We start from the raw sequence: 115,343 nt of genomic DNA, 5'->3' as shown, positions 1-115,343 counted from the left end.
TCAGCCCTGGCTTCTTCCGGGTACTCAAGGTTATCCTTTAAGTATCGGTTGAAGTTAGGGTAACCGTCAATTGGTTTGGCGGCAGTATAAGAGGTAGTTCGGTCTTTCTTAGAGGCTTCGCTATAGCCAGAGACCACCACTTCACCCAAAGCGGTATAGTCAGGTTCGAGATTGATTTCCAAAGTTTTGGAGCTGTCTACCAAAACCTCTTGTGTAATGTAGCCAAGATAGCGGAAAGACATCGTTGAGTTTGCTGGTATATTCTTCAATTCAAACTTTCCATTGATATCAGTATTTGTTCCTTCTATCGTTCCTTTTTTAAGAATACTTACCTGAGGGAGTGGAAGTCCATCGTCTGCGCCTTTCACTACTCCTGTTACAGAAACCTTGGCTATATCGGCTTTTGGGGTGGGGTCTGCCATAGCTGCGCTAGAGGCAAGCTGTGATTCGATGGATGAAGCAGCTATTTTGGCCTGCAATAATTCGGCAACCTCTTTTCTGGCGAGAGATTGCTCCAACCTTGCATCCATCTTATTCATAGGGATTGTCAGACTCACCGAATCCGATCGGTGCTGTGTTAAACTTTCGGCTTTTATGAGCTCAATAAGGTCTGGTTCAATTTTCTCAAGGTTTAAATCGATCTCTATTTCATTTTCAGCAACGAGTGTCTCTTCCAAGTCATCATACTGACTTTTAGCAGACTCTGGTTTAGCAGTAAGTTTATCATCAGAACTCTTAGACTTTGTTTCTTGGGTAGTGTCGGCAAAGGTGTTTTTGCTCTTGCTTTTAGTGATAGAATCGGTTTGTACAGGTTCATTGTTCTCTGTTAGAAGCTTGCTCGGAAGCGGCTTGTCTTGCTTAATAATTAACAATGAACCTACGGTAATGATGATAAGTGCTGCCGCTGCAATACCTCTCCAGATAGTCCAAAAGCCGGTAGATTGATCTTCTTCGGCTAAGAGTTCATCCAGTCTATTATCCAGTTCATTGAGATCGGCATCGAGCATTTCATCGGTGAATTCATCTAGTCCTTCAAGTGTCTCATTATAAAGTGGGTTTTCGAGCATAAGACGTTCCACCTCATGTTGTTCTTCACGAGTGAGTTCACCATTTCTGTAAGCTTTGATAAGCTCAGGTGTCAAATGTTCAATATGTCTGTTCTTCTTGCTCACGCAGTTTTTCTATACATATTTTCAAATTCCTTCTTCCATTCTGAAGATAGCTTTTCACTTTCTTCAACTCAAAACCTGTGGCTTCACAGACTTCCTGATAGGTTTTCTTCTTTAGGTAGAAAAGCTTGATGCAGGTATTCTGTTCCTCATTCAGTCCTTCAATACAGGTTTCCATTTTGCCTAAATCTTCTTCGAGTTCGGCTCCATCATTATGATGCACAGGAAGCTGATATTCCATAAGCTCAACTCCATTAATTTCGGGACTCTTCTTTCTTAGAAGCATTAGGCACTCATTGCGAGTAAGGACATAAAGCCAGCTCTTAAAACTCTGAACCTCCTTTTCCTTTAGCTCCTTCATTAGCTTTTCAAAAACTTGCATGGCCATGTCTTTAGCGGCCTCTCTATCCTTCAGATATTTCATGCAAGTACCATAAACCAATGGCATGTAACGCTTGAATAGAATTCCTAATACAGATTTTTCTCCAGTCGATTGATAAGATTCAATCAATTGAATGTCAGTTAGTTGTTCTGTATTTGAATTCCCTCGAATCAAGCGCTGTAAAAGTTTTTTTAGGTCTGTTTATGGAATCGATCGAGTTCTAGCATCCTGTCTTTAAAGATTGTAAAACTAAAATCGATATACCATGAAACAGGTCTTAATAATCATGATGACTTTATTGGTCGGATTCCATAAACCAGTAGAGGAAAAATTTTCAAGAACCATCACTGGTCAGGTACGAGGCGCTGATGATGGGCTACCGTTGGCAGCAGTTTCTGTAATAGAAAAGGGTACAAGTAATGGGGTGGCTACAGACAAAGATGGCCGATTCTCTATTCAAGTAAATAATGAGAGTACACTCGTTTTTAGATACTTAGGTTATGTGACTAAGGAAGTGAAATTGAAGAAGTCTGATGTTGTAAATGTGAATCTTCAGCCAGATATGATGGCACTTGAGGAGGTTGTGGTAATGGGGTATGCTGGTCAGTCTAAAAGGGCTTTAGCATCTCCACTTAATGCTCAGTATGATATGTTTGAAGATGACTTAGAGCTGAAGGTGCTTGAACAAGATCATATTCAGTCTATATATATGCCGAATTACAAACCAAATACTGAGTCTTATGCTGAAATAGATGAAAACGGATTTAACTCACCTTTCAAAAATCCTTTCAGTACGTTCTCTATCGATGTTGATGCTGCTTCATACAGTAATATCAGACGTTTCATTAACAATGGTCAGCTGCCGCCAAAAGATGCGGTCAAGGTAGAGGAGATGATCAATTACTTCGATTATGATTATGAAGGGCCAAAAGGAAAGCACCCTTTCAATGTTCAGCATGAGGTAGGGCGCGCACCATGGAATGAAGATCATTATTTAATGCATATCGGTATTCAGGGTGAAAAGATTGAAATGGATAAGCTTCCTGCTTCGAATATTGTGTTTTTGCTTGATGTATCGGGTTCAATGGGTGCGCCAAATAAGCTGCCTCTACTTCAGAAGTCTTTAAAGCTGTTGGTGAATGAGTTGAGGCCTGAAGATCGCGTTTCTATTGTGGTGTATGCAGGGGCGGCAGGAGAGGTACTTCCTTCCACTTCGGGTGACAACAAACGAGAGATTCTTAAGGCGCTGGAAAATCTACAGGCTGGAGGTTCAACTGCAGGAGGAGCTGGCATTAAACTGGCCTATAAAATTGCACAAGAGAATTTCATTGAAGTGGGGAATAATAGAATTGTCTTAGCTACAGATGGAGATTTTAATGTCGGGGCTTCAAGCGATAAAGCCATGGAAGACCTAATCGAAGAGAAGAGAAAGAGTGGTGTATTTCTTACTGTTCTAGGTTTTGGAATGGGGAATTATCAAGATTCAAAAATGGAGATTCTGGCCGATAAGGGAAATGGAAACCATGCTTATATCGATAATATTTTGGAAGCCAAGAAGGTATTGGTCAATGAGTTTGGTGGAACATTGTTCACCATTGCTAAGGATGTGAAACTACAGGTTGAATTCAATCCTGGAACTGTACAGGCCTATCGACTAGTTGGCTATGAAAACAGACTTTTGGCCGATGAAGACTTCAATAACGATAAAAAGGATGCAGGCGAATTAGGTGCTGGCCATACTGTGACTGCACTATACGAAGTGATTCCAGCAGGAGTGAATAGCAGCTTCAAACCGGTAGATGATTTAAAGTATCAGGCAAATCAGAAGCCGCAAGAGGTCATCAATTCAACCGACTTAGTAACTGTGAAGCTGCGTTATAAGAAGCCTGATGAAGACAAGTCGATTTATCTAGATACGGTGATCAAAAATCAATTGACGCAAAAATTAAGCAATGACTTCCATTGGTCTGCTGCGGTAGCATCATTCGGTATGCTACTCAGAGATTCAGGTTATCGCAATGATTTCAGTTATGGAAAGGCGCTAGCTTTAGCAAGAAACAGTAAAGGAGCTGACATGAACGGCTACCGTGCCGAAATGATCAAACTGATGGAAATGGCTGAGTTGATGAAGAAAACGGAGGAGTAAAATCTCTGGTCGTCATTCTCGTGAAGACGGGAATCTCCCAATCATTTTGGAGATCCCCGCCTACTCGGGGATGACGGTTATTATTTATTCAATCACTTCTCTCTTCAACTTAATGGTTACTTCATGAGGGGCAGGCTGGTCGCCACCAAAGTATGGCCATAGCCAGTAATTGTCACCTGTTTCACAATTCTGAGTTCTCTTCATGGTAACTGAGCTCAATCCAGTGCCAGAATATTGATAAGTGTCGCCATCAATCAATATTTCAAGGTCTATTTCTTTATTGAAGTCAACCGTGCCCATGAGTTCAAAACTAAGTTGTCCTTCGCGATAAGTGTAAGCCAAAAGCTGCAGTTGGTCCTGATACCAGCGCCACCCGATTCTGGCACTTTCACTTTGGTGGTCTTGATGGCAATCAGAGAAACCTACAAGCTTGTTGATGTCTGCCTGATCTGACGCTACGTCTAATGTGTACTCAGCACTTTCATCGAAAATAGCAGTTACTCTAATTCCAGTGCCAGTAAATGGTTCGTTCCGAAGAATGGAGCTATGATTTCCTTGGCTGATGGTGAAAATTTCGAATCCAGTGTCAGGATCAATATCTATGGTTTGGTTGCAGCCTACGAATAATATCGCTGCGAAAACGGCAGATAGTCTTTTCATGGTTGAGTCGGAGATTACTGCAAATAACGAATAAATGTTTGAAAGTCAGTCTTTTTGAGTGCTTGGTCAGGTTCAAGGCTAGCGGTGAGCAAAAAAACATTTTTTACTTGCGCCTGAAAATAGAGGTCTTACCTTTGTAGCCATGTTGATGAACAACGCATATTACTACCACTATTACCATGCTACGCAAGTGCGGAACGGTAGGCATATGTTTTAATTGATTTAACTAATTGAAGATATACAAACCCGGTTCCGCAAGAGCCGGGTTTTTTTATTGCCAAAAACTAAAAAAACCGATATGAAACAGATTTACGAGAATTACACAGCAGAGGATCAGCAGGTTTGGAAAATCCTTTTCGACAGGCAATTTCCCCAACTGCCACAAGCGGCCACAAAAGAGTTTTTAACTGGTTTAGAGAAGATTAACTTCACTGGTGAGGCTATTCCTAATTTTGAAGACACTAACAAGATTTTGAAGAAGCTTACCGGATGGGAAATTTACGCTGTGCCTGGAATTGTTGAAGATGGATTATTCTTCGAACTAATGGCCAATAAGAAGTTTCCAGCAACTACATGGGTTCGTAAAATGAGTCAACTGGACTACCTGGAAGAACCAGATATGTTCCATGATGTGTTTGCTCACATTCCATTGTTAACCAACCAGGCGTTTGTCGATTTTCTTCAGGCCATAAGCCAATTTGGCCATGAGTGGATCGAAGATGAATGGGCTATTCATTTGCTTTCAAGAATTTACTGGTACACCATTGAATTCGGCCTAATAAGAGAAGAGTCGGGACTCAGAATTTATGGTGCAGGTATTCTATCTTCTTCAGGAGAAACCAAATTCTCGCTTTCAAATGAGCCGAATCATTTCGAGTACGATGTAGACCACATTTTAGATACACCTTACAGAAAGGATAAAATGCAAGAGAACTACTTCATCATCGACTCTTACGAGCAGCTTTACGAGTCTATTCCTGAAATTAAAGAGAAGATTGAAAAGAGGTTAAAAGAAAAGGCATCTTTGGCATAACTGTTTAATTAGAACCGAGTTCGTCAAAATATGAGTGTAGTTATTGTAAACTATAATGCCGGCAATGTTCAGTCGGTAACCTATGCCTTGCAAAGACTTGGAGTAGAGCCAATACTATCTGCCGATCCTGATATTATTAGATCGGCAGATAAAGTAATTTTCCCTGGAGTTGGGGAAGCCAGTACTGCAATGAATTTCTTGCGAAAACAAGGTTTAGATCAGGTAATAGAATCGCTAAAACAGCCTGTTTTCGGTGTTTGTCTTGGCCTTCAGTTAATGTGTAAGCATTCTGAAGAGAATGATGCCGATTGCCTTGGTATATTCGATGTTCAGGTAAGAAAATTCGAACCTAAGTTGAAAGTTCCTCAAATGGGCTGGAACAACTTAGAGAATATGAATTCTCCTTTGTTCGCTGACTTGCCAGAAGAGCCTTATGTGTATTATGTGCATAGTTATTACGCGGAATTGAGCGAATACACAGTAGCCGAAACCGAGTATGTCAACCGATTCTCTGCCGCTTTACAGAAAGATAATTTCTACGCTTTACAGGCACACCCTGAAAAGAGTGGAAAGGTAGGGGAGCAGATTCTTTCGAATTTTTTGAAACTGTAAATAGAACGTCACTGCGAGGAACGAAGCAGTCCCATCTCCTCGATAAGGAGATTGCCGCGGTTGTCCCGATGATTCGGGACTCCCTCGCAATGACGAAACACGATAAAATGAAGATAATTCCAGCAATAGACCTGATTTCCGGAAAGGCGGTTCGCCTGACTAAAGGAGATTACAATCAGAAAAAAGAATATTCTGATAGCCCAGTTGAAGTGGCTAAGACCTTTGAAGAGGCAGGTATTACCAATTTACACCTAGTAGACCTAGATGGAGCTAAGGCTCAAAAACCACAAAATTTAGACGTTTTACAATCTATCACCTCGAATACCAATCTGAAAGTAGATTTTGGTGGAGGAGTAAAGTCAAGCGAGTCGCTTCAGGCAGTGCTTAATGCTGGTGCTCAGCAAATTACGGCTGGTAGCATTGCGGCTAAAAATCCTGAGTTGGTCTACTCATGGCTGAAGGAGTTCGGTGCAGAAAAAGTGATTCTTGGAGCCGATGTAATCAACGAGAAGATTGCCATAAGCGGCTGGCAAGAAGACTCTGGACTAGATTTATTTCCTTTTCTGGAGCGCTATATGGCTCAAGGAGTAACTTATTGCATTTGCACCGATGTTAGCAAAGACGGCATGCTACAAGGGCCTTCAGTAGATTTATATCAGAAGATTTTGAAGGAGTTTTCAGGTTTAAAGCTGATAGCGAGCGGAGGAGTTGCAGAACTAGCCGATTTGAAAGAACTCAAAGACATTGGAGTCTACGCTACAATTGTAGGTAAGGCGTATTATGAGGGAAGAATCACGCTTGAAGAGCTAGCGAGTTTTCAATGATTACCTCATATCGAAAATTAAAAGACGTACATCGTAAATCAAATCCATGTTAACTAAACGAATTATTCCCTGCCTAGATATTAAAGACGGCAGAACAGTGAAGGGAGTCAACTTTGTGGGCTTGCGCGATGCTGGTGACCCAGTGGAGTTGGCTGCTACCTATGCCGCTGAAGGGGCAGATGAGTTGGTGTTTCTTGATATTACTGCCACAGTTGAAAAGAGAAAAACACTAGTGGAGCTAGTAAGGAGAGTAGCCGCAGAAATCAATATTCCTTTTACAGTGGGTGGAGGTATAAGCTCCATAGAAGATGTGTCGGCTTTATTGAATGCTGGAGCCGATAAAATTTCCATCAATTCATCAGCTGTAAAGCGACCAGATTTAATTAATGAACTGGCCTTGGAGTTTGGGAGTCAGTGTGTGGTAGTGGCTATCGACACACGCTTTGTAGAGGGAGAACATATTGTCCATGTGAGAGGCGGAAGAACTCCTACAGAGCTTAGAACTATACCATGGGTTAAGGAGGTTGAGCAGCGTGGGGCAGGAGAGATTTTGCTCACCTCAATGGACCATGATGGAACCAAAGCGGGCTTCGCAAATGAGCTCACTTCAGAGATTTCGAAGGCCTTATCTATACCAGTAATAGCATCGGGTGGGGCGGGGCAAATGAACCACTTTGTGGATACCTTTACTGATGGAAATGCAGACGCTGCTTTGGCTGCAAGCATCTTCCATTTTAAGGAAATTTCAGTGCCAGATTTAAAGAGTTTTTTAAAAGAAAATAACATCCCGGTGAGGGTAGAAAAATGAGACAAATCCAAGATATCAAAGCCATAGATTTTAGCAAGGAAGATGGTCTTGTACCAGCCATAATTCAAGACAATAATACGGGCAAAGTGTTAATGTTGGGCTACATGAATGAAGCTGCTTTAGAGCAAACTTTAGACTCTGGAAAGGTTACTTTTTTCAGTAGATCAAAACAGCGACTTTGGACCAAAGGAGAGACCTCAGAAAACTTCTTAAACCTTGTGTCTATTTCGCCCGATTGTGATCAAGATGCATTGCTAGTAAAGGTTAATCCGGAAGGCCCAACTTGCCACCTTGGAGACGATACTTGTTGGGAAGAAAGTAATGAAAATAACCTGCAGTTTTTAGGTCATTTAACAGAAGTAATTAAGGAGAGAAGACAGAAGTCTCCAGAAGAATCTTACGTTGCAAGACTGTTTTCTAAAGGTATTAATAAGGTTGCTCAGAAGGTAGGTGAGGAAGCTGTAGAAGTGGTGATAGAAGCGAAAGATAGTGATGATAACCTCTTCCTAAATGAATCTGCCGATCTGCTTTTTCACTATATGATGCTCTTGGAAGCTAAGGGTTTCACCTTAAATGATGTCATTTCAGTATTGAAAGAAAGACATAAATAAAAGGTATGTAATATATTGATTTAAAATAATTTAACAGATTAAATTTAGTCTTGTCTAAAAATAAAATGAGAAAAACAGAAATTAATATTTCTGTGAGTAGGTGATAATCTTTAAATTTGACGAAAGATTTAAAGGTTATGAGGTCAGTATTACTTGCTCTTTTTACATTTCTCTCATTGTCTATTCAGGCACAGGTGAAAATTAATGGTACGGTTAACGATGCTGATGGCGCCCTTGAAGGCGCCATTGTTTTTATACAAGGAACAAATATTGCCAGCGTAACAGATAGAACTGGTGTCTTCTCTTTAGAGGTAAAAGCTGCTGAAAATCTCGCCCTAGAAATACGTTTGGTTGGCTATAAAAAGGTGGTGAAATCTTTGAGCTTTGGAGGAGAAAATAGCCTTGAATTCAACATTACTTTAGAGCCTGATGTACTTGGTTTAGATGAGGTGGTTGTGAGTGCTAATCGCTATGAAACTGACAAGAAAGAATCACCTGTAGTAGTAAATGTAATTGGTTCAAAAACCTTTAACAGAACACAGTCTCAATCACTGGCCGAAGGGTTAAATTTTCAGTCTGGTGTAAGGGTGGAAACGAACTGTCAGAATTGTGGATTTACCCAAGTTCGCTTGAATGGATTGGAAGGTCCTTATACGCAGATTTTAGTGAACAGCAGACCAGTGTTTAGTTCGCTCATTGGAGTGTATGGATTGGAGATGATTCCGTCATATATGATCGATCGAGTCGAGGTGGTTAAGAGTGGTGGTTCAGCCCTATATGGATCCAATGCAATTGCCGGAACTATCAACATTATAACCAAAGAACCAGTGCTCAATACATGGGAGGCAAGGAGTAATTTTTCGGTCATTGGAGGCGAAGCATTAGACTGGAATCACTCGGTAAATGGTGCCTATGTTTCTAACAATTTGGACTTCGGAATTTCAGCTTTTGCAACCCAAAGAAATCGCGATGCTTATGATGCTAATGATGATGGTTTTACTGAATTGGTTGAGTTGGATGCTTCGACCATCGGTCTAAAGAGTTTTTATAAATTCAGTAAGAACACAAAGCTAAATGTTGGACTCAATTATATCGATGAGTTTAGAAGAGGTGGAAATAAGTTGAGTCTACGACCTGAGTTTACTGACATTACAGAACAGTTGGAGCATGAGATTCTAATGACTTCTGCAGAGATTGAGCAGTTTGTTGGTGACAACAATAAGCTATCTGCCTACATTTCATTGCAGAATACTGACAGAGATAGTTACTATGGTGGTTTGGGTGGTTCTTACACTGCAGAAGATAGTCTATTGGCAGCAAATGCATATGGAATAACTGACGATCAGTCTTTGGTGACTGGCTTGCAATGGGTACGATCGTCTAATACACCTCACTCATGGACTACAGGAGTAGAGTATCAGGCGAACGAGACGGACGATCGAATACCGGGTTATTTGCGGCTAGTAGATCAGTCAGTGAAGTCGGTTGGTTATTATGCCCAATGGGAATGGACGGCTTCTGACCGAATTAAATTCCTCACAGGAGCTCGTTATGATAGGTCGATGGTAGAGGGGCAGTATCGTGTAGGGAGTTTTCAGAGGTCTATTGATAATGATTTTGGTGTATTCAGTCCGAGGTTCACTTTCTTGTATGATATCAACAGTAATCTCCAATTTAGAGGAGGGTATGCCAGAGGGTTCAGGGCTCCACAGGCTTTTAATGAAGATTTGCATATAGCTTCCGCAGGAGGAGAGCCTGTATTTGTGTTGCTTTCTGAAAATTTGGAGAAGGAGACCTCCGATGCGCTCACTGCTTCTTGGACCTACACCAAAGTTGTAGGTAAGCAGCAGCTAGAGGTGAATGTTCAAGGTTTCTACACTGAGCTGAATAATCCGTTTGTTTTAGTGAATACTGGAAGTCAGTTACCTAACGGTTCCATCATTGAAGAAGTGAGGAATGGCAAAGGTGCAGTGGTGGCAGGAGTAAATACCGAGATCAACTATGCGCTAGGAGCCCAATGGGTTGTTCAAACTGGTGCTACTTTTCAAAGTACCAGATTTGATGAAGAACAGGTGTTGTTTGAGCCAGAAAATGGCGGAGAAGGGCAGTTGGTGAGTAGTCAAAGATTTATGCGCATGCCAAATGCTTATGGTTTTGGAAACTTAACCTACGAATACTCTGATGGCTGGCAATTCAGCCTCTCTAATGTGGTTACCGGTGGCATGATTGTTCCCGAGATTTTACAAGAAAGTGGAAATTTGGTTCTACGGAATTCTGATGTGTTTTGGGATGCCACAATTAAAGCATCTCATCATTTTCATATAGGTCGATATTTGCATATAGAAGCGAGTGCTGGCATTCAGAACTTTCTCAATAGCTATCAAGACGACTTTCAAAGAGGGCCAACGCGAGACTCCGATTACATATACGGACCGGGTAGGCCTAGAACTTACTTCTTCAGCATAAAGATTAGCAATAATGATTAAGACTTCTCTGATGTTTGGGCTCCTGCTCTTGTGTCTGAATACTCAGGCCCAAGGCAGGTGGTTCAATTTTGGGGAACTCGATAGTCTAAGAAAGGTCGAAGAAAGGCCTGTGTTGGTTTTTCTTGAAGCAGAATGGTGTGTCTACTGCAAGAAGATGAAGCGAGAAGCTTTTAGTAAGGCAGATATTCAGGAAGAAATTGCAGCACGCTTTTGGCCTGTATTATTAGATATTGAAGATCCACAGTCGTACCAATTCAACGGCAAGCTTTATAGCAATACTTCAGAACTAAAATACCATCAATTGGCCTATCTCCTTACTCAGCAAAATGAGGAGCCAATTACACCTACTTTTGCCATTTTCAATAAGCATTTTAATCTGCAGGTATTCGTACAGAAATATCTTTCCAGAAAAGATATCAAGGCATTTCTAAGTAAGCACTATTAATTACATTTGGCATTATGAAGCAACTTAGAGTTTTATGCGTAATGGTAGCTGGGCTGCTATTCTCTGCTCTATCAGTAAATGCCCAAAACATATACACAGATAGGCCTACACAAACTTCTGCTGCAGCGATTGTACCAGTTGGTGCGTTTCAAATTGAAACAGGTTTTTTTCTTGTGGAAGAAAAAATGTTTATACCAAATGGCTCAGGAGGTATTGTAAACACCAACTTTCAGTACATCTCAATTAACAATACATTATTGAGATATGGACTCACAGATAGAATTGAATTAAGGCTTTCGCAAGAAGTTTCAAAAATGAGGATAAGGCCAGGTAATCAGTTTCAGTCTGAAGAGGTTGCCTTTGTACCAACCCTCTTTGGTGCAAAATTTAATCTTTTAAGAGGTCAAAGCCAGTTGCCAGATATCAGTTTAGTAGCAAGTATTGGTGGAGATGTTTTTGAAGAAACTTTTAATGGTACAGTAGCCGATGTGAGATTGGCTTTCGATAAGTCTATTTCGGATCAATTTTCAATTTCATCTAACTTGGGCTTGGGTTTATCTCAAGACCTGAAAACTAGTACAGGCCTTTACACACTCAACTTTGGTTACAGCGCCACTAGTAAACTGGGGGTGTTTCTAGAAGTTTATGGCGCTTTTCCTGAAATCGGAGATAGCAGTCACTCAATGGATGCAGGTTTTACTTACTTGGTAAATTCGAGTCTGCAATTAGATATTTACGGAGGTACTGGTTTTTCTAGCAATGCTGCCGATCTTCTCTTCGGCTTTGGTTTGAGTAAACGGTTTTTAAAATAGAAATATATGAGGCAAGCTGCCGCAAAAATTATGATGGTGCGACCTGCACATTTTGGTTACGACCCATCGACAGCAAAAACTAATTCTTTTCAAGATACTGAGGGTTCAGATCAGATTCTGGACATTCAGCACAAGGCCATAGAGGAATTCAATGGAGCAGTAGATACATTGAGAGCTAGTGGCGTTGATGTAGTTGTAATTGACGATACTGATGAGCCTAAAAAGCCAAATGCGGTGTTCCCTAATAACTGGGTTTCCTTTCACGATGGCAGAGTTATCCTGTATCCTATGTTGGCCGAAAACCGAAGGTGGGAGAGAAGGCTGGATTTACTAGATCAGTTGGTAGATGAAGGAGTAGCTGTTGATGAAATCATTGACATTTCGAAGTACGAAGAAAACAATATGTTTTTGGAAAGTACCGGAAGTGTGGTGATAGATTATGAGCATGACTTGGCTTATGCCTGCTTGTCTTCTCGTACCGATAGAGATGTGCTCAATAAGCTCTGCGAAATAAATGGCTACGAACCAGTGTTGTTTGAGTCGTTCAATAAGGAAGGCGTAGCAGTATATCACACCAATGTGGTTATGTGTATCGCGAGTAAATATGCTGTTATTTGTACTGAATCTATTCAGGCCGATCAACGGTTTGATGTAATCAGAACCTTGGAAGAAACAGGTCATGAAGTGGTAGAAATCACCATGGATCAAATGTATTCTTTTGCAGGAAATATGCTAGAAGTGTTTAACCACCAGGGTGAATCAGTAATAGTAATGTCGCAAGCGGCTTATGATAGTCTCACTGAAAATCAGTTAAATACCATCTCTGCTCATTCAAAAATTCAAACGGTCTCAATCCCTACCATCGAGAAATTTGGAGGGGGTAGTGTGCGTTGCATGATGTGTCGCGTATCATGAACTTTGGATTTATTTTATAGATGGGTAGAATAGCGGTTTATTCTACTTATATCAGTTATACTTAGTTCTGTTTAATTTTTTATGCAAACGCTGCGTGCAGAATTAAGTGTAACTATCTGGTATTCTGTAGGTAAGATTTGTTTCTATAAGTTTAGTCATTACCTTTGCATCCGCTTTTGAAAGGAGGGGCTGGATGTTTGAGGTTGAAGTGGTTGAGGAACTAAATATGATTTCTGGAAGAATTGAAGGAGATCTTACTAAAGAAATCGCCCAAAGGTATTTTGAGGAAGTAGGGAAGAAGGCAAGTCAGCATGGGTTGAAGAGAGTGTTAACTGACTTGCGTGGAGCATACCTAAAGGCCGATGAACGAGATATGAGTAACCTTTCTCAAGAGCTAACTCAGCTTGGATTGTCTTCTGTTTACAAACGTGCGTTGATAGTGAGAGATGATGTAAACGGATACAAGCAGTGGGAGAATTATTGTCTGAACGCAGGTTATAGAGAAATACGCCTGTTTATAGACGATGAAACGGCTTTGAAGTGGTTGGCTGAGTAATGAATTGAGGCTGTCAGAAATGACAGCCTTTTTTAGTCTAAACAATGACAAGATAGAGACTAAGGTTTGCCTATTACTCGATTTCTTGCTTGAATTTTACCTTTGGGGAGATCTCTTTTCTTATAAATAACTTCTCAGACTATTGATAAGCATGAGATAGTTGGCGTCAAACTTTTCACCCAACCTAACAAACACCAAATCTTTGCTTGGATCTACTAATAGGTACTGCCCATTAACACCCAAACCGTAATAATAGTTAGAACAATAGTGCAAGCCCCAGAGGTCTTTTTCTTCTGAAGGAACATACTCATAAACTGGTTCGTATGTTTTAAGGCCCAAATTTTCCGCTAAGGCTACTACGGCCAAAGAGTCTTTCAAGTACTCTCCTTGATATTTGTAGCCTTTTCGTTCGGTATTATACCATTGATATTGGTAACAATCGTTGTCTAGATTAGGTGTAACTGTGCTAGATACCCACTTTTCAGAGACAATCTGTTTTCCGTTCCAATTTCCGTGCTTAAGGTACAGACTGCCTATTTTTGCTAAGTCACGAGCGGTTGTATTCAAACAGCAAAAGGCTTTAGTACTTTGGTTTTTTTTATCGTCAACACTCCAACTGGCATCGAATTCCATACCCATAGGTTGCCAAACTGTTGTTTCGAGATATTTACCCAAAGCCTTTCCTGTAGCCTTTTCAATCACCATACCTAAAATGGAAGTAGAAACACTCTGGTATTCATGAACTTCTCCTGGAGAGCTAGAAAACTCAAGCTTTTGAATTTGCTTTAATTGGTTTTTACCGTAATACAGTCTAGCTACCTCTGAAAATGGGCTTTTGTAAGATTCACTAAAATCTAAGCCAGACCTCATGTTTAATAAATCGAGTATGGTTAATTGGTTGAAATCAGAATTCTTTTCGGCTAGTTCCGGCAGGTATTTGGTTACTTTATCGTTTACACTATTTATGTAGCCCTGATCTATTGCAATACCTATGAGTAGTGAAGTAACAGACTTGCTTACAGAGAATATGTTAGAAACGTCACTAGGTTCGTAGTCTCTAAAATATTGTTCATATAGAATCGAGTCGTTTCTTATTATTAGGAAGGCCGTAGTCTTGGTTTCCAATAGAAAATCTTCCAATGTTTGATCCGTTTGAGGAACTGTATAATCATCGAAAAGGGCTTTTTCGTCTTTAATTTTGTACGGATGCTTTTCTGGAGGTGACTGAATCTCCGTTTTAGGAAAGATCTTGTGGTCGGTTATATCTTCAGTTCCATAGCGAATCATTCTTCCGAAATGACAAGAACTAAGGGTTAAGAGCGTAAGCGCGAAAATAAATAGAAAAGGCTTTTTAAGCATCTTTTTAGTCTAAATGAAGGTGGAATAAAACTTCTGATTCAGTTATCAAAATCTGAATTTTCTACAAAAAAGAATAGTGATTGATGTGAAAACTATTGAAGTGTCAGGTATACTTTTCATAGTAAGGAAAGTAATACTTGGCTACAGCTTTTTTGAATGAGGTAAGTGAGCAATTAATACCTGATAAGCAAAATGTTGTTCACAGACCAATTCAAAAGTAATGGCTTAATAAATTATAGTCAAAATCAAATCTGCTAGTAGTATGGCCTGTAGTACAAATATTAATGTGCTCAGATTTCGCTTGAAGCGATAGGCTATAAAGAAGACTATTAAAGCTAGCAATGGAGCTACCAATCCAGCCATCAACCTGAGGGAGTAGACCGATCGATTGTTATCACCACTCATACGATACCAGTTTACTTGATTGAACAGAATGGAGACCGAAAACTCTACAGAATCTCCTTTTTCGACTGTTTCGGCAAAGCTTTCCGAAACGGGGAAGGCATGTTCTTCAGTAAATACCATATAGGAGTAGTGATAATTCTGAGCGGCATTGTAATACTGCTGATATTCACTCTGAACTCCTGCTACCTGAGCGTTTATCACCTTGCCTGACAAGGCAAAATCCAAGATGAGTACTAGCGCTATGGCACTAAATATGGCTAGAAAAATATTCCTGAATCTAGGCTTGGTGTTACTCATTACATTAAAAATTACAACATGATTATTAGATATTCTTTGTTTAAAACTTCACAGATTAGGGAGTTCACTATTAGCTCTATTTACACCTATTATAAAGACTAACTATTTTTTTAATGTCCTTGTGCGTATATTCTTTTGTGGTAATCTTTTCTACTATTTCAGGACAGTCCTTGAAGTATTCCGAGAAGTCCTCTATGAAGTTTCTCCTCCTAACGAGTTTAAAAGTTGATTCACTATCTCTCTTTACATACAGATTTTCTAGGGTGGATGTGTGAATGGCGTCAGGCGTACCGAAAGGAGAAGGAGTCGTCCAAAAAGTGCTCGTTAACTTTCTATAAATACCAATCTTTTTTGTTTTGCTTAATATTTCATAAAAGGATGAGCTGTCAGAAACATATCTATACATGGAATACCCAAAACCTCTTACCTCGTTAGGAAAGTAGCTTGCCTTTGTACCATCTTTCTGCACGAATGTTACTTTAGAAAACTTCTTATTTTCATTCATGATTTGGTCTTTGATAAGACCTTCAACCTTTATCGAATCTTTTGAGACAATATACCCTTCTTGGTATTGGAGCTTTCTTTTCAGCTTCATGTACTTTTTAGACTCTTGACCATTTACGCTTGTTACTATTAAAAAAAATAATGTGAGGGTCAAAGTAAATTTCATGGCAAAGTGTGTGCTTTAATTAGTAAGAGGCAGTTTTTTTAGTAATACTAATAAAGTAGATAATTTCCAGTCTATACGATATTAGTGTCTGATCAAAATATACACATTCTTTTATCTGTTTAAGAAAGATAAATCAAGTTTAAAGAAGCTTTTCCCTTGTTCTAAATTTAAGAGAAGTAATTATCACTGGACCTTTTGTATAAATGACTTTCTCCTTGCTTAAAAGGGCTGGTTGTTTTTATTGCCAGATAGGTTTCTAGTTAATGATTTTAGTTACTTCGAGGCCTCCCAAACTACCAGCCCTAGACATCTTTCGAGTAACCTCTGGCTGTTCTTTCTTTCTATAAGAATTTGAGTACTTTCTTCAGCTTTTCTAACCCTTCTGAGTAAGTTATTAGAGTGCCATGCTGTTGTTCTTTGAATGCTTTAAAATCTAAATCGTTGCAAATACAAGGAGTGTAATGTTATGCTGGTTGTGCTGGGTGATTCTCTCGGATACTATGCGTAAGGAGAGCCTACAACGTGGAAAATCAAATCGAAAACTATGTGCGAAAGAATAGCAATAAGTAGTCCCTTTCGCCAGAAAATATAGCCAAAGGTGATGCCGGTTATCAGGTTACCAATCATTGTAACAGCTATGCTAAAGGCTTTTAGTTCTACAAAGTTTTTAGACAATGGAAGATGGATTAGCCCAAAGAAGATAGAAGAAATTATGATGGCTATCCAGATGCTTTTGGGGGAAGGGGAGGTGTTTTTTTTGAAGAACTGAAAAACAGCAACCAACAGCGACATCAACCCTAGTCTGAACATAATCTCTTCCGTGATGCCAGCAGAAAATGAGACTAGTACATAAAATGGTTTGTCAGGTCTATCCATCAGGTGGTCTACTGGGTAGAAGCTCTTTTGTAGCTCGAAAAGCCCTAATAGAATCACTGAAACCAGAGAAGCTAAAGCTATACTTGAGAGCACATCTTTAACCTTAACGAGTTCACTCATCGGTTTTCCGGAGAAAAGCCTTGCTAAGACTGGTGCACCTAGATTAGTATTTGACGAAATTGAAATGCCTATGAAAACCAGAATAGCTCCCAATATCAGACTGCTTATGCCTACTTGAGTAAGGTGTGAAAGAAGGTCTAGACTCATAGTGGAGTCAGCTTTACCTGCTTCAATGTTGAGTCTGGTTACTTCACGGCTAAAGGGAACATTCATTACTGAACCGATGATGAACAGTACTATAAGTGTAGCCGCAGTTGCCCAACGGTACTTTTCTTTTTCCTCTTTATTCTGTTGTAGGGAGCTAGTGAGTGCTTTGATCAATGGTTATTGAGGTTCGAGTTTTGTTGCTTTTTGATTTGAAATTTAAGGGTTTAGAGAAGTAAGAGTTGAAAATTGAGCTTAATCGGTTTCTGAGTTCAGCCTATGGTTTAAATGGCTTTTAAAAAGGTGATGAATAAAAAAAGGAGCCGAAGCTCCTTTCCTGAATTCCATTTAACCGATTAACCGATCAACTAATACTTAGCCGGAGTTCCTTCAGCCGGAAGGCTATTTAATATAAACTCACGGATATCGTCATTGGCGTTTGCCAAATCTTCAGCTCTTAGATACATCATGTGGCCACTTCTGTAGCCTTTAAAGCTCATTCTGTCTTTTAGCCTACCACTTGGATCCATGTGCCACATATTGTACTTAGCATTGTAGTAAGTGGTAGCACCATCGTAATATCCAGATTGGGTCATAACATGCAAATATGGGTTCATGGCCATAGCTTGGCGTAAGTTTTCACCAGTTCTGTCGCCACTTCTATCCCAAGGGTTTACAGGACCGAACATATTGTACTTCACATCGGTCTTGTAATTGAGAACATTCGGGAAGTAATAGTTAATAGCAGGGGTGAAGGAGTGCAACCAAGAGTCTAGCTCAGAATTATAGTCAGGGCTCATTCCAGCTTCCATTCTATCAATTCCTTTGTATCTCGAGTCCAATCTGCCTACTGTATATCCTTCATGTCTCAAAAGATCTTTCCAGAAGAAATTCTCAGGTACATCTAGGTTATGCTGACGGATTACTTCTTCGTCTAAACCTGAGTATCTGGCAAACATACGGATGGCCTCATTCTTTTCAGCATCGGTGGCCAACCAACCTTTGGCCAGCATTGGCAAAAGCTCATTTTGTGTATAAGCTTCTGACTCTTCAAGTACATCTAAGAGGTCTTTGCTCTGTAAGTCGGCTGGTAACTGTTTGTGATACCAAGCGGCTGCTGTGAAATATGGCAATCGGTTAGCCATTTCAACAGGTCCGCCTCTTTCAATTCCCAATTCAGTAGGAGAGACTAAAATTACTCCATTCAAGAACATCCACTGGCTATTCTGAAGCTCTAATGAAAGGCCAGAAACTCTGGTAGTACCATAACTTTCGCCAATCAAGTACTTCGGAGAATTCCATCGGTTGTTTCTAGAAACGAAAGTGTTAATCCACTCAGCTAAGTAGCGAATGTCTTGGTTCACTCCAAAAAACTGACGTCTGTCAGCTTCAGGATCAACAATTCTTGAATAACCCGTATTCACTGGATTTACAAAAACAATATCGGCCACATCTAAAATTGAATGTGGGTTGTCTTTGATGCCGTAAGGCATAACTGGGTAGCCTTCATCATCAATCTTGAGGATTTTTGGTCCTGTATAAGCAATGTGCATCCAAACAGAGGCAGAACCAGGGCCACCATTAAAGCTAATGACCAACGGTCGCTTATCTCTGTTGTTTACGTCAGATCTTTCATAGAAAGTATAGAAAAGCGTAGCCACTGGCTTACCAGAATTATCCCAAACGGGTTGAGTGCCAGCAGTAGCTTTGTAGGGCACTTTCTTCCCTTTTATGGTTACTTCATGTTGAGTAACCACCGCAGACTCTACTGGTATTTGTCTACTCCGTTCACTTTGTGCAAAAGCAAAAACGCTAAGCAGTAATAATACTGCTGTTGTCCATAGTTTAGTGTTCTTCATTTGTCATCAATTAGTTAGCGGTATATCTATTTGCTCTACTCAAACCTCTGTTAAGTTTTGGTATCGCTGTTTTCATTACCTGATTGGTTTCTTGTCTTAGCTTAGGTAACATAGTTTTAAAGAAGTCCAACTGTGCCTTTTGGTCGCCTGAAAGAGGGCCTATCCAGCCACTGGCCTCAAAGTAAACAGATCTTACACGGCTCATTAGCTCGCTGTATTTGCTGTTAAGGTCTTCAATAGCTTCTGCGGCTTCCTCGTTATACTCTACTTTTTCCTTGTTCAGCTTATCTAGGTGCCATCCCATTTTTTGCGCAGGCAGCATTTCGTCTACTACCATTTCGTAAACTTCTCCAACACCCATCAAAGACTCTTTCCAGGCTCTTTGAGCGTCTATATTTACTTCTAAGCGAGGGTCGTTTTTCACCTTAAAGGTTTGCTCAATTACTTTGTCTTCATATGTCAAACGAGCAACGTATACGCCAGGAAGGATAGGAGTTCCTCCTAGGCCAAAACCTCTGAAACCACCTCTTCTGTTGTTGTCTGGGTTCTGATTCATTGGTTTAAAATCTGGGCCACGGAAGTTCCAATAGGTTCTGTGAATACCAGCTTTGGCATCTGTTCTTAATGTTGCTAGCTCATTACCGTCTGTATCATGGATGGTAAGTTTTAACTTATCAGCATCTACATCTTCACGTACATAATAGTCGATCATAGCACCAACAGCTGGGTTTTCACCTCTGTAGTACATATCTCCAGTATGCGCTCCGCTAATGTTTCTGTCTATCATTTCGGCATCTGCAATACTAAATAGAGCGAACCTCTGGTGGTATTGATCTCCGATTTCTTGAAGTGCACTGATATTGTCTAGAATCCAAACACCTCTACCATGTGTAGCCAATACTAAATCATTATCTCGCGGGTGAATAACCAAGTCATTGAATGGTAGGGTAGGCATATTGTTCTTCAGTTCAACCCAGTTTTTTCCTTTGTTGAAACTCACAAATAAGCCAAGTTCGGTACCTAAATAAAGTACGTTAGGGTTCTTAGGGTCTTCTCTAAGTGTTCTTGCTACTCTGTCGGCAGGTAAATCTCCAGCAACAGACTCCCAAGTTTTACCTCCATTGGTTGTTCGGTAAACGTAATTGTTGAAATCGTTATTTCTGTAGTTGTTTATGGCTACATAGGCAGTTCCGGCAGTATGAGAAGAAACCTCGAAAGTGTTCACCCATGAATCTGCAGGAAGGCCTGGCAATTTGCTAGTTACGTTTGTCCACGTTTTACCATCATCTTCAGAAACCTGAACAAGCCCATCGTCTGTACCCACGTATAAGTGGCCTTGTATGAATCTATCTTCTGCTACTGCAGTAAGTGTTGGCCAGTAAGGAATACCATCATCTAAAGAAGCAGTTGAAGTATCCGCCTTTTGACCCATAATAGTTAAGTCTCTTCTGTTAACGCGAGTAGTGAGGTTGCCTAAGCTTTTCCAAGTAGCACCACCATCGGTACTTTTCCAAAGTTGCTCTGTACCTGAGTAAATAGTGTTTGGATCGTGATAGCTCAAAAAGAATGGACCATCCCAGTTAGCAGGTTCCATAGCGTTACCTAACTCTGGCTCTGGTGTTCCAGGCCCCCAAGCATCCCAATTTCTTCTAGCACCAATATGTCCAGTAGGATCTCCTGGTCTGATCGACTGACTTTGCCCGTTTTTCATATTCAACTTAGTTAGGCCTAAGTATTGAGACTCAGTATATACTATGTCTTCGTCAGTCATATGTGGTAGGTTCAAGAAACCATCTCCACCACCTAGTTTTTTCCAATCCTCGTTAAGAATTCCATTGGTTCTGTAGGTTTCACTTGGGCCAACCCAGCTACCGTTATCTTGCAAACCACCATAAACGTTGTACGGCTTAGCCATGTCTACAGCAACTCTATAGTATTGAGAAACAGGTAGGTTAGTGATGTAAAGCCAGGTAACGCCTCTGTCATAAGAGATTCCCAAGCCACCATCATCGCCTTTCATTACATGGCGAGAGTTTTTAGGGTTTACCCAGAAAATTCTATCATCACCATGTAGTGATTGTCTTGCCGGACGGAAAGTTCTACCAGAATCAGACGAATAGCTGTACTGGTTCATCATGTAGATTCTAGAAGCATCGCTTGGGTCTACTAAAGGCTGACTGGCGTACATAGGACGAGGATTCCAGTCGCTCATGAACTCCCAAGTTTCACCTTTATCCTTTGAGCGGTATAGCCCAGCTCTTCTTTCGTTGTATGCCGTAGAAGCATTGTATTGAAAACCTTGCTCAACAGATGCGTAAACGATGTTCGGATCTGCTCTGAAGATTGAAATACCTATTCTACCGTAATTGCCTTCAGGAAGGCCAGTTCTTAATTCTTTCCAGGTTTTTCCACCATCTGTAGACTTGTGCAAGCCAGAGCCAGGTCCGCCACCATCGAAACCGAATGGTGTTCTTCTTCTCTGGTAGGTAGCTGCGTAAACGATATTTGGGTTCTGCGGATCTAGCGCTACATCAACAACCCCAGTATCATCATTTACATAAATGATTCTTTCCCAAGTCTCACCACCATCAGTGGTTTTGTAAAGACCTCTTTCATTGTTTGGTCCCCAAAGGTGACCCATTGCCGCAACGTAAACCGTGTTGGTGTCGGTAGGGTGAAGGGCAATTCTGCCAATATGGTGAGAATCTTTAAGGCCCATATGTTGCCAAGTTTTACCTTCATCGTGAGACTTGTAAATACCATCTCCCCAAGAAGAACTTTGTCTATTGGCACGCTCTCCAGTTCCTACCCAAAGAATATTGGTGTGTTTTTGATGCAATGCAATAGCCCCAACAGAATGAGTGTTTTCGTTTTCAAACACTGGTTCTGAAGTAACACCATTGTTGGTGGTTTTCCATACTCCACCAGTGGCCGTGGCTATGTAATAAGTGAAAGGATCGTTTTCGTTGACAGCCAAATCTACCACTCGGCCACTCATGGCAGCAGGGCCAATATTTCTTAGCCGTAACCCCGAGAGCTTTTCTGAAGTAATTTCAGTTTGCCCAAAGGCGGCAGTGGTTAAGATTAGACTAAATAATAAAAGAGTCTTTTTCATTAGTATTTGAGTTGAATAAGCCCTTAAGATAAAAATAATAGCAGCCTCCAATGAAGGTTTTTTTAAGAATGGTCGTCATTCTATTCTGGCAAGTCAATTAGCCTTAATGGAGACTAGTTAGCTGCTTCCAACTACCTTATATACTCATTGAAAGTAGCCTAAAATAGAATGCGTTACTTTAAACAATTGACTGATTATCAGTATTTATAGAATGTAAATAGACTTTTAAAGGAGCTGGGGTTACAGCGTAGTTCCTATTAATAAATTTGTTTATTTGCATGCCGAAATTTTGAGCTGTTGAGATTTCGCTGTTAGACTTATGAGAGTACTGAAACTGCTAACACTTCTTTTGCTTATTGCTTCTACCGCGCATGCCCAAAAACTTTTGGAGTTTAGACCCAAGGTTATTGAGGTCGGGTATCGTGGTTTTACCGATTACCAGACGCTCTACAGTGATGGGCAACCAGAAAATAAGTTTGTGAGCGATCAGCTTTTTACTGTTCGTTTAGGTGTTCCTTTGGTTCTGAAGGAAAAAACGCTTTTCGGACTTCAACTGAAGTACCTCAGGCAGCAGTATAACACCATTTTCATTCCTCAAGACAACGACAATATTTACCGATATCTGAATGAAAAGAAGTTAGTCAACACGGGGGTAAACTTCTTGTTTCAGCGCAAGCTAGATGATCAACGCAAGCTCACCTTTATGGGAGTGACCGAATTAGCTAGCGATACCAGCAGTGTAGATCGTTATTCTGCCAGGTACCTTCTTTCAGCAGCTTATAATGTTCGAAAATCTGAGAAGTTAGAGTTAGGCTACGGACTCATTGTGAACTATGCACTTGGGGTGCTTAATGTTTACCCTACATTGGCCTATAATAGAGCCTTGAGTTCGAAAATGATGATTGAATCATTTCTGCCATCTTATGCTAGTTTGCGCTACCATCCTTCAGAAAAAGCTTACCTTATTTTGAAGGCGCAGTTCGATAATTGGAGATTTAATGTGACTAATGCGCTTTCTCAAGAACAGAATCAGCTTACATTACAGCGAGCAGATTTCATTATGAGTTTGGCATTTGAAAGAGAAATTCATGATTGGCTTTGGGCTACTGCTGAAGCTTCTTATGTGAATAATGTGGCTTACATCATTTCTCTTCCTGGCGAAAGATTGAATAACCCTATTCAGGAATACAAGTTGAAAGATGCTGGCTATTTGAAATTCTCGCTTGTGGTGGTCCCGCCTAAAAAGCTTTGGGATAAGGCGAAGTGATTTGAATGTTGAGTGTTTGATGTGGAATGTTGAATGTTTGCACACACCTTTATTAGCAGTCGAGTATTTTCCTTTTGTTGAAAAGGAGGTCTTAGGATAGATGGGGCAACGATCAGTTATCAGTTAATCGGAAATCAGTATCGGGTCTGTAATTGCGAGAAATAAAACCTGTGTTAATAAGATTTTATGACGAAGCAATCTGTCTGTTAGGTGGTCTGCTGCCCAGAACAAAAAGATTGCCGCGTTACAAAATTCACCGTGTTCATTTTGTTCCTCGCAATGACGTATAAAGTGAATTTTGCTGAGGATCCGAACACCAAGCGCCAATTACTAATTTCCTAATCAACCAATTTCCCACTTAGGCCTCTCCGCTACGGTCGAGGTGAAAAGGTGGGTGACTAAGGCTCTTAAACTGTTTTCCGCCCCGAGACTTCGGAGTCCGATTACCTAACCCACTATTTCCCGAGCACCAATTACCCAGTTTCCCAATGGCTTACTCAGGTGCAAGGCTGAGAGGTAGCAGTTAGTCGTCTGACCAATTGTTTCTCAAGCATTCCTGCGTTTCGGCCTCAGCTGATCTTACCAGTCATTGGTCTGACGACTGGAGTGGCTGTAGCAGATGGTTTCTCTTGAATTCTCGGGATCAGTTTGCCGCATCACAAAATTTCGCTTCGTTCTTTTTGTGACTCGCAAGGACGGCACTCTTAGAGCCTATAATTTTCCCGGACACCTAGTAACCCTTCTTAATTTTTTCCAGAATCACGCCCATAGATTTGCGGATGGTGCTGGTTGGTACTGTATAGTGATTGGCTATCAGCACAAATTGAAGTGTTTTGCCTTCATCCGTCAGGATATATCCAACCAAAGCATGATTGTTACTCAAGGTTCCAGTTTTAGCATAAACATAGGGGCCGTACCAGTCTTTAAGGGTGCCTGAGGTTCCTCCTTGAGGAAAGAAGTTTAGGAAATCCGTAGAAGGCGATTCTGCTAGTCGTTTTCCTGGGTATGGATATGTCCAGTTATAAAGCATTGCTCCAAACGTACTTGGAGTAAACATGTTATACCTAGAAAGACCAGAGCCATCTCTCCAAATGAGAGGAGAAGAATATTGGAATATTTGCAATAAGGGATCTTCTGTTTTTAAGAAAGCTATTGATTTTTCCGTACCCAAAGTATCACTCTGTTGCCCGCTGATCATTAGCATAATCTGTTCAGCGAAGAGGTTGTCAGAATCTTGGAGTGTCCATTTATAAAGGCTGTCGGCTACCACTCCGTTGAGGGTTTCATGATTCTCTGGTCTAGCCTCCATTTCTAAAGTATGAACAGGCTTTTGAATTGCATTGCTTAGCAATTCAGTGAACAGAGCATCGGAAGTATGAAAGGCTCTAGTGATAGTGTCTACATCGTAATTAGTGGCGAACTGAATCTTGAACTCATTCCAAAATTCATCGCGAGTAACGCTAGACCTTTCTGCATAAAGTGAATCTACAGAAACGCGAAACCCTCTGTATTCAGGCGACATGGTGTAGGTTTTGTTCTTATTATCCAAAATGAACTTTACGCTATTGCCATGGATAGGGAAAACGGATTTCTCTGCTCCGAAGTAGTAGGGGTAATCATCCCAACCCCAGCCGGGGCCAAAACGAGAGTCTTCTGTAGGTCGGGGCCAGTAATAGAGGTTTTTGCCCGTTTCTTTCAGGAAGTTCATCACTGTAGAATCCGTGTGGTCTGGATGTAAAGTGAGGGGATAGCCTGTACTCCAAAAGATAAGTGAGTCACCTTTGATAGTATATTCCAATGCAGGAAGCACCTCTGGCAGATGGTTCATTGCTCCATAAATAGTGAAGAGCTTGGTGGTTGAACCCGGAGTCATATGCTTATCTGCATACTGCTCAAAAATGGGCTTCCTTTTACTTGGGTCTGCTAGTAAAAAGCCAATAAAGGCATTTTCAAAGCCCGGTAACTCTTCTAGATCCTTTCTAATCTGCCGTTTAGAGTACCGTTGGGCCTGAAGACTTTGAAAGCTAAATACGAAAATCAATAAAAGCCAGAGTAGCTTACTCATAGAAAACAGCCATTTCATCGAGGCTTTTTCTGCGGTTGTTTGGTACAAATACTTCGTCAGCTTCATAACCCACAGGAAGTAAAAGGAAAGGTCTCTCGTTGTCTGGTCTTTCAAGAATTTTCTGCAAGAAATTCATTGGGCTTGGTGTATGTGTAAGTGTAACCAAACCAGCATCGTGAATAGCCGTGATAAGCATTCCGGCTGCTAATCCTACCGACTCATTCACGTAGTAATTCTGGTGTTTTTTGCCCTCAGAATCGTATTCAAAAGGCCTTTTCATTACAATGATAAGGTATGGAGCTGTTTCCAAAAAAGGCTTATGCCAATCCGTTGCCATAGGCTTAAGATCGTTTAGCCATTCTTCGCTCATTCGTTTAGTGTAACTTTCGTATTCTTCTTTTTCTGCAGCTTCTCGAATCTGTTTTTTGATTTCCCGGTTGCTTACCACACAGAACGTCCATGGTTGTTTGTGTGCTCCTGATGGGGCTGTGGAGGCAGATTTAAGGATGTTTTCGATAACTTCCTTCGGTACAGGTTTGTCAGAAAAGTCACGAACCGACCTGCGGGTTTCCATCCAATCGTAGAATTTTTGGCTTCTTTCAACCATTTCTTCCGGCCCATAATGCACATGTGAATAGGGGATGTGTTCGAAGCCGTTAATTTCCTTTATTTCCATGTCTCGAATTTAATTAAATGTTTCGAGCTTGGGAGCTCTGGAAGCATTGATGTTTATATGAGTTAATGTGTAGATGTCTTTGGGTTGACTTTTCTAGAATTGTGAATGTTAAAGGCTAAATGATGAATTGGTCTTTCGACATGGCAGAAAGAGTTCTATTCTTCAGAGGTTCATTGGTATTTAGAAGTTGCTTAGTAAGAGTTTCGCTTTATCAACTTCCAAGTTGTTTCCGAATTTCAGTCACCCATACGTCTTTGTTGAATGAGACAAATTGATACTCCTTGTTTGGAATACGAACGGTAAAGACTTCATTCACCAACCAATTGCCTTTTTTAGACTCTACGTTTTCAATTGATGATAATGGAAGTTCAAGCACATCGTTATTGAATCTCAATTTTGGTGAAGTAAAAATTAACCTTTCTGTTGTTAGGTACATTTCTCCACCAGCACCCAAGTTGTTTTTGAAAAGGTTGACAGCTCCCTTAACCAAGATTTTTTCAGTTTCATTGAAATAGATGCCTTCTGCTCTCTCATCTCCATTGCTCTTTTTTGATCGAAATAATCTACTTAAGTAAGGATTGGCAAACCCCATGAAAATCCCGAAGAATAGACCTGAAAGCAGGTAGTATTCAATAGACTTACTTGCTAAGGACAAGGCTACTTGGAGAATGGCGAATATGACGCCATATAACACGGAAGTAATTAGTTTTTGCTTAAGGCTTGGGTTCGGGATATTTTCTAATTCTATAAAGGTAGGCTGTGATATTGTGCTCATACGTTGTTCTAAAATAGAACTAGCTAGGTACAAAGTCAACTTGGTTTAGCCCCACCGTTCAGCTCTCCATGCTTTTCTTTCTTCGTTGTCTAGGTACGTCCATGCCAAAATACGGCTAGATTTATTGCCCTGAGTCATAGAAATAACCCGAACATCGGTTGCCTTATTATAGTCTAGTGAATCTTGGAAAGCTTTAAGGTTAGATTGCTTAGAAACCAGTGTAGAGAACCAGAAGCAATTCTTTTCGAACTTCTTACTTTCTTTGATCAGGTTGCTCACAAAGCGCCTTTCGCCACCTTCGCACCAAAGTTCGCCACCTTTTCCTCCGAAATTGAGCACAGATTCTGTTACTCCTTTCTTCTGCAAGTTGCTCTGCTTTCTGAGTGAGCTTTCTCTGGCCTCGGCTCTAGAGGCATGGAAAGGAGGGTTGCAGAAGGTCATATCTACCTTGGTGCTATGGTCAATAATTCCGTAGAGTATGTCCTTCATATTGGGTTGAAGCTTGATTTCTACTTTGCCTTTCAACCTTTTGTTATTCGCTACAATGTCCGTAGCCGATTTCTTAGCTCTTGTATCTGTGTCACTCCCAATGAAATTCCAGCCATAAGCATGCGAGCCAATAATCGGGTAAATGCAATTGCCACCTACACCAATATCTAAACATGTGACTTTATCGCCTTTTGGCATTCTGCCAAAGTTGCTTCCAGCCAATAGATCGGACATGTAGTGAATGTAATCTGCTCGGCCTGGTACTGGTGGACAAAGAAAGCCTTCAGGAATTTCCCAAAACTCTAGGTCGTAGTAGGTGAGGAGTAAGCCTTTGTTGAGCAGCAATACGGCCTGAGGTTCGGCAAATTTTACCGTTTTTTCCCCTTTTACATTCAGTGTTATGTATTCCTCTAGTTCGGGAACACTTTTTACTAACTCATCAAGGTTATAAGGCCCGTTATGAGGGTTTCTTGGGTGAAGTTTCGTTTTTGAAGATGGCTTAGTGTTGTGCTTTTTTGCCTGTTTCTTTTGTGCGTCCCAAGCTTTTCTGAACGCACCTTTCCCTTTGTCTTGCTGCTGCTCACTCATGCTATTCTTCAATTATTTGTAGATAAAGCCTTTCCACTTTTTCTCTAGCCCATGGAGTTTTTCTTAGAAACTTAAGGCTAGAATTGATGGTAGGGTTACTCTTGAAACAGTTGATATTGACCTCATTGGCCATTTGCTTCCACCCTAACTCTGTCACCAAATGATTGAGTATATCTGCCAGCTTAACTCCGTGAAGAGGGTTGTTGGGCTGACTTCCTAAGTTTTCGTTTCTAGTATACTCAATTGGCATGCAGCAAAGGTAGGGGAATTGTTTGAGATGGAATGTTACCGATGGGGTATAAACAGAAGATGGTTGAGTTGTTGAAGGTAAATGGATAGATACGTTTGAAGTTAAACAGGAATCCACTTTACCAATTTGCATAAAAAAACCCCGACTACTTTTAGCCAGGGCACGATTTGGATGTATTAAATCCCGACATGCGGGATATTTTAATGACGATTGAAAATCAGTGAATGTTTCTTTCGCCTCGATAATTTTCTTCCTTTCTTCTCAACTGATTCCAAACAATCAGTAAAACCATAAGTACGCAGAGTCCCCAAGCCATATTTAGATTTACGAAAGAAAGGGGAATGCTACCGAGAATTCCTGTTACAGCAACAAGCCAAATGAAATCTGCGCTTAGGCTTATCCGCTTCAGTGAGATAGATTTAAGCTCGGCCGGTTTATCTGTTAGAATAAACTTCAACTTATGGTAGTCATATACAAGGAGCCATGTGTTCAACATCAGTAGAAAGGCATTTATATAAGGAGTGCCTTGCCATTGAAGCGACACGGTTACCATGAAGATATTCAACAGAATAGGGAAGGTGAGTATTGCGCCAAGTGTAGCAAATCTTTGCGTAAGAAGCATTAGGCCTGCTACAACCTGGCTTCCGGCTATAAAGCGGGCGTAAAAACCCAGTCCATGCTCAGCCAATCTTTCTTCTAACCATACTGGACCAATGACACCAGGAAAGTTATGTTCAAAATAGAGTTTTGACATACCCGCACCAAAGAAGATCAGGCCTAGAAAAATTCTAATTAGGACAATGACTGTATGATGATGCTTCTTCATTAGACGATTCGTTTTTTTAGGGCATCTATGGCGCCAATAGTTGTCATTATCACAAAAAGGCCAAGGCTTAATGTAATAGGTCTCAAGTTGTCTAACAATGTAGAGGTGTCTCCATTATTGGAGCCATTGGCTAAGATATGGAAGCCATAAGGATGGTATGCTGCGTATTCCCACCCCCGTACCAAAATCATAAATGAAATAAGTCCACCAATGCCAATGCCTAAGGGTAGAATGAGGTTCTTCGTTTTCTGACTAATGTAAAAGTGAATGCTTGCAAAGCCCAGAGTAGCCAAGAATGTCCTTACTATGTTGCCAAAGTGAATGGTTAGGTTCAGTGGGTTTCCAAAACCCAAATCTGGGTTAGTTGAGTGTACAATTTTTCCGACTAAAACGAGTAAAGAGCCATACAAAATTAGGCTAAGGAAAAGCATCAGAACAAAAACTATAAGCTTAGAGAAGTAGATGTTTAGTCTGCTTAGAGGTTGGGTATAGATGAGTTTCCAAGTGTTAGAACTCCATTCAATATTATTAACAAAAAGCGCTACAATGAACACAAAGAATGGAAAAAGGAAACCAGAAGGTCCGGTACTAAACTGCATCAAATTTCCCCAGGCAGTCCCGCCTCTAGCCAGTATTTCATCACCCCTTTGCAAAAACACAATCAGGTTAATGGTTGGAATAAAGGCAGGAGCCAATATGACCAGCCAAAAAACGAAGGTAGATCGAAACTTAAATAGTTCGGCAGAAATGCCTTTTTTGAGTGCTAAAGCTGAGTTCATTAGTTGAGTTTTTTTGTGATGTTCAGGAATATTGATTCAAGCGTTTCAGCAGAACTTTGCAGTCCGTAAACTTCTACGCCAGCTTCAACTAGTGCCTTGTTTATTTTTGCTATGTCAGACTTACGTTCAATTGGTAGGTTAATTGATCTGCCATTTACTTCTGAAATGGTATAGTTGAGGCTTCTTATAATATTGGCTGCATCTTCTGTGCTATCTAGCTCTATCTTCAATTCCATAGACTGAGCATCTCCATGCAGACCATCTAGTTTCCCCTGATAAAGAATTCTTCCTCCATCAATTATGGCTACATCGGTAGCTAGCTTTTCAATCTCTGAAAGAATATGGCTAGAAAGAAAGATGGTTTTTCCGTGCTCTTTATTCAATCTGATGATCAGTTCTCTCATTTCAATAATTCCACTGGGGTCTAGTCCGTTGGTTGGCTCATCTAGAATAAGTAAATCTGGATCGGTGAGTAGAGCAGCTGCAAGGCCAAGTCTTTGACACATACCTAAAGAATAGTTTTTAGCCTTTTTGTCAGCATTATCTCTTAAGCGAACTATCTCAAGCACTTCATCAATTCTAGATTTTGGGGCGCTTACCATACGCCTAATTATTTCTAGGTTTTGTCTTCCAGAAAGGTGCTTGTAGATGGAAGGATTTTCAATAAGTGCTCCAACCCTCTGTAAAATTTCATTTCTGCTTTGGTTGTAGTTTGTACCAAAAAGCTCTATTTCTCCTGGTTTAGCATGAAACAGGTCGAGCAGAATTCTAATTGTGGTAGTTTTCCCAGCTCCATTAGGCCCAAGGAAGCCAAAAATGCTGCCCTGCGGTACTTGAAGATTTACCTCACTTAAAGCTTTAAAGTCTTTAAAGTAAAAATTGAGGTTATGCGTTTGAATAATGAAAGGTTTCATAGCGTGTTGATTCACACTGTTGACGAGTCCATTGAGCTTTTGGGTAACAGACAGTGAAAAAATCTAATCAAACTTAAGCTTGAGCCAACCTTTTTCTATAAACAGATGTTATGCTGGCATGGAAGAAAAGAAAGCTGCAAAAAAGGCTGTTAGAAAGTCGCCAGAGGAGAAAATCAGAGAAGGTTATATCTCTTATGTGTTGGAGCATGGCAAGAAGCCAGAGTCCATATTTAAGTTTATAAAAGATTTGAAAATCAAGGAAGAAGACTTCTATGAGAGCTTCAATTCTTTTGAAAATATTGAGAAGCAGATATGGCTCTCCATTTTTAACGACACGCTAGAAATGGTGAAAAATGATTCTGTTTATGACGAGTATTCTGTGCGTGAAAAAATGCTGGCCTTCTTCTATTCTTTCATAGAAAAACTGAAGGGACACCGAAGCTATATTCTGCAGACTGTTCCGAAGAAAATCAGACCTGAACTCACTCCATATTATCTCATTGAAGTGAGAAAAGCCTTTAAAGATTGGGTAAATGAGCTTTTGCTTGAAGGTGAAGAAACGGAGGAGATTGAAAAGCGACCAGTGATAAGCAAAAAGTATGATGAGGCGCTTTGGCTTCAGTTCTTATTTGTTATTGGTTTCTGGATAAAAGATGAGAGCAGAGGCTTCGAGAAGACCGATGCAGCAATTGAAAAGTCAGTGAATTTGGCTTTCGATTTAATGGGTAGAGGCCCACTAGATGCCATTGTTGACTTTGGCAAATTTCTATTTCAAAACCGATAATAAGCTTAGATGAAGGAGCAATCGAAAATACCTACTTCAAAGGTGCAACGTGCGGCCAAATTTGTGAAGACGGGAGCGAAAGTAGGAGGTAATTATGTGAAGCACTATGCAAAAAAGGCTGTAAATCCTTCTTTGAGCAAAGATGAGCTTCATGCCGATAACGCCCGCGATATTTATAATTCTTTGAGCGAATTAAAAGGTAGTGCGCTAAAGGTAGCTCAGATGATGAGCATGGATAAAAACCTTTTGCCTGCAGCTTATCAAGATAAATTTTCGATGGCGCAGTATTCTGCTCCGCCTTTGTCTTATCCGTTGGTGGTTAAAACTTTTCAGCAATATTTTAAAGAAAGCCCAACCGAGATATTCGACAGTTTCACCAAGTCGGCTGTAAATGCAGCATCTATCGGTCAGGTGCACCAAGCCAAGAAAGACGGTAAAACGTATGCTGTGAAGATTCAGTATCCGGGAGTGGCCAATTCTGTAAAGTCTGATTTAAAGCTTGTGCGCCCTTTTGCAGTAAGGTTAATGAATCTTAATGAGCGAGACCTCGATCATTATATGGAAGAGGTAGAGACTAAGCTATTGGAAGAGACTGATTATCAGTTAGAAGTTGAGAGATCGATGGAAATATCTGAAGCTTGTGCACATATTGAAAACCTTAAATTTCCGAAGTATTATCCTCAATACTCTTCAGATAGAGTAATCACCATGGATTGGATGGATGGTAAGGTGCTCAAAGAGTTTATTAAGTCGAATCCAGATCAGGAGACTAGAAATAAGGTTGGCCAAGCCATGTGGGATTTCTACGATTTTCAGATTCATAATTTGAAACAGGTACATGCCGACCCGCATCCGGGTAATTTCATTATTGACAATGATGGAAACCTAGGGGTGATAGACTTTGGTTGTGTAAAGGTGATTCCAGATCAGTTTTATGAACCATATTTTAGTTTGATCAGAAAAGACATGCTATCTGCAGACGATGAGCTAGAGCAGCGTTTTAAAGAGCTGAGTTTTATCTATGATGATGATACCGAAGAAGATAAAATTTACTTCTCTGGTGTGGTTCGAGAATTGATGGGGCTTTTGGGTAGGCCATTCCATCAAGATGTCTTCGATTTTGGTGACGATGGTTATTTCAGACAGATCTTTGAAATGGGAGAAGTGATTTCTGAGTCGAAGAAGTTCAGGTCTTCTGAAAAAGCTAGAGGTGCCCGCGATGGTCTTTACATCAACCGTACTTATTTCGGTCTTTATAATATTTTGAATGAATTAAAGGCGGTTGTAAGAACCACTAAGCCAGAATGGGCGGAAAGGGTAGTGGCTTAATTGAGTGAGTTACTCAGTTGAATGTTTCCTAATACTGCTACGTTTGAAACAGATTTGATAGAGAAATTCTTATAGTCTATTGATTGAATAACGGCTTGATCAAAATCTTCTGGGTTCTTAAGGATGGTGATTAATTTGCCAGCCTCGTCATAGACTTCAAACTCAATTAGGCCTTGTTTGGTTATCTCTTTCATGTCCTCTAGCAGCTCTTGACGGTCTTTTTTGATATTTCTCTTTACAGCTCCTAAAAACTTATCGGACAGGTTACTAGGTACTATGTCTTCATTGAAAATGCACGCTGCAAAAAGTAAAATGGCCAGAAGGTAGGTGAAATATCTTTTCATAGACGAGAGTATTACCAGATGGGTAAAAACTACCCTACCAACAGATATGATTTTGGATTAAAATAGGTATTTCACCTAGCGGTAATTAGGTAGGAAGGGTTAACCGTACTTTTCAGTCATATAATTATAAGACTCGGTTATTAACTCCTCCAGTACAGCCTTATCCACATTTTCCAGCTTTTTAATATAGAGGCAAGACTTTCCTGTTTTGTACTTCCCTAGCTTGCTCATTAGCTCTTCGTACCTATCGAAGCCAGGCATTATGTAAAGAGTTAGGGCCGTAGACCTGGGAGAAAAACCAACTTTTAGCATATCTCCCTCACGGCCACTGTTATATTTATAATGGTAAACATCGAAGCCAACAATAGAAGAACCCCACATTTTTGCTGGGTGACCAGTTATTCTTTCCATCATTTGCTTCACTTCGAAGCTGTCGGCTCTTTTACTCTCGTCCTTAACAGTATTCAGAAAGTCTTCAACACTAGCCTCGTTCTCTGTAGTCTTGTTTTCGTTCTTAGCCATAGGAATTAGTTCAGATGACTAAAATAGTAAAACTTAGGCTAGGGCTTACTTCTTCTTTTTAATGGCCTTCTTTATTTTCTTGAATTCCTTTGCAGATTTTTTGTTGTCTTTCAACTTTATCAATACTACACCTGGCTTATCTTCTGCTTTATAAAGGGCTAATGAAGCTTTATCTTTTAAAACGTTTATTTCATCAATCAACTCTGTATTAATGATATTAAGCTTGCCGATGGTTTGCATCTCAAGGCGCTCATCACCTAACTCAACTACAACTAATGGAGGATTCTCTAAATAATTGAATTGTCCTTTTACGGTTACTGATGTGCTGCGTGGAGTAATAGTATTCTCCTGTGTTTCTGTGTGAGATGCATCCTGAAGCTCATTGACCTCGGTCAGATGTTTATACCTTTTCAGTTCTTCTTCAAAGTACGCTCTACTTTCATCGGAAGACTTTAGATCGATAATCACTACTCCGTCTTTACCTTTATTGCCATATAGCGAATAAGCCGATTGTCCCTTTAATACGTTAATTGCTGAAATCCAATTAGGGTCAATATTTTCTAGGGTTCCAAACTTTCCTAAGGAGATGGTCTTGCCATCTAGATTGATGGTATATAGCGGGTTTTTAGATTCTAAGTTGTCCGATTGATTTGTAATGCGGATACCAGCTTCTTGGCTGTAAACTTGAAGACTGCAAATGGTAAGTACAAGCGTGATTATCTTTTTCATAATGTTGAATTTAAGCGATTAATAAGCAAAAATGAAGCCATAATGCTTCGTAATAAGAACAACTTAAGTTGCTAATACTCTTACTGATGCCTTACTTTGCGCAGCGATATCGATATGAAAAAATACTTCCTTCTCCTGACTACTCTTTTAGTGTTTGCCTGTGATTCTGATGAGGATAAGGCAGGCCGATTTTTCATTAAAGGCAATGAAGCCTTAAATAATAGTCAGTTAGAACAGGCAGTTCGGTTTTACTCTGAGGCATTAGCTATAAAACCCGATTACAAAGAGGCATTGAACAATAGAGGAGTGGCCCTCTATCAAGATGGAAGATATACAGAAGCTATCATTGACTATTCAAATATCCTAGTTCAGGTAGACACTGGTTATGCCGATGCTCTAAGAAATAGGGCTAATGCGTATTTGGCCGATGGTCAATACGAAAAGGCTTTGGGTGACCTTGCCAAGTTAGAGTATAAGCTACCGGACTCCGCATACGTTTACTTTACCAAGGGCTTGGCTTATCATGAAATGAAAGACCATGCTCAGTCTATTGCCTCTTTCAATCAGGCCTTAGAAAAGGGAAGTGATAGTACGGAGGTTTACATCAACATTGCCAATAGCATGTTCATGATGGGTGATTTTGAAACTGCAATCAACCGATTGAACGAAGCAAAAGAAATCAATGCAGATGAGCCTAATATCTACAATACTTTAGCGCTAATTGAGTCATATAGGCCTGAGCCTGACTTCGATTTGGCTTTAGATTTGGTTAATCAAGCGTTGAAGTTAGACTACAATAATCCGTACTTTCTTAGTAATAGAGCCTTTATTTATCTGAATCAATCAAGGCTAGAGGAAGCCGAAAAAGACATTAGAATTTCAATTATAGGAGCCTCAGATAATGCCTGGGCTTATAGAAACCGAGGTATGCTTTTTTATTTTAAAGAAGACTATGAAGCTGCTATCCGCAATTTTGAACTTGCCGCAGATATTGATGCCAATGTTCCTCGCATGTATGCTTATTGGGCGCTATCTCTCCAAGCGTTAGGAATGAAGAGCGAGGCCTGTGATGTTGTTTCTAATTCTCCAGAAGATTTAAGTGCAGTCGCTTCTTTGAAGTCTATAGACTGTCAATAAAGTTTATTGGTCACAAAAGGAGTTAAAACTGAGGGTGTCTTAAAAGCTACTGTTTTCGTCATTCCCAGCTTGACTGGGAATCTCTATAGGTCTTTGGAGCCATTTTGGGAAGATTCCCGATCGGAGTCGGGAATGACGGTTCGCTTTTAAGACACCTTCCTCGCTTTAGATTCTAAAAAGCATCTTGGAATTTACGATGTGCAAATTTTGATTGACGTCAATCGTAAATCTAATCCCGAAACTTTCGTGACGTACATTTTCAAAGTTGGCTATTCAAAGCGACTTTCAGTTGCTTCTAAAAATATGGTGCTTTGAGCCTATAGTGGTTTGTTTTATTTTTTTATTTTTTATTTTTTATTCTTTGATTTTCAGGGGTGTAAACTGAATTTCTGCAAATATTTTGTCCTTCCTGTTAACTTAGTTTAACACGTTGCCGTCTACTTTTTGATTATGGATGTATCGCGCTTCAAAGAAGAGGTTCTACCCCTGAAGAACAAGCTTTTCCGCTTCTCGCTTCACATTGTGAAGGATGAAGAATTGGCTAAAGATGTTGTTCAGGAAAGCCTGATAAAGGTTTGGGAGAAAAGAGATGAGCTTAATCAAATTCAGAACCTTGAAGCTTGGTGCATGCAAGTAACCAGAAACAAGTCGCTCGATAAATTAAGGAGCAAGCACGTAAAGAAGACAGACTTGTTTGAAGTGGAGTTGGATACGAGAAAGGAACGGGATACTCCGTTTGTAGTCACCGAACGAGGTGATTTAATGAAAAGAATAATGGATCTCATAGAAGACTTGCCAGATAGGCAAAGGGAGGTAATGCACCTTAGAGATATTGAGGGCTACGCCTACAAAGAGATTGCAGATATGCTCGGAATAGATATTAATCTGGTGAAGACTAATCTATTCAGAGCAAGAAGAAAACTGAAAGAGAGCTTAATGAAAGTAGATGCTTATGGACTCTAAGACATCAGAATTATTAAAGAAGTACTGGGAGACTGAAACCAGCCTGCAAGAAGAACAAGAGTTGAAACAGCTTTTGGCTTCTTCAGAAGATGCTCAGCTAGAAGAGGAGAAGACTCTTTTCGCACACTTTGATGAAAAGAAAAATGCTGAACTAGACGAATCTTTCGATGCAGAATTATTCGCTCAGATAGATCAGCTAGAAGAGCAAAAAGGAGCCAAAGTGATTAGTCTGAAAGACTATTTCAGACAGTATGCAAGTATTGCAGCCGCGGTAGTGGTGTTGTTCATAAGTGGAGCTATCTACTTCCAGCAACAACAGCAATACCAAGTAGAAGATACATTTGAAGACCCTGAGTTGGCGTATGCCGAATTGAAAAAGCAGTTACTCATGGTTTCCAGGTATATGAATAAAGGGCAGAACACCCTGAACGAGTTAACCAATTTAAGCAAAGGAACCGATGAACTTCAAGACTTTGCCAAGTTAGGAGAGGCTTCAGAGGGGTTGAATATGCTTAGTGAAATGAATGTTGAAAATAATTAGTCAAAAATCGAATATGAAAAAGTTAGTATTAACAATGGTGATGGCGGTGTTTGCCTTAGGTGCAAATGCTCAGGATGATGCAATATCTAAGTACTTCAGTAAGTACGCCTCAGACGAATCTTTTACTCACATCAACTTTAGTGGAAAGATGTTCCAGATGATAAGTAAAATCGAGTACGGGGATGCTGATGAGCAAAAGATGATTGAAGAGTCTTTAGGTAAAATTAAGCGTGTACAGGTGCTAGGAAAAGAGAAAGGTGCAGATGGAAGAAAAATGTATACAGAGGCCATCAAGTTGGTAGAAGGTAAAGGCTTTGAAGAATTAATGTCTGTAAGAGATGACGATAAAGACATTAGGTTCCTGATTAAAGAGAAAAACAATAAAATCAACGAACTCTTCATGGTAATGGGAGGAGATAGCGAGTTTGGTCTACTCAGCATTGTTGGTGACGGAATTGATTTAAATGCTCTCTACAAGCTTTCTAAGAAAATAGGGATGCAAGGCTTTGAGGAACTAGAGTTCCTCGATCAGCAAGGAGGCAATTAAGAATTGCTTAATTTAAAGTGAACTGAGGTAAACGATGGCCTCAGTTTACTTTTTTACATAATTAGTCAAAAGCTCAAAATTTGGATGTATGAAGAAGCTTTTAGTACTAGTGATCTTTTGTTCGCTAGCATACTCAGTTAATGGTCAAAGTCGGAGTGTAGAACGCTTCCGCAAAGAACATCAGCCCAGTCTTAAGATGTTCTTTTACAAAAGTACCCTCAAAATGTATGCACGCCTTCAGATGGGTTTGCAGCAAGAATTTTCATCGGACTTAGATGAAATGCCTCAGATTTCGGAAATGATAAATGGTATTGAGAAGATCAAGTTTTTCAATTACGAGGGCTCCGAAATACCAGAATCACAACTCTTTACCCAACTCTCAGAAGATATTCATGCAGAAGGCTATGAAGACTTAATTACGGCTCGTATGGAAGGCAATAATATGACTGTGATGATGAAAGAGAAAGGCGATAAACCTGAAGGGTTTGTTGTTTTCATACAGAGTAGTACAGGTTATAGCATTTTGGATATTGAAGGGTATCCAGATGTCAACAAAATTCTTGAGTTATCTCAGTTTGTAGGTAGTGCGGGTGGAATGAGTCTGGTAGAAACATTTAGATAAGGTCAACTTAAAACAACACGGTTTGGATACAGTATTATCAATTAAAAATCTTTCCAAACACTATGGAAAGATTAAAGCGCTAGATGGGCTTAGCCTCGATATTAAACGAGGAAGCGTGTTTGGCATTTTAGGGCCTAATGGGAGTGGAAAAACCACTACTTTGGGAATGGTTCTAGACGTAATTAACCCTACCTCGGGTTTATTTGAGTGGTTTGGTCAAAAGAGTAGTTCGGCCACAAGAAAGCGAATTGGTGCCATTCTAGAGCACCCAATATTTTACCCATACCTTACTGGTGTGGAAAACCTCATGATTGTCTGTGATATAAAAGGTGTTCCATACTCAAGAGTTGATGAAGTGCTTGAGCAGGTAAGTCTTGGAGAACGTAAAGACTCTAAATTCAAGACCTATTCATTAGGAATGAAACAGAGGCTTTCCATTGCGTCAGCCTTACTTTGCGACCCGGAAGTGATGATTCTCGATGAGCCTACAAACGGTTTAGATCCGCAAGGAATTGCCGAAATCAGAGAGTTGATCATTGAAATTGCGAATAGTGGTAAAACCATCATTATTGCGAGTCACCTACTAGATGAAGTGCAAAAGGTTTGTACGCACTTCTGTGTTCTACAGAGAGGAAGGCTAATCCATAATGGCTTGGTAGAAGATGTTGGTAAAGGCAGCCTGAGTGTAGAGGTAAAAGCAGATGCTGAGAATTTAGAACAAGTTCTAGAGTCTGCTCAAATGCATAAGCAGCTTAAACGAGAATTAGACAAATACATTCTCACCATGGAAGACAATTACGGAGCAGCAGATGTCAATAAATATTTATTCGATAATGGAATTACCGCTAAGCACTTGGTAGTGAAAACCAAAACCTTAGAGAAGCAATTCCTTGAAATACTTAAAGGTCAGGAAGGAGGTCAATCATGATGCGATTATTAAGAATAGAGCTTAGAAAAGTGAGGCCTAGTAAGTCTTTCAAGATTTTAGCTAGTATGTACCTAATTGCTTTAGCTATTATCTGTGTAGGAGTGATGCCGTTTTTTCAATACCTGAAAAGTAAGTTTGAAGACTTCGATTTGGATGGTGTAGACCCTACAATTATTCCATTCTATGAATTTCCAGACATCTGGCAGAATATCACCAGCGTTGCCATATTCTTTAAGCTATTACTAGGTTTCAGCTTGATATTCTCTGTTACGAATGAATTTTCTTACAGAACCATCAGACAAAATGTTATTGACGGCTTAAGTAAGCGCGAATTCATTATGAGTAAAATCGTGATGGCTGGCTTTTTAAGTTTAGTTTCAGCTGCTTTTCTGTTCGTTTTAGGGTTAATAACGGGCTTCATTTACAGTTCTGAGATCACTTTCAGTCTAGTATTTGAAGATGCTTACTTTATACTAGCTTTTGCTCTGCAGTTATTTACATTCCTGATTTTCACTCTCTTTGTTGGGGCATTGATCAAGAAGTCTATCATTGCCATGGGAGTACTCATTTTTTGGACGCTTGTGGTGGAAAATGTGATATGGGGAAGAATGACTTATCTGGGTTATGACTGGATTGGTTACCTGTTGCCTGTTAAAGCAGTAAATCAGCTTATACATATTCCTTTCCCTAAATATTTGTTTCAAGAGGTGCAAGACTACGTTAGCTTACCCGAATTGGGCGCTGTTATAGGCTTTATGCTACTGATCTATTGGGGTACAATAAAGCTGGTAGAAAAAAGAGATTTATAATACTTATGTTCAATCTGCAAAGAGCCTTTCTGAGTCATCAGAAGGGCTTTTTCTATGTAAAGGAGTAGGTTTTCTATTAAAATCCTACCTTTAAATCAATCACAAAAAACGATATGAAAAGGACTGTTTTGCTATTGATTCTTATGCTCACTTTTGGTGGTTTGCATGCCCAAGAACTTCCATATAAGTCGCTTTTAAAAGCGCCTGAGAATTATTCTGCAGCTAATGTTATAGCCAGAATGGTAGATGGGCTAGGTTATAGGTTCTACTGGGCTTCAGAGGGGCTTAAGGCCGAAGATTTAAGTTTTGGTCCGGAAGGTGAAGGTCGGGATATTCAGCAAACCACAAAGCATATCTATGACCTGTGTCTGTTAGTGCTTCAAAGTGTAGATAAAGGGGCTGAAGTTGAGGAACCAGGAGAAGATTTTGAGGAGTTGCGAGCCGAAACGCTAAAAGTTCTCTATGCTACCTCCTTAAAGCTTCGCGAATTGTCAGATAAGGATATGGAGACCTTGAGTTTTAGGGGGATGCCTCTCTGGTATATGATCAACGGCCCTATAGCAGATGCTGTTTATCATACAGGTCAAATAGTGCTTTTAAGACGAATGGCTGGAAACCCTATGAATCCTAATGTGAATGTGCTCACAGGGGTTAATAGGTAAATTATAGAACTACACTAGAGTGATAAACTTTGACTTTTTAGGAACCATTTGGTTTTCTGTTTGTCTTTTGGGTAGTGCTTCTCTAAACTTGCCGCTTTAAATTCAATATGTCATCAGTTAAAGACCAACAAAAAGCAATTACCAATAAAGGAAAAGGCCTATTTAAGTCGTGGGTAAGTGCCATAACTATTAGGAAAGGTGATGGCTTTGGAACAATTCTCTTGAAATTGTTGAAAGCAGTTGGAGGCGTTGTTTTTATTATTGTGGCTAGTCCGGTTATTCTGCTGCTTTTTATTCTTGCCCTAGCTATTGCACTTTGATCAGGTATTTTCTGCACTATAGTTTTCTTGTTCCAGCAATTCTGTTCGGATTGCATCAAGCTCTCCAACACCTATTTCAGCTAAAGATCCATTTTCTCGATAATTACCTGGACCCGTTTTGTTTCTCTGCTATATTCTTGGTGATTTACCAATGGCAACGTAGTTGGTGGGTGGAAGGGGAGAGAATTCAAATGCTTGAAATAGTAGCTTGGGTTTTTATGCTCTCCTTTATTTCTGAGGTGCTTTTTCCGCTGCTGTCAGCAGCGTTTACTCCCGATTGGTACGATGTGTTATCTATAGCTATTGGAGGTGCTTGGTTTGCTTTTACTAGGGTTGAGAGCTAGAATTCTTTTAGAGGTGGTTTTTGGAATCATACCCAGTCTCTGCGGTAATCGTTTTTTAGGTTAAGACTCAGAGTATCCTACGTAGAAAGAGCAATCCTTTTTGCTTTGAAGAATATAAGTATAGTGCATGTGTGTCCGTGGCGTTCGTGTTAAGATAATATATTCTTAAGAGAGTTTGCTTTGAGTGTGTAATGAAGAAAGAGTAGCTAGAAACAATAAACTTAGATTGCCATGAGGCTTTTAGCGATATAGGAGGGGCTCGAACCCTACAACCTTCCCGAGCAACTCGGGACAGGCGTTCTTACCGCCTTTAGGATTTTTGGGCATAAAAAAAGCCCAGTCTATGACTGAGCTTTTATGCGGAACGGACGGGACTCGAACCCGCGACCTCCTGCGTGACAGGCAGGCATTCTAACCAGCTGAACTACCGCTCCAAAATGTTTTTTGTTTGTCCCTTTCGTTTAAGGTGATGCAAAAGTAGTGGCTTCATTTTGATTTGCAAACTCCTCCAGTGAAAATATTTACACTTTTTTATTTCTGCCTGTAGACCAGATAGTTAAAAATGAATTTTTTTTCAGGCAGGCAAAAGGACCTCATGCTGTCTATTGAATTACTAATTATAAATGGACAGTGGTTTTCAAATTCTTTATGAAGAGCTTTTAAAGTCGGTTTTATGTGGTTTAAAGAGCTTAAGTTGTTGTAGGTGAGGGGTTAGGTGATTTACCTAAACTTTGAGCTTAGGTCTTTTGCGATCAATTTACGGGCTGTTTATGGTGAAGTTTGAATCATAAACAACAAAACCATGAGCCACCTTGCACTACTTTCTCAATCGATGGACAACCATCGTTCTAATTCAAATTCAAACAAGAATAGCGGTTTAGTTCCGGAAGATCCTGCAGCACTTGTTCAGGAGCTGGGTCAAAGCCTTGATGTTCAGCTTACCTTAAAGAAGATGAGCAGTTTGTGTCTTATCATTCTAGATAAAAGACTGTTTATTGATACCATGACTAACTTTATTGGGTTAACCGATGAGCCAGAAAAAGTAGATTTCACTTTTTCGACTTTTGCTAGTAAAGGAGTATTGAGACTAACCGGTATGGGAAATATGTCTGAATTAAATGAAGAGTTGATATGCCTGTCTTCTATGATGAAGCTTTTCAATGGTTATCTATTATCAGATTGCTCTTCACTTACTTTAGTGTTCCCTATGAAGAGTTTCTTCTCTTAAAAGAATCTTTTAGAGTTCCTTTTTCAGTTTAAAGGTAATGGTGAAGAGCTTGTGGTTTATCTCTAATTCATCTAAAACACCCTCTGAGTATTTATGGAACTCTTTTTTACCATTTCGTTTGAAATAATAAGTCTGGTTAGCAGTTTCAGTAATTTCAATCATTTCTCCTGAAGAAAGAGCATAAGCATGTTTTATGCCCTTGGGTTCTTCAAAGTAAAATAGGTCGGCACCCAGAAGCTCTGAATGCGCCAGCGTTCTTTTCTTGCCATCAACTTCAACCTGATATTCGTTGCCATATTTTACTGTTTGCACATCAGACTTTAGCTGCCCATTTACTTTGGCAGTAGATGAGGCCTGAAATAGACTTTGATTTATATAGGTAGACTCAGAATATAATTCCAGCTTTATTTTGACTATTAGCTGAGCATCTAATTTAGTTTGAATAATGATTTTCACATTTTCATCATTCACTTCGCGCTCAGCAACTAGTTCTCCTACTTTTTCACCTTTCAAAAAGCCTTCGTAGGTTAAGCGTTGTCCTTCAGCATAATTGAATGAAATGAGCTGAACGAAAAAGCCTATAACTAAGATTCGGAAAAAATAAACTTTAGACTTCATACAAAAGTTGGGAGCGTATGGATTGGAAGATACAAGTGAAAGAACACGAAAACAAAGGAAGTTTTTATATAGAAGAGAATGAAGAAATAGTTGCGGAAATGACTTTTTCCAAGGCGGGAGATCAGCGTATAATCATAGATCATACAGAAATTAGTGACGGCTTGAGAGGAAAAGGTGTAGGATTAAAGCTAGTGGAGTTTGCTGTGGATTATGTAAGGTCTAAAAATATCAAGATGCTTCCGCTTTGCCCTTTTGTGAAGTCAACATTGCTGAAGCATCCTCAATGGAAAGATGTTTGGTAAGATTACCAGGTAGACGTTTTTAAGTCTCTAGTGGCCTGAAGGATGTCTCTTCTACTAATTTGCCCTACGAGTTTACCCGAGTGATCAATTACCGGGAACCTTCTATAATGGGTGTGTAGAAATTTGGAGGCTACATCCAACACATCGGCAGTTACAGATACTGTTGCCACGTTGTTACTCATGTATTGCAATACAGTAATTTTACCATGAGGGAGGTTGTGGTATGCCTCATCTACCATAATCTTTAAGCAGTCTATCTCCGATAGTATTCCAATAATTTTACCATCATCGTCCATTACCGGAGCGCCAGATATTCTTTTTTCAAGGAATACATCCATGGCATCGGCAATGCTCTGAAGTGGATGAAACGTAATTACCTCTTTTGTCATGTAGTCGGTAACTGGCCTGTAGTCTTTAATATTCTTGGCTGGCTCTGGTGCTTTTGCTCCTGTGAAATTCATATCGCTCGTCTTTAAAAGTTCTACTTCAGTTAATCTAGACTTAGAAATTACGGATAAATACCTGGAATTCAAAATATAAAATGGTGGTATTAGTTATAGTTGAAATAATAGGCGGTTTTTATGTGTTTACTAAGAATAAATGAGTGTTTTTTCCGTTGAGTTCGGTTTATTCTTTTGAGGAGTAGGGTTGTCGGTCAGTTTTCTTTGGGAACTTGTGGGGAAGAAAATAATTCAAGACCATTAAATCTAAGTGCCTGCTCAGCTTCGTATATACATCACATAGTTGATAAAGAGTTTTCACAGGTCGTTTGGGTAACGGCAAGCGGCCAGTGTCTGATTAGTTGGTTGAGTCTGGGTAGTCTGCTTCTGCAGGCTGCCCTAATTTTTTAGACAGAATTGAGTTATGAAATGCGCTAAGTGCTTCTTTTTTACTGATTAAGCTCATTTTATATGTTAACAATACTTTACAATTAACAATACGTTGTTAGTTTTGCACCAGAATAAGCGTGAATAACAGAGTTGTTCATGTTTTCGATTAGGTGGAAGGAGGTGTCATGGCCTCCTTTCTTTTTCCACTTATATAAGGCTTGTTGATTTGATCCTTGATTGTCGGTTGATTCGGATTAAATTAGTCCTCATGAAATCACTTATCCTATCTCTTCTATTAGTCACTTCTGTATCCATTCAGGCTCAAGGTTACTTTCCAGCTCGAGGTACCTGGCAAGTCAAGGAAGCTTCAAGCCTAGGGTTGAATCAAGACTTACTTTCTGAAGCAGTAAAATTTGCCGAGGCAAATGAATACTCTGGTTCCAAAGATTTGAGAATAGCTATTCTAGAAGGCTTTAGAACTGAGCCTTTCCATGAGATATTAGGCCCCACCAAAAAGAGAGGTGGACCAGCGGGAGTAATTATTAAAGATGGATACATTGTGGCTCAATGGGGCGATGTAGATCGCGTAGATATGACCTTCAGTGTGACCAAGAGCTACCTTTCTACCATGGCTGGTTTGGCCATAGACGATGGATTGATTAGAAGCACAGAAGACTTGGTGGGTGATTATGTTTGGGATGGTACTTTTAATGGGGCTCATAACTCTACCATCAAATGGCATCATTTGCTAAATCAATCATCTGCATGGAGTGGACAGCTTTTTGGTTTGTACGACTGGGCCGATAGACCTCCAAGAAGAGGTGGGATTGATGATTGGAGAACAGCCAAACCAGTGGAAGTGGGAACAGTTATGGAATACAATGACGTAAGAGTGAATGTCTTGGCTTATTCGCTTCTAAACGTTTGGAGAAAACCACTTCCTCAGGTGCTTAAAGAAAGAATTATGGATCCGATTGGTGCTTCTACCACATGGAGATGGTATGGAGGCGATAAAGCTTGGGTAAACATAGATGGTATAAAAATGCAGTCGGTTACTGGCGGAGGTCACTCAGGTGGAGGTGTTTTCATCAATACGCTAGATCAGGCCAGATTTGGTCTGCTTTTCCTCAATAATGGTAAATGGAATGGCCGCCGGTTAATTTCTGAGAATTGGGTGAATGCTGTTCAGCAACCGTCTGAGGCTATGGAAAGCTACGGATATATGTGGTGGCTGAATAGAGGGCCGAGAAAATGGAAAGGCGTAGAGGACGAGTCTATCTACTATGCTGCGGGTTTTGGAGGTAACTTTATTGTGGTAGATAAAACTAACAATATGGTGGTGGTTACTCGTTGGTTAGAGCCTAGCAAAATAGGGGAGATGATGCAAAAGGTGTTGGCTGCTACTAAATAGTTCGCTTCAATTGCCTTAGAATATCTTCTAGACCATTGAGCTTAATCTCATAAACCGTTTGTAATTGCATGCCTAGTTTGCCTTTGGGAAAGCCTTCTCTGGCAAACCATTCAAGGTAGAAAATGGGTAGATCGCAGATTTTGGTTCCCTTATACTTTCCAAAGGGCATTGAGTCTTTTACAAGGCTCACCAATATCTCTCCATTCGGTCTATTTTCCATTTCTTGAGGTATTAAGTTCTCGCGAAGGTAGTCTTTTAATAAAGAGCAGTTATTCCTTTTTGTGAGGAATTAATGGCTCTCGAATACAAAAAAAGGAGCACCGTTTAACGTGCTCCTTAAGTTCTTCATTTAGAATGGAGAGTGATTAGTCTTGACCAAGTTCACCTCTTTTTGCCATTCTTTTCATTTTATCGTTAGCATAAATAGCTACTTCAACTCTTCTATTGGCTTGTCTACCAGCGTTGGTTCCATTGTCTGCTACTGGTTGAGATTCGCCATATCCAGCCATGCTCAATCTGCTGTAGTCAATACCTAAACTAATTAGGTAATCTTGAACTGATGAAGCTCTTTTTTCTGATAAGGTTTGGTTGTAAGCTGCATCACCAGTACTATCGGTATGACCTTCAATAAGCACATTCGTGTCTTCATATTTTTTCAACACAGTTGCTAAATCTTGAAGATTGGTTTTAGTATCAACATTTAAAGAAGACTGGTTAGTAGCGAACATAATTCCAGAATCGAAAGTGATTTTAATACCTTCTCCAATTCTTTCTACATCAGCGCCCTCTAAGTCAGCTCTTAGCTCTTCGGCTTGTTTGTCCATTCTCTTACCAATTAGGGCACCCGCTGTACCGCCTATGGCAGATCCTATAATTACTCCAGTTGCTGTATTATCTTTTCCTGCAATTACGCCTCCAAGTACACCACCAGCAGCTCCACCAATACCAGCACCTTTAAGTGAGTTACTAGCATTACATCCGTAAAGCATCACGGCAGATAAAAGGGTGATTGCAAATAGTTTCAGTTTGTTTTTCATGGTTTTTTGAATTTTTGTCTGTTGTTGTTCAATTGAAGTGCCAAGGCCGAAAATGGCCTATTATGCCCCAAATGTAGTGTTTGTCGGTGATCGCTTTTCCGATTTGGGAAGCATTTTTTTAAAATGAAAAGGTTTGGCAATACTTGCCTTTGCTTTAAACAACTGTTGAACAAAAATCATATCTTCATTCCTCTTAAAACTCATCAGCTATGCCTAAAATGAATATTTCCCGATCTATCGAGATCAACGCTCCTGTAGGTCAGGTGTTTCCAAAATTGAATGATCTGAACCATTGGAAAACATGGTCGCCATGGCTAATTCTGGAGCCAGAGACAAAAGTTATTGTGAGAGATGATGCCAAGTATTATGAGTGGGAGGGGGAGCGAACTGGTTCAGGAAATATGACCATTACTTCAGAAAAGGAAAATGAGAGCTTGGCAATAGACTTGGTGTTTCTAAAGCCATGGAAGTCTAAAGCAAAAGTGGGCTTTAACCTTAAGCCTGTGGGTGATAAAACTAAGGTTACTTGGACAATGGACAGCTCAATGCCCTTCTTTATGCTTTTCATGAAGAGCATGATGGAAGCTTTTATAGGTATGGATTATGAAAGAGGCCTAAAGCTCTTGAAAGACTATGTGGAGGATGGTGAAGTGCACTCTAAGCTAGAAATAGAAAAATCTGGAACGTACAGCGGATGTCAATACATTGGCTTGAAGACAGAATGCAAGATTGCAGATATGTCTGATGCCATGACAAAGGACTTTGAGAAGTTATGGGCATTCATGGATGATAAAAAGGATATAATTGCCGGCAATCCAGTATCAATTTATCATAAATGGAAGTTTGGGAAAGGTACTTGCCAATACTCAGTTGGAGTGCCTGTTAGCTCTATTCCATCAAGCCTTCCTGGAGATTTCGTAAAGGGCGAAATTCCGGCAATTGAGACTTATAGCGTAATACACACAGGGCCTTATGAGCATTTAGGCAATGCTTGGTCTATGATGATGAATCTGCAAAGGAGTAAAGCATTTAAGGCTAAAAAAGGCATTCACCCGTTCGAGGAGTACCTTAATGACCCGTCTTCTACAGATCCGTTGGAGTACAAAACGGCTGTAAGGTTTGCGGTCAAATAATGAGTTGGGCAGAAGCTGATTTCTTAGGAAATTGAACATGTATACATACTTGTCTGTTTATTAATAAATTTGTGATATGAAAAAGAGACCAGTGAAGGAAAGAATTGTGGAGACTGCTTCTGAGCTCTTCTACAAAAATGGCTACAACAGAACCGGTATTAATGAAATACTAGAAAAGTCTGGTGTGGCCAAAGCAAGTATGTATCAGCACTTCAGATCTAAGGAAGAAATAGGGGTGGAGTATCTCATTCATATGGAGATTGAGGCGAATAAAAAGCTTTCGGCTCGAATAGATGCTCAGCCAAAAGGCAAGGCAAAACTGCTAGCAATAATAGACCATGTCGCTGACTTCTTTGAGTCAGGCTCTTTTAGGGGATGTTGGAGCTTGAACACCATTGCCGAAATCTCTAAAGACGATAAGCTGATGATGGAAGAAATAATTCGGCAGAAGAAAGCCATGAAGGCCTGGTTTCTAAGGTTGGTTGAAGAAAATGTTACTGCTAAAGACCCTAGCGATATGGCGAATCGTTTATATATGATGTACGAGGCGGCACTAATGGAAGCAAGAGTTTTTAATGAAAAATGGCCAATAGAGACTGCTAGAGCCATGTCTGAAGAAATTATCGAAAAAGGTTAAAATTTTTTGAACTAAAAGAACAGACCTGTCTGTTTGTTTTTCATATCGCCTGAAGTCAGGCAAAAATTGAAACAACAAAAACAAAAAATTATGAAAACCTTTAACGTACCAACAAGAGAAGAAGTAGGAGAAAGCAATCAGCAAATCTTCGACAATTTGAAAAGCCAATTGGGCTTTGTTCCAAACCTTTATGCCACCATGGCTTACTCAGACACTGCTCTAGGAAATTACCTACAATTACAGCAGTCTAAAACATCTCTTTCTAACAAAGAAAAAGAAGTGGTAAACCTAGTGGTTAGCCAAGGCAACAACTGTACGTATTGCCAAAGTGCGCACACTGCAATCAGTAAAATGAATGGTTTTACAGATGACCAGATTCTTGAGCTTAGAAGTGGTAAAGCTTCTTTCAATGAGAAGTTTGATACACTGGTAAAATTGGCTTCAGAGATTAACCTGAACAGAGGTCAGGTAAGTGAGTCTACTTTAGAAAACTTCTTTAATGCTGGCTACAGCAAAGGAGCTTTAGTAGATGTAGTGGTAGCCATTGCAGATAAAGTGGTGATGAACTACCTGCACAACCTCACTCAAGTTCCAGTAGACTTTCCTATAGCTCAAGAACTAGATACAGTAGAAGCTTAATTCACACCAGTTCATTCGGAGGCCTAACGCTTCCGAATGGATTTTAACCACAGGTCATGCAAAATAAAATCAACTGGCAAAACGCCATTATTGCGGGTGTACTAGGTACGCTAGCATTCGATATTGTAGGTCTAATGTTTACTGGTCAATGGTGGGATATTCCCGCCCTGATAGGTGAGAAGACTGGCTTGGGCTTAGCATACGGAGTAGCAGGTCACTACGGAAACGGAGTCTTGCTTTCCATTCTATATGCAGGTATTGCGCCTTCACTTTGGGGGCCTAAGTGGGCAAAAGCAGCCATTTTTGCTTCGGCAGAAACCGTAGCATTAGTTTGGTTCTTTATGTTCCCACTTTTAGGGGCAGGAGTGGCAGGGCTCAAGCTTAGCCCAATGATTCCTGTTATTACCATGGTGAGACACTGGGCTTATGCCATTCCATTAACATTAATTATCGACTATGCTTTGATAAAATCGAAGAAGTCAAAACAAGTGAGTGTAGGTTAATTCTCTTGGGACAGGCAGTGCTTGTCCCAAGTTCTTTTAAAGTAATTACAATGGAAAAAAAATACCCACTACCACCATTTAGCGAAGAAACTGCCAAGCAAAAGATTCAGATGGCAGAAGATGCTTGGAATAGCCAAGATCCTCAGAAAGTTTCTATGGCATATACAATAGACAGTGAATGGAGAAATCGTTCACAGTTTGTCAACGGGCGCGAAGAGATTCGTTCTTTTCTTTCAGAGAAATGGAAGAAAGAAAAAAACTATAAGCTCAAGAAGGAATATTGGTCGCATACCGATAACCGAATTGCTGTTCGTTTTGAATACGAGTACCAAAACGAAGCAGGCGATTGGTTCAGAGCCTATGGTAATGAAAACTGGGAGTTCAATGAAAATGGATTAATGCAGAAGCGCTATGCAAGCATTAATGACCTGCCAATTCTAGAGTCTGAAAGGAAGCTATAAACTTAGTGATATGAACTATGCAAAATTGGCATTTTCAGATGCAATTAGATCTCTTCAAGAGAAGTATGGCAGCCGCAGAAACTACGAAAGAGTTGAGAGATTTAGCTCTTACAGCGGTTTAACAGAAAACGAGGCTCGCTTTGTAAATGAGCGTGATAGTTTTTACGCAGCGAGTATTGGAGAAAATGGCTTTCCATATATTCAACACAGAGGAGGGCCTAAAGGCTTTTTAAAAGTGCTTGATGACAGAACTCTGGGTTTCCTAGATTTTTCCGGTAACCGTCAATACATTTCTTTAGGCAATCTTCATCATAGTAATAAGGTAGCCTTATTTTTAATGGACTACCCAAACCGAGCTAGGTTAAAGGTTTATGCCAAAGCTGAAGTAGTAGAACTCGGAGAAAGACCGGAATTAGAGTCGTCTTTATTAACTGATGGCTACAAAGCAAAACCGGAGCGCATTATTTTCTACCACATTGAGGCCTTCGATTGGAATTGTCCTCAGCACATTACACCACGGTATACAGAAGAACAAATTCAGGAAGTTCTCCAAAATCAAACGGATTACATAGAGTCTTTAGAAGAGGAACTAAGAGATCTTCGTAATAAAATTGGCGCAAATGAGAGTAAGGGCTGAATGATTTTTAGCTGGAGCTTGAACAGTTTCTTTCGGCTCGAGTTGGTTCTAAAATATCAATGATGCAGCTGAACGGAAACGAAATAAAATCGCTAGATAAAATTTACCGACTGAACCTGATTAATTCAGTTACTGGCATTAAACCCGCCAATTTGATAGGCACAAAAAATAGTCAAGGTGTTGAAAACTTGGCTATTTTTTCTTCTGTGGTACACTTGGGGAGCAATCCGCCACTGATCGGAATGGTTACCAGGCCAACCGATGAAGTGCCAAGACATACCTTTTCCAATATTGAAGAAAGTGGTGTTTATACCATCAATGCAGTAGGTGCCGAAATGACCAAAGAGGCACACTACACCTCTGCCAAATTTGAAGAGGAGGAATCCGAATTCGAAACCTGTGGTTTCATACCTGAGTATGTAGATGGTTTTGACGCACCATTTGTTCAACAGAGCAAGCTTAAAATGGGGCTTAAACTGGTAGATCAATATCCTATTCGTCAAAACGGGACCATCCTATTGGTGGGCGAAATCCAACACCTGATTGTTGAAGAAGATGCCATAACTTCAGAAGGATATCTAGAACTTGATAAACTCAATCTTGCCGGAATTTCTGGCTTAAATACTTACTACAGACTCAATAAAATAGATACATATCCTTATGCAAGGGTAAATGATTTTAAGAGTGAAGCTTAAATTGTTTTATTGTTTTCATCAATACTGTCTCTAAATAATCAATTTGTTTTAAGTGTAGAACAGTGTGAATTTCAGGTCAAAAATAGGCTAAGTATGAAAGAGTTAGTAGCAGAATTACAGCAAGCAATTCGTACGGGTTCTAGGGAAACCGTTATTAACCTGATCAATGAAAACCCTGATTTAGTAAACGAACCAGATGAAAGAGGATTTACTCCTCTAATTATGGCTGCATACTTCGATCAGCTTGAAATACTCAAGTCGCTTTTGGAAAAAGGTGCCAGAATCAATGATGTAGATGGAGCAGGCAATACAGCTTTGATGGGGGCTGTCTTTAAAGGCTATCCGGAAATTGTCCGTTACTTGCTCGATAAAGGAGCATCTACTCAAGCTAAGAACATCAACGGAGCTAATGTAATGACTTACGCTGCAGGCTATGGCAAGCCAGAGATCATTGATATGCTCATAGCCGCCAAAGCCGATTCAACCATAAAGGACAACAAAGGTCTGACGCCTTCAGATCATGCTGAAAAACAAGGAAATACTTATTTTCTACGAGCCATAAGTTGATAGATCGTATCCCTATCGCTTGAAAATAGAGTAGCCAGCACCAAATCCTACCCATGGTCGTCTTGAGAAATCCCACTGACTCGCGTTATTAGATAGGGGGAGGTCTACTCCAAAGGCGGCTATTAATTGAATGTCTCCAAAAGCTAGAGTTGTCATGAGTCCCGGAGAGTAGAATGCCTCAAACGTTTCTTTGCCTTCAGGGTATCTGTCAGAAGTATTACCTGGCTTTAGGCTTTGTCCACTCAACAAGCTAAAAAAGCTAAAAACTAGGGTAGTGCTCGATTCCTTATCGGTATACTTGCTGTTGTAGAATGATTTGTATCCTCTTTCAAGTCCCACATAGAATCCTACGTTTAAATCTTTTGTAAATAAGTAGTCACTGTCGCTGTTTCTACCATTAAAGTGTAATCTGAATGGAACAGTTAAAGCCCCAACCGCTACAGCTCTGGTGCTCACTTTCAAAGAGGTCCTGTTCGGTATTTTTATAAAGTAGGTACCGCCTTTAGGGTGTTGCCTTTCAATATCAGTGACACCTATAGGTGATTTTAGGCCTGTAGATTCATTTTTATTCCAGTAAGGATAGAAATCTAGAAACAAGGTATCGCCTTTCCATTTGTAGTTAGCTTTTCGATAAACCCCTCCGTTGCCTTGTGAGACTGTGGTTCGGTCAGAATCTGAAAAGGATAATGCCATTTCTTCGTTCTTAAGAAAACTCTTAGTGTAGAAGTTGTCATAACTCAATTCAATGGTGACAGTGGTAGAATCGTTTTCTGAGTACTTATAGTAAATAGGAAGGTTAGGACTCTGAACATCAATTCGGAGATGGTCTTTAAATCTTGCTTGCTGACCATTTACTAAGCTTGAAGATAGGATTAGTGCGCTGATTAAGAGGGTGTTGAATAGATTTTTCATTGCGTTGTATTTTACTCTAATCTCGAGATATTTGCTGAAGGATGACAGACCAAAATCCAAATTGGTGGTAAACAACTAGTTAATTTAAAGTGAGTGCTATGAGCCCATTCAGAGTTGGATGAGCGTGATAAATGATTGCACCAAAATATTATTCACTATTTTTCGCCCATGAAACCAACGGATGGCCTCACTTCGCGTAAGCAGCAGATTTTAGAACAGGCGGCTAAATTGTTCAGAACCAGAGGCTTTAAAGGGGCTTCGCTAAGACAAATTGCCGAAAAGGTGGGAATGGAAGGGCCTAGCCTTTATAACCATATCAAATCGAAGCATGAGCTCTTATCTATTTTGGTGATGAATAATGCCAGGGAGTTCAACCATAGAATCAACGAAATTCATGCGTCTTCTTTAAGTTCATTAGATAAAATAGATCGGGTCATTTCTCTCCATATCGAACTTACGGTGGTCAATCCAGATGCTATGTCGTTGATGCTCAGTGAGTGGACACACCTTGAGGCTGATGAGAGATTGGAATATGTAAAGCTTCGCGATAGCTACGAAAACCAGTTCAAAGAAATTTTGGAGCAAGCCATGTTTGAAGGCGATGTAGTTCAAATGGATGTTAACTTCATGCTGTTTATGATTCTCTCTACGCTCAGGTCGCTTTATGCTTGGTGCGCACGATATAAGAATTATAATCGTTTAGAAATGGAGGCCTATTTGAAGCAGGGCATTCTTAAAGGAATTTTGAAAAAGGCTTAATTTTTTTTCGAACATTAACTAATATTGGTTAGTTTTTAACTAGAGTAAATTAGTGTTATGGCATTCTATCCATTAAAAGTCAAAGACTTATATCATCCTACTGAAGATTCAGCAGCGGTATCTTTCGATATTCCTGAGAATCTAAAGGACGATTTTCAGTATAAGCAAGGGCAATATCTTACCCTAAGAGAGACTATAAATGGTGACGAGGTGAGGCGTTCATATTCTATCTGCTCATGTCCTTTAGACAATGAATTGACGGTAGCCATTAAAAGGGTAGAGGGTGGCTTGTTTTCTAATTTTGCTAATGACCAGCTCAAAGTGGGTGATATGGTGGAGGTAATGCCTCCAAACGGACGTTTTTACTCAGAGTTGAATCCTGAAAACGAGAAAACCTATGTGGCTTTTGCCGGAGGTAGTGGTATCACACCAATCATTTCCATCATAGAGACTACCTTAAGAACAGAACCAAATAGCCATTTCACCTTATTCTATGCCAATAGAAAATCTGCTTCTATCATCTTTCAGGAAAGACTAGAAGCGCTTAAAAATAAATACATGAACAGGTTTGTTCTACACCACGTCTTAAGCGATGAGGTGGTAGAAATGGATATGTACCAAGGCTATATTGATCAAGAGAAGGTGAAGCGATTTGCACAAGTCTTCTTCAATGTAGACTCAGTAGATGAATTCTTCACTTGTGGCCCAGAACCAATGATGCTGTCCATCAGAGACTCATTATTAGAGTTGGAAGTTCCAACAAAGAAGATTCACATGGAGCTTTTTACTTCTCCTTTAGGTAAATTAGGAGGAGGTAAGAAGAAAGAGCAAACGCATGAGCAGGCCAAAAGTGAGGTTACCGTGGTGTTAGATGGAAATAATTACACTTTCCCTTACGACTCACGTGAATCTATTTTGGATGTAGCCATCCTCAATGGTCTAGATTTACCTTACGCCTGTAAAGGTGGCGTTTGTAGCACCTGTATATGTAAGGTAGAAGAAGGCTCGGTAGATATGGAAGTAAATTATGCCTTAGAGCCAGACGAATTGGCCAATGGCATGGTACTCAGCTGCCAGAGCTACCCGAAAACAGAAACAGTAAAATTGAATTTTGACGTTTAACCAGAACTCAAGAATTATGGATACAGCATTATTAGAACAGCATTTCAACGAGAAGATCGACCAAGATATTCGGATTGAACCGAAAGACTGGATGCCAGATCATTACCGTAAAACGTTGATCAGACAGATTTCTCAGCATGCCCATTCAGAAATTGTTGGTATGCTGCCAGAAGCGAACTGGATTACAAGAGCTCCTTCACTTAGAAGAAAGGCTGCTGCGCTTGCCAAAGTTCAAGATGAGGCTGGTCACGGATTATATCTTTACTCGGCTTGTGAAACATTAGGTGTAGATAGAGACGACTTATTCGCAGATCTACACTCTGGTAAAGCCAAGTATTCAAGTATTTTCAATTACCCAACACTCACTTGGGCCGATATGGGTGCCATTGGTTGGTTGGTTGATGGTGCTGCAATCATGAACCAAGTGCCGCTTTGCCGTGCTTCTTATGGACCTTATGCTAGAGCCATGGTAAGAGTGTGTAAGGAAGAATCTTTCCATCAAAGACAAGGGTATGAGATTATGCTTACGCTTTGCAATGGTTCTGACGAGCAAAAGAAAATGGCGCAAGATGCATTGAACCGTTGGTGGTGGCCTTCATTAATGATGTTTGGCCCAACCGATAAAGATTCTAAGCATACTGAGCAATCTATGCGCTGGAGAATCAAAAGATTCACCAATGACGAGTTGCGTCAGAAGTTTGTAGATGTAACTGTTCCTCAAGCTGAATTGCTAGGTCTAACTGTTCCAGACAAAGATTTGAAATGGAATGAAGAACGAGGACATTATGATTTCGGTGAAATTGATTGGAAAGAATTCTTCAACGTAATTAGCGGTAATGGTCCTTGCAATAAGCAAAGGATAGAGGCTCGTAAATCTGCTTGGGACAATGGCGCTTGGGTAAGAGAAGCCGCCAATGCTCATGCCGAGAAGAAAGCCAAAAGGAAGGCAGCATAATGTCTACTTTGTCGGGTTGGAACAGAAATGCGACCCCGCGACCTGAAAGGTGAGTTAATGCAGTATGATCGCTCCCTTTAGGGATTAAGGGTAAAGTAGAAAAAACAAAGTAGATAACTCGTACCCCGAGGCATCGGGGCGAACATCTAAAATCAAAAATCAAAAGGATGAACAAGAATTGGCCCCTTTGGGAAGTATTTATAAGAAGTAAAGCCGGATTGAATCACAAGCATGTAGGAAGCTTGCATGCAGCCGATGCAGACATGGCTATTCAGAATGCCCGTGATGTATATACCCGCAGAAATGAAGGCGTTAGCATTTGGGTGGTAGAGTCTACAAATATTGCGGCTTCAGACCCGGCAGACTCAGACCAGATGTATGAACCAGCAAAAGATAAGGTGTACAGACATCCAACTTTCTACAATTTGCCTGACGAATTAAAGCACATGTAAAATGCAGGATCAGAATAAATTCAACTACATCATACAGCAAGCCGATAATTGCCTGATTTTAGGTCAGCGATTGGCAGAGCTTTGTGGTCACGGTCCTGTGTTAGAGCAAGATATTGCCACAACCAATATCTCTCTAGATCTTATCGGTCAAGCGAGACTGTTCTACCAGTACGCTGCTGAGCTTCAAGAAGAAGGAAAGACTGAAGATGACTTGGCTTACTTACGTGATGCTTGGGACTTTAAAAATGTGTTGTTGGTAGAACAGCCTAATGGCGATTTCGGAAAAACTATTTTCCGACAGTTCCTGTATGACACATTTAGTTGCTATTTCTACGAAGAGCTAATGAAGTCTTCTGATGAAAGATTGGCCTCTATTGCTGCAAAATCGCACAAAGAAACCCTATATCACATGAAATGGAGTGGTGATTGGGTAATTCGCTTGGGCGATGGTACAGAAGAAAGCCACAACCGCATTCAGCAATCTGTCAATGAACTTTGGTCATACAAGGACGAAATAATTTCTGTGAATGCAGTAGACCAAGAAGCTGAAAAGGCCGGTTATGGTGTTTCTTTAGAGTTAATCAAAGAAAAGAGAAACGAAAAAATTAAAGCTGTTCTAGAAGAAGCTACTCTTACAACTCCTGAAGGCGACTATGCCCACAAAGGAGGAAAAGAGGGAACACATAGTGAGCATTTAGGCTTTATTTTAGCCGATCTACAGTTTTTACAAAGAGCATATCCTGGTAACGAATGGTAATCTCAAAATCGCAGATTGAAGAAATTCTAGATGAGGTGAAAGATCCGGAAATTCCGGTCATTTCAATTGCCGATTTAGGAATTCTCAGAGATGTGAAAGTGAGCGATGATGGCTTTATTGAGGTGGTAATTACGCCAACTTATACTGGCTGTCCTGCCATGATGGAGATTGAGCGCGACATCAACAATGCGCTTAAAAAGGAGGGGATCAATGATTTCAAGATTACCACTGTCCTTTCTCCGGCATGGAGCACTGATTTGATGACCGAAGAGGGCAAAGCCCGATTAAAGGAATATGGAATTGCTCCACCTAACCCTACCAACGAAGAAGATATAGAGTGCCCCAACTGTGGCTCTCGCAATACAAAATTGCTAAGTCAATTTGGTTCTACAGCTTGCAAATCACTTTTTAAATGCAACGACTGTTTGGAACCCTTCGACTATTTCAAATGTCATTAATTGACATGAATTACCTATGGAATCGATGAAAGATACTTTTATAATAGATGGAATTAGAACTCCGATTGGCAAATTCGGAGGTACTTTAGGCGCAGTCCGAACGGATGATTTAGCCGCATTGGTCATCAAAGAATTGATGAGCCGCAATAGCCAAATCGATCCAACTCTAATCGAAGATGTGATCTTGGGTTGTGCCAACCAAGCAGGTGAAGACAACCGAAATGTTGCCAGAATGGCTTCGCTTTTGGCCGGACTTCCGTACTCAGTGCCAGGAGAGACGGTGAACCGTTTATGCGCTTCGGGAATGTCGGCCATAGTGCAGGCAAACCGTGCCATCAAAACTGGCGATGGCGACTTATTTATTGCTGGGGGAGTAGAAAACATGACACGTGGGCCTTGGGTGATCTCTAAATCGGCCAGACCTTTCGGTACCGATGCAAAGATGTTTGATTCAAGCTTTGGCTGGAGATTCATCAACCCGCAAATGGAAAAGGTTTACGGAACTGATTCCATGGGCATGACGGCTGAAAACTTGGTAGAGATTCACAAGATCAGTCGTGACGATCAAGATGCTTTCGCTTACAATTCTCAAATGAAAGCCGCTAAAGCACAAGCGAGTGGCAGATTGGCAGAGGAAATTGTGACGGTAGAAATACCGCAGCGAAAGAAAGACCCAATCGTTTTCAATCAAGACGAGTTTATCAAGGCCAACACTACACAAGAAATTCTCGCTGGCTTAAGACCTGCCTTCAAAAATGATGGTAGCGTAACCGCTGGTAATGCTTCTGGCTTAAACGATGGTGCAGCAGCGGTTTTAGTAGCTTCGGAAGATGCGGTTAAAGCCAACGGATTGACGCCAAAAGCACGAATTGTCGCTTCAGGTGTGGTGGGTGTAGAGCCAAGAATTATGGGCATTGGGCCTGTTGAGGCTACACAGAAAGCTTTGAAGAGAGCTGGATTAACGCTCGATCAAATGGATGTGATTGAGATTAACGAGGCATTTGCAGCACAGTCACTTTCTTGCACTCGAGCTTTAGGTTTGGAAGATAACGATGAGCGCATCAACCCGAACGGTGGTGCTATTGCTATCGGTCACCCACTGGGAATGACAGGAGCTAGAATTACTTATTCAGCAGCTTTAGAATTGCAAAAAACCGGAAAGCGTTATGCGCTCGCCACTATGTGTGTGGGTGTGGGACAGGGTTATGCCATAATCCTAGAAAACGTAGGTTAATGATTTACGAATTCAACAATATCAAACCTGTTGTGCACGAAACGGCATTTGTCCATCCTTTGGCAGCCGTTACTGGCGATGTAATCATTGGAAAAAATGTTTACATCGGTCCGGGAGCAGCCATTCGTGGCGATTGGGGGAGAATTGTGATTGAAGATGGCTGTAACGTTCAGGAAAATTGCACTGTGCATATGTTTCCTGGTATCACCATCACTTTACAAGAAAGCGCACACATTGGCCATGGCGCCATTATTCACGGAGCACAAATTGGTAAAAACGTATTGGTTGGCATGAATGCCGTAATAATGGACCAGTCTGAAATAGGGGACGAGTCTATTGTTGGGGCACTCAGCTTTGTGAAAGCCAATTCTATTTTTGAAAAAAGAAGCCTTATTGTGGGTAACCCAGCCAAACGCATTAAAGAAGTAAGCGATGATATGATTGGCTGGAAAACAGAAGGAACAAAGTTGTATCAGCAGCTTCCGGCCGACTGTTATGCTTCACTTAAAGAATGTGAACCACTTAGGGAAATAGAACCTAACCGACCGATTGCTTCGGCAGATTATAAAACCTGGAACGAAACGAAAAAGAAATGATAGATAAGATACCACACTTTATAGCGGGCGAATGGATTCATGGCGATGGCGATGGCGAGGTTTTGCACCATGCCATTACAGGCGAAGCCGTTGGAACGCATACCATTAAAGGATTAGACTTCAGCGCAGCATATGATTATGCGCGCAAAGTAGGGAATCCAGCCTTGCGCAAAATGACTTTCCAAGAGCGTGGACTCATGCTCAAAGCCTTAGCTTTCCACCTCATGGAAAAGAAAGAGCAGTTCTACGAAGTGAGTAAAGCCACTGGTGCTACCCGCATCGATAGCTGGATTGACATTGAAGGTGGTATCGGAAACGTATTTTCAAACGCCAGTTTAAGACGTCAATTCCCGAACACTTCTTACCATGTAGATGGCGATATGGTTGGCCTTTCTAAAGGTGGATCATTCGTTGGTCACCACATTATGGTGCCGAAAGAAGGTGTGGCGGTGCATATCAACGCTTTCAACTTCCCGGTTTGGGGAATGTTGGAAAAGGCTGCAGTCAACTGGTTGGCTGGAATGCCGTGTATCATCAAGCCAGCTGAGCAAACTTGTTACTTAACGCAGGCCGTGGTGAAAGAAATCATCGATTCAGGATTGTTACCTGATGGTGCTTTGCAGTTGGTTTCTGGCTACGGAAATGGACTTTTAGACTATGTCGATTCTCAAGATGTGGTGACTTTCACTGGCTCTTTCGAAACAGGTAAGAAGCTAAAAACGCTTCCTCAAATTATTGAAAACTCAGTTCCGTTCAACTTAGAGGCTGATTCATTGAATTGTGCGGTGTTGGGAGAAGATGCAGTGCCAGGAACGGCAGAATTCGACTTATTCATCAAAGAAGTTCGAAAAGAAATTACAGTAAAAGCAGGGCAAAAATGTACTGCAGTACGAAGAATTATAGTGCCAGAAAAGCTGGTAGAAGATGTTCAAATTGCTTTGGGCAAAGCTTTAGCTAAGACCACCATTGGTGACCCTTCAGTAGAAGGTGTAAGAATGGGAGCTTTGGCCGGAAAGGAACAGTTGGCTGAGGTAACCAAAAAGGTGGCAGAGCTGGCTAAAACTTCTGAAATGGTTTACGGTACACTCGACAAAGTGGATTTAATGGGTGCTGATTGGGACAAAGGTGCCTTTATTTCGCCTATCCTGTTCTTGAACCAGAATCCGCTGGGTGTTGATGAACCACACAATGTGGAAGCTTTCGGTCCAGTAAGTACCATTTTGCCATACAAAACCATCGATGAGGCCATTGCCATTTCTAAGAAAGGAAAAGGTTCGTTGGTGTCTTCAATCACTACTGCCGATGATAAAATTGCTACTGAGTATACAGTTGGAGCAGCTAGTCATCATGGAAGAATTTTAGTGTTGAACGAAGCTTGCGCGAAGGAAAGTACAGGTCACGGTTCGCCAATGCCAATGCTAACGCATGGTGGCCCAGGAAGAGCCGGTGGAGGCGAAGAAATGGGTGGAAAGCGTGGTGTAATGCACTACATGCAGCGGACCGCTATTCAGGGGTCTCCAACTACTTTAACGGAGATCACGCAGCAGTACCAATACGGTGGCGAATACAAAGATCCGGGGCAGCATTTGTTCTCTAAATACTTCGAGGATATTGAAGTAGGAGAGACCATAATCACTGCGAAGAGAACGGTAACCGAAACCGATATTGTAAACTTTGCTAACGTAAGCTGGGATCATTTCTATGCGCATACTGACGAGACTTCCTTGGAAGGAACAACCTTCGAAGGTCGCGTAGCACACGGTTATTTTGTGCTTTCTGCAGCGGCTGGTTTATTCGTTCAGGCGAAGAAGGGGCCAGTATTGTTGAACTACGGACTAGAAACTTGTCGCTTTACCAAGCCTGTTTACCCAGGAGCGACTATTGGTGTTCGTTTAACCGTGAAGGAAAAAGTAGAGCAAGAAAAGAAAGACGATATCGCTAAAGGCATCGTGAAATTCTTAGTGGATGTATATGATGAAACAGGCGAAACCGTAGCCATTGCCACTATTCTGACGATGATTAAAAAGAAGGATCAGGGGTAGGGAAAGAGCGAATCTCACTATAACACGTCATTCCCGACTTGATCGGGAATCCGTTTACTCTAGCGCCTTACTTAAAAATGAACAGAGGGGTTTTATCACCCTGAATGTGTTTCAGGATCTCCCGAATGAAAAGGAAAACCTAGTATTAGTGTCTCACTAAGACTTTTTTGTTTGGTGTGTGGTCTCAGCGAGACGCTAAGACCAGAAGGTCTCTTATCTTCCCCCGTAGGAGGAAGACAGTTCTGAGTACAACCAGTGGCACTGTCGTTTAATACTTGCAGAATGGGATGTCCCTCTCTCCCGAGAATTCAGGACGAGTCAAAAGCTTGCCTGCAGCAGGCAGGGGTGGGGCTCAAAATCTAGTCTTAGTGTCTCACTAAGACTTTTTTGTTTGGTGTGAGGTTTCAGCGAGGCGCTAAGACCAGGGGGAGGGTATTGCATATAGGTTTTGTTGTGCGTTGTTTATTCTTTGTTTAATTCTAGTCTTGTCCTCGCATTTTCCAATAGCTCAGAATATGTCAGTATTTTAATGTTCTTTAATGAATGTTGTAACTCTTTATATGCTTGAAGACAATCATTGTCATAGTCTTCTTTTGATACTTTGGCTTTAACGGAATCACTTAATTGGTCATAGTCTTTAGAAAGTTTCTTCCAAGAACCAATAACTATCAACGCCTTAGGACGAATACTCTCAACAAACATGGTATTGCCAATTTCGTCATTTATAAACTCTCTTATTTTCTTTCCTACGATCAAGTATTCATCGTCATTATCCTTATGAATTGCCGTTATATATCTTTCAGTTTGTGATATGGCGATTGCAAGGTCTTTAGATGGATAAAACTTGCCTCTTCCATTCCCGTAATCGAAAAGATATTGGTCTGGCCTTTTGAGTTCAACGATTTCAATGTCCCCTAAATGATTAATAAGGATTAAATCAAATTGTGAGCGTGAACTTCCTTCATGAATAACGTATTTATCAGTGTTCAATAAGGCAGGAACCCCAAAAATTGAATATTGCCCGTAATCGCTCAATACTTTCTCCATAAGATGTTCTGGGCCCGTAATACTGACTTTGGTGTATTTGAACTTATCTGAGCCTATCTCTTTTACTTTAGGCTTTGTTAGTCTATCAATATCTAGTATTTCTTCGATTGTGTCTATCAGCCATTCTGTTTGCTTGTTGATATGTTTTTCAATTACAACTTTAGATGATTCACCTGACTCTAGACTATCCGTAAATGCAATTATATCCTCTTGTGTAAATTCTCCACTAGCAAGAATCTTATCAAGAAGAAGCGAGTAATCTCTTTCAACCTCAATTTCAGTAGTGTCAAGTCCAAATTCTGAGTTCATATATGGAACCACTCGATTAAACACCCTTACTTTTTTGTCTTTTCCTTCTTCACGATTGATGCGATTAATCGTTTCATAAAGCGCCTTGGTTATGTAAATCTCATTCCCATTGATAGAATTTGATTCATGACCTATATAAATTCTTTCGATAGTATTTCCCAGACTTTTGAAAACCTCAAACACATTCTTTGCACCCTTTGGTGGGTTAATTGGATTAGAGTTAACAAGTGTTAAGTTCTTATGGCTTAGGACAAGTGTCACTGAATAATTATCCTCCCACAGTGGAGAAGTAGAAGTAGGTGAAAATCTTGTTTTTCCATACACTAATTCCGTGTCAGATACTTGTAATAAAACATCGTCACCAACTTGATATAAACTCTCGTTGTCAGATATAGCCTCATATTGAGCTAATGTATTAAGCTTAGTTTGTAGTTTTTCTTGGACTGTCTTTTTAAATGCCATTCAAAGAGTTTTGTTTTAATAATGCACAACGTTAGCTATGAGCCACTATGGTGGCTGTTATATTCTTATAATTTGTCAAAAGTTCATTATAGCCAAACTATATCGTGTGCTAAACGCACCTTTTTCGTTTCTCGAAAATCACGGGGAAGTATCTGTTCCGTGTGTGTTTTCCAACCTAAGATAATAAAATCCACAAAAGCATTTGCATCATACTTTCTGTATGTCATTCACATAAAAATGGGGGTGAATATGGAAAAGGGTAGGTTCATTGGTCAGACCAATAGGGCTGGGCTGCTCAGCCGCCACAATCGGTGTCCTCACCGATTGATCGCTCATGTTGCGGGATTAGTGCCTGAATTCCGTCATGGTGAGGACACCATGACTGGTGGGGTGCAATTATCGACAAGAAGGATACCCGAGCGGATTCTTCAGTCGACTCATCTTTGATTTACATCAAGATGATTCTCCTTCTGAATGACGCGCTATGGTGGCAGTTTTCGGTGCCAAATATGGAAAAGGTATGTTTATTGGTCAGACCACTCCAAGTGGTCAGACCAATAGGGGTGAGCTGTTCAGCCGCCACAATCGGTGTCCTCACCGATTGATCGCCCAGGTTGCGGGTTTTGCGCCTGGAATCCGTCATGGAGGGGACACCATGACTGGCGGTGAATTGTCCTTATTGAACCTGCTTTACATTGAATTCTATATTCCAACGCTTCAAATAATCCTCTATAGGTCCAAAACCTATTTCTGTTCTTCTTTTGTTGACCGATTCAGGTGCAGATAGTTCGTATAATACCCATTGCCCATCCTTTTGTGTGATTTGGGTGCCATAAACTTGTGGTTTGCCATCACCCATTAAAATCCTGTCCTTCATCATGGCTATCTCTGTTGATCTCAGGTCACCATTTTTTGCCGATTGCTCTAGGAGCGGAAAGTACTTCTTTCTGTTTTCATGATCCCCATGCTGAATTGTTAGCCATATAGCGGTCATTTGTGTTTTATTAACCTCGTTTAAGGTGGGCATTCCGCAATTTTCTATCAGACTGATGACTGTGGTGAGATTCTTGCGATCAATTTCAGGGTCCATGGTTCCATTGGTTCGCGTACCCTGATCGCTCTCATAAACTGCCTGTAATATTTCCTGCTTTTGAGCACAATCGATGTCAACTAGCTCAACTGGCGGTTGATATGTGAAGGCTTTTCGGATTCGTTCCTGTAGTTCTAAGTCTTCTGCCGTTGCCTTTCTAATAATTATTTCCTTTACTTCACCGTTCCCATCAGCATAATTGTCCATGGTCCATTGTTCAGGATTCTGGATTGTCAGCAAGGAATCAAAATTTAATGCTTCTCCTCGTTCATTTTTGAATATGACAGTTTGCATGTCAGGGCGTCTTTTTTGTTTTGCTCTTTCAATTAATTCTGTTTCGGAAAGCTTAGTCAACCCTTCTGGTTTGTATTTCTTGTTGTTGCAAGAACTCAAAATCATAATCAGAAGAAAGCAGATGTAGATTAGGTGTTTCATTCTATGTTTTGTTGATAGTTTTGAATCTGACTTAATGTACACTTGGATACGTAGGAGTCAGTCGGTAATGGTGTTAATTGTAACTCTTTAGCCGTCCAATATGGCATACCATACGCACCTTTTTAGTTTCTAGAAAATCACGGGGAAGTATCTATTCCGTGTGTGTTTTCCCACCTAAGATAGTAAAATCCATAAAAGCATTTGCATCAACTTTCTGTATGTCATTCAGATTAAAATGGAGGTGAATATTGAAAGGGATAGACTCATTGGTCAGACCACTTCGAGTGGTCAGACCAATAGGGGTGAGCTGCTCAGACGCTACAATCGGTGTCCTCACCGATTGATCGTCTAGGTGTGGGTTTAATGTCTGAACCCCGTCAAGGTGAGGACACCTTGCCTGGCGATATGAGATGTACTCTCCTTTGAATTAAAGTAGGCATTATTCAAGCTTGTATTTGTAGAAGGTCCTTAGTGTTTTATCACCATCCTCTCGCAAAGAAATACCTCCGACATATAAGTAATCATCAATAAAGGTGAAATACTTAGCGGTCGGAAGCTTGTATAGCCTCTTTGTCTTAGTTTCAAGGTCATATTCGAGTAGGGTCATTTTTCGCTTATTATATTGTAAAATCTCGTAAGCTTCAAGAGACTTCTCATTCTCATCAACATAGCTTATAATCCTGTAAAGACGTTTTTTGTGATAAATAACAGTTTCAAAATCAGTTTCTTTAAGCTTGAATTCCAAGCTCTGTGAGCGATCTGGATACCGATCGAATAATTTAGACTTCCCAAATTTATCTGAGCTTAAATACAAGCTAGATATTGTACTAGTTGCTGGATTCCAGAAGTAAATAGAGTCTGAGAATCGATAATTAATAACTAGTGAATCCTGATTGATTGCTTCTATTGTTGGTGACAGACGATCTACTGTAATGGATTTATCTTTTGTGTAACTAGGATAAGGAATAGAGTCAATGAATTGATTACTGCTAAAGTCAAACGACCTTACAGGGGTTGATTTAGTGAAGATTTTAGGATCGTCAAACCTAATAAATTGTGCAGTCGGTATGAATATTTTCTCATCTAAGAAAACTGCGTTAGAATAATAGCCGCTGACATTATACTTTGAATTATCGGTAGCATTATATGCGTATTTTTCTAATAACTCACCCGAGCGACTATATAAGTAGAAATGTGGAGCTGTGGCAGGGAATACGAAAAGAGAATCACGGTTTTTGAAATAAACGGAAGCGTCAGATGAATTGTATCCGTTTGGCCCTTGCCGAGGGATTACTAATGGTTCTAAATACTTGCCTGAAAGAAAATCAACCTGATGAATAACTAGGCTGTTATTACTGCCTAAGCCATACTCTACTAGAATCTGTTGATCTTCACGATTGTAAGTGCTCCAAGAGGTGAACTGTAAAAACTCCTCTGGTAGCTCTATTTCTAAACTATCTACCGGTTCAAACGCTAAGATATCATCCTCAGAAGAGCCATTTTCATTACTACAACCAAAAATAATTAAAGCAATGATTGGAATTAGGCAGTCTTTGATATTGAAATTAATCATGGTGCTCTCTGATTTTCTTTGACCAAGTTCAATTTACACACAAATGTTTTATAGAACCAATTGACTAGCATACCAAGTGATAATATGCCTACCGCCACAATCGGTGTCACACCGATTGATCGCTTATGTTGCGGGTTTAATGTCTGGAAACCGTCATGGTGGGGAGACCAAGACTGGCGGTGTGTGATTATTGACAAGAAGGGTGCCTGAGCGGATTCTTCATTGATATACATCAAGATGATTCTCCCTGTCCGCAGCAGGTAGGCTTCTGAATGACGCGTTATAGTGGCAGTTTTCGGTGCCAAGTATTGAAAAGGGTGAGCTCATTGGTCAGACCACTCGAAGTGGTCTGACCAATAGGGTTGAGCTTCTCAGCTGCCACAATCGGTGTCTTCATCGATTGATCGCCTATACTTTTGGGTCAGCGTTTTGAATCAATTATGGTGGGGAATCAAGTCTTATCTGGTGCAACTTGATGACTTACTTTTCTTTTGATTCTCCAAAAGAAAAGTAACAAAAGGAAACGCGACCAACATCAAAACCATCGAGGTTGCGGTGTTTATTTTTAAGTGCTTTATCAGTCGATGGTCACGTCCCGAAGATTGTCGGGATTGGATCTCCGCCCTCCTTGAGTGAATAAGGACTAATCAATGGCTTTATGCTGCTGTAGATACATTGTTCTTTGAAGGTTATAAGTCAAGATTAGTACTAATCTCCCTTAAGAAAACTAGAGTCTGGACCGTCAGCTTTAATCTTTAACTACAAAACCTTGTCTATCCTCAGCATATCGCTGAAAAGCTGCCCATAGAACAGATTCATAAGCATTCAGTGCTTCGGTATTTCCTTTGAAGTAGGAAAGTATAGCGTTGGCAGCATCTCTGGCTGTGGCCATAGCCATGGTTATACCGTGGGCTGAAATGGGATCGTAGGTGAGGGCGGCATCGCCAATGGCTACCCAGCCAGAACCATATAGCACTTCCAAAATACTACTGTGAGCCGCTACAGTCTGACAGTCGGCTATTAATTCGCCTTGGGCTTGGGCAATTCTCTTGGTGGTTTGTGGGCTCTGTTCTAGAAGTTTTTGCCATTCTTCTGCCGTAGGCTGAGTGGGGAGCTTTATGCGCTCGGGTGGATAAAAATATGTCGTCACCATTCTGTTGCCAGGTATAGGAGCCGCGTACCACCAGCCAGCGCCTTCGGTTTCCACTAGGGTTCTGCTGTCTTCAAAATCTTCTGCTATGTTGAGAAAAGCCACTAGGGCAAGCTGTTCAGCCTCATATAGTCGGTCAATACCCATTTGTCTAGCTAGCCAGCTATTTCTGCCAGTAGCATCTATCATAAAATCGGCCTTAGTGCTATGGCTACCTTGCGGATTGTTCAATTCAACCTTCCATTGCTCATTTTCAAAGCGTATAGATGTTATGCGTGTTTCGGTAAGCAACTGTGCACCCAGATCGGTTGCTTTGTTGAGTAGCATTTGGTCGAAGGCCAAACGGTCCAAATGCCAACCATGTCCTAGTGGGTGCTGGAGGAAATCGTGATGCGTTGGCGTTTTGCTATGCCAGTAGCTTACATTTCCATAGCATTTGAGATGAGAAGCTTGGCAGAAGCTTTCCCAAACATTGAGTTGTTGAAGTAACTTAGAGGCATCGGGAGAGAGGCTCTCACCAATTTTAAAAGTGCCAGTACTGCTAGCTTGCGACTGTCTTTCTACCAAGGTTACTTCAAAACCCAACTGTCGTAGAAAAATGGACGCTGCACAACCAGCAGTACCAGCACCTAATACCAGAATTTTCTGGTTCATAGAGGTTTATCTCAGTTTACGAGGGTTAACATCGACCCAATCAGGGCGTTTGGTAGACTCCACTTGAGAAGATTTCAGAAGTCCTCTTTTCTGGTCTTCATCAATGCTTCTACCACTTTCTACCCACACTTCTTTTGGGAATAAATCGGTGTCGCTCTTCAATGGCTTCTTCAGAATGATTCCGATTTTGTACCATTCTTCGGTGAATTTAGTTACTCCTTTCATGCGTTCGCTAATGGAGTTTCCGCCAATAAACTGACCGTCTTCTGTGAAGATATAACCACGCAACCACTTGCGTCTGCTCGAAGGGCTGAAAGCCTTGATCTTCTTCTCTTTTGGAGTTTTCGGATTCTGAATGGTTTCATAATCCTTTTCGGTGAGCACATCGTTCGGTACTCTAGCTGGCCAAAACGTGGGCAGGTATTCACCGGCATATGCCCTGTAAGCAGAAAGACAGCTAGAAGTATCCGATTGCCACGGTACGGCCATCCATCGGGTGATGTCTCCAGGAGAGCTTCCATCTAGTGGGCCACCTTCTCCCAAAGCAATTGAAGAGTCAAGTGCTACACCAAAATCATCTTTTACGTTCTTTCTCCTTTTGATTCGCCAAGGGTCTTTGTCATCGAACATTATGGCATTACGCATTGGCCAAGTGAACTCGCAACCTGGGTGAAAAGGTCCACCTAGGGTTTCTTCTAAAGCAGCTTCTGTTAGTCCGTTCGCTTGTTCTTCGGGCGACATATCGTCCCATTTTTTAGGCTGAATTGGTTGGTCTTCATCGAAGTCTCCCAAAGCCCAATTTTTCAGGTGTAAGTACTGAAGTTCAGTAACCGCATACCAGTTTCTTGGGTCGGTAGAGTTCATGTTGAAAGTAACGGCATCGCCATACAGTGGAGGCCATGCTTCAGCTTGCATTTCGGTGTAAGTTGGGTCTCTGAAACACTCCAAAATAGTTTGGCGGAATGGTCGGTTTTTCTCGCTTTTGTCATTCAGTTTTTTGAGTAATGCCTCATTGTCGAACTCGTAGGCACTTCCCCAGCCAAATTCTCTGCTTACTCCAGCATTTACCCATTGATTTTGGGTGAGGTGTTGAAGGGTAGGGTAAACGTTTTTATAAAAGCTTGTTTTGTTCGGTTTGTGTGTTCCATTTCTGTACTGAACATCTTGCAATAGCTCGTAGCCCGTGGTAAACGCTTGAACACCTACTGCGTAGTTTGGTGGAGCTACAACCACCCAAGCTCCAGTGGCCTCCATTGTTACCTTATTTTTTCCTTCGCCCCAGCTTACAGACGCATCTACTGGTCCGTCAGAAGTATCATCGTGCCAGCCTTCATTATTAGCGAATGTGGTTAAGGGTTTATCTTCAAAGCTTGCAGAATGGCCTCTTCCACCTAGAAAAAGAAGTCTACCTTCTTCATCGGTTCTTACCTCGCCAAGGTAAACATCTGTCTGTTTCTTACCGATTTGTCCTTCGAAAATATATCCTTTTCCCGTGCCTTTCTGATTAGTGTTTTTTCCGCTGATTCTTCTGGCAGTAGCCTCAATCATTAGCTCTTTTCTTGAGCCATCATAATAGAGGTTTCGCTTTTGACAAAGGGTGGGTAACCCTCTTGGGTTTTGTGCATTTCCGTTAACGTCATAGTAGCCTTCCGCAGCAGGAATATCCAATGCAATATCGAACTGATACCAAGCCGCTTTTTTATTGGCCACATCAACCTTCCAGTCAATTGCCACGCCATGACTCTCGTTGAGTTCGCCTAGAACATTTCCTTTGTCATCTAGACCGAAAATACGGAACTGTGCGGCCTGCCTTTTAATTCGGCCTTGAGCATCGCGGAAATCGTCAGGGTCTTGAGCTGTTACCCCAGGAACTGTAGGGCCAATGAAGTATTCGTTCGGGCTGTTGCCTACACGCGCTATACCAATGCTAGGATATATAGCCACGCTTTTGACTTTGTTTAAGTCCATTATGTGTGTGTTTTAAAGTGGATAATTTATTGAGATGAAAGATAGTGAATTTTCTATGGGTATGGAATTTATGAATGTGGCTAAAGAGTACTTGAATTTGGAAGTTTTTTAATTCTTGCCTACAGAGATTCCTTCTCTTCCGAGGCATCGGGAGGGAGGGATGTAAGGATGGGGCTTTAACCCTAGTCTTAGCATCTCGCTAAGACTTATAGGTTGGGCGTGGGTCTCAGCGAGACGCTAAGACCAGAGGGGAGCTCTATCTTTCAAAAACTTACCCACAATTTCAGTCCGTTTTTGGTACCGATACGGAATGCGTACCTCTCTAGGCCCTTTTTGCTTCTGCCGAATGGGAGTGACAAATAAATTGGCAGCATGAAAAATTTAAAGAAAAACAGGGCAATCAGAATAGTATGCCTTTTAAGTTGGCTATTCACTCTGTGTTTGCAAAGTAGCTTAACAATGGCTCAGTCAGATTCAGTAGTTTATAGGTTTAAGGAAGGAGAAGTTCTTGATCTTCTTTTCCTCACACAAAAGCCTGGGACAAAAGAGCTATTTAATGACTATATGAAAACGGCTGTTCCTGTAGGAGAAGCCTTAAGTTATAAGCCAGTTGCTTCGTTTAGAGTAAATGAAAACTTACAAGGAAATTATCAGCCAGAACTCTTAATTCTAGCTAAATGGGACGACATCGATAAAAGAGAGGCTTTCTTGAACGATATTGAAGGAGAGGTGGCAGACTTTCATCAGAGAAGACGCAACATTTGGTCGTCTTTTGGGCTCACTTACTACGAAATGTCAGCCGAGGTCAACTTCGTTGTGCACAAAGAAAAATTCAAGGTGCTTACTGCTTATTGGTCTGAAAAAGCCAAGCCTTTTAAACAGTTCAAAGAACAGTGGTTGCAACAAGCAGAAAGTTCTGGTGGAACAGTGAGTTTATTAATGGAGGAAGGAATATCTCCGTTGGGTTATTTTTATCAGCCCGATCTATTTATAATTACAGAATGGGACAGCCAAGAATCATTTGAACGCTTTCACCGCCTCAACTTAAAAATGAATCACGAAGGAGTGAAGCACGTCAATCAGATGGCTATCAACTAATAAACCATGCAGGTATTCCTCAACCAACTTGTTTATTTCGGCTTTCTTCAGAGTCTCTTTCTATTGTTTGTTTACTTAGTTTCTCCAAAAAACAGAGAAAATGTTAACGGCTACATCGTCTTTTTCATAATCATTCTCACGGTAGGCTTAAGCAGTAGGGTAGCTTATCTCTCAGGTATTGTGGAAAACAATTATAGATGGGTGGTTTTCTCTGAGTTTGCTACGCTAATGTTCGGCCCAACGGTGTATCTTTTTACTAAGTCTTCACTGTATGGAGAGCGGTTTAAAACTCAGAACCTATATCATTACTTACCTGCGGTAGTGTACAATGCCTTCGTAGTGATGTTTTTCATTTGGCCATCTGACGAGGAGTTGCAAGCAAGAACAGACTCTGGTGAGCAATTGAGGAATGTGATGCTTTTTGTGGGTGTGGGTTTAGTCTACAATGTAACCTACTGGTATCGGTCGGTACGGCTTTTTCGAAAGTTTAAAACAAAGCTTGAGTCTGAGATTAGCTATGTAGTGCAATCGCGCTTTTTTAATAACTTTTTAATCGCTGTTGGTGGTTGTCTACTCTGTTGGTTTACCATGTATTTGTTGAGTCTAGTGGGCATACAGTTGCTCAATAAATTGGCCTGGCAAACGGTTTGGATGAGCCTAGCACTGATCATTTTGTTTATAGCCTTCTACGTGTTGAGATCGCCCGAATTATTCAAAGTAACAGAGTTAAGCAAGGTCAAAAAATACTCGAATTCTAGACTTTCGCATTCCGATTTAGAACAGCTGGAGCTAAGGTTGAAGGAGCTAATGGTAGAAAAGAAGCCTTACCTCAATGCAAAGCTACTTAAAGCTGAATTGGCTGAAATGTTGGAGGTCAGTAGCCCTGAAGTAGCTAGATTACTCAACGAACGTATCGGGATGAATTTTTTCGAATATGTGAACTACTACAGAGTGAAAGAATTTGTGGAATTAGCTAAATCAGAGAAGTATAAAAACCTGACAATGTTTGGTTTAGCTCAAGAGGCAGGGTTCAACTCAAAAACCACATTCAACAAGTCCTTTAAAAATCTTATGGGGAAATCTCCCTCAGAATACTTCAAAAATCAAACTTCTTAAGTAACACAATTATGTTTAGAAAATTATTGATGGTGCTACCATTATTGGTGGCACTTTGCGGAACCTCTATGGCTCAACTTAGGGTGCCAAACGTTAGTCCTTATGCTGCTGTAAAACAGTCTATCGGAATGAGTACCATTGAGGTAAATTATTTTAGGCCCAGTGCCAGAGGTAGAAAAGTATTTGGTGAAGGTGGTATTGTACCTTTTGGTGAAGCCTGGAGAGCAGGTGCCAATTCTGCCACAAAAATCATTTTATCAGATGATTTCAATGTGAGGAATAAGGTTTTGGCTAAGGGAGAATATGCCCTTTTAGCAATTCCATTATCGGACCGATGGGAACTGCAATTCTATCCTTATGACAGTCAAAACGGGTTAAGTTATGTGACTAAATCTCCAGTTTTAACAGTGCTAGCCGATGTAAATGAGACCGTGGGCTTCAAAGAAACCTTCAGTATTTCCTTGGAGAATGTGATGCTTAATACTGCAAATCTAGTTTTGCATTGGGGCAATTTACAAGCTACTCTACCAATGGAAGTGGAGATAGATACTCGTGTGATGAGCCAGATTGAGCGGGTAATGAAAGGGCCTAGTAACAACGATTATTTTCAGGCTGCGCTTTTTATGCATGAAAGAGGAATAGACCTAAAAAAGGCACTAGAGTATATTCAGAAAGTCACTAGTAATAAGACTGCGCTTTTCTTTCAAGTACATCGAGAGGCTTTAATTTTATCTGATTTAGGAAGGGCAGAAGAAGCCATTGTTGCAGCCCAAAGGTCAATGAAGTTATCTGACGAGGCAGGAAATCAAGACTTTGTCAGACTCAATCAACGTCTAATTGAAAAGCTTAAAAATTAGATAGAAAAAGCCATTCCCTTTTAGGCGTGGCTTTTCTTTTTACTCTATCAAGATTTTATGCTTTTTGTGTGCTTTTTGTAGTTGTTGAGTATGGCTTGCCAGCCGCCTTTTTGCATTTCAATTGGGTTTTCTGTTTCGGCATCGAAGGTGGTAATCACTAAAATGGAATCTCCTTCTTCTTTAAATGTGGTTTCTACAGATCGGCCGTCTTCCAAATGGTAAACCAATCTTCTCTTTTCTTCAACTACATCATAAATACCCTCAAAGTCGAATCTAAAACTACCGTCTTTTGCTTCCATTCTAGACTTTAATTTACCACCCTTTTGAAGGTCGTTTTCAGCTGATGGACAATGCCAACTATCATCTGCAAAGTTCCATTGTGTGATGTGTTTCGGCTGAGTGTAGCTATCCCATGCAGTTTGAAGGTCCGAACTAATAGTTGCTTCGATAGTGATTTTCTGGAAAGTCATGTTATTGGGTTTTCAAGGACGAATATATGTGTTTTTGTGGTTTATTATTCTAGAGACCCGCACTACCTTATAAGCTTAGGTGGGCTTGAATAGATGCTTTCCTAGGTTTGGAGTCCACTGAGGATATTATTTTAGGAAGTGATAAGGAAATGTGTCGCAGAGAGGATTTTTCTTCTCCATTGAATAAATTTGTTCAGCATGTCAAACAACAATCAAATCAATTGCCCGAATTGTGGCACCGCAATAGATGTACAGGATATTCTCTCACATCAGCTAGAGGAGGAAATCAAGCAAAAATATCAGGCTGAATTGAACACAGCTCAACAGAAATTCAAGGCCGAACAGGAAGTGTTGGCCAAAGCGCAAGCTGACTTTGAAGAAAAGAAGAAGCGTGAAAACGAGCTTTTTCAAGATAGGTTGGAAAAGCAAATGGCTCATGAGAAGAAGCTGCTAGAAGATAAGCTAAAGTCTAAACTGGCCACAGAGCAAGCAGAACAATTCGAGGCATTGCAGAAGGAGTTGAACGAAAAGTCTGAGCAGGTTAAAGAACTCAACAGATCTAAGGTTGAGATTGAAAGGCTTAAGCGCGAAAAAGAAGAGGCTTCTGAACAGGCTGAATTGAAGGCGCAAAAGCTACTGAATGAAATGCTTATTCAGGAGCGTGAGAAGATCAGTAAATCTGAGGCCGAAAAGAACGAGCTTCGAATGAAGGAGCTAGAAAAAAAGCTCGAAGACCAGAAGAAGCTCACGGAAGAAATGCAGCGAAAGCAGGCTCAAGGCTCTATGCAATTGCAAGGAGAGGTGCAAGAGTTGGCCATTGAAGAGTGGCTTTCGACTCAATTTCCTTTAGATACTATTGAGGAAATTAAAAAAGGCGCTCGTGGTGCCGACTGTATTCAGGTGGTGAATACCAGAACAGTCCAGAACTGCGGAAAAATCTATTATGAGAGTAAGCGGACTAAAGATTTTCAGCCTGGATGGATAGAGAAGTTTAAAGCTGATATGCGCGATAAGGAGGCCGATGTCGGGGTACTTGTTACCGAGGCCATGCCATCCGATATGGACCGTATGGGCTTAAGAGATGGAGTCTGGGTTTGTTCTTTTGGCGAGTTCAAAGGCTTGTGTGCGGTGTTGAGAGAATCGGTAATTCAACTCAGTAAAGTGGCCATTTCTCAGGAAGGCAAAGGCGACAAAATGCACATGTTATACGACTTCCTTACAAGTAACACTTTCCGCATGCAGGTAGAAGCAATTGTGGAAGGTTTCTCACAGATGAAGTCCGACTTAGAGCGAGAGAAGAACTCTATGCAGCGTATTTGGAAACAGCGCGAGAAGCAAATTGACAAGGTGGTTACCAATACCATAGATATGTATGGATCTATCAAAGGAATTGCGGGTAATGCTGTGCAGAGCGTCAAGGCTTTGGAGCTAGATGCCGGTCTGCCTGAAGAAGGGGAGGATTGATATATCCAATTTTAGATTTACGATGTTGGATGCGTTTTTAACGAATATCGTAAATCTAAAATCTAACAGTGTTTATTACTGAGTGATGAGTTTTAGCTAGCCTTCAACTAATTCAGATAGGATTAAGAGATAAGCTAACTACTCATCCTTTAGCTCAACATATTTAATCCGCTTGGCATAACGAGTCGAGCGGATATACACATCACTGACCTTCGCCATTGCTTTGATCAGTTCACCCCCAAAGAACAGGATTACAGAGGAGTAATACACCCAGAGCATTAGTATAATTACTCCAGAAGAGGCACCACCAAGTTTGCTGAAATTACTGTTTCCTATATACCAGCCAATACCGAATTTACCTACAAGTAGTAACAGAGCAGTAATGAGGCTTCCTTTAAAAATGAACCTCTTAGGAATGACTACATCAGGTAAAAACCTGATGAGAGAGTAAATAACCCCATAAATAAGCAATAGAATAAGTCCATATTGTGCCACCATGGCCATAGCTACGGACAGTTCATCGAAAGTATTGCTCAGAAAGTCTACAAAGGTGACCACTATGGAGTCTACAATCAACGAGATGATCATAATGAATCCAAGACTCAATACCATGCCTAATGAAATAAGCCTATCGATTACTAACTTCTTAAAACTTTTACCTTCTATAGCTTTTACCTTAAATATCTCATTGAAAGACGTTTGCACCTGAATAAAAATATTGGTAGCAGAATAGAGTAAAATTCCAGCACCCGCTATTAGAGAAAAGGTATTTTGATCTTCTCGATGCAACGTGTCCATTAAAGTTCTTACTCCACTCGCACCTTGCGTTCCTATTAAGTTTTCAAACTGTGTGGTTACCTGGTCTCTCACTACGGCATCATCGGCAAATATTCCTGCTATGTAAATGGCTAGTAGAATGAGAGGAGCAATAGAGAACAAGGTATAAAAAGAAAGCGCTGCGCTGAATCTAAAGCAGTGGTCGGCTAAAAATGACGGAACAGCAGTCTTCAGTACCTTCCAAGCATATATAATGTGTTTCATGGCGTTCGGATGCTATAGTGTGCCTTTATACTCACAAATATCAAGCGCGTTTTGGCCATTATTGTTTTTGACCATTCAACGCTAGTTTCTAAAGTAATGCTCGACTATGCTCTACAATTTTGACAAGCCTATTTTCAAAATGACAAAGTTTTGAATTGTCCAACCTTCGTTTTTCGGCTTAAAACGCTGTTTTTCATTTCTTGGCATAGGTTTTTCAATATGGTTGGCAACCAAATTTGAATTGATCGCCATGAAAATTTTAACCAAAAACTTAACACTTGCACTAGGAATAGGGATGGCCATCTTCGCTTGTTCTGAAACAAAGGATAAAACAGAAGAAGTCGACCAGTTAGAAATGGAGCAAACGCAACCAAAAACTAACATGGAAGACAAAACCATAACCACTCAGATAATGAGTAAAAGTGGAAGCGACTTGGCTGGCATGGTGACGTTTAAAGAGGTGGCCGATGGTTCGCTAGATGTGACAGTGGCTTTAAGAGGAATTGCCCCTGGAGAGCACGCTGTTCACCTGCATGAAACAGGAGATTGTTCTGCCCCTGATGGTAAGTCTGCAGGAGGACATTGGAATCCTCTAGGTGTAGAGCATGGACATCGATTAGAAGATGAGGAATTTCACAAAGGAGATATTGGCAACATTACAATTGGCGAAGACAGCACAGGAACTTTTAATATGCAGGTAGAAGGTTGGTCTATAGAAGGCGATTCTACTACTAATATTCTGAACAAAGCAGTAATTGTTCATGCTGGCCCAGATGATTTCACTTCTCAGCCTTCGGGAGCAGCCGGCCCAAGAATTGGATGCGGGGTGATTGCAAAATAAAATTAGACATCAACGAGATTTACTTTTCAAGTAAGTCCTATACATAGATTCATTGACCTAGACCATTTCGATAGACGATCGGAGTGGTCTTTTTTTATTGTTCATTTTGTTAGACTTGCCCCTTAATCAGCCATAAGAAAGGGAAGTGAATATATTTGGCAGAGCGTTCTGTCCTGAAGTCGAGGCAAAGAAGAGTGATCAAATTACGGCCATTGTCTAATAACTCATCACAAGCTTACCAGTTTTTCACTAATTACAAATGCCTAACTTACCAATGGCCAATCATGCAATTCTTACTACTTCTATAAAAGTTCGTAGGCGCGCAGAGTGCAAAAACAATTAAGACCCTAAGAGTAAGAATTTAAACAGTTTTGGCGTTGGCTATGTTAATGCTTTCCGTTATAGCTTGCTCTAATACACTTGGATCACTACCAGGACCAACACATAGAAGTTTTGGGCCAGTGGTTGGTTCTCCATAAAAGGCTTTCATTGTAACCTCTCCACTTGGTGTACGCTGGAAATATGTGTAGCTATCATCATCACCAACTTTGGTACAGCCTTTAACACGTAGAATGTTATCGGGCAATCTTTTGCAGAGCTCGTTTATGCAGGAGCTATTGGGCAAATACGGTAAATCTACTGAGCAAGATGACCAATGTGCTTTTAGATGATCTAATTGTTGAGGCTTATTGGTAGAAGGTGTCAGTTTAGGAAGAATTGTCAGGTTAAATGCTTCCATGCTTGTCACTTCAGCAGAAGAGTTAACTCGTTTAATATCTCTTATTACAAATGACTTTCGTTCTTCAGAAATACCCTCTAAATGGGTTAGAATTACTAGTGAAGAGACTTGTATTTGGTTTAATTCGAGCTCATTGAATTCACCACGATTTTGCCAGTTCTTCGCATCTACTACAGATATCTGAATGGGTGGTTCATATCGGTCATTTAGTCCCACACCAAGAAATCCCATCAAAGAACATGCGTCAGAAGTGCCATTAGCCTCAATAAATGTGATGCCATTTTCTCTTTCGGGGATGTCGTTTACAAAATTTCTAAGTTCTCCAATTCCACTACAACAAATACAGCTTCCGCTAAGCGCTCGGAGCGAATTTGCGTCTATTTGCTCTAAAAATTGCTGAACATCTAGATTAGCATTTTCATAGTCATTCAGAATAACAAATGGATTCCATCCTTGCTCAATAGATTTGGTTACCAAGTGCTTTAATAAGGTGGTCTTTCCTGCTCCTAGAAAACCTACTATTGTAATAATCGACTCCATTGACTCAAAATTAGCTCAAATTTTTTCTTGAAGATCGGTAGCCTAGCTTTTAAGTTCGAGCTCTTTGTTCAAAATCAAGACCGATAGATGTTCAGAAGGTGCTTTTTAGTTTGATGTCTAGGAGACCGAGCAGTACCCTGTAAAGGCATATCGCAGCTTTCAAAAGACTTTTTTCTCATCCCGAGGAAGCGAGGGATCTGCCGAGCCTGACCACTGACTCCATTTGTAAATGAGTGGTGAATAGTTTTGCGGACAACTCTTAAACTGACGGCAAAGCAGTTGCTAGTAAAAGTCGAAGCGAGATGCTTCAACTAGATTTCGTATGACTGGTCAGACCACTCCAAGTGGTCTGACCAGTGGTTCGATTCTAACACGGTGAACTCGGGTGAGTCTAGACAGATGCACAGAATCCCTTTCAGCAGATGTCTGAGCGAGATGCTACACGAGATTGGATTGGTAGCTAAGTTCCCTTCTTGTTGAAGGCTAGCTACTCACTTTAATTATTTACATAGGGCTGTCAGCCTCTAATAGCCTTTTTCTCATCCCGAGGAAGCGAGGGATCTACCCAGCCTGACCACTGACTCCATTTGTAAATAGGTTCTGAATAGTTTTGGTGAAGACACCAAAACTGGCGGTAAATCGGTGCTGAGGCGTTTTGCGGACAATTCTGAAACTGGCGGTAAAGCGGTTGCTAGCAATAGTCGAAGCGAGACGCTTCAACTAGGGTAGGGCATGAAGTTTAACACTGGCTAGTCCATTTTCTTAAAAATGAAGCTCGCTTTCTTATCTCCACCATCAGAGATTGTGGCGGTCATTTGGCCATCTCTTAATTCATAGCTAATCATTTTAGGGAAGTCATGCTCAGGGTTTTCGCTTATAAATCCGTACTCTGAAAGTTTAGTAAATTTAAAGTAGATGGGCTCAGTGTTTTCCCGAACATCGGCCACATAGTACAAGGTGCCTTCTCTTTGTTCAATTTTTAGCTTTTCAACAAAAGTAGTGTCTGCGCCTCTCATGCTGAACCCAATTCCCCTTAATGAGCTTTCAGATTCTTTTTCCCAATATTCAAAAGCTTTTGTACCCACTTTTACATTAGTACGTTCCCACTTGCCAATAAGCCATGCTACATCATTTATGGTCTGAAAGGACGGTCTTAGTGAAGAACTAGTGGAAACTATGAAGATAATAGTTAGAAATACGGTTGAGAGTAGTGCCCTTTTCACGTGCAATGTTTTACTCAATTTAGCAATTTTTACTATTCCTTAATAGACGGGATAACCCACAAGTAGCTGAACCAGTGCCACTTGCCTTCATTGTCAGGTACAGTAATGGTAAAGAGGGTTCTGCGCCTTTTAAGGTCGCGGTCTGGCCTTACATTTAGTTTTACTACACCATCTTTAACCACTTGCATTGACTTTTTGCATTCAGCTCCTTGTATAAAACACTGCAGCTGATCTAGCCTGAGGTTAGATTCTTGAAACTCCATATTTAATCTCGGCAGGCTTTCGCTTCCCATATAACCACTACTGATGGGTTCATATTTGGTAACCTCAATAGGCAGGGCTTTTAATTTGCCCACAAAGTCTTCTAGCTTGGCATAAGCTTCAGACATTGGAAATCTAGGTAAATGGAATACCGGAATTTCTTTATAGAGAAGTCCCGAATTTTGAGCAGCAGCGCCTAGATAGCCTTCGTTTTTTAAATGTTCGGCCATCTCAATATTCCATTCACCATAAGGGTAGGCAAAGAGAATTGGTTTTTCACCTAGGTTGGCCTCAAACTGAGCTTCACTGGTTTTAAGGTCTTCTAAAAATTGATTATGATTTCCGTTCAGAAAGTATGCATGACTGTGAGAGTGATTGCCAATTTCAATACCTGCCTGCTGAACTTCTGTGATCTCATTCCAATCCATATAATCGCTTCCGCCAACGGTCTCTGTATTTACAAAAAGCGTAGCAGTAAATCCGTACTTTTTCAGCAAAGGAATGGCGTTTTTATAGAATGTTTTGTACCCATCATCTACGGTAAGTACAGCTGTTTTTGGAAAGCGGTTGCGTTTTTTTACTCTTTCAATAGCCTCAGAAAGAGTAATTACCTGATAATCGTTATCCTTTAGGTATTTGAGGTGTGCCTCAAACTGCGCCAACTTAATATTAGTGCTTGGGAAACGGTCGTCACCAAAACGGTGATATACAAACGTTGCAATAGAACTGGTTTGAGCTAAAAGTCTGGGAGCTAATAAAAGCGTAAGTGCTAGAAAGAGAAACTTATTTTTTAACCACATAGGCAGGGTCGATCTGATATTTGTCGTACTGCTGAAAGTTATTGTATCTAATCATACCCAAAAGTTGGGCTACGTATTCATCGCCACGCTCTGAGTATCTGTCAAGATAAGGAAGAAGCTCCCGAATATTTTGAGTTTCTGCTCTTTTTCTTCTGAAGTTTGTGTAGGCAGGAACTCTGGCTATGGTTTTGAAGTAATCCATAACAGACTCCGCTATGTTGTCGTATTTTCTCAAATATACCTGATACTCTTCTCTGCTGATACTGGCTGGTATTCGAGGTTCATCTGAATCGAAACTCCAAACCCCGAAAACATTATTAGCTTCCATAAAAAAGCGAGACTTACCCCAGCCAGACTCTACAGCGGCTTGTGCCAAAACTATACTATTTGGGTGAGTAAGAAGCCTACGCTTGAGGGTGGCTAAATCATCGGTTTTGAATTCTTCGGCCCAGTTGGCTACGAGCATACTATCTCCCTGATCTTGAATGCCTTCCTTCATAATTTCTTCAAGTCTCTTCAGGTCCTGATTCAATTGCCATTTTACTATAAGAATGGCCGGGAGCATAACGTTGATAAACTCTTCTTTGGCCTGTTTATAGGGGAGGGCATCTAGAAAATAGACATGGTCATACAATACAGGTTTTACCAAAACACTGTCTATATGCAAAATATCATCTACGTTCTCCACATAGATTTTTTCAGTCTTGAGAACTAATTGAGTGGCTTTATTAATCTCCTCGATTGGCTTAGGCCTGTGAAGAATAAGAATGAAAAGAGCAATACTGAGCAGTACAAGAACAACCTTTCGTTCGTCAGACATAAAGTAAATATAAGAGTTCTGAGGACTCAGCCAATTTTGCTGAGCCCCTTCATCGAACTCCAAAAGTCGTAAAAAGGTTACAGCCTTACCTCATCTGTACTCTAGCTTTTTCGCGAACCATTTCTGCAAAACTTCTTCCTTCAATTTTAGAATCTATCCAGCTCATTAAGTCGAAGTAGAGGAGGGTCTTTCTGGAGAAATCACCGTCATTTACTTTTTCTATTTCAGCTTTTAGGCTCATAAATCCCTTTTTGAGGTCTTGAGGATAGATAGACCCAATTTTGCCAAGAAAATCTAAAAATACTTGCTGCACTCTACCTAGGTTTTCTTCATAAACTATAAAGTCATAGGCGGCCTTCAGTTTTTGCTCGAAATACTGCTCTTCGCCAGTGTCGTAATCTATAAGAATACTGAGAATTCGAGCATAACCTTTAAGGTCGCTGCGGAGTCTATCGCTGTCATTAAGTAGTTTATTTAGGTAGAAACGAGCATCATTATGCCTTTCTGAAGCAAAGTAGAAAACAGATGCTTTGTAATAGATGACTACCAAATTATGCTTGTCTATGAACTTTTTATTGGCTTCTACCTTTTTCATTACCTCCTGAACCTTTTCTAGGTTCTCGGTAAACTGGGTAGTCATGAACACATGGTTGAAGGTTTGAATGGCCTTATATTTGACCAATAGAACCTGCGTATTGCTGGCTAGTGTTGCACCTTCTTTTTCTTCAAAATTTGAAAGCGCTTGATAGTATTCATCATATTTGGTGAGGTTATTTACTCTAAAGGCCGATTGTAAAAGTCTGTTTAACCCTTTTAAATAGGCAGCTCTTCTCTTTTTATCCAGACCTGTTTCATGAAAAATGTTTACCCATTTTTCTGCGTAGTGCACACAATCATCAAAATCGTATGTCAAATAAGAAAACCAATAATATGCTCTGTAGAGATAGAATTTCTCATTGAAGGCCAGCTCTTCTTCCTTAAAATCGGGAAGATTAGTATAAAACAGGGCCTTTAGGTTATTCATTTCCCTTTCAGATTTAACCATTCCATGTTGAACAAACCTAGCCTTTAAACGTGTGGCTAAAGTGAAGAACTTCTGTACATTCATAAAGCGCTTCATGGCTTTATCAGTTTGCACATCTATATCATAGGCTTGCTCTTCTTCTAGGTCGAAGACTTGTTGTGATCGTATTTGTTTTTCATAATCTAATAAGGCAAGATGAAAAAGGTCTTTTCTATAGTCTCCTGTAATATTTTTGGCGCGATTGAGCAGTCGTAAACTTTGCTGGTATAGTCCCTTTTTATAAAGTACCCGAATAAAGTCAAGCTGTTCTCGCAACTCAATATCAATATCATCCTTAAGGTTAGAGAGTCTCAAACTTCCTAATATTTGAGAGTAAAGGTGAGATTTGAGGTTGGCAAACTGTGTTTTACTGGTGTCTGGTAATTTCTTTAAAATGAGTTCTTCATTATAAAGCTCCATTCTTTCCATTACATCAAAGAGCTTAATGTATTTGGTTTCAGTACTACCTCCAGATCGCTTTGCATAAAGCTTAAAGCTTCTCTTTTCCGACTTAGTCATAGACTGAATTAGCTCAAAAAGTAGCTGCTCGTTTGGTGTTTTGGACATGTGATAATTGTTGAATTTAAGTAGTTGTTTGTCAGTTAGTTAATTCGTTAAAATGCAAAGCTGAAATTCATATCTCTTTCAAAATTCCATTCTTTCGATCCAACCAAAATAGATAAATTCAGAATGGTTGACTTTACAATAGGGTATAGAATCGATGTAAACGTTTGCCAACTCGCACTACACTAATTATAAGAATGACAAGAGGATTATATAATAAGGAATTCGAGAAAGACGCTTGCGGAATTGGCTTCATCGCTAATATTAAAAACCAGCCTTCTCATCAGATTGTGGCCGATGCCCTGAAGATGCTTCACCGCATGGAGCACAGGGGAGGAGTAGCTGCCGATGACCAGACAGGCGATGGCGCTGGTATCCATATTCAGATTCCCCACTCATATTTTAAAGAGCTTGCCCAAAAGAAAAAGATCGAATTGCCTGATAGAGGCGATTATGGCGTGGCCATGGTTTTTCTGCCAAAACAAAATATTCCGCTTTTCGAAAGCATATTGAAAGCGGTTTTGCGCCAGATTGATTTGGAAGCATTCTGGACCCGCTGGGTGCCAACCAGAGGCGAGCAGATCGGTGAGTTCGCCAAGAGCAATGAGCCTTATGTAAGACAATATTTCATCAAATCTACTTATGGAGCAACCGGACGAGAGCTTCAAAGAAAGCTTTATCTCTTTAGAAAAATCACTGAGTACAAGGCCAAAGGGCTCGATTCTGCCAAGGAATTCTACATGCCTTCATGCTCCATTCACTCCATTATATACAAAGGAGAATTAAGAACCTGGCAACTGGATGAATATTACCCTGATCTGAAAGATGAGCGACTGGTATCTTCCTTCGCTATTATTCACTCAAGGTTCTCTACCAATACGCTTCCGGAGTGGAGACTGGCTCAACCTTTCAGATACATTGCCCACAATGGAGAGATCAACACCATTAAGGGGAACATCAACAAAATGAGGTCTAGGGAGGCGCTATTCTCTTCGACTCACTTTACCAAAGAAGAAATCAACCAGCTGCTGCCAATTTGTAATGCTGAATTCTCTGACTCTGCCAACCTCGATATGGCCGTAGAACTGCTCATTATGGGTGGAAGGGAAATTGAGCGTGTGATGGCCATGCTAATTCCTCCGGCCTGGAGGGAGAATATGACCCTGAGCAAGGAACTCAGAGCCTTTTACGATTATCACGCCACCTTCCTTGAGCCATGGGATGGCCCAGCAGCAGTTTGTTTCACTGACGGTAACAAAGTAGGAGCCTGTATCGACAGAAATGGCCTTCGCCCAACAAGGTATTCCATCACTAAGGATGATAGAATTGTATTCGCTTCAGAAACCGGGATTGTAGAGATTGAACCTTCACAAGTGCTGAAAAGAGGTAAACTGAAACCTGGACAAATGATTCTGGTAGATTTGGTTGAAAACACCTTCGAAGAAGACGAATCCATCAAGTCGAGACTGAGCCGGGAATACGATTATCAGAGGTGGAACAATGAACTCATCACCCATGAGTCTGAACTTACAAGAGACAAGACATTAAACTTTGAACTTAAAACAGACGAACTTTTAAAGGAGCAATTGACCTTCGGTTATTCGAAGGAAGATCTCAAGTATATCCTGAAGCCAATGACCCAAACGGGCTCAGAACCGATCGGTTCTATGGGCAATGATTCGGCTTTAGCAGTGTTTTCTAAACGAAATGCGCACATCTCAAATTACTTCCGACAGCTTTTTGCCCAGGTAAGTAATCCGGCCATAGATCCCATTCGCGAGAAGGCGGTGATGTCGCTAGCGGTTTATCTTGGCCAGTCGAACAACTTGTTGGAAGATAATGACCCAACTTCAAGAAAGATTTTGCTCGATCAGCCTGTTGTGAAACCTGCTCTTTTGCAGGCTTTGAAGGGCTTAAAAGACGAGCACTACAGAACTGCCGAGCTTTTGGCCAGCTATTATCCGAACCAAACCAATCTAAAAGAAGCCATTAAAGACCTTTCTAAGAAGGCCGCAGATTTGGTTAGAGGTGGAGTAAACATTCTTGTATTGAACAATAGACTTCAAAAAGGTGAATTGTCAATACCTTCTTTGCTAATCACGGGGGCGGTTCACCATTACCTCATCGATCAGGGAATTCGCTCGAGAGTGAGCTTGGTCGTTGAAGGTGGAGATGTGGTGGAAACTCATCATTTTGCTACGTTGATCGGTTATGGTGCATCAGCCATTTGTCCATATTTGGCTTTTGAGACCATTAATTCATTATCAGAAGAAGGTCAGACTGAAGAAGCTGTCGATCAATACATCAAGGCGATTGGCTATGGCTTGAGAAAGATCCTTTCCAAAATGGGGATCTCTACACTTCAATCTTATGAAAGTGCGCAGATTTTCGAGATACTTGGTTTGAACGATGAGATTGTAAAACTCTGCTTCAAAGGCACACCAAACCGTATTTCAGGCAAGAGTTTCGATGGGCTTGAAAAGGAAATCAAATCGAATTATCAGTTCGCTTATGACGAGAGGACTATTTCCAAGAGACTGGCCGATGGTGGAATCTATCAGTGGAGAGCGGAAGGAGAGAAGCACCTTTTCAACCCAAAAACCATTCACCTCTTACAGAAATCTACCCGTTTGAATGATCTGAATCTATTCAGAGAGTATTCTAATGAGATTGATAATCAGGAAAAGGAAAATGTTACGCTCCGAAGCCTATTCGACTTTAAGAAGGGCAAATCTATTCCATTGGATCAGGTTGAACCCGCTTCGAATATAATGAAGCGCTTTGCTACTGGGGCCATGTCATTCGGATCCATTTCCGAAGAAGCGCACACCACTATCGCCAAGGCCATGAACCTCATCGGTGGAAAATCTAACAGCGGTGAAGGAGGTGAAGATTCGGTAAGATTTACCCCGGGAAGCGATGGATTGCTAGCCCGTTCAGCCATAAAACAGGTGGCGAGCGGACGCTTTGGTGTAACCACTCACTATTTGATCAATGCCGATGAAATCCAGATTAAAGTGGCGCAAGGTGCGAAACCGGGAGAGGGAGGCCAATTGCCTGGACTCAAGGTGGATGAAAATATAGCCAGGATTAGGCACTCCACACCGGGAGTAACCTTGATTTCACCGCCACCGCATCACGATATCTATTCTATTGAAGATTTAGCTCAGCTGATCTTCGACTTAAAGAATGTAAATACCAAGGCCGAAATCAATGTAAAGCTGGTGGCTGAAGCTGGTGTAGGCACAATCGCTGCCGGTGTGGCGAAAGCCAATGCAGACAACATTCTGATTTCAGGTCACGATGGAGGAACAGGTGCATCACCGATCAGCTCCATTCAACATGCAGGTATTCCTTGGGAAATTGGCCTAGCAGAAGCACATCAGACCCTGCTCAGAAATGGTCTGAGAAATCGTGTAAAACTACAAACTGACGGTCAGATTAAAACAGCACGTGACATTGCCATTGCTACCATGCTAGGAGCAGAAGAATGGGGTGTTGCCACCGCAGTGTTGGTGGTTGAAGGTTGTATTATGATGCGCAAGTGTCACCTGAATACCTGCCCTGTGGGTGTAGCCACGCAGAGACCTGAGTTGAGAAGGCTATTTACCGGAGAGGTTCAGCATATCGTGAATTTCTTCACCATGCTGGCCGAAGAACTCAGAGTCATTATGGCTGAACTGGGTATCAGTACGGTAGACGAGTTGGTTGGAAGAACCGATTTACTCAGCTTCAACAAGGAAAAAGCCACTGAAAAGGCCGGAGAAATAGATCTGACCAGAATCCTGGACAATCCATTTGCTGAAAAGGGCATGTCACAGCAGAAAACGCAGCTACAGCCTTCCAGAACCAAAGAGGTGCTGGATCATCAGTTGATCAAGCTGGCTCAGCCGACTTTCAAACATCAGGAAAGGGTAAGGTTCGAGCAGGCTATTCATAACGAAAATAGAACTACAGGTGCTATGCTGGCCGGAAAATTCACCGAGCAGTTTGGTCCGGAAGGATTGGCCGATGGAACCATCACTGTGGATTTCCAGGGTGCAGCGGGACAAAGCTTCGGAGCCTTCCTTTCGCATGGAATCACCTTCAACCTGGAAGGAGAGGCAAACGACTATGTTGGAAAGGGACTTTCAGGCGGGAAACTGGTCATCTATCCGAATCCGGAAAGTGAGTGCAAGGCGGCAGACAACGTGCTGATCGGTAACGTGGCGCTCTATGGAGCAACGCGAGGCAGACTTTACGTCAACGGTCAGGCTGGAGAACGCTTTGCCGTGAGAAATTCGGGAGCCAAGGCCGTTGTGGAGGGTGTTGGAGATCACGGTTGTGAGTACATGACCGGTGGCCGCGTAGTGGTGCTGGGAGAAACCGGCAAAAACTTCGCAGCCGGAATGTCGGGAGGTATTGCCTATGTCTATGCCGCTGACTTCGACTTTGAGTCGAGATGTAATATGGATTTAGTGGAACTGGAATTTCCTGAAGAGGACGATTTCAACTTCCTGCATATGATGATGGAGAAGCATCACAGATATACGAATAGTGTGAAAGCCATTGAGTTGCTCAGCCAGTGGGGTATTGCCAAAACGAGCTTCGTGAAGGTAATTCCGATTGAATACAAGCGTGTGATGGCTAAAAAGAGAGACTTTAAAAATGTGATGGCATAATGGGAGACGTACAAGGATTTTTGAAATACGATAGGGATAAGAAGAGCATGCAGGCTCCGCAGGAGCGCGTTCATCACTTTGAAGAGTTTGTTGAATCTTGGGCTGAGACTCAGTATACTGAGCAGGCAGCCCGCTGTATGGACTGCGGAATTCCATTCTGCCACAACGGATGCCCACTAGGCAATAAGATTCCAGATTTCAACGATGCCGTTTACCGCGGTGAGTGGAAGGAGGCCTGGGAAGTGCTGAAAAGTACCAATAATTTCCCTGAGTTTACAGGAAGAATTTGTCCTGCCCCGTGCGAAGCTAGTTGCGTTTTGGGCATCAATAATGCGGCTGTTAACATCGAGCATATTGAGAAGGAAATCTCAGAAAGAGCCTTTATAGAAGGTTGGGAAGAACCAATAGCCCCGAATTTCGAAAGCGGAAAATCGGTGGCTGTAGTAGGTTCTGGACCTGCAGGATTGGCTGCTGCGGAAGAGCTAAGAAAGCAAGGGCATGCGGTCACCGTTTTTGAGCGTGATGAAGCACCAGGCGGACTTTTAAGGCTTGGAATTCCTGACTTTAAGTTGAACAAGGAGGTGGTTGCCAGAAGAGTAAGTCTGATGGAACAAGCCGGAATCAACTTTGAATGTGGAGTAGAGATAGGTAAAGATATTACGGCTCAGGAGCTGGAAGCACAGTACGATGCTGTAGTGCTTTGTGTAGGCTCAACCGTGCCTCGCGATCTACCGATTGAAGGAAGAGAACTGAACGGTGTACACTTTGCTATGAAGTTCCTGACGCATCAGAACCGACTGATTTCTGGTAAAATCAATGAATTATCTCCCGAACTGAATGCCAAAGGCAAGAAGATACTCGTCATTGGTGGAGGAGATACCGGAGCTGACTGTGTAGGCACCAGTAATCGTCAGGGAGCAACCAAAGTGACCCAGATCGAGCTGATGGACAAACCACCTTCTGCAAGAACAGAAACCAATCCATGGCCGGAATGGCCCATGACTTTGAACACTTCTACTTCACATGAGGAAGGAGTGGCCCGCGACTGGTCAATCCTCACCAAACGATTTATCGGTGAGGCTGGTCAGCTGAAAGGAGTGGAGACAGTCAGAATTCAGTGGACAGATAAAGCCAAATTCCAATACGAGGAAATCCCTGGCTCAGAACAAGTAATTGACTGCGATATGGCCTTTTTGGCGATTGGATTCTCTAACCCAGAACATAGCTTGGCTAATCAGTTTGGTTTGGAGCTTGATCCTCGTGGCAACTTCAAAACCTCGAACTTCAAAACTTCAAAACTTAATGGTCAGATCAGTGAATCGATGATCTTTGCCGCAGGCGACTGCCGCAGAGGCCAGAGCCTAGTGGTTTGGGCCATTGCAGAGGGAAGAAGAGCAGCTAAGGCGGTGGAGAAGGTGTTTCAAATGGATGTCATTCCCGCGTAGGCGGGAATCTCCAACGTCTAGCGCATGAGCCCCCATCTCCTGTCTTCCCCCAAGTGGGAAGATGTTACTCACTGCAAGACTGAATAGCATTAGGCGAAGCTAGCACGTCAGTGCAATCCCTCTCTCCCGAGGCTTCGGGATAAGAGGGTGAGGCCATTTCCACCAAAACTTAGTGGTTTGGGCCATTGCAGAGGGAAGAAGAGCTGCTCAGGCTGTTGAGAAGGTGTTCCAATTGGACGTCATTCCCGCGTAGGCGGGTATCTCCAACGTCTAGTGCATGAGCCCCCATCTCCTGTCTTCCCCCAAGTGGGAAGATGTTACTCACTGCAAGACTAAACGGCATCAGGCGAAGCTGGCACTTCAGTACCGTCCCTCTCTCCCGAGGCTTCGGGAGGAGAGGGATAAAGGGTGGGGCTTATTTTGCGGAATTGTCGACCTGGCGAATCCCCCAGCCTAAAGGCCAGCTTACCTACCCGCAGCCCTCTACCAGCTTTTGGGTTTCTGCTAATTTTTAGAACCAAACAGGTTGACATTCTCGTTCAAAACTAAAAATTGCAATCATGATGATTAAAAATATTCTTACTCTACTGCTAATTACTCTGGCTTTTTCATGTGCTGCAGAACCAGCCAATAAGTCGAACGACCCTACAGAGCCAGTATTGGCCAGTCAGATGACAGTTAAACTGGTCAATGGAGAATTGAAGAACCCATGGGGAATGGTTTTCTTACCTGATGGCAAAATGTTGGTTACTGAGAAAGAGGGTAGGATTGTTTTGCTAGACAACGGTACTATCCTTAACAATGATGTAGCCGGAGGACCTGAAAGCAAGGTGCAAGGCCAAGGTGGTTTGTTAGATATTGAGCTTCATCCCAATTTCAAGTCCAACCGCTGGATTTATTTTACCTATGCCAGTGGCGAAGGAGAGGGCAACGGAGCCATGACTGCGCTCAGTAGAGCCCAGTGGAATGGTACAGCTTTCGAGAATCACGAGGTGCTTTACAAAGGTTCTCCTAATACAACTGCTTCTCCTCACTTTGGAAGCCGAATTGCTTTTGACTCAGAAAACCACGTTTATTTTTCAATCGGTGATAGAGGGAATAGAGATGAAAATCCGCAAGATATTACCAGAGATGGTGGAAAGATTTACAGGCTTCACGATGATGGTAGAATACCAGCAGATAACCCCTTTGTGGGACAAGATGGTGCCAAAGAGGCTGTTTATTCATATGGTCATAGAAACCCACAAGGTTTAGCGACTAACCCTAACACTGGAGATATTTGGGAGCATGAGCATGGGCCGCAAGGAGGAGATGAAGTAAATTTAATTAAGGCTGGTGCTAACTATGGTTGGCCTGTGGTGACTTACGGTGTTAACTATGGTGGAAAACCAATTACCGATGCAACCTCAAGACCAGGCATGGAGCAGCCAGTGACTTACTGGGTGCCCTCTATTGCACCTTGCGGAATGGCCTTTGTTCAAAACTCTCAGTACGCGGGTTGGGATGGTGACTTAATAGTAGGCTCATTGAAGTTTAGCTACTTAGTTCGCCTGGTTATTGAAGATAATAAAGTAGTGAAGGAAGAAAAGTTTGCTGAAGGCATTGGGCGAGTTCGTAATGTAGAGATGGGCAACGATGGTTATCTATATATTGGTGTAGAAGGTGGTGGCCTATATCGCTTAGTTGTAGAGTTATAAACAAGGAATTTTAAGTGTCAAAAGAGGCAGTCTCAAAAGCTGCTATTTACGTCATTCCCAGCTTGACTGGAACCTCTTTCGGCCTACAGAGCCAGTTTAGAGTGATTCTATCCCGATTTATAGGAGCGGAATCGGTAATGACAGTTAGCTTTTGAGACAGCCTCTTTTGTTCTTTGAATCACTCTACCAAAAGGGCAGATTAATTTCAGTTTTTTCAATATATGTCTCGCCAAGACAGTACAGTCAACAATTACCAAATCATCTGATCAACAAATTACCAATCAACCCTTTTCTTCAACTCTGCCATCTGCATGTTTGGCAAACCTCCCTTTTGAAGGATCGTGCGTGTTAGCATGCGAAGGCCAAGGCCAGCCACCAAATTCTGTTCTTTGATACTCCATCATTACTTCCTGAATCTCTTGATTGGAGTTCATTACAAATGGGCCATAGGTGGCCACTGGTTCTCCGATGGATTTACCTTGAAGCATTAAAAATTGGGCGGGTTGCCCACCATTATTAATAGTGGTTTCTTCGCTAGCTTTCAGTTTTACAACATGCATGTTGGGTACTTCGGCCCCTTCAATTTCTACGGAATTTCCACTCCATAAATATAGGCTTCTGTTAGCTTCAGCGTTGGCTGCTGGTATTGTCCACTCAGCTTCTGGTTCCATTTCTATCATCCAGACGGCTACTTGGTTTTCAGCTTTGGCGGCAAATGAATCTGGGGCAGGTGCGTATCGCTTGATGTCGCCTAATTCTCCGGCTACTACTTTTACGGATGTTTTTCGTCCAGCATGGTCAGCGTGTTGATACATTGGGATATCTTCATGCCAGAGCATTCCAAAATAGGGATCTACTTTTTTACTGGCTTTCGGCAGGTTGAGCCAAATCTGAAAGAGTAATAGCGGGTTTTCTTCATCATCTTTTAAAAGGGGAAACATTTCGCAATGCTGAACACCCTTTCCGGCAGTCATCCATTGTACATCTCCATTGCCAAACCTTCCGGCAGCCCCCAACGAATCTGAGTGGTCTACCAATCCTCTTTCGGCAATTGTAATGGTTTCGAAGCCAACATGAGGGTGGGCAGGAAAGCCTGGCACTGTATCACCATGATACATACTCCAACCATCTTTTCCACTAAAGTCCGAACCAATTGTTCTACCTGAGGTGCCTGTAACTGGACCTAATTGGCCATTTCCTTTAGGGTACTTGTCGTTATGAAATGCGCAAAATAGAAAAGGATCTTGGGTTTGCCAGGGGAATTGTAACCGCTCTATTCGGATGATTGAATTGCTCATGATTCTTTCTTTGTATGTTGCAACATGTAAAATGAGAGAAAAGTTTTCTCTAGCTTTACAGAAGTCAATTTCCATAATTTATACTTCAATCGAACCAGATGAGCCTGATTAATATGAAGGGAAGATTTTTAGTGTTGTTGCTTCTATCAGTTCTTGCATGCAGCCCTAATGAGCAGATCAAAGAAGAGATTGTTTATTTAAAAAAAGCTAATGGAAATTTCGATTTATATCAATCAGATGTTTTAGGCCAATGGGAGGAAAGGCTAACACAAAATGTTGGCTATGATTGGCAACCTCATTGGAATGAAGGTCTGCAGAAGCTCGTTTACTATTCTAACGATAGTACTGAAAACTTCACTGTTTTGGCAATGGATATTCGGTCAAAAAAAACAGACGCCTTGCCTTTAGCTCATTTGGCAGACTATCGACTTTCACCCAATGCTGAGTACATTTATTACACGACTTCCGATGGTGATAGTAAGAATATTTGGAGGTGTGATTTAGGCGGAAATAATCGTTACCAGTTGACCAATACCAATGGCTATAATGGAAGATTTAGTCTTTCTCCACATGGTCAAAAAATGGCTTTTGTTTCTGATCGGACAGGTTCTAATCAGTTATTCGTGATGAATCTAGGAAATGGAGAAGTTGAACAGGTTAGTTTTTTTCCTTTGATAGCAAAGTATTCTACGTGGTCTCCTGACAGTAAACGGCTGGCCGTTTGTTTAGCCGAGGCTTCTGATGACCCTAAATGGGATATTTGGCTATATGATTTGTCAACTCAAGGCTTAGAAAGGTTTACAAATACCCCTTATTCGGAACAGGAAATTGCCTGGTCACTTTCAGGTGAAAAGATTGCGTTTCATGGTACTACCGAGAATGACGGTGACCAGATTTATACCTTAGATATAGCAGATGGTAAGTTCACCAAAATAACCTCTGGCGACTTCTATCATGGGGAACCTACCTGGGTTCCAATTCGGTAATAGGTAGGCGATATTGCAGATGGACCTTTTAAATCCTAATGTCTGACTTTTCTACTAAGCTTTTGGTCTAAAGACCTTCATTACCTCTTTTTTGGTTTCTAGAAATGGGCCGTTGATAAGATCTATGCAGTATGGTACAGCCGGGAAAACAGCGTCCAGACATTCTCTGATAGACTTAGGTTTACCTGGTAAATTGATGATTAGGCTATTGCCTCTAATGCCCGCAGTTTGCCTTGAGAGTATGGCGGTTGGTACATATTGTAGGCTCACCTGACGCATAAGCTCTCCAAAACCAGGCATCATTTTATCACAAACCGCTTCTGTTGCTTCTGGAGTTACGTCTCGTGGAGCTGGCCCTGTTCCTCCTGTAGTTACAATAAGGCAACACTTTTCTTTATCTGCCATTTGCTTGAGTGTACTTTCAATCAAATACTGCTCATCGGGAATAATTTGGTGAACTGGTTCCCACTTTGTGGAGAGATAGTCGTTTAGGGTTTCTATAATGGCAGGGCCAGAAATATCTTCATATTTTCCTTCGCTGGCTCTGTCTGATACTGTGATAATGCCGATTTTAACGGGAGCTATTCCATCCAAATTCATATTCAAAGTTAAAAATTAAGCTTATTGCTACCGACATTCTCAAAGAAGTATTGCCTTCTTTTTCAATACAATTAGCTATAACTTTGACGCTTAAATAATTACTGTGAGTACATTCTCAACACTAGGTATAAACAACGGCCTAATTAAAGGGCTAAGTGAGCTCGGAATTTTTGAACCAACTGAAATTCAAGAAAGGGCTATTCCTGAGCTTCTTAAGCTCGATAATGACTTTGTAGGTCAGGCACAAACCGGAACTGGTAAAACTGCGGCCTTTGGCTTGCCAATGCTTCAGTTGGTTAATTCCAATTCAGACAAAGTACAAGGCTTAATTTTAGCCCCTACACGCGAGCTTTGTCAACAAATAGCCAAGCAACTATTTAAGTTTACCAAGTATAGTGATAAGGTTTTTGTAGAGTCGGTTTATGGTGGTGCCCCAATCGGAGACCAGATGAAAAGGCTGGAACGCCCTACTCAAATTATTGTAGCTACTCCGGGTAGGTTGATAGATTTGCTGAACAAAAAGGTGATTTCTCTAGCTCATGTTCGTTTTGTTGCCCTCGATGAAGCAGATGAAATGCTGAGTATGGGGTTCAAAGACGATATGTTCAGAATTTTGGATGAAATTGGCGAGAGCAGAAATATTTGGCTCTTTTCGGCCACTATGCCCGATGGTATCCATCAAATTATAAAGAAGTTTTTGAAGCCAGAAGCGCTCAGAGTTCAGGTTAGTAGAAGTGCTGGTGTAAACGAGAACATTACCCACGAGTACCTCATCTGCAAGTCTAGCGATAAGACCCACGAGTTGTTGCACTTCTTAGCTTACCACCAAGACCAGCGTGGCATGATTTTCTGCCAGACTAAAAAAGCAGCTCAGGTGCTTACCAAAAAGCTTAAAGCAAAGAATCTATCTGTAGATGTTATTGAGGGAGATATGGGGCAACGCGATAGAGATAAGGTTATGCGCATGTTTAAAAGTGGTAAAATAGATTTGCTAGTAGCCACCGATATTGCAGCTAGAGGGATTGACGTGAAGCATCTCAATTTTGTGGTTCATTATCAATTGCCACAACAAATAGAATACTATACTCACCGAAGTGGTAGAACGGGCCGAGCAGGTGAAAAAGGGAGTTCTGTACTATTAGTTACAGAAAAGGAAAAAGAGAAGGTATTTGAATTGGCTAAAACCCTTAAATTCAAAGCCAGACCTTTGAACTAATTCTCTATGAAGAAAATTTTTATGCTTGTGCTGGTTACCGTAATGGTAAGTTGCACCCCACCAGAAACTTTTAAAGTAGGCCAAATAAGAATCCCTCAGGGAGAAATACTTATCTGGTTGTACAATGATACTCCAAAGCACAAGCAAGCTTTTCTTGATCTGGCAGAAGAGGGTTATTACGATGATTATTCTTTCAACCGTGTTATAGATAGGTTTGTGGCTCAGGGTGGTTGCCCAGACACGCCAGAGGGCTTTGCTTACTCAGTTCACTTGTTGGAACCTGAGTTTGAGGCAGGGCATAAGCATGTTTATGGAGCTTTTGGTGCCGGCCGAGATAATAACCCGGGTAAGCTATCTGCAGCGTGTCAGTTTTACATTGTTCAGAACGAAAAAGGGCTCAAGCGTTTAGATAACGACTATATGATTTATGGCCACGTGATCAAAGGAATGGACATTATAGATGAGATAGTAAAGGTTGAAAAAGATAGCCTCAATGCTCCATTGACAACAATTCCCTTAGATGTTAATGTGGTGGAAATGACCGCTGATGAGCTAATGCAAATTGGCTGGAATGTAGAAAACGAAGATTCAGCTTCTAGGTCTGTTAGGGATTATCAATAAGCTTTTTTGTAGCTAACAGGCCTAGAGCAGGCCCAATTGCTAAAGTGAAAAGCAACCATTCTACACCAATGTAATTGGTTAGGAGTTGAAGGAGCTGAATACTTGGGATGGTCAAGAAAAAACCTACACTTACTGCAATGGTAAGTGCAGTTCCTTTTAACTCAATTGGTGCTTTTTGTGCGTTGAGTGATGAAAACTGAGCCGAATCTCCAATAACAACAAACCCCCAAAAGCATAGAAGTACTAAAAAAACACTTGGTGGTAATTGAAAAAACATTGGAGAGAGCAGGCAGAGTATGCCAGAAGCCAATAAAAAGCCAAAAGCTACCTTAGTACTGCCTTTTCTAATAGAAACAATTCCCCCTAGAACACAGCCAATCATACCTAAAGCCATAATAATGAACGTCCATAGGCTAATTGGTAGATTAATGGATTGTGTTTCGGAGTAGTAGGTTAGAACTAAAGGAATGAAAGCCCAGAAGGTGTATAATTCCCACATATGACCGAAATAGCCAAAAGCTGCCCAGCGAAATTCTTTCTTCTGAAATACTCTGAAAGCCTCCTTAGGAGAAAAGGAGGTTGATTTTACTCTTGCCGGGCCTTCACCTACTAAAAAATACATGAGTAAGCCACCGGAAATACCCAATACTGAAGTGCCAACCAGCACGGGGCGCCAATCATAGCCTGCGCCAAAATGATTGAGCAGGTGGGGAAAGGCTGAACCGATTACCAAGGCACCAACTAAGTAACCCAAGGCTTTGCCAAGCCTACCATCGAACCAGTCTGAGGCTATTTTCATACCAACTGGGTATATTCCGGCAATGCAGATACCAGTGAGAAAACGGAATAGTAAAAGTGCTCCGAATGATTCGCCAGTAAACAATACGGCAGAGTTGAATAAAGCTCCTAAAACGGCAGAGAGAAAGAAGACTTTCGATGCATTAAACCTATCGGCTAAAGAGGTAAGTGCAAATATTAGCGTACCACCAATAAAGCCTAACATTACGCTAGAGGTTACCTGTGCAATGCTGTCTTTGGGTAATGCCCAAGTCTGCTGAATTTGCGGTAAAATGGCATTTCCAGCAAACCAGAGCGAAGTGCCAGCAAATTGCGCGAACACAATTACTGGCAGAATATGTTTTGGGATTTTATTCAATTACTCCTCTAGTAAACCAGCTCTTCTCAATAATGCTTTAACGTCTGGTTCTTGGCCTCTAAATCGCTTATAAAGAGTCATTGGGTGTTCAGAACCTCCGGCAGAAAGTACGTGCTGCTTAAACTTATCGGCTATCTCTCTATTAAAAATACCGTGCTCTTTAAAATACTCAAAAGCATCGGCATCTAGCACTTCTGCCCATTTGTAGCTATAATAACCAGCAGAGTAACCACCTTGAAAAATATGTGAGAAAGAACAACTCATGTTAGTGCCTTCAATTGGAGCTAAAACATCTGTCTTACTCATTATATCTTGTTCAAACTGGGCTACATCTTCTACAGCCAGATTTTCTGTTCCGTGCCATGCCATATCTAGCATACCAAAGCTCAGTTGTCTCATGGTTTGGTAGCCTTCCATAAAGTTGGCGCTTTCTTTAATACGTTCTATGTAGTTTTCAGGAATGGTTTCTCCTGTTTCGTAGTGTCTTGCAAATAGGTCTAAACACTCTTTTTCATAACACCAATTCTCTAATACCTGAGAAGGAAGCTCAACAAAGTCCCAATATACGCTGGTACCGGAAAGGCTCTCATATTTTCCATTAGCCAGCATTCCATGCAAAGCGTGACCGAACTCATGGAAGAGTGTTGTTACCTCATTAAAAGTTAGGAGAGAAGGGGTGGTTTTACCAGGCTTGGTAAAGTTGCAAACAATTGAAACCAGTGGCCTATGATTGTTGCTATCGGCATCTTTAAACTGCCCGGCATAAGATGTCATCCAAGCTCCAGCACGTTTTCCAGCTCTTGGAAAGAAATCGGCATAGAAAGTAGCAACATCTTCTCCAGCCTCATTTTTAACCTCATATACGGTTACATCTTTATGATATCTGTCTATTTCTTTATTTTCAGTAAAGTTGATACCAAAGAGTTTGTTTGCTGCCTGAAATACACCGTCTACTACCTTCTCTAGCTGAAAATATGGCTTCAACAGCTCATCGTCTACATTGTACTTCTCTTTCTTTAGTTTTTCCGAGTAGTAAGCAAAATCCCATTTTTCGAACTGCTCTAAACCATCTACTTTTTTAGCAAAAGCAGCTACTTCTTCAACATCTCTTTTGGCGCCTGGCTTACCATACTTTTCAATTTCCTCCAAAAAGTCCATTACTTTTTCAGGAGATTCGGCCATTCTTTCTTCCAAGATAAAGTGAGCATGAGTTTTATAGCCCAGTAGTTGTGCTCTTTCATTTCTAAGAGAGACAATTTTTTTGACAATTTCTCTATTGTCTAATTCGTCACCTTTAAATGCTTTAGATGCAAATGCTTTAGCGAGTTTTTCGCGAAGCTCTCTTTTGGCAGAGTAAGTCATAAAGGGAACATAGCTAGGGTAGTCTAGTGTAATTACCCAAGCATCGTTATAGCCTTTGTTGTGGGCAGTGTCTGCAGCTTGCTCTCTGGCGTAAGCTGGTAGCCCTTCTAAATCGTCTTCAGACTCCAAAACTAGTTCATACTTGTTGGTTTCGGCCAAAACGTGTTCCCCAAACTCTAAAGATAGCTGAGCTAATTCTACATCTATTTTTCTCAGTTGTTCTTTCTTAGAGTCGTCTAGCAATGCTCCGTTTCGAACAAAACCCTTATATGTCTTATCAAGTAGGGTAAGGTCTTCTGCAGAAAGTGAATCTTGATCAACAGTATCATAAACCTGCTTTACTCGTGCAAAGAGTTCTTGGTTAAGGAGAATATCATTGGAAAATTCTGTGAGCATGGGAGAAACCTCGCGTGCTATAGCCTGCATTTCATCATTGGTTTCTGCGCTATTAAGATTGAAGAAAATAGCCGAAACTCGGTCGAGCTGTTTTCCAGAAGCTTCTAGCTGAACAACGGTATTGTCAAAGCTAGGGGAGTCGGCCTGGTTAACTATTTCATCTATTTCTTTTTTAGCCTCTTCAATCAGTTTTTCAAAAGCTGGCTTAAAATGATCGTTGGTAATCTTGCTAAATGCAGGTGGATTATTGTGTGTGGTGCTGCTATTAAGTAATGGATTTGTATTCATAATTGATTATGCCAAATAATAGTTTGTAATCCTCTTATTCAGAGTGACTTAAGTATTCAAATTTATAATAAATATCTAAAGAAAAAGGTAGGGTTAAATGTTCCATCTCCGTAGCTATTATACCGTTATTCAGATACATTTTTTTGTAATTAAAAAAAAGAATAAAATTTGGCCTGAGTTCGATCTGAGCGGATAGTGCGGTTCGTATGTAGGCCTTACTCAACCAAATGTTCACCTAGACTATGAGATTCTATTTTTTAGGATTTTTACTGCTTGCAGTTACTTTTTCTAACGTTTATGGTCAGGCTACCTTCCAATCGGCTAGTGGTGGTAGCTGGAATTCATCTTCCCGATGGACACCATTAAGCGGCTCTGATGCTGACGGTATTCCCGACTCTAATGACAACATAGTACTGCAATCTGGTCATACCATCAGTATAAACTCAAACTACTCTGTTAGTAACGTAATCTTCAATGGTGGTGGTTTTAGCTTTAGTGGTGGTACTAGAACGTTGACAATTCTTAATGATGTCTATGTTTATGCAAACTCTAGTATATCAGGTTACAGTGCCAATCAGGTAATTACAGTTCAAGGAGGTTTAACCGTGCTCGGTGGTACACAACTCAGTATACCATCAATTACCTTTTCAGTAAATGGAAGTGCTACCTTAGAGGGACAGCTCTCTATAAGTGGAAATTCAAGAACACTCAATTTTGGTGATGTAGATATTACGGGAACAGGTGTCTTAAGTCTGTCGGGAGGAAACACCTATAATTTTAATGGCGACCTCAATAATGATGGTACGTTCACTGCTAATTCATACAACCAGATATTTAACTTTAATAGCTCTTCTGGAGTAATCTCTGGGTCGAATGAGATAAACATTTTTGAAGCTAATTTCAATTCTCCAGCCAATTATACCAACAATTCGGTGCTTACCATTAGAGATAATATGTCTGGTACAGGTTCTTTTACTAATGGAAATGGTGCAGAGCTTACCCTGACTAATGGAGGACCATTTACGGTTTCTACATTTAATGCTGCCGCTACAGGAAACACTATTATCTACACTGGTTATGGATCTCCTACAGGCTTTACTGGCTCATATTATAACCTTGTTTTAAACAAGTCTAGCGGTACTCTTGGTTTTAGTGGTTCGCCCTCTATTCTAAATGATTTAACCATTCAAGATGGTATATTTCAGGTAGGTGCTGTCACCGTAAACATTGGCAATAACCTTAATTTGGAAGATGGTGAGTTCACTCCAGACAATGCCTCAGGTGTAACTAATATTGGAGGCAATCTCAATATCTCTGGCGGAGAGTACGATCATAACAGTGGAACAGTAAACGTAACTGGAAACTTAGAAATGACTGGAGGCGATATTCTCTTCAGTGGAGGAAGTTCTACCATAGATATTTCGGGCGATTTTAATTTCAATGGAGGAACACCAAACCTGCAGGGAGGAGACTTTATTACGAATAACCTCTATGTTGCTTCCGGTAATGAAATATTTATTAATGGAATTAATTTAACCGCTTCTGGTCAGGTTGAGCTAGACGGGACAATGACTTTCAATAATACCGGTGGTTCTAAACTAATAGGTAGTGTTTTGGTAAATGCCACAGGTAACTGGAATGTAACCCAGCCAAACAACGTGACCATCAGTGGAAACATTACTAACAATGGAGTTTTTACGGCTGACCCGGGCTATGGTACTAGTGTTTATACACTTACCAGTGCGAGCGGTATCCTAAGTGGTAGCGGTGATCTTAACATTAGGGATTTAGTAATCAATAGTCCAGCGAGTTATACCAATGAAACCACGCTGAGTGTAGCAAATACTTTTACTGGTTCAGGAACATTTACCAATGGTGCAGGGGCAACTTTTGTGTATTCTGGCAATAACAGCAGCGGTACTAATTTTACAGTTTCAAACTTTGATGCATCTGCTGTGGGTAATACGGTGGTGTATGCTGCTTTGACTTACAATCAGCAATGGAGAACTACTAGTTCGGCCAATAATGATTATTACAATGTTACCATTGAAACTAACACCGGAGATTATCAGAGTATAAACTTGGCAGCCGATGTTAGGGTTAATGGTACTCTGAATATAGTGGAGGGTTTTGTTCAATTGGGCTCTTTCGATTTAGAAATGGCCGCTGGTGCAACTATTACTGGTGGAGACGATTCTAACTACATCAGAATTAATGGAAGCGGTGTAGTAAGGCAGTACTTTTCTTCTGTGGGTAGTACTTTAAGCTTTCCTATTGGAGATAGTAACGATTACTCCCCAATCACATCGTTTACAGTGAATTCGGCTACTTTAGGTGCCAACCCATATGTTGAGTTAGATATTACTGATGCTAACCACCCGAATAGGAGTACAGGCAATATTGGTGCGGGAGGAAATGATGATGGAGTAACAGCAACAGACTATATCTCTAGGTATTGGACACTCACGGGCAATGACATGACCAACCCATCTTTCAATGTCAGTTATCAGTATATAGATGGTGATATTACAGGTACAGAGGCTAATATGATTGCCGTACTTTATGGTCAGCCTCCAGGAGAAACCTTTTTCGATTGGAAAGATGCAGGTTCGGTTAATGCAGTAAACAATACAGCAACTATAACCAATGGTAACTACTGGGGAGATTTATATGCCATGGATAACAGGCTAGATCGATTGCCAGTAGACCTTATCAGCTTTACAGTAAAAGATTCGCCCTCTACCGTAATTCTTAATTGGTCAACGGCCAATGAGGAAAACAACAACTACTTTTCAGTAGAAAGGTCTTCAGATGGTGTCAACTTTGTTGAAATTGGAACTGTAAAGGGCGCTGGTAATTCTAATAACCTCCAGACGTATTTGTTCGAAGATTTAAACCCGCTTAACGGAAGGTCTTATTATAGATTGAAGCAAATAGACTACGGAGGACAATTTGACTATTCACAATTGGTGGCTATTTCTCATAAGTCATTTAACGAGCCTTCTTTTAGTGTATATCCTAACCCTGTTCTTTCTGGTGAAAGTGTCAACTTGAAATTAGAAGGTATGCCTAAGGATGCCAACTGCACAATACAGATTGTAGGTAGAGGCGGGGAAGTAGTTTGGCAGAGTAGCCATTCATTTGCTGAGTCGCAAGAATTGCAGGTAAATAACCTTACTTCTGGTATCTATATTGTAAGAGCAACAAGTAACTCAGGCTTTGGTGTTACTCAAAAATTAATAGTCAGATAGACCCTGGCTTGGCGATCTGATTTTTCGAATTTCTTGAATTTTTTTTCTGTCAATTTTCTGTATTGAGTCGGACAGTTTTTGCATGCAAAAAGCGTCATATTTGATGTAAGTGTTTTTGATTGTAACTATCTGTTATTCAATTAGTTTTATGATGTCTTGCATAAGTAAATGAACTCGGCCTATTTTGGTTGAAAATTCATTTTCACCTCATGTCCTCAACTACTTTTAATAGGTGCACTTGCATGATTTTTTTTGTCCTTGCAAGTGGGTTTTCTGTCTTTGCTCAAACCTTTACAAGCGTCCAAACTGGTGACTGGGACGATACCGATACTTGGGGCACCACTGGAATTACTGATGACTACCCTGCCTTTGGAGATGAAGTAACAATAACCTCAAATCATGTAATATCTATTAATGCCTTGGCCCAAGCAGGCGCAGTATCAATTGAAGGCTCGGCATCCATTATATTAAACAATACACTCATTGTTTCTAATTTAGAAATGTCAGGAACTAGCTCTATATCTGGTTCCGGTAGCTTGAGTTCTTTTGGCAATTTTTCCATACCCTCAGGTACCGTCTCAATTAACGGAGGAAGCATTTCTTCTACCGGTATTTCGCTTGGCTCAGCCAGTCTTACCATAGGGGCTGCATCTCTAAATGTTACAGGAAATACCTCAATTTCAGGAATAATCACCTTTACGAGTAGTACAGGCACCAAAGAGTTTAGAAACGTGATTGTTAATGCAGGAGGCACATGGAATAACACAAGCACTGAGTCTTTTACTACGAGAAATATCACTAATAATGGCACTTGGAATGGCTGTGGCAATACTACAGATTGTAGCTATACCATAAGCGGAACTAGAATTATAAGTGGAGCTAATGAGATATCCATTCCTATACTCATTGTTAATGGAACAGTTAGCAACACCGCTGTACTCGAAATAACTAATCAGTTATCGGGAACTGGTACGCTTAGAAATGGTAGTGCAGCAATAAGCGGCACATTAGAATTTAACGGTGATGGGCCTTTTACCATTGCCACACCAGATTTTTCGACATTTATGAACACTGTAGCCTATACCGAAGCAGGCAGTGTAACGGCAATAGCTACTACTTACAGGAATTTAACCATCAATAAATCGGCCAATGAGGTTAGTCTAGGAGGGCAAACAACTGTGTCAAATAACCTGACACTGAGTCATGGTAATTTGGTTCTTGGGGCTCATAATTTGATACTTACAGAAGCAGCTTCGCCAACTGATGCAAGTTTAGCAAGCTTTATTCAAGATACTGGAGCGGGTGTAGTAAGGCGTGAGGTTTCAGCAACTGGTATTCCACTCTATGTTCCAATAGGGGGCAATAATTTCTCTCCAATTACATTGACACTTAATGAAGCAACTTTTGGTGCTAGCCCGTCAGTTGATTTTTCAATAACCGATTCAGCTCATCCTCAACGAGATAGGGATAATCGTGGTGATTCACCAGCTGGAGATGATGATGGAACGGTATCTACCGACTATCTGGATGTATATTGGACCGTTGCAGGCAATGATATATCATCGCCCGTATTTACAGCAGAATACACTTATGATGCTTCTGACTTCTCTCAAACTACCGAAAGCAACTTAGTACCTGCTCTATATAGGAGTGTAGGAGGAACACTAGATTGGTTGGCTGTTGGCTCAGTAAATGCTACCAATAATACAGTGAGTATGGATAGTGGCGATGGTTTCGGAGACCTTTATGCTATGGATAATACCTTAGAAAGGCTTCCTGTTCACCTCATCAGTTTTGCTGGCAAACCTTCCAAAAAATCTGTGGTACTTAATTGGGTTACCGCCTCAGAAGAGAACAATAATTACTTTGAGGTAGAGAGGTCTTTAGATGGTATTTCTTTTGAAAAGATAGGGGAGGTGACAGGCGTTGGTAATAGCTCTAGTATTCAGAACTACAGATTTATCGACCGATTCCCTTTAAGTGGGAGGTTATATTATAGACTTAGGCAAGTAGATTTTAATGGCACTTTTGAGTACTCTGAAGTTATATCCGTAACCTTTGAAGGTCTTGAAAGTGCTTTGCATTTATCAATATTCCCCAATCCTGTTCATACCAATCGAATAGTAAGCATTGGTTTAAATGCTGATGCAATAGGTCAGCCATTTATACTAAAAGTCCTCAGCCTCAATGGTGAAGAGCTTATAAATAGAAGTCTAGAGTCAAACACTGATTTAGAACTCGATTTGTCTAGTTTCAAACCCGGTTTGTACTTGGTTCATGCTCTTTTCAATGGTGAGCGACTTTCTAAAAAGCTTTTAATCAATTAAGTTTTTCACATACCAGTTTATCAAAGGTAACGCTAGGTTGTATCTCAAATCTGGGAAGGGTTGACATTCTTTAATCCCAATCTCTTGCCAAAGGTATTGTTTTATCTGTCTCATATTCAGTTGGTTAAAGTCTTGTATTGGGCCGTGAATCTTCTTTTTATAATTGCTTAATATGGATATGAATAACGTTTTTTTTCATTCGAATTAAATTATTCTACATTTGTAACACTCAACACGACTGCTATAAAGTTCAGAAGACTTAGTTCTATCTACCCAAAGTTAGATTGTCAATGCGGATACTTTTAGTTGGTTGTTTTATACTCACTTGTCATTTTGTTTGTGCTCAAGGTACTTTTACTAGTGCCAATTCCGGATCTTGGACGGACCCTGGTAGTTGGACATTAGTAGGTACAGATAGTGATGGCAATAATTACCCAGACGGTAATGATAACGTAATTATCAACGGGCATGCAATTACCGTAAGCAGTACTGAGGCTACTTCTACTCTTGAACTTGCCACAGGTATTGTAGAGTTTTCTGGTGCAGCAGCACAACTTAATGTAAGGGGTACATTATCGTCTAGTGGAGCCTCTGAAGTTACAGGCACAAGTACAAATCATAGGTTGGTTATAGTGAATAATGGCACCACAGTGTTGGGAAACATCAGTGTTAATGGAGGAACCTTCACTTTAGATGGTGCTAGACTAACCAATAATGGTGAATTGACTGTTGCAGATGGTGCTACTTTTTTGATTGATGATAGCACAGCGCCTACAGTAGTGGCAAATCATTTGTTTACCGATATCGACATAAATAGTAATGGCACATTCCAGAATAATGATGCGATACAAATTATCATAAGAGGCACCATTACTAATAATGGTACTTTTAACGGCTGTGGTGATGATTCATGCAACTACACCTACAATGTTGCTGGTAGTTTTGTGGTGGATGGAACAACTACAGTGAATATGCCTAGAGTTTTGGTTTATAACGGTGCTACCTTGACTAATCAAGGGTTGATCTCCACCATTGATTTACTCGGAAATGGAGTTGGGGTAAACACATTTGTAAATGAAGGAACCTTAACTGTTAATACCTCCGGTACAATAGATGAAGCAGATTTGGTATTAGATTTTGATGCTGTAGGTAATACACTCGTTTATGAAGGAAGTACCACAGAGCAGTTGTTTTCATCTACTTTTTACAATGTAGAAGTGAATTTAGAAGATGGAACGCTTATCAATCTGAACAATGGTGTAAGCTCAACCATTAATAACAATCTGACAGTAACCAGTGGTGATGCTCGAATTATAAATTCAGCTAATACCTTAACTGTACTTGGTAATTTGAGCATAGAGGGTGATGGAAGTTTCTTTATGAATACTACTAGTGTAGGGGAAGGAATTAGTATCACAGGTGATTTTGATGTTTCTAGTACCAATGCTACCGCTGTAGACTTAAATAATGGCACCATTACGTTTACTAATATGACCATCACCAATGGAGCCGATGTTTTTACTGGTGTAGCAGATTTAACAAGTATGGGTACTATTACTGTTACCAATGGAAGTGTAAATCCAGACGGTACAGCCACCCCAACTTTCAATAATATTTTGGTAGAAGCCAATGGATCTTGGCTCTCTACATCGGTTTATGACCCAACTATTACTGGCAACATCACCAATAATGGAACTTTCACAGCTTGCCTCAATACATCAGGTTGTGACTATACCCTTACTAGTGGATCTGGTACTCTAGGTGGCTCAAGCACCATTAGTAATATGGCGAACATTTTTCTGAATGATGGAGCTAGCTACACTAACGAAAACACAAGTGCAGGTGGAATTCAGGTAGGAACAGGCATTCAAACTACTTCAGGTGCAGGGTCTTTTATCAATGGCGCAAATGCCACTTTAGATTATTCAGGCACTTTGGCGAACTTTTCGGTTACCAATTTTACCGCCTCGGCAGCTGGTAATACTGTAATATTTAGTCGACCAGATGCCAATCAGAGCTTGAGAGCAACCGCAGACGCAAATAATGAATATGTTAATGTAACCATCAACAAGGCAGATGGATTCGATGTAATATTGGACGATAATATTACTGTTTCTGGTACGCTTACCCTCACGGCTGGAGATGTTCAGTTGAATGCCTTCGATTTGACTTTAGCTGATGGAGCTACAGTATCTGGAGGAAATAGCACCAGTTACATCAAGTTGAATGGCGCGGGTTTACTAAACCAAGAGTATTCGGCTGTAGGAGCTACACTGTCTTTTCCTATTGGAGATGTTGATGATTTTTCTCCTATAAATTCGCTCACATTGCATTCCGCCACTTTAGGAGCTAGTCCAAGTATAGAGTTTGACATTACCGATGCGGCCAATAGTAACCGGGATGTAGATAATACTGGCGCTGGTGGAGATGATGATGGTACTGCGGCTACTTCGTTTTTGTCAAGATTTTGGACACTCACACCAACCGATATTTCTGATGTAACCTTCAGTGCATCTTATACTTATGTAGATGCTGATGTAGCTGGGGCTACTGCTAATGAAGCTGAGCTAGTAGGTAGCGTGTATAGAACGCCAATAGGAGAGGGCTTTTTGGATTGGTCAGTAGAGGAGGCTGTAAATGCAACATCCAATTTGGTGACAGTTTCTAATGTAAGCTCTACTGCTTTAGGAGTTTTGTATGCTATGGATAATACCCTTGAAAGATTGCCAGTAGAGCTCCTGAGCTTTACGGCAATTACCAGACTTCAAGAGGTTGTTCTGAATTGGGAAACCACTTCGGAAGAAAATAATAGTCATTTTACCATAGAGCGCTCTGCAAATGGAATATCGTTTCAGTCTATCGGTGAATTGGAAGGTAAAGGCAATAGTTCAGAGCTAATTAGTTATTCTTTTATCGATGAATTTCCACTCACCGGAAGAGCTTATTACAGGTTGAAACAGGTAGATTTTAGTGGCGCCTTTGAGTATTCAGAGGTCATTTCTGCAGTTTATGATGGAGCAGTAAATTACAATTTTAGGTTGTTCCCTAATCCTGTGAATAGTGGTGGAGAGCTAACTCTAAGTTTTGAACGCACTCAGACCAATAGCGAGGTCGTAAAGTGGCAACTACTAAGTATAACTGGTGAACAACTGATTGAACAAGTGGGGAGTGATAAGGAGTATATTATCGATACGTCTAAATTATCTCTGGGTGCTTACTTGGTAAGGGTTGTTTACTCAGACGGCCGAGTAGACAGTCAACGATTAGTTGTTAATTAATAATCTGAATTGCAGATTGTTATAGATTTTTCGCCAGAAAGGTAAGCCGAGTTTTGGTCGGCATTTAGACCAATGTTAGTAGAACCCAATATCTCATCTTTCATTGGTCCTGAAGCTTCGAAGTGAATTTTAATACTTCCATCGAAAGTAAGGAGATCTGAATAACTTATGGTAGATCCGTTCTCTAGCTCATTCAAGATTGTAGAGCTCTTGCCAACACCGTCTCTTTCTTCTATCGGGTTAAGTAAAGTGGCAATGTTACCATCATCAGCAAGACTTCCGAAATGTAAGTGAACGGGGTGATTAGCATTGTTAATCACTCCGTTTAATGTTATTTCCACTTGAGCTGCCCCACCTTTTCTTTCTTTTATAAGGAGTGTTCCATTGGTTTGATTACCATTTACGGCACCGGGAATCATCTCCATTTCAACTTCGTTTCCAGTAAACTCTGCATCTTCAGCATCTGAGCTACATGCGAAAACAAAAGCCGATAAAAGGATAAGGGCGAATAGCTGCTTCATAGGTTTGGCATTTAACCCTAATATAACGGAGAAACCGTGCAAATGGTGCATAAATTAGGCAAAACCTATCGCCTTTTTCACTCGCTCTAAAACATCTTTGGCAACATCACGTGCTTTTTCTTCACCAATAGATAGTTCTTTTTCTAGCTCGTCTAGGTTGTTCATATAATCGTTGAAGAGCGCGCGTTCTTTAGCGAATTTCTCTACAATCAATTCATAAAGTGCCTGCTTGGCATGACCATAGCCATAGTTTCCACCCAAATAATTCTTGCGCATTTCTTCAGTTTGCTCTTCAGAGGCAAGCAAAGAATATAAAGCGAAGGTGTTATCTGTATCTGGGTTTTTAGGTTCTTCAAGCGGAGTACTGTCACTGACAATCTTCATGATGTTCTTTCTAAGAGGCTTGTCTGCCTGAAAAATGTCAATAGTATTGCCGTAAGACTTACTCATCTTTTGGCCATCTATGCCCGGAATGGTCATTACATTTTCATCGATTCTCGCCTCAGGCATTACAAACACATCGCCATATTGGTGGTTGATGGTGTTGGCAATGTCGCGCGTCATTTCTAAGTGCTGTTTTTGGTCTTTACCAACAGGTACCACATTTGCGTCATAAAGCAAAATGTCGCAGGCCATTAAAACAGGGTAGGTAAACAAGCCTGCATTTACATCGGCTAGTCTATTGGACTTGTCTTTAAAGCTATGCGCATTGGCCAACATGGGAAAAGGCGTATAGCAGTTCAGATACCAAGCCAATTCACAAACCTGAGGAATACGAGATTGTCGGTAGAAAGTGTTTTTCTGAGTATCGAAACCAAAGGCAAGCCAAGCAGCGGCTACTGCATTGGTGTTTTCTATTCTTGTTTGTGGGTCTTTGATGGTGGTTAAGGAATGCAGGTCTGCGATGAAAAAGAAAGACTCGTTCTTATCGTCTTTCGATAGTTCTACAGCTGGTTTAATGGCACCGAGAATGTTTCCCAAATGCGGTTTTCCAGAACTTTGTATACCAGTAAGAATTCTTGCCATTGATAAAATTTTGGGCAAATTAAATAAAACTGACAGGCTCAAATCAAACTTAGTTCGTTTAATTTTGACCAAACGAGGAATAAAGAAGGGAATTGATGATTAGAAGCTGTATTGTATTGTTTTCATTGCTTTTTGCTCTTGGAGTGAATGCTCAAGAATTGGAGTTTGTAGATCTTGGAGTTGCAGAAGGTGAATTTAAGGAGATTAGCAAAGAAGTAGAGTGGTTCAATAGGTCTGATAGGAGTGTTCAGGTTAAGCTGGTCAGTAAGAATGACGCCCTGAAAACCGAAAGGAAGAGTATAACTATTAAAGCTGGTGCTAAAGCTAAAATCCGCTATTCCATAGAACTTTCACAATCACCAGGCTATTTCGAATATGAGCTTCAACTTGTAGGAAGGGAAGATGTATTGTTGTATGGTTTTCAATTCGGACTGCAAATACTAGCTCCTGAAGTAGATGTTTTTAAAGCATACCGAAACACTCAGTGGCCTTTTCGAACCAAAGAAAGAATTTTCAACCTCAAGGCGGGCTATAAGCAAGACACGCTTAGTAGTACCTTCGATGTTTACAATCTTGGCGGTGCAGATTTAGACCTGTCTGAGGTAAAGGTTAGCGATAGCGTTTGGGTGAAATTTGAACCCAAAACCATTAAGCATAATCAATTTGGCCGAATGACAATTTCAATGCTGCCATCTGAGAGTGCACCATCTGGTTTTCAAAAGATGAGTATTGGATTAAAAAACGATGATAAAGTGTTCGCTCACTTACCTATTCAATTCACTCTGTTACCACCAAAACAGCTTAACCAGAGTGAAGTAGTATCGGGGAGTCCAACTATTACCACTAGTATTATTAATCATGATTTTAGGGTGATGAAAGTGGGAGAGGTAGAATCTGTTCAGGTGGTATTGGCCAATTTGGGTAAAGGAGAGCTTCAGATTGAGCGCTTAGAATCTAACTGCGATTGTCTCACCTATGAGCTGCAAGAAAAAGTATTGTCATCGGGTAACAACACCATGCTCACTGTTACTTTTAACGCAAATAATAGACTTGGTTTGGAACGCAAAACACTGGCAATTTTTAGTAATGATCCGGCCAACCCTACATTAGTACTTACGTTTAGGGCACATGTGAAATAAGCAATGAGTAAATGAAAATCCATTACCATTCTATAATCTTAGAATAGGGCTTTTCTTTATCATTATTTTCTATCTTAGTTGCCCCTGAACAGACAAGTATGAGTGAGTTTTTAATCACAGACGATTCCATAAAAAATACCCTCGATTCAGACAAGAGGCTTACAAATGCAGACTTTAGCAAGATTAAGAGCCGAGCAGATCTTGAGGCTGTTTTTCAAGAGCGAGGGAGAGACTACAGTAAAGCACTTTTCAATATAGAATATGAACGCCAGCTAGAACAATTACAGATTGAGTTGGTAAAATGGCAGCGTTGGATTGCAGATACGCAACAACGGGTAGCTATAATATTTGAAGGCAGAGATGCAGCTGGAAAAGGGGGCTCTATTAAGCGGTTTATCGAACACATGAATCCACGTTCTTTACGCGTAGTGGCATTGAACAAACCTACAGATTTAGAGAAAAAGCAGTGGTATTTCAGGCGTTATATTAAGGAGCTGCCAAATGCTGGTGAGATTGTTTTCTTCGATAGAAGCTGGTACAATAGGGCCGTAGTTGAGCCAGTGATGGGCTTCTGTAGTGAAGAGCAATATCAGCAGTTTATGCGCCAAGTGCCTGAGTTTGAACACATGCTTTTTGAAGATGGTGTTCATGTTATAAAGCTTTGGTTCTCAATCAATAAAGAGGAGCAAAGCAGGAGGTTTGACGATAGAAGAAGTAACCCACTAAAGCAGTGGAAGTTAAGTCCGGTAGACGAGAAAGGGCAAGAAATGTGGGAAAGGTATACCTACTATAAAGAACAAATGTTCGCCCATACGCATACCACTTTTAGTCCTTGGACAATTATTAAAACCAATAAGAAGAAAATCGCTCGTTTGGAAAGTATTAGGCACGTATTATCCAAGTTTGAATATGACGGTAAGGAAAATGCGAATACCACAGTTTTGCCAGACCCTAATGTTGTCATGAGGTTTCACCGTTCAATCTATCACTTGGTATAATGGATAAGAAGTTTTTCTTTTCAGATAAGGAGCTTAAGCTCTTGAATACAAATAAGGCCATCAAGTTATTGTTGGCTCAAGAAGACAATATCAATCCAGAGAAAGTTCTGCGTTACGTTCGATATGAGAAAACTTTGGAAGATTTGCAGGTTGAGTTAATCAAAATGCAACAGTGGGTTATCAAGAATAATAAAAGAGTTTGTCTCTTGTTTGAAGGACGCGATGCTGCAGGAAAGGGTGGAGCTATTCGTAGGGTTACTCACCATTTAAATCCTAGAAATTATAGGGTAGTTGCTTTACCTAAGCCTACTGAGCAAGAAAGAGGTCAATGGTATTTTCAACGCTACATCAATAAGCTTCCTAACCCTGGAGAGGTTGTGTTATTCGACCGTAGCTGGTATAACCGTGGCGTTGTAGAGCCTGTAAATGGCTTCTGTAGCCAAGAGGAGTATGAGCGTTTTATGAGCGAAGTAAATCACTTCGAAGAAATGATAACCAACGATGGTGTCATTCTAATGAAATTCTATTTCTCAATTACTAAGAAGGAACAGGCGGCTAGGTTTGAAGATATTGCCTCTAATCCATTAAAGCGATGGAAAATGTCTCCGGTAGATGAGGTGGCGCAAGAGCTTTGGGATACTTATACAGAGTACAAAGAGCGCATGTTTGCCCACACTAACACAGAGAAGAATCCATGGATTATACTTAGGGCGAATAGAAAGACAACGGCCAGGGTAGCCGTAATCAAGCATATTCTTAAGCGGATTCCTTATAAGGAGAAAGCTTAAGTGTTGCTAGCATCCGTTTGAATTCATCGCTAGGTTCAGCATTTACACTAATCCTTTCATTATTGATAGGATGATTGAATTCAAGTTGCTGAGCATGCAATAGCATGGTGCCCATATTCCACTTTTCCAGAAAGAGCTTATTTTGCTTGTTACAGCCATGCGGTCTGTCACCAATAATAGGATGAAGGATATGGGCGAAGTGCTTTCTCAGCTGATGCATTCTGCCGGTTTCTGGCTTGGCTTCCACTAACGAATACCTAGAGGTAGCATGCTTTCCGAAGGGCACAGGTATTTCAGTTCTATCTAAGGTTTTATAGTGAGTGATAGCCTCCTGTGTTTTCCCCTTATCGTTAGTTAGGGCATAGTCTATTGTGTCTTCATCATCTGAGTACCCTCGTAAAATCGACCAGTAGGTTTTAGACACCGTGTGATCTTCGAATTGCTTCATAAGGTTTGTAATCACTTCCTTATTTAAAGCAAACAGCAAAACACCTGAAGTTTTTCTGTCTAATCTATGAACCAGGTAAACGTGTTGGTTTATCTGATTCCTCAGCTCTTGCACAGCATAAGTATCGGTATTGGTAGCAATAGGGGAGCGATGTACAAGCAGGCCGTGGGGTTTGTTGATGGCGATGAGATCAGCGTCTTGGTAGAGGATTTCGAGCATTTAGAAAGTATTGTGTCTTGAGTAATGCGTGATGCGTAATGAGACTTTTGAGTTTGGCTTAAGACCTACCTGTTAATTAACATTCAAACTTTGCACTCAATAAAACTAAACATTCATCATTCATCATTCATCATTCAATACTTCTTTGACTCTCCCCACCTGGCCGTCTTCAAGCCGTACTTTGATGCCATGCGGATGGGAGGGAGACTTCGTAAGTAAATCCTTTACAAAGCCATGGGTAAGTTTACCAGTTCTCTGGTCTTGTTTGAGCACAATGTTTACTTCTGTACCCGGTTTGATATCTGCTCTTCTTGTTCCGTCCATTATATTTCTTCTAAAATTGAGGAGCCTTTCGTCAGGTCTCCCGATGTCCACTGCCAGTTTTCATGTAGTCTGATCTTCCCGTTAGGAAGAATTTCAGGAGTGGAAGTACACTTACCTGTCTTTTGCTCTAGTTTGGTGTTCACCTGAGTGTAGTTCATCTCAATCACACCATTCTCATCAACAGTACCTTCCAACCAGCCTTCCAGAATTTTACCACCAAAGTACTGACAAACGAGTTGATTCCCTTCCTGTTTGTAATGAAAGACCAAATCTCCAGAAACCTCTCCATTCGGTGAGTTCTCAATGGCTCTAAATCGTTTGTCGTTGTAGTTGATCATTTGTTAACGGTCTGGCTATACGCAGTGTGGGATTGAGAAGCTAATCTTCAAACTTAGCACTGAGGTGAGCCAAACACCTTTTGTGTTTTTAATTTATTCAAATAAAACGGCAAACGTGAGTTTGGCGTTGGGTAAGTGCTGTGTTCTAAGTTACTGCCAATTGAAGCATTGAGTATAGGTCATGTTGTAGCCAGTAATTTATTTTAGTTCAAGTTCATAGTCCTTTCCAATAACCTCGAAAACCGTATCATACGTACGAAATACAAAGTGTTTGTAAGAGTTGTCAATTTTCCCAATATGCATTTCTTTGTCTTCCTTAATCATCTTGGCAACTTGCTCTGAATTTACGATTAAGTCAAAAGAGGATTCGTAGTCAATTTCATCATAGTCGAGTTCAATCATTTTAAACAAATGGACTGAATTGAAAGTGATTCGGTATCCTTTATTGGTGTTGTTGTCTAAGTTGCTACAAAGAGTTCCGTTAAACTCACCGCTTAGTTCAAAAGTGGACTCGTTTACGACATTTACATTGTCAAGATAGATTGCATCTCGTCCCCAAATCTTTCCTACTGAAGTGATTATTGGCACTATTCTCTGAATCATTCTCTAATTGGCTACAACGTATGCTAACGCTCATAAAAGTGAGCGATATATTTCCAGTAAATTACAAAAAGTGAGCGTTAGCCAGCTAATATGTGGTGTATAACGCTCACTTTTTAATTCAACATTTAAAAGACTAAAGACTCTTCACCTCACTAATCAACTTCTCCAATGAGTCCTTCGCATCTCCAAAGAGCATACGGTTTTTGAAGTGGAAGAAGTGATTGTTTTCAATGGCTTTAAAGACATTTGATCGTCCCTAGTCTTCTGACCAAATAGCCAACTCATTACCTGCTGGGTCGGTGAAATGAAAACGTCTGCCTCCGGGAAAGGAGAAGATATCTTTAACAATAGTGCCACCATTAGCCTTTACGGTTTCTAGTACGTATTCAAGGTTGCTGTGATATAAAACCACCAAAGCTCCGTTTACGATAGGTTCTTCAGATTTTTCAAAACCGCCCTCTAGTCCACTTTCATTGAATGCAACATAGTCCTGTCCATAATCTGTGAATTTCCAACCAAAGGTTGATGAATAGAATTTTTTAATAGCTTCAAGGTCTTTGGCTTTTAGCTCGATGTAGTTAATGCGGTTGTCTTGCATATGCTTTGTTTTCATCAAAGCTATATTAATGAAAAAAGCCCGATTCATTGAATCAGGCTTTCTAATATCTGTAGTCTGACGTCTACAGTCTAAAATCTACTCTATGACTTATTCTGCTCCTTAATCAAGTTCAAGGCAGAACCAGCTCTGAACCAACCAATTTGTGCTTCATTGTAAGTATGGTTCGCTTTGATGATGTCTTTAGAGCCATCGGCATGAACAAACTCTAAAGTCAAAGGCTTATCTTCTGCAAACTGATCTAAATCGAGGAAGTTGATTGTATCGTCTTCTTGAACTTTGTCGTAATCGGCTTCATCGGCAAAAGTAAGACCGAGCATACCTTGTTTCTTCAAGTTAGTTTCGTGAATTCTCGCGAAAGACTTCACTAAAACTGCCTTAACACCTAAGTGTCTTGGCTCCATGGCAGCATGCTCTCTAGAAGAACCTTCTCCATAGTTATGGTCTCCCACAACGATTGAAGGAATCCCTTCAGCTTTATATTGACGGGCTGTTGCAGGCACAGGACCATATTCGCCTGTCAATTGGTTTTTCACCTTGTTGGTTGACTGATTGTATGCATTGACTGCACCGATCAAACAGTTGTCCGAAATATTGTCTAAGTGACCTCTGAATCTTAACCATGGACCTGCCATAGAAATGTGGTCGGTTGTACAC

110 protein-coding genes and 1 tRNA gene (2 of these 111 only partly in view) are annotated in these 115,343 nt (G+C 40.8%); 61 read left to right on the top strand and 50 right to left on the bottom strand.

Annotated elements, in window-relative coordinates:
- Both AWW68_RS16410 and AWW68_RS16405 read right to left on the bottom strand, forming a co-directional pair.
- On the bottom strand, positions 1-1,172 hold the 5' portion of the coding sequence (locus AWW68_RS16410; protein WP_068223407.1) for an energy transducer TonB. 211 nt of this gene lie to the left of the window's left edge; the window shows 1,172 of its 1,383 coding nt (coding positions 1-1,172); the start codon lies at positions 1,170-1,172; the stop codon falls past the left edge of the window.
- Complete coding sequence (locus tag AWW68_RS16405) at positions 1,147-1,725, bottom strand: RNA polymerase sigma factor (RefSeq protein ID WP_245660259.1); 579 nt, start codon at positions 1,723-1,725, stop codon at positions 1,147-1,149. The genes AWW68_RS16410 and AWW68_RS16405 overlap by 26 nt, the downstream gene beginning before the upstream one ends.
- Before the next feature lie 91 nt (positions 1,726-1,816).
- Here AWW68_RS16405 and AWW68_RS16400 point away from each other — a divergent pair, with 91 nt between their 5' ends.
- Positions 1,817-3,697, top strand: a complete 1,881-nt coding sequence (locus AWW68_RS16400) for a YfbK domain-containing protein (RefSeq protein ID WP_068223404.1) — start codon at positions 1,817-1,819, stop codon at positions 3,695-3,697.
- Positions 3,698-3,781: 84 nt separating this feature from the next.
- Here AWW68_RS16400 and AWW68_RS16395 read toward each other — a convergent pair whose 3' ends face one another.
- On the bottom strand, positions 3,782-4,357 hold the full coding sequence (locus tag AWW68_RS16395) for a hypothetical protein (RefSeq protein ID WP_068223400.1): 576 nt from the start codon (positions 4,355-4,357) through the stop codon (positions 3,782-3,784).
- Between the two features lie 298 nt (positions 4,358-4,655).
- On the opposite strand from AWW68_RS16395, the gene AWW68_RS16390 reads away from it, so the two are divergent.
- The 10 genes from AWW68_RS16390 (at position 4,656) to AWW68_RS16345 (ending at position 13,459) form a co-directional block, all read left to right on the top strand.
- Entirely contained in the window at positions 4,656-5,390 is a 735-nt protein-coding gene (locus tag AWW68_RS16390; protein WP_068223397.1) for a phenylalanine 4-monooxygenase, read from the top strand.
- 30 nt (positions 5,391-5,420) lie between these two features.
- Positions 5,421-6,002, top strand: coding sequence for an imidazole glycerol phosphate synthase subunit HisH (gene hisH, locus AWW68_RS16385; RefSeq protein ID WP_068223394.1), 582 nt, complete (start codon positions 5,421-5,423; stop codon positions 6,000-6,002).
- Between the two features lie 107 nt (positions 6,003-6,109).
- Positions 6,110-6,826 carry a 1-(5-phosphoribosyl)-5-[(5-phosphoribosylamino)methylideneamino]imidazole-4-carboxamide isomerase gene (hisA, locus tag AWW68_RS16380; protein WP_068223391.1) on the top strand — a complete coding sequence of 239 codons (717 nt, stop codon included), beginning with the start codon at positions 6,110-6,112 and terminating at the stop codon, positions 6,824-6,826.
- 46 nt (positions 6,827-6,872) lie between these two features.
- Positions 6,873-7,634, top strand: coding sequence for an imidazole glycerol phosphate synthase subunit HisF (gene hisF / locus AWW68_RS16375; RefSeq protein WP_068223388.1), 762 nt, complete (start codon positions 6,873-6,875; stop codon positions 7,632-7,634).
- Positions 7,631-8,245: a bifunctional phosphoribosyl-AMP cyclohydrolase/phosphoribosyl-ATP diphosphatase HisIE gene (hisIE, locus tag AWW68_RS16370; protein ID WP_068223385.1), complete on the top strand. Its 615-nt coding sequence runs from the start codon at positions 7,631-7,633 to the stop codon at positions 8,243-8,245. The genes hisF and hisIE overlap by 4 nt, the downstream gene beginning before the upstream one ends.
- A 137-nt stretch (positions 8,246-8,382) precedes the next feature.
- Positions 8,383-10,731 carry a TonB-dependent receptor gene (locus AWW68_RS16365; RefSeq protein ID WP_068223381.1) on the top strand — a complete coding sequence of 783 codons (2,349 nt, stop codon included), beginning with the start codon at positions 8,383-8,385 and terminating at the stop codon, positions 10,729-10,731.
- Positions 10,724-11,176: a thioredoxin family protein gene (locus tag AWW68_RS16360; protein ID WP_068223378.1), complete on the top strand. Its 453-nt coding sequence runs from the start codon at positions 10,724-10,726 to the stop codon at positions 11,174-11,176. Before AWW68_RS16365 ends, AWW68_RS16360 begins: the two co-directional genes overlap by 8 nt.
- A gap of 14 nt (positions 11,177-11,190) precedes the next feature.
- Positions 11,191-11,988 carry a transporter gene (locus tag AWW68_RS16355; protein ID WP_084375721.1) on the top strand — a complete coding sequence of 266 codons (798 nt, stop codon included), beginning with the start codon at positions 11,191-11,193 and terminating at the stop codon, positions 11,986-11,988.
- 6 nt (positions 11,989-11,994) lie between these two features.
- Positions 11,995-12,903 carry a citrulline utilization hydrolase CtlX gene (ctlX, locus tag AWW68_RS16350; protein WP_221406008.1) on the top strand — a complete coding sequence of 303 codons (909 nt, stop codon included), beginning with the start codon at positions 11,995-11,997 and terminating at the stop codon, positions 12,901-12,903.
- A 193-nt stretch (positions 12,904-13,096) separates the two neighbouring features.
- The gene (locus tag AWW68_RS16345) at positions 13,097-13,459 is read left to right on the top strand and encodes a hypothetical protein (RefSeq protein ID WP_068223373.1); all 363 of its coding nucleotides are present in this window, start codon (positions 13,097-13,099) and stop codon (positions 13,457-13,459) included.
- Between the two features lie 120 nt (positions 13,460-13,579).
- Here the strand turns inward: AWW68_RS16345 and AWW68_RS16340 are convergent, their stop codons facing one another.
- The 6 genes from AWW68_RS16340 to AWW68_RS16315 all read right to left on the bottom strand — a co-directional run bounded on the left by AWW68_RS16340 (position 13,580) and on the right by AWW68_RS16315 (position 22,304).
- Positions 13,580-14,818, bottom strand: a complete 1,239-nt coding sequence (locus tag AWW68_RS16340; protein ID WP_068223369.1) for a serine hydrolase domain-containing protein — start codon at positions 14,816-14,818, stop codon at positions 13,580-13,582.
- Positions 14,819-15,043: 225 nt separating this feature from the next.
- Positions 15,044-15,520, bottom strand: coding sequence for a hypothetical protein (locus AWW68_RS16335; protein ID WP_068223366.1), 477 nt, complete (start codon positions 15,518-15,520; stop codon positions 15,044-15,046).
- 76 nt (positions 15,521-15,596) lie between these two features.
- Complete coding sequence (locus tag AWW68_RS16330; RefSeq protein ID WP_157717687.1) at positions 15,597-16,115, bottom strand: hypothetical protein; 519 nt, start codon at positions 16,113-16,115, stop codon at positions 15,597-15,599.
- 573 nt (positions 16,116-16,688) lie between these two features.
- Positions 16,689-17,507, bottom strand: coding sequence for a CPBP family intramembrane glutamic endopeptidase (locus AWW68_RS16325; protein ID WP_068223360.1), 819 nt, complete (start codon positions 17,505-17,507; stop codon positions 16,689-16,691).
- A 191-nt stretch (positions 17,508-17,698) separates the two neighbouring features.
- On the bottom strand, positions 17,699-19,189 hold the full coding sequence (locus tag AWW68_RS16320; RefSeq protein WP_068223357.1) for a S10 family peptidase: 1,491 nt from the start codon (positions 19,187-19,189) through the stop codon (positions 17,699-17,701).
- Between the two features lie 10 nt (positions 19,190-19,199).
- Positions 19,200-22,304, bottom strand: a complete 3,105-nt coding sequence (locus AWW68_RS16315) for a WD40/YVTN/BNR-like repeat-containing protein (protein ID WP_068223354.1) — start codon at positions 22,302-22,304, stop codon at positions 19,200-19,202.
- 319 nt (positions 22,305-22,623) lie between these two features.
- Here AWW68_RS16315 and AWW68_RS16310 point away from each other — a divergent pair, with 319 nt between their 5' ends.
- Positions 22,624-23,571, top strand: coding sequence for a DUF6268 family outer membrane beta-barrel protein (locus AWW68_RS16310; RefSeq protein WP_068223351.1), 948 nt, complete (start codon positions 22,624-22,626; stop codon positions 23,569-23,571).
- Positions 23,572-24,301: 730 nt separating this feature from the next.
- Here the strand turns inward: AWW68_RS16310 and AWW68_RS16305 are convergent.
- The 8 genes from AWW68_RS16305 to AWW68_RS16270 form a co-directional block, all read right to left on the bottom strand.
- The gene (locus AWW68_RS16305; RefSeq protein WP_157717686.1) at positions 24,302-25,636 is read right to left on the bottom strand and encodes a D-alanyl-D-alanine carboxypeptidase; all 1,335 of its coding nucleotides are present in this window, start codon (positions 25,634-25,636) and stop codon (positions 24,302-24,304) included.
- Positions 25,629-26,312 (bottom strand): nitroreductase family protein, encoded by a 684-nt coding sequence (locus AWW68_RS16300; protein WP_068223345.1) that lies wholly within the window; start codon positions 26,310-26,312, stop codon positions 25,629-25,631. Before AWW68_RS16300 ends, AWW68_RS16305 begins: the two co-directional genes overlap by 8 nt.
- A gap of 211 nt (positions 26,313-26,523) precedes the next feature.
- Positions 26,524-27,087, bottom strand: coding sequence for a GRAM domain-containing protein (locus AWW68_RS16295; protein ID WP_068223342.1), 564 nt, complete (start codon positions 27,085-27,087; stop codon positions 26,524-26,526).
- 45 nt (positions 27,088-27,132) lie between these two features.
- The gene (rlmF, locus tag AWW68_RS16290; RefSeq protein WP_068223339.1) at positions 27,133-28,164 is read right to left on the bottom strand and encodes a 23S rRNA (adenine(1618)-N(6))-methyltransferase RlmF; all 1,032 of its coding nucleotides are present in this window, start codon (positions 28,162-28,164) and stop codon (positions 27,133-27,135) included.
- Between the two features lies 1 nt (position 28,165).
- Positions 28,166-28,414 carry a VF530 family protein gene (locus AWW68_RS16285; RefSeq protein WP_068223336.1) on the bottom strand — a complete coding sequence of 83 codons (249 nt, stop codon included), beginning with the start codon at positions 28,412-28,414 and terminating at the stop codon, positions 28,166-28,168.
- 217 nt (positions 28,415-28,631) lie between these two features.
- On the bottom strand, positions 28,632-29,240 hold the full coding sequence (locus tag AWW68_RS16280) for a DoxX family membrane protein (protein ID WP_068223334.1): 609 nt from the start codon (positions 29,238-29,240) through the stop codon (positions 28,632-28,634).
- On the bottom strand, positions 29,240-30,019 hold the full coding sequence (locus AWW68_RS16275) for an ABC transporter permease (protein WP_068223331.1): 780 nt from the start codon (positions 30,017-30,019) through the stop codon (positions 29,240-29,242). Before AWW68_RS16275 ends, AWW68_RS16280 begins: the two co-directional genes overlap by 1 nt.
- On the bottom strand, positions 30,019-30,933 hold the full coding sequence (locus AWW68_RS16270; RefSeq protein ID WP_068223328.1) for an ABC transporter ATP-binding protein: 915 nt from the start codon (positions 30,931-30,933) through the stop codon (positions 30,019-30,021). Before AWW68_RS16270 ends, AWW68_RS16275 begins: the two co-directional genes overlap by 1 nt.
- A gap of 118 nt (positions 30,934-31,051) precedes the next feature.
- Between AWW68_RS16270 and AWW68_RS16265 the strand changes: the two genes are divergently transcribed.
- Together AWW68_RS16265 and AWW68_RS16260 are read left to right on the top strand one after the other, a co-directional pair.
- Entirely contained in the window at positions 31,052-31,717 is a 666-nt protein-coding gene (locus tag AWW68_RS16265; protein ID WP_068223322.1) for a TetR family transcriptional regulator C-terminal domain-containing protein, read from the top strand.
- A 9-nt stretch (positions 31,718-31,726) separates the two neighbouring features.
- On the top strand, positions 31,727-33,046 hold the full coding sequence (locus tag AWW68_RS16260) for an ABC1 kinase family protein (RefSeq protein WP_068223318.1): 1,320 nt from the start codon (positions 31,727-31,729) through the stop codon (positions 33,044-33,046).
- Here AWW68_RS16260 and AWW68_RS16255 read toward each other — a convergent pair.
- The 3 genes from AWW68_RS16255 to AWW68_RS16245 all read right to left on the bottom strand — a co-directional run bounded on the left by AWW68_RS16255 (position 33,043) and on the right by AWW68_RS16245 (position 34,641).
- The gene (locus AWW68_RS16255) at positions 33,043-33,390 is read right to left on the bottom strand and encodes a hypothetical protein (protein WP_068223315.1); all 348 of its coding nucleotides are present in this window, start codon (positions 33,388-33,390) and stop codon (positions 33,043-33,045) included. The two genes, AWW68_RS16260 and AWW68_RS16255, sit on opposite strands and share 4 nt — an antisense overlap.
- A 99-nt stretch (positions 33,391-33,489) precedes the next feature.
- On the bottom strand, positions 33,490-33,912 hold the full coding sequence (locus AWW68_RS16250) for a DUF1801 domain-containing protein (RefSeq protein ID WP_068223313.1): 423 nt from the start codon (positions 33,910-33,912) through the stop codon (positions 33,490-33,492).
- 45 nt (positions 33,913-33,957) lie between these two features.
- A complete protein-coding gene (locus AWW68_RS16245; RefSeq protein WP_068223310.1) occupies positions 33,958-34,641 on the bottom strand; it encodes a hypothetical protein in 684 nt (227 codons plus the stop codon).
- Positions 34,642-34,755: 114 nt separating this feature from the next.
- On the opposite strand from AWW68_RS16245, the gene AWW68_RS16240 reads away from it, so the two are divergent.
- The 10 genes from AWW68_RS16240 to AWW68_RS20165 all read left to right on the top strand — a co-directional run bounded on the left by AWW68_RS16240 (position 34,756) and on the right by AWW68_RS20165 (position 41,514).
- Positions 34,756-35,778 carry a tetratricopeptide repeat protein gene (locus AWW68_RS16240; protein ID WP_068223307.1) on the top strand — a complete coding sequence of 341 codons (1,023 nt, stop codon included), beginning with the start codon at positions 34,756-34,758 and terminating at the stop codon, positions 35,776-35,778.
- A 450-nt stretch (positions 35,779-36,228) separates the two neighbouring features.
- A complete protein-coding gene (locus AWW68_RS16235) occupies positions 36,229-36,741 on the top strand; it encodes an RNA polymerase sigma factor (protein ID WP_068223304.1) in 513 nt (170 codons plus the stop codon).
- On the top strand, positions 36,731-37,282 hold the full coding sequence (locus AWW68_RS16230; protein WP_068223301.1) for a hypothetical protein: 552 nt from the start codon (positions 36,731-36,733) through the stop codon (positions 37,280-37,282). The genes AWW68_RS16235 and AWW68_RS16230 overlap by 11 nt, the downstream gene beginning before the upstream one ends.
- Positions 37,283-37,295: 13 nt before the next feature.
- Positions 37,296-37,829 (top strand): DUF4252 domain-containing protein, encoded by a 534-nt coding sequence (locus AWW68_RS16225; RefSeq protein WP_157717685.1) that lies wholly within the window; start codon positions 37,296-37,298, stop codon positions 37,827-37,829.
- 88 nt (positions 37,830-37,917) lie between these two features.
- On the top strand, positions 37,918-38,451 hold the full coding sequence (locus tag AWW68_RS16220) for a DUF4252 domain-containing protein (protein ID WP_068223294.1): 534 nt from the start codon (positions 37,918-37,920) through the stop codon (positions 38,449-38,451).
- Positions 38,452-38,473: 22 nt separating this feature from the next.
- Entirely contained in the window at positions 38,474-39,379 is a 906-nt protein-coding gene (locus AWW68_RS16215; RefSeq protein ID WP_068223291.1) for an ABC transporter ATP-binding protein, read from the top strand.
- Positions 39,376-40,188 carry an ABC transporter permease gene (locus AWW68_RS16210; RefSeq protein WP_068223288.1) on the top strand — a complete coding sequence of 271 codons (813 nt, stop codon included), beginning with the start codon at positions 39,376-39,378 and terminating at the stop codon, positions 40,186-40,188. Before AWW68_RS16215 ends, AWW68_RS16210 begins: the two co-directional genes overlap by 4 nt.
- A 113-nt stretch (positions 40,189-40,301) precedes the next feature.
- Complete coding sequence (locus AWW68_RS16205) at positions 40,302-40,850, top strand: DinB family protein (protein ID WP_068223286.1); 549 nt, start codon at positions 40,302-40,304, stop codon at positions 40,848-40,850.
- A 107-nt stretch (positions 40,851-40,957) separates the two neighbouring features.
- Complete coding sequence (locus tag AWW68_RS16200) at positions 40,958-41,170, top strand: hypothetical protein (RefSeq protein ID WP_068223281.1); 213 nt, start codon at positions 40,958-40,960, stop codon at positions 41,168-41,170.
- A gap of 191 nt (positions 41,171-41,361) precedes the next feature.
- Complete coding sequence (locus AWW68_RS20165) at positions 41,362-41,514, top strand: hypothetical protein (protein ID WP_157717684.1); 153 nt, start codon at positions 41,362-41,364, stop codon at positions 41,512-41,514.
- A 360-nt stretch (positions 41,515-41,874) separates the two neighbouring features.
- On the opposite strand, the gene AWW68_RS16190 is transcribed toward AWW68_RS20165, so the two are convergent.
- A tRNA-Asp gene (locus AWW68_RS16190) sits at positions 41,875-41,948 on the bottom strand.
- Between the two features lie 368 nt (positions 41,949-42,316).
- Here AWW68_RS16190 and AWW68_RS16185 point away from each other — a divergent pair.
- Entirely contained in the window at positions 42,317-42,742 is a 426-nt protein-coding gene (locus tag AWW68_RS16185; protein WP_157717683.1) for a hypothetical protein, read from the top strand.
- Between the two features lie 9 nt (positions 42,743-42,751).
- On the opposite strand, the gene AWW68_RS16180 is transcribed toward AWW68_RS16185, so the two are convergent.
- The gene (locus AWW68_RS16180) at positions 42,752-43,360 is read right to left on the bottom strand and encodes a DUF6134 family protein (RefSeq protein WP_068223272.1); all 609 of its coding nucleotides are present in this window, start codon (positions 43,358-43,360) and stop codon (positions 42,752-42,754) included.
- 17 nt (positions 43,361-43,377) lie between these two features.
- On the opposite strand from AWW68_RS16180, the gene AWW68_RS16175 reads away from it, so the two are divergent.
- On the top strand, positions 43,378-43,662 hold the full coding sequence (locus tag AWW68_RS16175) for a GNAT family N-acetyltransferase (RefSeq protein ID WP_068223269.1): 285 nt from the start codon (positions 43,378-43,380) through the stop codon (positions 43,660-43,662).
- Positions 43,663-43,664: 2 nt separating this feature from the next.
- Here AWW68_RS16175 and AWW68_RS16170 read toward each other — a convergent pair whose 3' ends face one another.
- Entirely contained in the window at positions 43,665-44,123 is a 459-nt protein-coding gene (locus AWW68_RS16170) for a CBS domain-containing protein (protein WP_068223265.1), read from the bottom strand.
- Between the two features lie 637 nt (positions 44,124-44,760).
- On the opposite strand from AWW68_RS16170, the gene AWW68_RS16165 reads away from it, so the two are divergent.
- Positions 44,761-45,903 (top strand): serine hydrolase domain-containing protein, encoded by a 1,143-nt coding sequence (locus AWW68_RS16165; RefSeq protein WP_068223263.1) that lies wholly within the window; start codon positions 44,761-44,763, stop codon positions 45,901-45,903.
- On the opposite strand, the gene AWW68_RS16160 is transcribed toward AWW68_RS16165, so the two are convergent.
- Together AWW68_RS16160 and AWW68_RS16155 are read right to left on the bottom strand one after the other, a co-directional pair.
- Positions 45,896-46,123 (bottom strand): DUF3820 family protein, encoded by a 228-nt coding sequence (locus tag AWW68_RS16160; RefSeq protein ID WP_068223260.1) that lies wholly within the window; start codon positions 46,121-46,123, stop codon positions 45,896-45,898. The two genes, AWW68_RS16165 and AWW68_RS16160, sit on opposite strands and share 8 nt — an antisense overlap.
- A gap of 145 nt (positions 46,124-46,268) precedes the next feature.
- The gene (locus tag AWW68_RS16155; protein WP_068223258.1) at positions 46,269-46,940 is read right to left on the bottom strand and encodes an OmpA family protein; all 672 of its coding nucleotides are present in this window, start codon (positions 46,938-46,940) and stop codon (positions 46,269-46,271) included.
- Between the two features lie 209 nt (positions 46,941-47,149).
- On the opposite strand from AWW68_RS16155, the gene AWW68_RS16150 reads away from it, so the two are divergent.
- From AWW68_RS16150 to AWW68_RS16115, 8 genes are all read left to right on the top strand, one after another.
- Positions 47,150-48,073, top strand: a complete 924-nt coding sequence (locus AWW68_RS16150) for an SRPBCC family protein (protein WP_068223256.1) — start codon at positions 47,150-47,152, stop codon at positions 48,071-48,073.
- A gap of 76 nt (positions 48,074-48,149) precedes the next feature.
- Positions 48,150-48,710, top strand: a complete 561-nt coding sequence (locus AWW68_RS16145; RefSeq protein ID WP_068223253.1) for a TetR/AcrR family transcriptional regulator — start codon at positions 48,150-48,152, stop codon at positions 48,708-48,710.
- 90 nt (positions 48,711-48,800) lie between these two features.
- Positions 48,801-49,349, top strand: a complete 549-nt coding sequence (locus AWW68_RS16140) for a carboxymuconolactone decarboxylase family protein (protein WP_068223250.1) — start codon at positions 48,801-48,803, stop codon at positions 49,347-49,349.
- A 56-nt stretch (positions 49,350-49,405) separates the two neighbouring features.
- A complete protein-coding gene (locus AWW68_RS16135; protein ID WP_068223247.1) occupies positions 49,406-49,852 on the top strand; it encodes a hypothetical protein in 447 nt (148 codons plus the stop codon).
- Positions 49,853-49,902: 50 nt separating this feature from the next.
- Positions 49,903-50,313: a nuclear transport factor 2 family protein gene (locus AWW68_RS16130; RefSeq protein ID WP_068223245.1), complete on the top strand. Its 411-nt coding sequence runs from the start codon at positions 49,903-49,905 to the stop codon at positions 50,311-50,313.
- Positions 50,314-50,323: 10 nt separating this feature from the next.
- On the top strand, positions 50,324-50,950 hold the full coding sequence (locus AWW68_RS16125; protein WP_068223243.1) for a pyridoxamine 5'-phosphate oxidase family protein: 627 nt from the start codon (positions 50,324-50,326) through the stop codon (positions 50,948-50,950).
- Between the two features lie 59 nt (positions 50,951-51,009).
- A complete protein-coding gene (locus tag AWW68_RS16120) occupies positions 51,010-51,645 on the top strand; it encodes a flavin reductase family protein (protein ID WP_245660258.1) in 636 nt (211 codons plus the stop codon).
- Positions 51,646-51,738: 93 nt separating this feature from the next.
- Positions 51,739-52,212 carry an ankyrin repeat domain-containing protein gene (locus tag AWW68_RS16115; RefSeq protein WP_068223240.1) on the top strand — a complete coding sequence of 158 codons (474 nt, stop codon included), beginning with the start codon at positions 51,739-51,741 and terminating at the stop codon, positions 52,210-52,212.
- A 12-nt stretch (positions 52,213-52,224) separates the two neighbouring features.
- On the opposite strand, the gene AWW68_RS16110 is transcribed toward AWW68_RS16115, so the two are convergent.
- Positions 52,225-53,124 carry a hypothetical protein gene (locus AWW68_RS16110; RefSeq protein ID WP_157717682.1) on the bottom strand — a complete coding sequence of 300 codons (900 nt, stop codon included), beginning with the start codon at positions 53,122-53,124 and terminating at the stop codon, positions 52,225-52,227.
- Positions 53,125-53,292: 168 nt separating this feature from the next.
- On the opposite strand from AWW68_RS16110, the gene AWW68_RS16105 reads away from it, so the two are divergent.
- The 9 genes from AWW68_RS16105 to paaZ all read left to right on the top strand — a co-directional run bounded on the left by AWW68_RS16105 (position 53,293) and on the right by paaZ (position 61,499).
- Positions 53,293-53,883, top strand: coding sequence for a TetR/AcrR family transcriptional regulator (locus tag AWW68_RS16105; RefSeq protein WP_068223235.1), 591 nt, complete (start codon positions 53,293-53,295; stop codon positions 53,881-53,883).
- A gap of 57 nt (positions 53,884-53,940) precedes the next feature.
- Positions 53,941-55,005 carry a 1,2-phenylacetyl-CoA epoxidase subunit PaaE gene (gene paaE / locus AWW68_RS16100; protein ID WP_068223232.1) on the top strand — a complete coding sequence of 355 codons (1,065 nt, stop codon included), beginning with the start codon at positions 53,941-53,943 and terminating at the stop codon, positions 55,003-55,005.
- Positions 55,006-55,021: 16 nt separating this feature from the next.
- Positions 55,022-55,960: a 1,2-phenylacetyl-CoA epoxidase subunit PaaA gene (paaA, locus tag AWW68_RS16095; RefSeq protein WP_068223230.1), complete on the top strand. Its 939-nt coding sequence runs from the start codon at positions 55,022-55,024 to the stop codon at positions 55,958-55,960.
- Between the two features lie 167 nt (positions 55,961-56,127).
- Positions 56,128-56,412: a 1,2-phenylacetyl-CoA epoxidase subunit PaaB gene (gene paaB / locus AWW68_RS16090; RefSeq protein WP_068223227.1), complete on the top strand. Its 285-nt coding sequence runs from the start codon at positions 56,128-56,130 to the stop codon at positions 56,410-56,412.
- 1 nt (position 56,413) lies between these two features.
- Positions 56,414-57,169 carry a 1,2-phenylacetyl-CoA epoxidase subunit PaaC gene (gene paaC, locus AWW68_RS16085; RefSeq protein WP_068223224.1) on the top strand — a complete coding sequence of 252 codons (756 nt, stop codon included), beginning with the start codon at positions 56,414-56,416 and terminating at the stop codon, positions 57,167-57,169.
- Positions 57,163-57,627, top strand: a complete 465-nt coding sequence (gene paaD / locus AWW68_RS16080; RefSeq protein ID WP_068223221.1) for a 1,2-phenylacetyl-CoA epoxidase subunit PaaD — start codon at positions 57,163-57,165, stop codon at positions 57,625-57,627. The genes paaC and paaD overlap by 7 nt, the downstream gene beginning before the upstream one ends.
- 25 nt (positions 57,628-57,652) lie before the next feature.
- Entirely contained in the window at positions 57,653-58,861 is a 1,209-nt protein-coding gene (gene pcaF, locus AWW68_RS16075; protein WP_068223219.1) for a 3-oxoadipyl-CoA thiolase, read from the top strand.
- Positions 58,861-59,457: an acyltransferase gene (locus tag AWW68_RS16070; RefSeq protein ID WP_068223216.1), complete on the top strand. Its 597-nt coding sequence runs from the start codon at positions 58,861-58,863 to the stop codon at positions 59,455-59,457. Before pcaF ends, AWW68_RS16070 begins: the two co-directional genes overlap by 1 nt.
- Positions 59,454-61,499 carry a phenylacetic acid degradation bifunctional protein PaaZ gene (gene paaZ / locus AWW68_RS16065; protein WP_068223213.1) on the top strand — a complete coding sequence of 682 codons (2,046 nt, stop codon included), beginning with the start codon at positions 59,454-59,456 and terminating at the stop codon, positions 61,497-61,499. Before AWW68_RS16070 ends, paaZ begins: the two co-directional genes overlap by 4 nt.
- A gap of 462 nt (positions 61,500-61,961) precedes the next feature.
- On the opposite strand, the gene AWW68_RS16060 is transcribed toward paaZ, so the two are convergent.
- From AWW68_RS16060 to AWW68_RS16035, 5 genes are all read right to left on the bottom strand, one after another.
- Positions 61,962-63,317 carry a Shedu anti-phage system protein SduA domain-containing protein gene (locus AWW68_RS16060; RefSeq protein WP_068223210.1) on the bottom strand — a complete coding sequence of 452 codons (1,356 nt, stop codon included), beginning with the start codon at positions 63,315-63,317 and terminating at the stop codon, positions 61,962-61,964.
- 676 nt (positions 63,318-63,993) lie between these two features.
- Positions 63,994-64,842: a DUF6624 domain-containing protein gene (locus AWW68_RS16050; RefSeq protein ID WP_157717681.1), complete on the bottom strand. Its 849-nt coding sequence runs from the start codon at positions 64,840-64,842 to the stop codon at positions 63,994-63,996.
- Positions 64,843-65,281: 439 nt separating this feature from the next.
- On the bottom strand, positions 65,282-66,415 hold the full coding sequence (locus AWW68_RS16045) for a hypothetical protein (RefSeq protein WP_068223201.1): 1,134 nt from the start codon (positions 66,413-66,415) through the stop codon (positions 65,282-65,284).
- A gap of 748 nt (positions 66,416-67,163) precedes the next feature.
- Positions 67,164-68,219 (bottom strand): NAD(P)/FAD-dependent oxidoreductase, encoded by a 1,056-nt coding sequence (locus AWW68_RS16040; protein WP_068223198.1) that lies wholly within the window; start codon positions 68,217-68,219, stop codon positions 67,164-67,166.
- 6 nt (positions 68,220-68,225) lie between these two features.
- Positions 68,226-70,187, bottom strand: a complete 1,962-nt coding sequence (locus AWW68_RS16035; protein WP_068223195.1) for a LodA/GoxA family CTQ-dependent oxidase — start codon at positions 70,185-70,187, stop codon at positions 68,226-68,228.
- A gap of 459 nt (positions 70,188-70,646) precedes the next feature.
- Between AWW68_RS16035 and AWW68_RS16030 the strand changes: the two genes are divergently transcribed.
- The 3 genes from AWW68_RS16030 to AWW68_RS16020 are packed head-to-tail and all read left to right on the top strand — an operon-like array spanning position 70,647 to position 73,258.
- Positions 70,647-71,285 (top strand): hypothetical protein, encoded by a 639-nt coding sequence (locus tag AWW68_RS16030; RefSeq protein WP_068223193.1) that lies wholly within the window; start codon positions 70,647-70,649, stop codon positions 71,283-71,285.
- A gap of 6 nt (positions 71,286-71,291) precedes the next feature.
- Positions 71,292-72,401 (top strand): helix-turn-helix domain-containing protein, encoded by a 1,110-nt coding sequence (locus tag AWW68_RS16025; RefSeq protein ID WP_068223191.1) that lies wholly within the window; start codon positions 71,292-71,294, stop codon positions 72,399-72,401.
- A gap of 11 nt (positions 72,402-72,412) precedes the next feature.
- Positions 72,413-73,258, top strand: a complete 846-nt coding sequence (locus AWW68_RS16020) for a DUF2911 domain-containing protein (RefSeq protein ID WP_084375719.1) — start codon at positions 72,413-72,415, stop codon at positions 73,256-73,258.
- Between the two features lie 47 nt (positions 73,259-73,305).
- Here the strand turns inward: AWW68_RS16020 and AWW68_RS16015 are convergent, their stop codons facing one another.
- On the bottom strand, positions 73,306-73,728 hold the full coding sequence (locus tag AWW68_RS16015; RefSeq protein ID WP_068223186.1) for an SRPBCC family protein: 423 nt from the start codon (positions 73,726-73,728) through the stop codon (positions 73,306-73,308).
- A 198-nt stretch (positions 73,729-73,926) separates the two neighbouring features.
- Between AWW68_RS16015 and AWW68_RS16010 the strand changes: the two genes are divergently transcribed.
- Positions 73,927-75,192 (top strand): DUF2130 domain-containing protein, encoded by a 1,266-nt coding sequence (locus AWW68_RS16010; RefSeq protein ID WP_068223183.1) that lies wholly within the window; start codon positions 73,927-73,929, stop codon positions 75,190-75,192.
- A gap of 138 nt (positions 75,193-75,330) precedes the next feature.
- Here AWW68_RS16010 and AWW68_RS16005 read toward each other — a convergent pair whose 3' ends face one another.
- The gene (locus AWW68_RS16005; protein WP_068223180.1) at positions 75,331-76,233 is read right to left on the bottom strand and encodes a YihY/virulence factor BrkB family protein; all 903 of its coding nucleotides are present in this window, start codon (positions 76,231-76,233) and stop codon (positions 75,331-75,333) included.
- A 250-nt stretch (positions 76,234-76,483) separates the two neighbouring features.
- On the opposite strand from AWW68_RS16005, the gene AWW68_RS16000 reads away from it, so the two are divergent.
- On the top strand, positions 76,484-77,074 hold the full coding sequence (locus AWW68_RS16000) for a superoxide dismutase family protein (protein ID WP_068223177.1): 591 nt from the start codon (positions 76,484-76,486) through the stop codon (positions 77,072-77,074).
- A gap of 361 nt (positions 77,075-77,435) precedes the next feature.
- Here AWW68_RS16000 and AWW68_RS15995 read toward each other — a convergent pair whose 3' ends face one another.
- The 5 genes from AWW68_RS15995 to AWW68_RS15975 form a co-directional block, all read right to left on the bottom strand.
- On the bottom strand, positions 77,436-78,353 hold the full coding sequence (locus tag AWW68_RS15995; RefSeq protein WP_068223174.1) for a GTP-binding protein: 918 nt from the start codon (positions 78,351-78,353) through the stop codon (positions 77,436-77,438).
- A 749-nt stretch (positions 78,354-79,102) separates the two neighbouring features.
- Positions 79,103-79,576 carry a DUF6265 family protein gene (locus AWW68_RS15990; protein WP_068223171.1) on the bottom strand — a complete coding sequence of 158 codons (474 nt, stop codon included), beginning with the start codon at positions 79,574-79,576 and terminating at the stop codon, positions 79,103-79,105.
- Between the two features lie 32 nt (positions 79,577-79,608).
- Positions 79,609-80,637 carry a polysaccharide deacetylase family protein gene (locus tag AWW68_RS15985; protein WP_068223170.1) on the bottom strand — a complete coding sequence of 343 codons (1,029 nt, stop codon included), beginning with the start codon at positions 80,635-80,637 and terminating at the stop codon, positions 79,609-79,611.
- On the bottom strand, positions 80,621-81,457 hold the full coding sequence (locus AWW68_RS15980) for a glucosaminidase domain-containing protein (RefSeq protein ID WP_157717680.1): 837 nt from the start codon (positions 81,455-81,457) through the stop codon (positions 80,621-80,623). The genes AWW68_RS15985 and AWW68_RS15980 overlap by 17 nt, the downstream gene beginning before the upstream one ends.
- Positions 81,458-81,542: 85 nt before the next feature.
- The gene (locus tag AWW68_RS15975; RefSeq protein ID WP_068223168.1) at positions 81,543-83,087 is read right to left on the bottom strand and encodes a hypothetical protein; all 1,545 of its coding nucleotides are present in this window, start codon (positions 83,085-83,087) and stop codon (positions 81,543-81,545) included.
- Positions 83,088-83,281: 194 nt separating this feature from the next.
- Between AWW68_RS15975 and gltB the strand changes: the two genes are divergently transcribed.
- The 3 genes from gltB to AWW68_RS15955 all read left to right on the top strand — a co-directional run bounded on the left by gltB (position 83,282) and on the right by AWW68_RS15955 (position 90,887).
- Entirely contained in the window at positions 83,282-87,745 is a 4,464-nt protein-coding gene (gene gltB, locus AWW68_RS15970; RefSeq protein WP_068223165.1) for a glutamate synthase large subunit, read from the top strand.
- The gene (locus AWW68_RS15965; RefSeq protein WP_068223161.1) at positions 87,745-89,190 is read left to right on the top strand and encodes a glutamate synthase subunit beta; all 1,446 of its coding nucleotides are present in this window, start codon (positions 87,745-87,747) and stop codon (positions 89,188-89,190) included. The genes gltB and AWW68_RS15965 overlap by 1 nt, the downstream gene beginning before the upstream one ends.
- Before the next feature lie 560 nt (positions 89,191-89,750).
- Entirely contained in the window at positions 89,751-90,887 is a 1,137-nt protein-coding gene (locus tag AWW68_RS15955) for a PQQ-dependent sugar dehydrogenase (protein WP_245660257.1), read from the top strand.
- 281 nt (positions 90,888-91,168) lie between these two features.
- Here the strand turns inward: AWW68_RS15955 and AWW68_RS15950 are convergent, their stop codons facing one another.
- Positions 91,169-92,185: a pirin family protein gene (locus tag AWW68_RS15950; protein WP_068224218.1), complete on the bottom strand. Its 1,017-nt coding sequence runs from the start codon at positions 92,183-92,185 to the stop codon at positions 91,169-91,171.
- 113 nt (positions 92,186-92,298) lie between these two features.
- Here AWW68_RS15950 and AWW68_RS15945 point away from each other — a divergent pair, with 113 nt between their 5' ends.
- On the top strand, positions 92,299-93,171 hold the full coding sequence (locus AWW68_RS15945; protein ID WP_221406007.1) for a TolB family protein: 873 nt from the start codon (positions 92,299-92,301) through the stop codon (positions 93,169-93,171).
- A 54-nt stretch (positions 93,172-93,225) separates the two neighbouring features.
- On the opposite strand, the gene mog is transcribed toward AWW68_RS15945, so the two are convergent.
- Positions 93,226-93,771 carry a molybdopterin adenylyltransferase gene (mog, locus tag AWW68_RS15940; RefSeq protein ID WP_221406006.1) on the bottom strand — a complete coding sequence of 182 codons (546 nt, stop codon included), beginning with the start codon at positions 93,769-93,771 and terminating at the stop codon, positions 93,226-93,228.
- Positions 93,772-93,874: 103 nt separating this feature from the next.
- On the opposite strand from mog, the gene AWW68_RS15935 reads away from it, so the two are divergent.
- Positions 93,875-94,987 carry a DEAD/DEAH box helicase gene (locus AWW68_RS15935; protein ID WP_068223148.1) on the top strand — a complete coding sequence of 371 codons (1,113 nt, stop codon included), beginning with the start codon at positions 93,875-93,877 and terminating at the stop codon, positions 94,985-94,987.
- A 6-nt stretch (positions 94,988-94,993) separates the two neighbouring features.
- Positions 94,994-95,608 (top strand): peptidylprolyl isomerase, encoded by a 615-nt coding sequence (locus tag AWW68_RS15930; RefSeq protein WP_068223146.1) that lies wholly within the window; start codon positions 94,994-94,996, stop codon positions 95,606-95,608.
- On the opposite strand, the gene AWW68_RS15925 is transcribed toward AWW68_RS15930, so the two are convergent.
- Both AWW68_RS15925 and AWW68_RS15920 read right to left on the bottom strand, forming a co-directional pair.
- Positions 95,592-96,764 (bottom strand): MFS transporter, encoded by a 1,173-nt coding sequence (locus AWW68_RS15925; protein WP_068223140.1) that lies wholly within the window; start codon positions 96,762-96,764, stop codon positions 95,592-95,594. The two genes, AWW68_RS15930 and AWW68_RS15925, sit on opposite strands and share 17 nt — an antisense overlap.
- Complete coding sequence (locus AWW68_RS15920) at positions 96,765-98,810, bottom strand: M3 family metallopeptidase (protein WP_068223138.1); 2,046 nt, start codon at positions 98,808-98,810, stop codon at positions 96,765-96,767.
- Positions 98,811-99,052: 242 nt separating this feature from the next.
- Between AWW68_RS15920 and AWW68_RS15915 the strand changes: the two genes are divergently transcribed.
- The 3 genes from AWW68_RS15915 (at position 99,053) to AWW68_RS15905 (ending at position 107,666) form a co-directional block, all read left to right on the top strand.
- Positions 99,053-102,061, top strand: a complete 3,009-nt coding sequence (locus tag AWW68_RS15915) for a T9SS type A sorting domain-containing protein (protein WP_068223135.1) — start codon at positions 99,053-99,055, stop codon at positions 102,059-102,061.
- 242 nt (positions 102,062-102,303) lie between these two features.
- On the top strand, positions 102,304-104,388 hold the full coding sequence (locus AWW68_RS15910; protein ID WP_068223128.1) for a T9SS type A sorting domain-containing protein: 2,085 nt from the start codon (positions 102,304-102,306) through the stop codon (positions 104,386-104,388).
- Between the two features lie 290 nt (positions 104,389-104,678).
- Complete coding sequence (locus tag AWW68_RS15905; RefSeq protein WP_068223125.1) at positions 104,679-107,666, top strand: T9SS type A sorting domain-containing protein; 2,988 nt, start codon at positions 104,679-104,681, stop codon at positions 107,664-107,666.
- Here the strand turns inward: AWW68_RS15905 and AWW68_RS15900 are convergent.
- Entirely contained in the window at positions 107,663-108,187 is a 525-nt protein-coding gene (locus tag AWW68_RS15900; protein ID WP_157717679.1) for a hypothetical protein, read from the bottom strand. The two genes, AWW68_RS15905 and AWW68_RS15900, sit on opposite strands and share 4 nt — an antisense overlap.
- 54 nt (positions 108,188-108,241) lie before the next feature.
- Positions 108,242-109,213 (bottom strand): tryptophan--tRNA ligase, encoded by a 972-nt coding sequence (gene trpS, locus AWW68_RS15895; RefSeq protein WP_068223119.1) that lies wholly within the window; start codon positions 109,211-109,213, stop codon positions 108,242-108,244.
- 95 nt (positions 109,214-109,308) lie between these two features.
- On the opposite strand from trpS, the gene AWW68_RS15890 reads away from it, so the two are divergent.
- The 3 genes from AWW68_RS15890 to ppk2 (AWW68_RS15880) all read left to right on the top strand — a co-directional run bounded on the left by AWW68_RS15890 (position 109,309) and on the right by ppk2 (AWW68_RS15880) (position 112,138).
- Positions 109,309-110,352, top strand: coding sequence for a DUF1573 domain-containing protein (locus AWW68_RS15890; protein WP_068223114.1), 1,044 nt, complete (start codon positions 109,309-109,311; stop codon positions 110,350-110,352).
- Positions 110,353-110,450: 98 nt separating this feature from the next.
- Positions 110,451-111,350 (top strand): polyphosphate kinase 2, encoded by a 900-nt coding sequence (gene ppk2, locus AWW68_RS15885; RefSeq protein WP_068223111.1) that lies wholly within the window; start codon positions 110,451-110,453, stop codon positions 111,348-111,350.
- Positions 111,350-112,138 carry a polyphosphate kinase 2 gene (gene ppk2 / locus AWW68_RS15880; protein ID WP_068223109.1) on the top strand — a complete coding sequence of 263 codons (789 nt, stop codon included), beginning with the start codon at positions 111,350-111,352 and terminating at the stop codon, positions 112,136-112,138. Before ppk2 (AWW68_RS15885) ends, ppk2 (AWW68_RS15880) begins: the two co-directional genes overlap by 1 nt.
- On the opposite strand, the gene AWW68_RS15875 is transcribed toward ppk2 (AWW68_RS15880), so the two are convergent.
- The 6 genes from AWW68_RS15875 to AWW68_RS15850 all read right to left on the bottom strand — a co-directional run.
- Positions 112,107-112,805 (bottom strand): pseudouridine synthase, encoded by a 699-nt coding sequence (locus AWW68_RS15875; protein WP_068223107.1) that lies wholly within the window; start codon positions 112,803-112,805, stop codon positions 112,107-112,109. The two genes, ppk2 (AWW68_RS15880) and AWW68_RS15875, sit on opposite strands and share 32 nt — an antisense overlap.
- A 123-nt stretch (positions 112,806-112,928) precedes the next feature.
- Positions 112,929-113,129 carry a YwbE family protein gene (locus AWW68_RS15870; RefSeq protein ID WP_068223096.1) on the bottom strand — a complete coding sequence of 67 codons (201 nt, stop codon included), beginning with the start codon at positions 113,127-113,129 and terminating at the stop codon, positions 112,929-112,931.
- Entirely contained in the window at positions 113,129-113,467 is a 339-nt protein-coding gene (locus tag AWW68_RS15865; RefSeq protein WP_068223091.1) for a n-acetylglutamate synthase, read from the bottom strand. The genes AWW68_RS15870 and AWW68_RS15865 overlap by 1 nt, the downstream gene beginning before the upstream one ends.
- Positions 113,468-113,665: 198 nt before the next feature.
- Positions 113,666-114,070: a hypothetical protein gene (locus AWW68_RS15860; protein WP_068223088.1), complete on the bottom strand. Its 405-nt coding sequence runs from the start codon at positions 114,068-114,070 to the stop codon at positions 113,666-113,668.
- A gap of 256 nt (positions 114,071-114,326) precedes the next feature.
- Entirely contained in the window at positions 114,327-114,683 is a 357-nt protein-coding gene (locus AWW68_RS15855; RefSeq protein ID WP_245660256.1) for a VOC family protein, read from the bottom strand.
- 86 nt (positions 114,684-114,769) lie between these two features.
- Positions 114,770-115,343, bottom strand: the end of a protein-coding gene (locus AWW68_RS15850; RefSeq protein WP_068223085.1) for an aconitate hydratase. It continues 1,691 nt past the right edge of the window; only the last 574 of its 2,265 coding nucleotides appear in the window; the start codon falls outside the window, past its right edge — the gene reads right to left on this strand; the stop codon is at positions 114,770-114,772.

This window comes from Roseivirga spongicola (assembly GCF_001592965.1).
In the GTDB taxonomy this organism is placed as follows: domain Bacteria; phylum Bacteroidota; class Bacteroidia; order Cytophagales; family Cyclobacteriaceae; genus Roseivirga; species Roseivirga spongicola.
Note: the sequence above shows the minus strand (reverse complement) of the source record. Positions and strands in the feature narration are given on the sequence as shown.

Coding starts and splice junctions, on each gene's coding strand:
- AWW68_RS16400 (WP_068223404.1), top strand. CDS start 1,817: ATGAAACAGGTCTTAATAATCATGATGACTTTATTGGTCGGATTCCAT.
- AWW68_RS16395 (WP_068223400.1), bottom strand. CDS start 4,357: ATGAAAAGACTATCTGCCGTTTTCGCAGCGATATTATTCGTAGGCTGC.
- AWW68_RS16390 (WP_068223397.1), top strand. CDS start 4,656: ATGAAACAGATTTACGAGAATTACACAGCAGAGGATCAGCAGGTTTGG.
- hisH (WP_068223394.1), top strand. CDS start 5,421: ATGAGTGTAGTTATTGTAAACTATAATGCCGGCAATGTTCAGTCGGTA.
- hisA (WP_068223391.1), top strand. CDS start 6,110: ATGAAGATAATTCCAGCAATAGACCTGATTTCCGGAAAGGCGGTTCGC.
- hisF (WP_068223388.1), top strand. CDS start 6,873: ATGTTAACTAAACGAATTATTCCCTGCCTAGATATTAAAGACGGCAGA.
- hisIE (WP_068223385.1), top strand. CDS start 7,631: ATGAGACAAATCCAAGATATCAAAGCCATAGATTTTAGCAAGGAAGAT.
- AWW68_RS16365 (WP_068223381.1), top strand. CDS start 8,383: ATGAGGTCAGTATTACTTGCTCTTTTTACATTTCTCTCATTGTCTATT.
- AWW68_RS16360 (WP_068223378.1), top strand. CDS start 10,724: ATGATTAAGACTTCTCTGATGTTTGGGCTCCTGCTCTTGTGTCTGAAT.
- AWW68_RS16355 (WP_084375721.1), top strand. CDS start 11,191: ATGAAGCAACTTAGAGTTTTATGCGTAATGGTAGCTGGGCTGCTATTC.
- ctlX (WP_221406008.1), top strand. CDS start 11,995: ATGAGGCAAGCTGCCGCAAAAATTATGATGGTGCGACCTGCACATTTT.
- AWW68_RS16345 (WP_068223373.1), top strand. CDS start 13,097: ATGTTTGAGGTTGAAGTGGTTGAGGAACTAAATATGATTTCTGGAAGA.
- AWW68_RS16340 (WP_068223369.1), bottom strand. CDS start 14,818: ATGCTTAAAAAGCCTTTTCTATTTATTTTCGCGCTTACGCTCTTAACC.
- AWW68_RS16335 (WP_068223366.1), bottom strand. CDS start 15,520: ATGAGTAACACCAAGCCTAGATTCAGGAATATTTTTCTAGCCATATTT.
- AWW68_RS16330 (WP_157717687.1), bottom strand. CDS start 16,115: ATGAAGCTGAAAAGAAAGCTCCAATACCAAGAAGGGTATATTGTCTCA.
- AWW68_RS16320 (WP_068223357.1), bottom strand. CDS start 19,189: ATGAAGAACACTAAACTATGGACAACAGCAGTATTATTACTGCTTAGC.
- AWW68_RS16315 (WP_068223354.1), bottom strand. CDS start 22,304: ATGAAAAAGACTCTTTTATTATTTAGTCTAATCTTAACCACTGCCGCC.
- AWW68_RS16310 (WP_068223351.1), top strand. CDS start 22,624: ATGAGAGTACTGAAACTGCTAACACTTCTTTTGCTTATTGCTTCTACC.
- AWW68_RS16305 (WP_157717686.1), bottom strand. CDS start 25,636: ATGAGTAAGCTACTCTGGCTTTTATTGATTTTCGTATTTAGCTTTCAA.
- AWW68_RS16300 (WP_068223345.1), bottom strand. CDS start 26,312: ATGGAAATAAAGGAAATTAACGGCTTCGAACACATCCCCTATTCACAT.
- AWW68_RS16295 (WP_068223342.1), bottom strand. CDS start 27,087: ATGAGCACAATATCACAGCCTACCTTTATAGAATTAGAAAATATCCCG.
- rlmF (WP_068223339.1), bottom strand. CDS start 28,164: ATGAGTGAGCAGCAGCAAGACAAAGGGAAAGGTGCGTTCAGAAAAGCT.
- AWW68_RS16285 (WP_068223336.1), bottom strand. CDS start 28,414: ATGCCAATTGAGTATACTAGAAACGAAAACTTAGGAAGTCAGCCCAAC.
- AWW68_RS16280 (WP_068223334.1), bottom strand. CDS start 29,240: ATGAAGAAGCATCATCATACAGTCATTGTCCTAATTAGAATTTTTCTA.
- AWW68_RS16275 (WP_068223331.1), bottom strand. CDS start 30,019: ATGAACTCAGCTTTAGCACTCAAAAAAGGCATTTCTGCCGAACTATTT.
- AWW68_RS16270 (WP_068223328.1), bottom strand. CDS start 30,933: ATGAAACCTTTCATTATTCAAACGCATAACCTCAATTTTTACTTTAAA.
- AWW68_RS16265 (WP_068223322.1), top strand. CDS start 31,052: ATGGAAGAAAAGAAAGCTGCAAAAAAGGCTGTTAGAAAGTCGCCAGAG.
- AWW68_RS16260 (WP_068223318.1), top strand. CDS start 31,727: ATGAAGGAGCAATCGAAAATACCTACTTCAAAGGTGCAACGTGCGGCC.
- AWW68_RS16255 (WP_068223315.1), bottom strand. CDS start 33,390: ATGAAAAGATATTTCACCTACCTTCTGGCCATTTTACTTTTTGCAGCG.
- AWW68_RS16250 (WP_068223313.1), bottom strand. CDS start 33,912: ATGGCTAAGAACGAAAACAAGACTACAGAGAACGAGGCTAGTGTTGAA.
- AWW68_RS16245 (WP_068223310.1), bottom strand. CDS start 34,641: ATGAAAAAGATAATCACGCTTGTACTTACCATTTGCAGTCTTCAAGTT.
- AWW68_RS16240 (WP_068223307.1), top strand. CDS start 34,756: ATGAAAAAATACTTCCTTCTCCTGACTACTCTTTTAGTGTTTGCCTGT.
- AWW68_RS16235 (WP_068223304.1), top strand. CDS start 36,229: ATGGATGTATCGCGCTTCAAAGAAGAGGTTCTACCCCTGAAGAACAAG.
- AWW68_RS16230 (WP_068223301.1), top strand. CDS start 36,731: ATGGACTCTAAGACATCAGAATTATTAAAGAAGTACTGGGAGACTGAA.
- AWW68_RS16225 (WP_157717685.1), top strand. CDS start 37,296: ATGAAAAAGTTAGTATTAACAATGGTGATGGCGGTGTTTGCCTTAGGT.
- AWW68_RS16220 (WP_068223294.1), top strand. CDS start 37,918: ATGAAGAAGCTTTTAGTACTAGTGATCTTTTGTTCGCTAGCATACTCA.
- AWW68_RS16210 (WP_068223288.1), top strand. CDS start 39,376: ATGATGCGATTATTAAGAATAGAGCTTAGAAAAGTGAGGCCTAGTAAG.
- AWW68_RS16205 (WP_068223286.1), top strand. CDS start 40,302: ATGAAAAGGACTGTTTTGCTATTGATTCTTATGCTCACTTTTGGTGGT.
- AWW68_RS16200 (WP_068223281.1), top strand. CDS start 40,958: ATGTCATCAGTTAAAGACCAACAAAAAGCAATTACCAATAAAGGAAAA.
- AWW68_RS20165 (WP_157717684.1), top strand. CDS start 41,362: ATGCTTGAAATAGTAGCTTGGGTTTTTATGCTCTCCTTTATTTCTGAG.
- AWW68_RS16185 (WP_157717683.1), top strand. CDS start 42,317: ATGAGCCACCTTGCACTACTTTCTCAATCGATGGACAACCATCGTTCT.
- AWW68_RS16180 (WP_068223272.1), bottom strand. CDS start 43,360: ATGAAGTCTAAAGTTTATTTTTTCCGAATCTTAGTTATAGGCTTTTTC.
- AWW68_RS16175 (WP_068223269.1), top strand. CDS start 43,378: ATGGATTGGAAGATACAAGTGAAAGAACACGAAAACAAAGGAAGTTTT.
- AWW68_RS16170 (WP_068223265.1), bottom strand. CDS start 44,123: ATGAATTTCACAGGAGCAAAAGCACCAGAGCCAGCCAAGAATATTAAA.
- AWW68_RS16165 (WP_068223263.1), top strand. CDS start 44,761: ATGAAATCACTTATCCTATCTCTTCTATTAGTCACTTCTGTATCCATT.
- AWW68_RS16160 (WP_068223260.1), bottom strand. CDS start 46,123: ATGGAAAATAGACCGAATGGAGAGATATTGGTGAGCCTTGTAAAAGAC.
- AWW68_RS16155 (WP_068223258.1), bottom strand. CDS start 46,940: ATGAAAAACAAACTGAAACTATTTGCAATCACCCTTTTATCTGCCGTG.
- AWW68_RS16150 (WP_068223256.1), top strand. CDS start 47,150: ATGCCTAAAATGAATATTTCCCGATCTATCGAGATCAACGCTCCTGTA.
- AWW68_RS16145 (WP_068223253.1), top strand. CDS start 48,150: ATGAAAAAGAGACCAGTGAAGGAAAGAATTGTGGAGACTGCTTCTGAG.
- AWW68_RS16140 (WP_068223250.1), top strand. CDS start 48,801: ATGAAAACCTTTAACGTACCAACAAGAGAAGAAGTAGGAGAAAGCAAT.
- AWW68_RS16135 (WP_068223247.1), top strand. CDS start 49,406: ATGCAAAATAAAATCAACTGGCAAAACGCCATTATTGCGGGTGTACTA.
- AWW68_RS16130 (WP_068223245.1), top strand. CDS start 49,903: ATGGAAAAAAAATACCCACTACCACCATTTAGCGAAGAAACTGCCAAG.
- AWW68_RS16125 (WP_068223243.1), top strand. CDS start 50,324: ATGAACTATGCAAAATTGGCATTTTCAGATGCAATTAGATCTCTTCAA.
- AWW68_RS16120 (WP_245660258.1), top strand. CDS start 51,010: ATGATGCAGCTGAACGGAAACGAAATAAAATCGCTAGATAAAATTTAC.
- AWW68_RS16115 (WP_068223240.1), top strand. CDS start 51,739: ATGAAAGAGTTAGTAGCAGAATTACAGCAAGCAATTCGTACGGGTTCT.
- AWW68_RS16110 (WP_157717682.1), bottom strand. CDS start 53,124: ATGAAAAATCTATTCAACACCCTCTTAATCAGCGCACTAATCCTATCT.
- AWW68_RS16105 (WP_068223235.1), top strand. CDS start 53,293: ATGAAACCAACGGATGGCCTCACTTCGCGTAAGCAGCAGATTTTAGAA.
- paaE (WP_068223232.1), top strand. CDS start 53,941: ATGGCATTCTATCCATTAAAAGTCAAAGACTTATATCATCCTACTGAA.
- paaA (WP_068223230.1), top strand. CDS start 55,022: ATGGATACAGCATTATTAGAACAGCATTTCAACGAGAAGATCGACCAA.
- paaB (WP_068223227.1), top strand. CDS start 56,128: ATGAACAAGAATTGGCCCCTTTGGGAAGTATTTATAAGAAGTAAAGCC.
- paaC (WP_068223224.1), top strand. CDS start 56,414: ATGCAGGATCAGAATAAATTCAACTACATCATACAGCAAGCCGATAAT.
- paaD (WP_068223221.1), top strand. CDS start 57,163: ATGGTAATCTCAAAATCGCAGATTGAAGAAATTCTAGATGAGGTGAAA.
- pcaF (WP_068223219.1), top strand. CDS start 57,653: ATGAAAGATACTTTTATAATAGATGGAATTAGAACTCCGATTGGCAAA.
- AWW68_RS16070 (WP_068223216.1), top strand. CDS start 58,861: ATGATTTACGAATTCAACAATATCAAACCTGTTGTGCACGAAACGGCA.
- paaZ (WP_068223213.1), top strand. CDS start 59,454: ATGATAGATAAGATACCACACTTTATAGCGGGCGAATGGATTCATGGC.
- AWW68_RS16060 (WP_068223210.1), bottom strand. CDS start 63,317: ATGGCATTTAAAAAGACAGTCCAAGAAAAACTACAAACTAAGCTTAAT.
- AWW68_RS16050 (WP_157717681.1), bottom strand. CDS start 64,842: ATGAAACACCTAATCTACATCTGCTTTCTTCTGATTATGATTTTGAGT.
- AWW68_RS16045 (WP_068223201.1), bottom strand. CDS start 66,415: ATGATTAATTTCAATATCAAAGACTGCCTAATTCCAATCATTGCTTTA.
- AWW68_RS16040 (WP_068223198.1), bottom strand. CDS start 68,219: ATGAACCAGAAAATTCTGGTATTAGGTGCTGGTACTGCTGGTTGTGCA.
- AWW68_RS16035 (WP_068223195.1), bottom strand. CDS start 70,187: ATGGACTTAAACAAAGTCAAAAGCGTGGCTATATATCCTAGCATTGGT.
- AWW68_RS16030 (WP_068223193.1), top strand. CDS start 70,647: ATGGCTCAGTCAGATTCAGTAGTTTATAGGTTTAAGGAAGGAGAAGTT.
- AWW68_RS16025 (WP_068223191.1), top strand. CDS start 71,292: ATGCAGGTATTCCTCAACCAACTTGTTTATTTCGGCTTTCTTCAGAGT.
- AWW68_RS16020 (WP_084375719.1), top strand. CDS start 72,413: ATGTTTAGAAAATTATTGATGGTGCTACCATTATTGGTGGCACTTTGC.
- AWW68_RS16015 (WP_068223186.1), bottom strand. CDS start 73,728: ATGACTTTCCAGAAAATCACTATCGAAGCAACTATTAGTTCGGACCTT.
- AWW68_RS16010 (WP_068223183.1), top strand. CDS start 73,927: ATGTCAAACAACAATCAAATCAATTGCCCGAATTGTGGCACCGCAATA.
- AWW68_RS16005 (WP_068223180.1), bottom strand. CDS start 76,233: ATGAAACACATTATATATGCTTGGAAGGTACTGAAGACTGCTGTTCCG.
- AWW68_RS16000 (WP_068223177.1), top strand. CDS start 76,484: ATGAAAATTTTAACCAAAAACTTAACACTTGCACTAGGAATAGGGATG.
- AWW68_RS15995 (WP_068223174.1), bottom strand. CDS start 78,353: ATGGAGTCGATTATTACAATAGTAGGTTTTCTAGGAGCAGGAAAGACC.
- AWW68_RS15985 (WP_068223170.1), bottom strand. CDS start 80,637: ATGTGGTTAAAAAATAAGTTTCTCTTTCTAGCACTTACGCTTTTATTA.
- AWW68_RS15980 (WP_157717680.1), bottom strand. CDS start 81,457: ATGTCTGACGAACGAAAGGTTGTTCTTGTACTGCTCAGTATTGCTCTT.
- AWW68_RS15975 (WP_068223168.1), bottom strand. CDS start 83,087: ATGTCCAAAACACCAAACGAGCAGCTACTTTTTGAGCTAATTCAGTCT.
- gltB (WP_068223165.1), top strand. CDS start 83,282: ATGACAAGAGGATTATATAATAAGGAATTCGAGAAAGACGCTTGCGGA.
- AWW68_RS15965 (WP_068223161.1), top strand. CDS start 87,745: ATGGGAGACGTACAAGGATTTTTGAAATACGATAGGGATAAGAAGAGC.
- AWW68_RS15955 (WP_245660257.1), top strand. CDS start 89,751: ATGATGATTAAAAATATTCTTACTCTACTGCTAATTACTCTGGCTTTT.
- AWW68_RS15950 (WP_068224218.1), bottom strand. CDS start 92,185: ATGAGCAATTCAATCATCCGAATAGAGCGGTTACAATTCCCCTGGCAA.
- AWW68_RS15945 (WP_221406007.1), top strand. CDS start 92,299: ATGAAGGGAAGATTTTTAGTGTTGTTGCTTCTATCAGTTCTTGCATGC.
- mog (WP_221406006.1), bottom strand. CDS start 93,771: ATGAATTTGGATGGAATAGCTCCCGTTAAAATCGGCATTATCACAGTA.
- AWW68_RS15930 (WP_068223146.1), top strand. CDS start 94,994: ATGAAGAAAATTTTTATGCTTGTGCTGGTTACCGTAATGGTAAGTTGC.
- AWW68_RS15920 (WP_068223138.1), bottom strand. CDS start 98,810: ATGAATACAAATCCATTACTTAATAGCAGCACCACACACAATAATCCA.
- AWW68_RS15915 (WP_068223135.1), top strand. CDS start 99,053: ATGAGATTCTATTTTTTAGGATTTTTACTGCTTGCAGTTACTTTTTCT.
- AWW68_RS15910 (WP_068223128.1), top strand. CDS start 102,304: ATGATTTTTTTTGTCCTTGCAAGTGGGTTTTCTGTCTTTGCTCAAACC.
- AWW68_RS15905 (WP_068223125.1), top strand. CDS start 104,679: ATGCGGATACTTTTAGTTGGTTGTTTTATACTCACTTGTCATTTTGTT.
- AWW68_RS15900 (WP_157717679.1), bottom strand. CDS start 108,187: ATGAAGCAGCTATTCGCCCTTATCCTTTTATCGGCTTTTGTTTTCGCA.
- trpS (WP_068223119.1), bottom strand. CDS start 109,213: ATGGCAAGAATTCTTACTGGTATACAAAGTTCTGGAAAACCGCATTTG.
- AWW68_RS15890 (WP_068223114.1), top strand. CDS start 109,309: ATGATTAGAAGCTGTATTGTATTGTTTTCATTGCTTTTTGCTCTTGGA.
- ppk2 (WP_068223111.1), top strand. CDS start 110,451: ATGAGTGAGTTTTTAATCACAGACGATTCCATAAAAAATACCCTCGAT.
- ppk2 (WP_068223109.1), top strand. CDS start 111,350: ATGGATAAGAAGTTTTTCTTTTCAGATAAGGAGCTTAAGCTCTTGAAT.
- AWW68_RS15875 (WP_068223107.1), bottom strand. CDS start 112,805: ATGCTCGAAATCCTCTACCAAGACGCTGATCTCATCGCCATCAACAAA.
- AWW68_RS15870 (WP_068223096.1), bottom strand. CDS start 113,129: ATGGACGGAACAAGAAGAGCAGATATCAAACCGGGTACAGAAGTAAAC.
- AWW68_RS15865 (WP_068223091.1), bottom strand. CDS start 113,467: ATGATCAACTACAACGACAAACGATTTAGAGCCATTGAGAACTCACCG.
- AWW68_RS15860 (WP_068223088.1), bottom strand. CDS start 114,070: ATGATTCAGAGAATAGTGCCAATAATCACTTCAGTAGGAAAGATTTGG.
- AWW68_RS15855 (WP_245660256.1), bottom strand. CDS start 114,683: ATGAAAACAAAGCATATGCAAGACAACCGCATTAACTACATCGAGCTA.